The sequence below is a fragment of the Paracoccus sp. Ld10 genome, assembly GCF_045064235.1.
GTDB lineage: Bacteria > Pseudomonadota > Alphaproteobacteria > Rhodobacterales > Rhodobacteraceae > Paracoccus.
This window is the reverse complement of the sequence record NZ_JBISHD010000023.1, coordinates 279361-391555: the sequence shown is the minus strand read 5'-3', so window position 1 is coordinate 391555 and position 112195 is coordinate 279361. Positions and strand designations below refer to the sequence as shown.

General features: G+C 67.2%; 111 protein-coding genes and 1 tRNA gene (2 of these 112 running past the window's edge). 60 read left to right on the top strand and 52 right to left on the bottom strand.

Annotated elements, in window-relative coordinates:
* On the top strand, positions 1-457 hold the 3' portion of the coding sequence (locus tag ACJJVR_RS07245) for a class I adenylate-forming enzyme family protein (RefSeq protein ID WP_405403389.1). 1037 nt of this gene lie to the left of the window's left edge; the window shows 457 of its 1494 coding nt (coding positions 1038-1494); the start codon falls outside the window, past its left edge; the stop codon is at positions 455-457.
* On the opposite strand, the gene ACJJVR_RS07240 is transcribed toward ACJJVR_RS07245, so the two are convergent.
* Complete coding sequence (locus tag ACJJVR_RS07240) at positions 454-1209, bottom strand: GntR family transcriptional regulator (RefSeq protein ID WP_405403388.1); 756 nt, start codon at positions 1207-1209, stop codon at positions 454-456. The two genes, ACJJVR_RS07245 and ACJJVR_RS07240, sit on opposite strands and share 4 nt — an antisense overlap.
* A gap of 215 nt (positions 1210-1424) precedes the next feature.
* Between ACJJVR_RS07240 and ACJJVR_RS07235 the strand changes: the two genes are divergently transcribed.
* The 5 genes from ACJJVR_RS07235 (at position 1425) to ACJJVR_RS07215 (ending at position 6545) form a co-directional block, all read left to right on the top strand.
* A complete protein-coding gene (locus ACJJVR_RS07235) occupies positions 1425-2597 on the top strand; it encodes an MFS transporter (RefSeq protein WP_405403386.1) in 1173 nt (390 codons plus the stop codon).
* Between the two features lies 1 nt (position 2598).
* Positions 2599-4209 (top strand): glycosyl transferase family 90, encoded by a 1611-nt coding sequence (locus tag ACJJVR_RS07230; RefSeq protein WP_405403385.1) that lies wholly within the window; start codon positions 2599-2601, stop codon positions 4207-4209.
* A 9-nt stretch (positions 4210-4218) separates the two neighbouring features.
* A complete protein-coding gene (locus ACJJVR_RS07225) occupies positions 4219-4698 on the top strand; it encodes an ureidoglycolate lyase (RefSeq protein WP_405403383.1) in 480 nt (159 codons plus the stop codon).
* A complete protein-coding gene (locus tag ACJJVR_RS07220) occupies positions 4695-5324 on the top strand; it encodes a ribonuclease HII (RefSeq protein ID WP_405403382.1) in 630 nt (209 codons plus the stop codon). Before ACJJVR_RS07225 ends, ACJJVR_RS07220 begins: the two co-directional genes overlap by 4 nt.
* A 90-nt stretch (positions 5325-5414) precedes the next feature.
* Entirely contained in the window at positions 5415-6545 is a 1131-nt protein-coding gene (locus tag ACJJVR_RS07215) for a site-specific DNA-methyltransferase (RefSeq protein WP_405403381.1), read from the top strand.
* 92 nt (positions 6546-6637) lie between these two features.
* Here the strand turns inward: ACJJVR_RS07215 and ACJJVR_RS07210 are convergent, their stop codons facing one another.
* The 3 genes from ACJJVR_RS07210 to mutY form a co-directional block, all read right to left on the bottom strand.
* Positions 6638-7099 (bottom strand): BLUF domain-containing protein, encoded by a 462-nt coding sequence (locus ACJJVR_RS07210; RefSeq protein WP_405403379.1) that lies wholly within the window; start codon positions 7097-7099, stop codon positions 6638-6640.
* Positions 7100-7220: 121 nt separating this feature from the next.
* On the bottom strand, positions 7221-8351 hold the full coding sequence (locus ACJJVR_RS07205; RefSeq protein ID WP_405403377.1) for an alkane 1-monooxygenase: 1131 nt from the start codon (positions 8349-8351) through the stop codon (positions 7221-7223).
* A 9-nt stretch (positions 8352-8360) separates the two neighbouring features.
* A complete protein-coding gene (gene mutY, locus ACJJVR_RS07200; RefSeq protein ID WP_405403376.1) occupies positions 8361-9386 on the bottom strand; it encodes an A/G-specific adenine glycosylase in 1026 nt (341 codons plus the stop codon).
* Between the two features lie 85 nt (positions 9387-9471).
* Here mutY and ACJJVR_RS07195 point away from each other — a divergent pair, with 85 nt between their 5' ends.
* From ACJJVR_RS07195 to mscL, 3 genes are all read left to right on the top strand, one after another.
* On the top strand, positions 9472-9996 hold the full coding sequence (locus tag ACJJVR_RS07195; RefSeq protein WP_405403375.1) for a DUF721 domain-containing protein: 525 nt from the start codon (positions 9472-9474) through the stop codon (positions 9994-9996).
* Positions 9997-10026: 30 nt separating this feature from the next.
* A complete protein-coding gene (locus tag ACJJVR_RS07190) occupies positions 10027-10650 on the top strand; it encodes a DsbA family protein (RefSeq protein ID WP_405403373.1) in 624 nt (207 codons plus the stop codon).
* Between the two features lie 113 nt (positions 10651-10763).
* Positions 10764-11207: a large conductance mechanosensitive channel protein MscL gene (gene mscL / locus ACJJVR_RS07185; protein ID WP_405403372.1), complete on the top strand. Its 444-nt coding sequence runs from the start codon at positions 10764-10766 to the stop codon at positions 11205-11207.
* A 3-nt stretch (positions 11208-11210) separates the two neighbouring features.
* Here mscL and ald read toward each other — a convergent pair whose 3' ends face one another.
* Positions 11211-12329 (bottom strand): alanine dehydrogenase, encoded by a 1119-nt coding sequence (gene ald / locus ACJJVR_RS07180; RefSeq protein WP_405403371.1) that lies wholly within the window; start codon positions 12327-12329, stop codon positions 11211-11213.
* Positions 12330-12463: 134 nt separating this feature from the next.
* Between ald and ACJJVR_RS07175 the strand changes: the two genes are divergently transcribed.
* Positions 12464-12925, top strand: coding sequence for an Lrp/AsnC family transcriptional regulator (locus ACJJVR_RS07175; protein ID WP_405403369.1), 462 nt, complete (start codon positions 12464-12466; stop codon positions 12923-12925).
* 176 nt (positions 12926-13101) lie between these two features.
* Here ACJJVR_RS07175 and rpsU read toward each other — a convergent pair whose 3' ends face one another.
* Positions 13102-13308: a 30S ribosomal protein S21 gene (gene rpsU / locus ACJJVR_RS07170; protein ID WP_081994671.1), complete on the bottom strand. Its 207-nt coding sequence runs from the start codon at positions 13306-13308 to the stop codon at positions 13102-13104.
* Positions 13309-13400: 92 nt separating this feature from the next.
* Between rpsU and ACJJVR_RS07165 the strand changes: the two genes are divergently transcribed.
* Complete coding sequence (locus ACJJVR_RS07165; RefSeq protein ID WP_405403367.1) at positions 13401-14054, top strand: COQ9 family protein; 654 nt, start codon at positions 13401-13403, stop codon at positions 14052-14054.
* 10 nt (positions 14055-14064) lie between these two features.
* Entirely contained in the window at positions 14065-15051 is a 987-nt protein-coding gene (locus tag ACJJVR_RS07160) for an NAD(P)H-quinone oxidoreductase (protein WP_405403366.1), read from the top strand.
* Here the strand turns inward: ACJJVR_RS07160 and ACJJVR_RS07155 are convergent.
* Complete coding sequence (locus tag ACJJVR_RS07155; RefSeq protein ID WP_405403365.1) at positions 15048-15683, bottom strand: ribonuclease T2 family protein; 636 nt, start codon at positions 15681-15683, stop codon at positions 15048-15050. The genes ACJJVR_RS07160 and ACJJVR_RS07155 overlap by 4 nt on opposite strands.
* A gap of 187 nt (positions 15684-15870) precedes the next feature.
* Between ACJJVR_RS07155 and ACJJVR_RS07150 the strand changes: the two genes are divergently transcribed.
* Complete coding sequence (locus ACJJVR_RS07150; RefSeq protein ID WP_405403363.1) at positions 15871-16632, top strand: DUF1013 domain-containing protein; 762 nt, start codon at positions 15871-15873, stop codon at positions 16630-16632.
* Positions 16633-16805: 173 nt separating this feature from the next.
* Here the strand turns inward: ACJJVR_RS07150 and ACJJVR_RS07145 are convergent, their stop codons facing one another.
* The 5 genes from ACJJVR_RS07145 to ACJJVR_RS07125 all read right to left on the bottom strand — a co-directional run bounded on the left by ACJJVR_RS07145 (position 16806) and on the right by ACJJVR_RS07125 (position 21928).
* A complete protein-coding gene (locus tag ACJJVR_RS07145) occupies positions 16806-17060 on the bottom strand; it encodes a GlsB/YeaQ/YmgE family stress response membrane protein (RefSeq protein ID WP_405403361.1) in 255 nt (84 codons plus the stop codon).
* Positions 17061-17159: 99 nt separating this feature from the next.
* Positions 17160-18629 (bottom strand): NAD-dependent succinate-semialdehyde dehydrogenase, encoded by a 1470-nt coding sequence (locus ACJJVR_RS07140; protein WP_405403360.1) that lies wholly within the window; start codon positions 18627-18629, stop codon positions 17160-17162.
* A 213-nt stretch (positions 18630-18842) separates the two neighbouring features.
* Complete coding sequence (locus tag ACJJVR_RS07135) at positions 18843-19832, bottom strand: P1 family peptidase (protein WP_405403358.1); 990 nt, start codon at positions 19830-19832, stop codon at positions 18843-18845.
* A complete protein-coding gene (locus ACJJVR_RS07130; RefSeq protein ID WP_405403356.1) occupies positions 19829-21487 on the bottom strand; it encodes a thiamine pyrophosphate-binding protein in 1659 nt (552 codons plus the stop codon). The genes ACJJVR_RS07135 and ACJJVR_RS07130 overlap by 4 nt, the downstream gene beginning before the upstream one ends.
* 3 nt (positions 21488-21490) lie before the next feature.
* Positions 21491-21928 carry an ion channel gene (locus ACJJVR_RS07125; protein ID WP_405403354.1) on the bottom strand — a complete coding sequence of 146 codons (438 nt, stop codon included), beginning with the start codon at positions 21926-21928 and terminating at the stop codon, positions 21491-21493.
* A gap of 90 nt (positions 21929-22018) precedes the next feature.
* On the opposite strand from ACJJVR_RS07125, the gene smpB reads away from it, so the two are divergent.
* The 3 genes from smpB (at position 22019) to ACJJVR_RS07110 (ending at position 24586) form a co-directional block, all read left to right on the top strand.
* Positions 22019-22492: an SsrA-binding protein SmpB gene (smpB, locus tag ACJJVR_RS07120; RefSeq protein ID WP_405403352.1), complete on the top strand. Its 474-nt coding sequence runs from the start codon at positions 22019-22021 to the stop codon at positions 22490-22492.
* Between the two features lie 61 nt (positions 22493-22553).
* On the top strand, positions 22554-23405 hold the full coding sequence (gene sseA, locus ACJJVR_RS07115) for a 3-mercaptopyruvate sulfurtransferase (protein ID WP_405403350.1): 852 nt from the start codon (positions 22554-22556) through the stop codon (positions 23403-23405).
* A complete protein-coding gene (locus ACJJVR_RS07110; protein ID WP_405403348.1) occupies positions 23405-24586 on the top strand; it encodes an aromatic amino acid transaminase in 1182 nt (393 codons plus the stop codon). The genes sseA and ACJJVR_RS07110 overlap by 1 nt, the downstream gene beginning before the upstream one ends.
* Positions 24587-24604: 18 nt before the next feature.
* On the opposite strand, the gene ACJJVR_RS07105 is transcribed toward ACJJVR_RS07110, so the two are convergent.
* The 3 genes from ACJJVR_RS07105 to ubiA all read right to left on the bottom strand — a co-directional run bounded on the left by ACJJVR_RS07105 (position 24605) and on the right by ubiA (position 28096).
* The gene (locus ACJJVR_RS07105) at positions 24605-24934 is read right to left on the bottom strand and encodes a hypothetical protein (RefSeq protein ID WP_405403346.1); all 330 of its coding nucleotides are present in this window, start codon (positions 24932-24934) and stop codon (positions 24605-24607) included.
* Positions 24931-27096, bottom strand: a complete 2166-nt coding sequence (locus tag ACJJVR_RS07100; RefSeq protein WP_405403344.1) for an OmpA family protein — start codon at positions 27094-27096, stop codon at positions 24931-24933. Before ACJJVR_RS07100 ends, ACJJVR_RS07105 begins: the two co-directional genes overlap by 4 nt.
* 61 nt (positions 27097-27157) lie before the next feature.
* Positions 27158-28096, bottom strand: a complete 939-nt coding sequence (gene ubiA / locus ACJJVR_RS07095) for a 4-hydroxybenzoate octaprenyltransferase (RefSeq protein WP_405403342.1) — start codon at positions 28094-28096, stop codon at positions 27158-27160.
* A 15-nt stretch (positions 28097-28111) separates the two neighbouring features.
* On the opposite strand from ubiA, the gene ACJJVR_RS07090 reads away from it, so the two are divergent.
* Both ACJJVR_RS07090 and ACJJVR_RS07085 read left to right on the top strand, forming a co-directional pair.
* On the top strand, positions 28112-28831 hold the full coding sequence (locus tag ACJJVR_RS07090; protein ID WP_405403340.1) for a 16S rRNA (uracil(1498)-N(3))-methyltransferase: 720 nt from the start codon (positions 28112-28114) through the stop codon (positions 28829-28831).
* Between the two features lie 166 nt (positions 28832-28997).
* On the top strand, positions 28998-29192 hold the full coding sequence (locus tag ACJJVR_RS07085; protein ID WP_405403338.1) for a DUF1127 domain-containing protein: 195 nt from the start codon (positions 28998-29000) through the stop codon (positions 29190-29192).
* 82 nt (positions 29193-29274) lie between these two features.
* On the opposite strand, the gene ACJJVR_RS07080 is transcribed toward ACJJVR_RS07085, so the two are convergent.
* The 5 genes from ACJJVR_RS07080 to fsa are packed head-to-tail and all read right to left on the bottom strand — an operon-like array spanning position 29275 to position 33031.
* Complete coding sequence (locus ACJJVR_RS07080; protein WP_405403336.1) at positions 29275-30144, bottom strand: 50S ribosomal protein L11 methyltransferase; 870 nt, start codon at positions 30142-30144, stop codon at positions 29275-29277.
* Positions 30144-30719, bottom strand: a complete 576-nt coding sequence (msrA, locus tag ACJJVR_RS07075) for a peptide-methionine (S)-S-oxide reductase MsrA (RefSeq protein WP_405403334.1) — start codon at positions 30717-30719, stop codon at positions 30144-30146. The genes ACJJVR_RS07080 and msrA overlap by 1 nt, the downstream gene beginning before the upstream one ends.
* Before the next feature lie 51 nt (positions 30720-30770).
* Complete coding sequence (locus ACJJVR_RS07070; protein WP_405403332.1) at positions 30771-31682, bottom strand: tyrosine recombinase XerC; 912 nt, start codon at positions 31680-31682, stop codon at positions 30771-30773.
* Positions 31679-32353: a DUF484 family protein gene (locus ACJJVR_RS07065; RefSeq protein WP_405403330.1), complete on the bottom strand. Its 675-nt coding sequence runs from the start codon at positions 32351-32353 to the stop codon at positions 31679-31681. The genes ACJJVR_RS07070 and ACJJVR_RS07065 overlap by 4 nt, the downstream gene beginning before the upstream one ends.
* Before the next feature lie 24 nt (positions 32354-32377).
* On the bottom strand, positions 32378-33031 hold the full coding sequence (gene fsa / locus ACJJVR_RS07060) for a fructose-6-phosphate aldolase (protein ID WP_405403328.1): 654 nt from the start codon (positions 33029-33031) through the stop codon (positions 32378-32380).
* Positions 33032-33150: 119 nt separating this feature from the next.
* Between fsa and ACJJVR_RS07055 the strand changes: the two genes are divergently transcribed.
* On the top strand, positions 33151-35349 hold the full coding sequence (locus ACJJVR_RS07055; RefSeq protein WP_405403326.1) for a primosomal protein N': 2199 nt from the start codon (positions 33151-33153) through the stop codon (positions 35347-35349).
* Here the strand turns inward: ACJJVR_RS07055 and ACJJVR_RS07050 are convergent, their stop codons facing one another.
* The 3 genes from ACJJVR_RS07050 to ACJJVR_RS07040 all read right to left on the bottom strand — a co-directional run bounded on the left by ACJJVR_RS07050 (position 35350) and on the right by ACJJVR_RS07040 (position 38283).
* Positions 35350-36285: a lytic transglycosylase domain-containing protein gene (locus tag ACJJVR_RS07050; RefSeq protein ID WP_405403324.1), complete on the bottom strand. Its 936-nt coding sequence runs from the start codon at positions 36283-36285 to the stop codon at positions 35350-35352. It abuts the gene before it with no gap.
* 46 nt (positions 36286-36331) lie between these two features.
* Positions 36332-37201, bottom strand: a complete 870-nt coding sequence (locus ACJJVR_RS07045; protein WP_405403322.1) for a hypothetical protein — start codon at positions 37199-37201, stop codon at positions 36332-36334.
* Positions 37202-37323: 122 nt separating this feature from the next.
* Positions 37324-38283, bottom strand: a complete 960-nt coding sequence (locus ACJJVR_RS07040) for a L,D-transpeptidase (protein WP_405403320.1) — start codon at positions 38281-38283, stop codon at positions 37324-37326.
* Between the two features lie 354 nt (positions 38284-38637).
* Between ACJJVR_RS07040 and ACJJVR_RS07035 the strand changes: the two genes are divergently transcribed.
* A complete protein-coding gene (locus tag ACJJVR_RS07035; RefSeq protein WP_405403318.1) occupies positions 38638-40299 on the top strand; it encodes an MFS transporter in 1662 nt (553 codons plus the stop codon).
* Positions 40300-40374: 75 nt separating this feature from the next.
* Complete coding sequence (locus tag ACJJVR_RS07030) at positions 40375-41064, top strand: hypothetical protein (RefSeq protein ID WP_405403316.1); 690 nt, start codon at positions 40375-40377, stop codon at positions 41062-41064.
* Positions 41065-41067: 3 nt separating this feature from the next.
* On the opposite strand, the gene ACJJVR_RS07025 is transcribed toward ACJJVR_RS07030, so the two are convergent.
* On the bottom strand, positions 41068-42726 hold the full coding sequence (locus ACJJVR_RS07025; RefSeq protein ID WP_405403314.1) for an NAD+ synthase: 1659 nt from the start codon (positions 42724-42726) through the stop codon (positions 41068-41070).
* Between the two features lie 124 nt (positions 42727-42850).
* On the opposite strand from ACJJVR_RS07025, the gene ACJJVR_RS07020 reads away from it, so the two are divergent.
* The gene (locus ACJJVR_RS07020) at positions 42851-44293 is read left to right on the top strand and encodes a 2-isopropylmalate synthase (protein ID WP_405403313.1); all 1443 of its coding nucleotides are present in this window, start codon (positions 42851-42853) and stop codon (positions 44291-44293) included.
* Positions 44290-44739, top strand: coding sequence for a GNAT family N-acetyltransferase (locus ACJJVR_RS07015; RefSeq protein ID WP_405403311.1), 450 nt, complete (start codon positions 44290-44292; stop codon positions 44737-44739). Before ACJJVR_RS07020 ends, ACJJVR_RS07015 begins: the two co-directional genes overlap by 4 nt.
* Here the strand turns inward: ACJJVR_RS07015 and ACJJVR_RS07010 are convergent.
* Complete coding sequence (locus ACJJVR_RS07010) at positions 44736-45800, bottom strand: YcjF family protein (RefSeq protein ID WP_405403310.1); 1065 nt, start codon at positions 45798-45800, stop codon at positions 44736-44738. The two genes, ACJJVR_RS07015 and ACJJVR_RS07010, sit on opposite strands and share 4 nt — an antisense overlap.
* On the bottom strand, positions 45797-47167 hold the full coding sequence (locus ACJJVR_RS07005) for a YcjX family protein (protein ID WP_405403308.1): 1371 nt from the start codon (positions 47165-47167) through the stop codon (positions 45797-45799). Before ACJJVR_RS07005 ends, ACJJVR_RS07010 begins: the two co-directional genes overlap by 4 nt.
* Before the next feature lie 116 nt (positions 47168-47283).
* Between ACJJVR_RS07005 and hrpB the strand changes: the two genes are divergently transcribed.
* Positions 47284-49731 carry an ATP-dependent helicase HrpB gene (gene hrpB, locus ACJJVR_RS07000; protein WP_405403306.1) on the top strand — a complete coding sequence of 816 codons (2448 nt, stop codon included), beginning with the start codon at positions 47284-47286 and terminating at the stop codon, positions 49729-49731.
* Between the two features lie 434 nt (positions 49732-50165).
* Here the strand turns inward: hrpB and ACJJVR_RS06995 are convergent, their stop codons facing one another.
* The 4 genes from ACJJVR_RS06995 to ACJJVR_RS06980 all read right to left on the bottom strand — a co-directional run bounded on the left by ACJJVR_RS06995 (position 50166) and on the right by ACJJVR_RS06980 (position 52121).
* The gene (locus tag ACJJVR_RS06995; RefSeq protein ID WP_405403304.1) at positions 50166-50492 is read right to left on the bottom strand and encodes a DUF2794 domain-containing protein; all 327 of its coding nucleotides are present in this window, start codon (positions 50490-50492) and stop codon (positions 50166-50168) included.
* 46 nt (positions 50493-50538) lie between these two features.
* The gene (locus ACJJVR_RS06990) at positions 50539-50820 is read right to left on the bottom strand and encodes an I78 family peptidase inhibitor (RefSeq protein ID WP_405403303.1); all 282 of its coding nucleotides are present in this window, start codon (positions 50818-50820) and stop codon (positions 50539-50541) included.
* Positions 50821-50825: 5 nt separating this feature from the next.
* Complete coding sequence (locus ACJJVR_RS06985; protein WP_405403301.1) at positions 50826-51329, bottom strand: hypothetical protein; 504 nt, start codon at positions 51327-51329, stop codon at positions 50826-50828.
* Positions 51330-51482: 153 nt separating this feature from the next.
* A complete protein-coding gene (locus ACJJVR_RS06980; RefSeq protein ID WP_405403300.1) occupies positions 51483-52121 on the bottom strand; it encodes a TetR/AcrR family transcriptional regulator in 639 nt (212 codons plus the stop codon).
* A 229-nt stretch (positions 52122-52350) separates the two neighbouring features.
* Between ACJJVR_RS06980 and ACJJVR_RS06975 the strand changes: the two genes are divergently transcribed.
* A complete protein-coding gene (locus ACJJVR_RS06975) occupies positions 52351-53778 on the top strand; it encodes a Glu/Leu/Phe/Val dehydrogenase (RefSeq protein WP_405403298.1) in 1428 nt (475 codons plus the stop codon).
* On the opposite strand, the gene ACJJVR_RS06970 is transcribed toward ACJJVR_RS06975, so the two are convergent.
* Positions 53775-54722 (bottom strand): L-threonylcarbamoyladenylate synthase, encoded by a 948-nt coding sequence (locus tag ACJJVR_RS06970; RefSeq protein ID WP_405403296.1) that lies wholly within the window; start codon positions 54720-54722, stop codon positions 53775-53777. The two genes, ACJJVR_RS06975 and ACJJVR_RS06970, sit on opposite strands and share 4 nt — an antisense overlap.
* 111 nt (positions 54723-54833) lie before the next feature.
* Here ACJJVR_RS06970 and ACJJVR_RS06965 point away from each other — a divergent pair, with 111 nt between their 5' ends.
* The 4 genes from ACJJVR_RS06965 to ACJJVR_RS06950 are packed head-to-tail and all read left to right on the top strand — an operon-like array spanning position 54834 to position 58393.
* Positions 54834-56531 (top strand): acyl-CoA dehydrogenase, encoded by a 1698-nt coding sequence (locus tag ACJJVR_RS06965; protein WP_405403295.1) that lies wholly within the window; start codon positions 54834-54836, stop codon positions 56529-56531.
* The gene (locus ACJJVR_RS06960) at positions 56531-57547 is read left to right on the top strand and encodes an MBL fold metallo-hydrolase (protein WP_405403565.1); all 1017 of its coding nucleotides are present in this window, start codon (positions 56531-56533) and stop codon (positions 57545-57547) included. The genes ACJJVR_RS06965 and ACJJVR_RS06960 overlap by 1 nt, the downstream gene beginning before the upstream one ends.
* A 53-nt stretch (positions 57548-57600) precedes the next feature.
* Positions 57601-57753 (top strand): aa3-type cytochrome c oxidase subunit IV, encoded by a 153-nt coding sequence (locus tag ACJJVR_RS06955; RefSeq protein ID WP_405403293.1) that lies wholly within the window; start codon positions 57601-57603, stop codon positions 57751-57753.
* Positions 57754-57769: 16 nt separating this feature from the next.
* Positions 57770-58393, top strand: coding sequence for a hypothetical protein (locus tag ACJJVR_RS06950; RefSeq protein WP_405403292.1), 624 nt, complete (start codon positions 57770-57772; stop codon positions 58391-58393).
* Here ACJJVR_RS06950 and ACJJVR_RS06945 read toward each other — a convergent pair.
* Both ACJJVR_RS06945 and ACJJVR_RS06940 read right to left on the bottom strand, forming a co-directional pair.
* Positions 58381-58707, bottom strand: coding sequence for an AzlD domain-containing protein (locus ACJJVR_RS06945; RefSeq protein ID WP_405403290.1), 327 nt, complete (start codon positions 58705-58707; stop codon positions 58381-58383). The genes ACJJVR_RS06950 and ACJJVR_RS06945 overlap by 13 nt on opposite strands.
* A complete protein-coding gene (locus ACJJVR_RS06940; RefSeq protein WP_405403289.1) occupies positions 58688-59485 on the bottom strand; it encodes an AzlC family ABC transporter permease in 798 nt (265 codons plus the stop codon). Before ACJJVR_RS06940 ends, ACJJVR_RS06945 begins: the two co-directional genes overlap by 20 nt.
* Positions 59486-59555: 70 nt before the next feature.
* On the opposite strand from ACJJVR_RS06940, the gene ACJJVR_RS06935 reads away from it, so the two are divergent.
* Entirely contained in the window at positions 59556-60032 is a 477-nt protein-coding gene (locus tag ACJJVR_RS06935) for a GNAT family N-acetyltransferase (protein WP_405403288.1), read from the top strand.
* Here the strand turns inward: ACJJVR_RS06935 and ACJJVR_RS06930 are convergent.
* Positions 60029-60931, bottom strand: coding sequence for a hypothetical protein (locus tag ACJJVR_RS06930; protein WP_405403286.1), 903 nt, complete (start codon positions 60929-60931; stop codon positions 60029-60031). The two genes, ACJJVR_RS06935 and ACJJVR_RS06930, sit on opposite strands and share 4 nt — an antisense overlap.
* A gap of 4 nt (positions 60932-60935) precedes the next feature.
* Positions 60936-61406, bottom strand: a complete 471-nt coding sequence (gene greA / locus ACJJVR_RS06925) for a transcription elongation factor GreA (protein WP_405403284.1) — start codon at positions 61404-61406, stop codon at positions 60936-60938.
* Between the two features lie 245 nt (positions 61407-61651).
* On the opposite strand from greA, the gene ACJJVR_RS06920 reads away from it, so the two are divergent.
* The 6 genes from ACJJVR_RS06920 to ACJJVR_RS06895 all read left to right on the top strand — a co-directional run bounded on the left by ACJJVR_RS06920 (position 61652) and on the right by ACJJVR_RS06895 (position 69019).
* Positions 61652-63307 carry an electron transfer flavoprotein-ubiquinone oxidoreductase gene (locus ACJJVR_RS06920; protein ID WP_405403283.1) on the top strand — a complete coding sequence of 552 codons (1656 nt, stop codon included), beginning with the start codon at positions 61652-61654 and terminating at the stop codon, positions 63305-63307.
* 454 nt (positions 63308-63761) lie between these two features.
* On the top strand, positions 63762-63974 hold the full coding sequence (locus ACJJVR_RS06915; protein ID WP_405403282.1) for a hypothetical protein: 213 nt from the start codon (positions 63762-63764) through the stop codon (positions 63972-63974).
* 269 nt (positions 63975-64243) lie between these two features.
* Positions 64244-64450, top strand: coding sequence for a hypothetical protein (locus tag ACJJVR_RS06910; RefSeq protein WP_405403280.1), 207 nt, complete (start codon positions 64244-64246; stop codon positions 64448-64450).
* Between the two features lie 1416 nt (positions 64451-65866).
* Entirely contained in the window at positions 65867-66325 is a 459-nt protein-coding gene (locus tag ACJJVR_RS06905) for a (2Fe-2S)-binding protein (protein WP_405403279.1), read from the top strand.
* Positions 66322-68625, top strand: coding sequence for a molybdopterin cofactor-binding domain-containing protein (locus ACJJVR_RS06900; RefSeq protein ID WP_405403277.1), 2304 nt, complete (start codon positions 66322-66324; stop codon positions 68623-68625). The genes ACJJVR_RS06905 and ACJJVR_RS06900 overlap by 4 nt, the downstream gene beginning before the upstream one ends.
* Positions 68626-68635: 10 nt before the next feature.
* On the top strand, positions 68636-69019 hold the full coding sequence (locus ACJJVR_RS06895; RefSeq protein WP_405403275.1) for a hypothetical protein: 384 nt from the start codon (positions 68636-68638) through the stop codon (positions 69017-69019).
* Positions 69020-69830: 811 nt separating this feature from the next.
* Here the strand turns inward: ACJJVR_RS06895 and ACJJVR_RS06890 are convergent.
* The 5 genes from ACJJVR_RS06890 to ACJJVR_RS06870 form a co-directional block, all read right to left on the bottom strand.
* Entirely contained in the window at positions 69831-71951 is a 2121-nt protein-coding gene (locus ACJJVR_RS06890) for a hypothetical protein (protein ID WP_405403274.1), read from the bottom strand.
* A 27-nt stretch (positions 71952-71978) separates the two neighbouring features.
* Complete coding sequence (locus ACJJVR_RS06885; RefSeq protein ID WP_405403273.1) at positions 71979-74159, bottom strand: glycosyltransferase family 2 protein; 2181 nt, start codon at positions 74157-74159, stop codon at positions 71979-71981.
* 175 nt (positions 74160-74334) lie between these two features.
* The gene (nagA, locus tag ACJJVR_RS06880) at positions 74335-75459 is read right to left on the bottom strand and encodes an N-acetylglucosamine-6-phosphate deacetylase (protein WP_405403272.1); all 1125 of its coding nucleotides are present in this window, start codon (positions 75457-75459) and stop codon (positions 74335-74337) included.
* Entirely contained in the window at positions 75456-76289 is an 834-nt protein-coding gene (locus ACJJVR_RS06875) for a BadF/BadG/BcrA/BcrD ATPase family protein (protein WP_405403271.1), read from the bottom strand. The genes nagA and ACJJVR_RS06875 overlap by 4 nt, the downstream gene beginning before the upstream one ends.
* A 122-nt stretch (positions 76290-76411) precedes the next feature.
* A tRNA-Leu gene (locus ACJJVR_RS06870) sits at positions 76412-76496 on the bottom strand.
* Between the two features lie 197 nt (positions 76497-76693).
* Between ACJJVR_RS06870 and ACJJVR_RS06865 the strand changes: the two genes are divergently transcribed.
* From ACJJVR_RS06865 to gltB, 5 genes are all read left to right on the top strand, one after another.
* Entirely contained in the window at positions 76694-77677 is a 984-nt protein-coding gene (locus tag ACJJVR_RS06865) for a complex I NDUFA9 subunit family protein (RefSeq protein WP_405403269.1), read from the top strand.
* The gene (locus ACJJVR_RS06860; RefSeq protein ID WP_405403268.1) at positions 77677-78480 is read left to right on the top strand and encodes an undecaprenyl-diphosphate phosphatase; all 804 of its coding nucleotides are present in this window, start codon (positions 77677-77679) and stop codon (positions 78478-78480) included. Before ACJJVR_RS06865 ends, ACJJVR_RS06860 begins: the two co-directional genes overlap by 1 nt.
* A gap of 150 nt (positions 78481-78630) precedes the next feature.
* Entirely contained in the window at positions 78631-80115 is a 1485-nt protein-coding gene (locus ACJJVR_RS06855; RefSeq protein WP_405403266.1) for an NAD(P)-dependent oxidoreductase, read from the top strand.
* A gap of 12 nt (positions 80116-80127) precedes the next feature.
* Positions 80128-80925, top strand: coding sequence for a hypothetical protein (locus tag ACJJVR_RS06850; RefSeq protein WP_405403265.1), 798 nt, complete (start codon positions 80128-80130; stop codon positions 80923-80925).
* Positions 80922-85460, top strand: coding sequence for a glutamate synthase large subunit (gltB, locus tag ACJJVR_RS06845; RefSeq protein ID WP_405403264.1), 4539 nt, complete (start codon positions 80922-80924; stop codon positions 85458-85460). The genes ACJJVR_RS06850 and gltB overlap by 4 nt, the downstream gene beginning before the upstream one ends.
* A gap of 164 nt (positions 85461-85624) precedes the next feature.
* Here the strand turns inward: gltB and ACJJVR_RS06840 are convergent, their stop codons facing one another.
* Positions 85625-85786 carry a hypothetical protein gene (locus tag ACJJVR_RS06840; RefSeq protein WP_405403263.1) on the bottom strand — a complete coding sequence of 54 codons (162 nt, stop codon included), beginning with the start codon at positions 85784-85786 and terminating at the stop codon, positions 85625-85627.
* A gap of 115 nt (positions 85787-85901) precedes the next feature.
* Between ACJJVR_RS06840 and mtgA the strand changes: the two genes are divergently transcribed.
* The 3 genes from mtgA to queG all read left to right on the top strand — a co-directional run bounded on the left by mtgA (position 85902) and on the right by queG (position 88473).
* Entirely contained in the window at positions 85902-86621 is a 720-nt protein-coding gene (mtgA, locus tag ACJJVR_RS06835) for a monofunctional biosynthetic peptidoglycan transglycosylase (RefSeq protein ID WP_405403261.1), read from the top strand.
* 78 nt (positions 86622-86699) lie between these two features.
* Positions 86700-87386, top strand: coding sequence for a glutathione S-transferase family protein (locus ACJJVR_RS06830; protein WP_405403260.1), 687 nt, complete (start codon positions 86700-86702; stop codon positions 87384-87386).
* A gap of 73 nt (positions 87387-87459) precedes the next feature.
* Positions 87460-88473 (top strand): tRNA epoxyqueuosine(34) reductase QueG, encoded by a 1014-nt coding sequence (gene queG / locus ACJJVR_RS06825; protein WP_405403258.1) that lies wholly within the window; start codon positions 87460-87462, stop codon positions 88471-88473.
* Here queG and ACJJVR_RS06820 read toward each other — a convergent pair.
* Positions 88470-91982: a calcium-binding protein gene (locus ACJJVR_RS06820; RefSeq protein WP_405403257.1), complete on the bottom strand. Its 3513-nt coding sequence runs from the start codon at positions 91980-91982 to the stop codon at positions 88470-88472. The two genes, queG and ACJJVR_RS06820, sit on opposite strands and share 4 nt — an antisense overlap.
* Before the next feature lie 131 nt (positions 91983-92113).
* Positions 92114-92857, bottom strand: coding sequence for a uroporphyrinogen-III C-methyltransferase (gene cobA, locus ACJJVR_RS06815; RefSeq protein WP_405403256.1), 744 nt, complete (start codon positions 92855-92857; stop codon positions 92114-92116).
* Between the two features lie 148 nt (positions 92858-93005).
* Here cobA and ACJJVR_RS06810 point away from each other — a divergent pair, with 148 nt between their 5' ends.
* The gene (locus tag ACJJVR_RS06810; RefSeq protein ID WP_405403255.1) at positions 93006-94382 is read left to right on the top strand and encodes a cryptochrome/photolyase family protein; all 1377 of its coding nucleotides are present in this window, start codon (positions 93006-93008) and stop codon (positions 94380-94382) included.
* A complete protein-coding gene (locus ACJJVR_RS06805; RefSeq protein ID WP_405403253.1) occupies positions 94379-95047 on the top strand; it encodes an SDR family NAD(P)-dependent oxidoreductase in 669 nt (222 codons plus the stop codon). The genes ACJJVR_RS06810 and ACJJVR_RS06805 overlap by 4 nt, the downstream gene beginning before the upstream one ends.
* On the opposite strand, the gene ACJJVR_RS06800 is transcribed toward ACJJVR_RS06805, so the two are convergent.
* From ACJJVR_RS06800 to mobA, 4 genes are all read right to left on the bottom strand, one after another.
* Positions 95048-95584, bottom strand: coding sequence for a glutathione peroxidase (locus ACJJVR_RS06800; RefSeq protein WP_405403252.1), 537 nt, complete (start codon positions 95582-95584; stop codon positions 95048-95050).
* 27 nt (positions 95585-95611) lie between these two features.
* On the bottom strand, positions 95612-96313 hold the full coding sequence (locus ACJJVR_RS06795; protein WP_405403250.1) for a tryptophan-rich sensory protein: 702 nt from the start codon (positions 96311-96313) through the stop codon (positions 95612-95614).
* A 277-nt stretch (positions 96314-96590) separates the two neighbouring features.
* Entirely contained in the window at positions 96591-97484 is an 894-nt protein-coding gene (locus ACJJVR_RS06790; RefSeq protein WP_405403248.1) for a hypothetical protein, read from the bottom strand.
* Positions 97471-98079, bottom strand: a complete 609-nt coding sequence (mobA, locus tag ACJJVR_RS06785; RefSeq protein ID WP_405403246.1) for a molybdenum cofactor guanylyltransferase MobA — start codon at positions 98077-98079, stop codon at positions 97471-97473. Before mobA ends, ACJJVR_RS06790 begins: the two co-directional genes overlap by 14 nt.
* 156 nt (positions 98080-98235) lie before the next feature.
* On the opposite strand from mobA, the gene exbB reads away from it, so the two are divergent.
* The 3 genes from exbB to ACJJVR_RS06770 are packed head-to-tail and all read left to right on the top strand — an operon-like array spanning position 98236 to position 100532.
* Positions 98236-99165 (top strand): tonB-system energizer ExbB, encoded by a 930-nt coding sequence (exbB, locus tag ACJJVR_RS06780; RefSeq protein WP_405403244.1) that lies wholly within the window; start codon positions 98236-98238, stop codon positions 99163-99165.
* Between the two features lie 3 nt (positions 99166-99168).
* Positions 99169-99615: a TonB system transport protein ExbD gene (exbD, locus tag ACJJVR_RS06775; protein ID WP_405403243.1), complete on the top strand. Its 447-nt coding sequence runs from the start codon at positions 99169-99171 to the stop codon at positions 99613-99615.
* Positions 99612-100532, top strand: a complete 921-nt coding sequence (locus ACJJVR_RS06770) for a TonB family protein (protein ID WP_405403241.1) — start codon at positions 99612-99614, stop codon at positions 100530-100532. The genes exbD and ACJJVR_RS06770 overlap by 4 nt, the downstream gene beginning before the upstream one ends.
* A gap of 176 nt (positions 100533-100708) precedes the next feature.
* On the opposite strand, the gene ACJJVR_RS06765 is transcribed toward ACJJVR_RS06770, so the two are convergent.
* Genes ACJJVR_RS06765 through ACJJVR_RS06750 form a run of 4 tightly spaced genes read right to left on the bottom strand, consistent with a single transcriptional unit; the run spans position 100709 to position 104280 of the window.
* Positions 100709-101467: an ABC transporter ATP-binding protein gene (locus ACJJVR_RS06765; RefSeq protein WP_405403240.1), complete on the bottom strand. Its 759-nt coding sequence runs from the start codon at positions 101465-101467 to the stop codon at positions 100709-100711.
* The gene (locus ACJJVR_RS06760) at positions 101464-102399 is read right to left on the bottom strand and encodes an iron chelate uptake ABC transporter family permease subunit (protein ID WP_405403563.1); all 936 of its coding nucleotides are present in this window, start codon (positions 102397-102399) and stop codon (positions 101464-101466) included. The genes ACJJVR_RS06765 and ACJJVR_RS06760 overlap by 4 nt, the downstream gene beginning before the upstream one ends.
* Before the next feature lie 13 nt (positions 102400-102412).
* A complete protein-coding gene (locus tag ACJJVR_RS06755; protein WP_405403238.1) occupies positions 102413-103381 on the bottom strand; it encodes an ABC transporter permease in 969 nt (322 codons plus the stop codon).
* Positions 103381-104280 (bottom strand): siderophore ABC transporter substrate-binding protein, encoded by a 900-nt coding sequence (locus ACJJVR_RS06750; protein WP_405403236.1) that lies wholly within the window; start codon positions 104278-104280, stop codon positions 103381-103383. Before ACJJVR_RS06750 ends, ACJJVR_RS06755 begins: the two co-directional genes overlap by 1 nt.
* Before the next feature lie 179 nt (positions 104281-104459).
* Between ACJJVR_RS06750 and ACJJVR_RS06745 the strand changes: the two genes are divergently transcribed.
* The 9 genes from ACJJVR_RS06745 (at position 104460) to ACJJVR_RS06705 (ending at position 109921) form a co-directional block, all read left to right on the top strand.
* Positions 104460-104747: a DUF2218 domain-containing protein gene (locus tag ACJJVR_RS06745; RefSeq protein WP_405403234.1), complete on the top strand. Its 288-nt coding sequence runs from the start codon at positions 104460-104462 to the stop codon at positions 104745-104747.
* Positions 104748-104876: 129 nt separating this feature from the next.
* Complete coding sequence (locus ACJJVR_RS06740) at positions 104877-105491, top strand: ribonuclease D (protein ID WP_405403233.1); 615 nt, start codon at positions 104877-104879, stop codon at positions 105489-105491.
* A gap of 39 nt (positions 105492-105530) precedes the next feature.
* A complete protein-coding gene (locus tag ACJJVR_RS06735; protein ID WP_405403231.1) occupies positions 105531-106475 on the top strand; it encodes an SIS domain-containing protein in 945 nt (314 codons plus the stop codon).
* A complete protein-coding gene (locus ACJJVR_RS06730; protein ID WP_405403229.1) occupies positions 106472-107077 on the top strand; it encodes a hypothetical protein in 606 nt (201 codons plus the stop codon). Before ACJJVR_RS06735 ends, ACJJVR_RS06730 begins: the two co-directional genes overlap by 4 nt.
* A 44-nt stretch (positions 107078-107121) precedes the next feature.
* Positions 107122-107601 carry a lipopolysaccharide transport periplasmic protein LptA gene (gene lptA / locus ACJJVR_RS06725; protein WP_405403227.1) on the top strand — a complete coding sequence of 160 codons (480 nt, stop codon included), beginning with the start codon at positions 107122-107124 and terminating at the stop codon, positions 107599-107601.
* A complete protein-coding gene (gene lptB / locus ACJJVR_RS06720) occupies positions 107601-108335 on the top strand; it encodes an LPS export ABC transporter ATP-binding protein (protein ID WP_405403225.1) in 735 nt (244 codons plus the stop codon). Before lptA ends, lptB begins: the two co-directional genes overlap by 1 nt.
* Before the next feature lie 179 nt (positions 108336-108514).
* Positions 108515-109093 (top strand): ribosome hibernation-promoting factor, HPF/YfiA family, encoded by a 579-nt coding sequence (hpf, locus tag ACJJVR_RS06715; RefSeq protein ID WP_405403223.1) that lies wholly within the window; start codon positions 108515-108517, stop codon positions 109091-109093.
* A gap of 92 nt (positions 109094-109185) precedes the next feature.
* The gene (locus tag ACJJVR_RS06710) at positions 109186-109650 is read left to right on the top strand and encodes a PTS sugar transporter subunit IIA (protein WP_405403222.1); all 465 of its coding nucleotides are present in this window, start codon (positions 109186-109188) and stop codon (positions 109648-109650) included.
* Between the two features lie 82 nt (positions 109651-109732).
* Complete coding sequence (locus tag ACJJVR_RS06705) at positions 109733-109921, top strand: hypothetical protein (protein WP_405403221.1); 189 nt, start codon at positions 109733-109735, stop codon at positions 109919-109921.
* A gap of 43 nt (positions 109922-109964) precedes the next feature.
* On the opposite strand, the gene ACJJVR_RS06700 is transcribed toward ACJJVR_RS06705, so the two are convergent.
* The gene (locus tag ACJJVR_RS06700; protein ID WP_405403220.1) at positions 109965-110834 is read right to left on the bottom strand and encodes a branched-chain amino acid aminotransferase; all 870 of its coding nucleotides are present in this window, start codon (positions 110832-110834) and stop codon (positions 109965-109967) included.
* Between the two features lie 153 nt (positions 110835-110987).
* Between ACJJVR_RS06700 and ACJJVR_RS06695 the strand changes: the two genes are divergently transcribed.
* Positions 110988-111506, top strand: a complete 519-nt coding sequence (locus tag ACJJVR_RS06695; protein WP_405403218.1) for a MarR family winged helix-turn-helix transcriptional regulator — start codon at positions 110988-110990, stop codon at positions 111504-111506.
* 7 nt (positions 111507-111513) lie between these two features.
* Positions 111514-112195, top strand: partial view of a response regulator gene (locus tag ACJJVR_RS06690; protein WP_405403216.1) — the 5' portion only. It continues 17 nt past the right edge of the window; only the first 682 of its 699 coding nucleotides appear in the window; the start codon lies at positions 111514-111516; its stop codon lies off the right edge, out of view.

Below are 112195 nucleotides of genomic sequence, written 5' to 3'. Positions count from 1 at the left end.
CCGTGGCCCGCACATCATGCGCGGCTATTTCCGCAACGCGGAGGGCACGGCGCAGGTGCTGCGGGACGGCTGGATGCGCACGGGCGATCTGGGACGGATCGACGCGCAGGGTCGCCTGCACATCGTCGGACGGTGCAAGGAGCTGATCATCCGCGGCGGTTTCAACGTCTATCCCCCCGAGGTCGAGGCCGCGCTGAACGACCACCCTGCGGTGTTGCAGACCGCCGTGATCGGTCGCGCACGACAGGGCGGGGACGAGGATATTCTGGCGTTCTGCCAGCTGACCGCGCCTGATGCCGTCACGGCCGATGTGCTGGCGGCCCATGCTGCGGCGCGGCTGTCGGCCTATAAACGGCCCACGCGGATCATCCTGACAGGCGCACTGCCTGCAGCGGCGACGGGCAAGGTGCTAAAGCACCGGCTGATCGCGCATTTCGCCGACCTGCTGGGCCTTTAGTTGTCCAGCACCAGCCGGTGCATCGGCGGATAGAACTGACGGGTAAAGGACACGGGCAACGAATCCAGGGTGTTCACCCGTTCGATTGTCATCACCGGCGTGCCCGGGTCGATGGCCAGGTTCACCGCACAGGACCCGCTGGCCCCTTCGGCCAGAATCGAAAAACGCGCCTGTGTGACGGGCAGGCTGCGGGCCAGCCATTCCTGGGGCGGTTCATGCGCGAACAGGTGGAAATCGGGCAGGGCCAGCGCGCGTGGGTTCAGCCAGATTGCCTCGCAGCAATGCGGGCGGTCGTCGGCCAGATAGCGCGACTTGACCAGCAGCATCATGTCGTCGGCATCGACCTGCAGCGCCTGCATCGCGGCAGGGCTGGGGTTGCAGGGCAGGCATTCGGTCATCTGATAGGCATAGCGTGCGCCAAGCGACTCGATCTCGTCGCGCAGGACAGGCAGCGACAGGGTCGTGCGGCGGGACGTGGTCGCGGTCACGCGGGTGCCGACCTTGCGGCGACGCTGGATGATGCCGCTGTCGGCCAGCTCACGCAGGGCACGGTTCACGGTGGCACGGGCGCAGCCCATCTCTATCGACAGGGTCTGTTCCGTGGGGATCAGGCTGCCCGGAGGCCATTCGCCCGACCGGATCCGGCCCAGCACATCCGCGCGGATCGCCTGCCATGTGTTCAGTCGCCGCCGTTCGGCATCGATGCCGGAAGAGCGGATCGTAACGGACGAACCTTGGGACGACTTGGACATTTTGACGAACTCGTGACATGTACCTGTCCCGACTTGATAAATGATGCGCAAAAGAATGAAAGCTGTCCAATTGGCTATGCTGCGCGCCCAGACGCGATGGCAGACCAGCAAGAAAGCTCTGGAGACGGACGCTTTCTTTCTGCAGGATGTCTGATAGATGCATATCGTGCAAGCATGATGGCGGATTTCCGATGCGCTCGACCACACATTTTTCCGTGACACCCCCCTCCGCATCCCTGACGTCATGGGGTGTGCTGATGGCGATCAGCCTGTGCCACATGATCAACGACGTGATGCAGTCGATGCTGGCGGCGATCTATCCGCTGTTGCAGGTCGAGTTCGACCTGTCCTATGCCCAGATCGGCGTCATGACGCTGGCCTTTCAGGTGACGGCGTCGCTGTTGCAGCCGCTGATCGGGATGGCCACGGACCGCCATCCCCAGCCGCGGTCGCTGCCGTTCGGCATGGCCTCGACGCTGTGCGGAGTGCTGATGCTGGGCATGGCGGACAGCTATGGCTGGCTGTTGTCGGGGGCGATGCTGATCGGCATCGGGTCGGCGGTGTTCCATCCTGAAAGCTCGCGCGTGGCGCGGATCGCGTCGGGCGGACGGTTCGGCACGGCGCAATCGCTGTTCCAGCTGGGCGGCAATGGCGGACAGGCCCTGGGGCCGCTGCTGGCCGCATTCATCGTGGTGCCGCTTGGCCGTCCGGCGGTCGCCTGGTTCGCGGTCGCCGCCGCCCTGGGTGCCGCGATCCTGTGGCAGGTGGGCAGCTGGGCCGAGGATCGCCGCCGCGCAAACACTGCCACCCCCGACCGCACCCTGCGCCTGCCGCGCGCCACGGTGATCCGCGCCATTGCGGTGCTGGCTGTGCTGGTGTTCACCAAGAACATCTACAGCGCATCGATGAGCAGCTATTTCACCTTCTTCACCATCGACAAGTTCGGTCTGTCGACCCAGGGCGCGCAGATCATGCTGTTCCTGTTCCTGGTGGGCATGGCCGGGGGCGTGATGCTGGGCGGGGTGATCGGCGACCGGGTCGGTCCGCTGACGGTGATCTGGGTGTCGATCCTGGGCGCGCTGCCACTGACCTTGGCGCTGCCCCATGTGGGGCTGGTGCCGACGGGCGTGCTGGCGGTCCTGATCGGGCTGGTCCTGGCCTCGGCCTTTCCGGCCATCGTGGTCTTTGCACAGGAGCTGGTGCCGGGCCGCACCGGCATGATCGCGGGGCTGTTTTTTGGGTTTTCGTTCGGGATGGGCGGGATCTCTGCCGCGGCGCTTGGGGTGCTGGCGGATGCGCAGGGGATCCGTTCGGTGTTCCTGTTATGCTCTGTCCTGCCGGTTCTGGGGCTGCTGACGGTCCTGCTGCCACGCCGCAGCCTGGGCTGAGATGGGGCGCGCGGTCGTCATCCATGTCGGCCCTGACGGTCCCATCGACGCGGCACTGGCGCGGATGTTCCAGGCGAACGGTCATCGCGCGGTCTGCCATGATGGCGGACGGCTGGCCGCCGATATCGTCTATGCGATGGGGCAGGGGATACAGCCCCTGCGCGGCTGGCCCAACGCGCGGCTGATCGCCGGACTGTTCCGCGACCGACCGCATTGGCGCCCCACACTGCAGGCCTGGCGCTGCGTCGCGTTCCTGCGCGACCACATGCCCGATGCGTTGTTTCTGCTGACCATACCGCCCCCCGACCGTTGGCCGGACGGGATGCAGGCGCATCTGGACGCGACGCGCGCGCTGTTCGGCGATGATCCGCAATTGATCGAACTGGATCTGGCGGGCACCACCCCTGCCGATCTTGCTGCGCGGCTGCGTCCCGTGTTGCCGCTGGACCAAGGGCTGCCCGACCGGTGGCCCGACCCCGATCCCGTCACACCCCCGCCACCCGCCCCGCCGGCACCGCCGGGATGGGCACAGGATGTCGCGGGGTTCTGTCTTGCGGGGCTGAACCCAACAGCGCAGGGCGGGCCACAGGGGCTGTCAGGCTTTGCCACCCATTGGGACGGCACCCTGTCGGGCACTGGTGCGGTGACCGATGTCGCCGGCGCGCCGCGACAGTTCACCATCGTCGCGCCCCCCGGCCATCGACCCCTGACGCTGGCGCGCGATGGACGTCCCTTCAAGCTGATCCGGGCCGAGGGGGTCATCAACGACATCCTTGCGCTGGACCGCCGCGATCCGGTCTGGATCGACATGGAGGACAGCCGCTGGTTCGGCAGCCCACAGGGTGCGGCACTGGACCGCCCGATCCTGTGCCACAACCGCCGGGCGGGGGCGGTCAACCCGGTCCTGTGGCCCCTGCCGGACCAGCACGCGATCGGCCTGCAGGGGTTCGACCCGGCCGCCCCCGCAGACGACATCCCCTGGGACGAAAAACAGGACCGGCTGGTCTGGCGCGGTATGATTTCCGGGTCGGAAATGCGTGATGGGGTCAAGCCCGGTCCCGCCAGCCACGTCTGGCTGGGGCGGCTGGCCGCCGCCGTGACCCCCGCAGACCGCGATGCCGCCTGGCAGGGGCTGTGCCGCACCAATCGCATGGCCTTTGTCCGCCGCTTTCAGGACCATCCCGATTTCGACGTGGGCATCGTCATGGCACACGGATTTCGCCAGCACGCCGACGATCCGCTGATCGCGCCCTATTGTCGCCCGCGCATGGGGCTGCGCGATTTCCGGGCCTATCGGTATCAGCTGTGCCTGTCCGGATATGACCACGGGTCGAACTTCATTTCGGGACTGGACCAGAACGGCGTCCTGCTGGCCGAGGATGATGGCTGGCAGGTCTTTTACACGGGGCGTTTCCGGCCGTGGCGGCATTTCATCCCCGTCGCCCGTCACCTGACCGATCTGGAGGACAAGCTGGCCTGGGCCCGCGCCCATCCCGATGCCTGCCGCACCATGTCGTCCGCCGCCCGGGCCGAGGCCGCGCATCTGCGCGACCCCGCCGCGCGGGCCGACCTGATGCGTCTGATCCTCGACGGGCTGGCGGCGGCGCGCTAGAACGCGGGCATGAGCACGATCCGCATCGAACCCCTGACCGCCGACGCCTTTGCCCCCTTCGGGCAGGTGCTGGCCCCCCGCACCGCGCCGGACCGCATGATCAATGCGGGCCGCTGTGAACGCCACCACGCGCTGGCCACCGTCGAACGCGGCGGGGGCGAGGCGATCATCTCGATCTTTCGCAGTCAGGCCGTCAGCCTGCCCTATGACTGTACGTTGCTGGAACGTCACCCGCTTGGGTCGCAGGCGTTCATGCCGCTTGGCGACCGGCCCTGGCTGTCGGTGGCGGCGCCCGACGACAATGGCCGCCCCGGCCCGCTGCGCGCGTTCCTGGTTCCGGCGCATACGGGGGTGAACCTGAATGCGGGGACGTGGCACGGGGTGCTGACACCGCTGGACCAGCCGGCCGATTTCCTGGTCGTGGACCGCGAGGGGACGGGCACCAACCTGGAGGAAATCACCATTCCCGCGGTTCGGATCACCGCATGACCCCCGATTACAGCGTCGAGACCCTGGCCATGGCCGGGGGCGCCCGCCGCGTCGCGGGCGTGGACGAGGCCGGTCGCGGCCCGCTGTCCGGTCCTGTCACCGCGGCAGCCGTGGTGCTGGATCCACACAATATTCCCGATGGGCTGAACGACAGCAAAAAGCTGACCGCTCCGCGGCGCGAAGCACTGGCCGCGTGGATCATGGCGCATTGCGATTGGTCTGTCGCCCATGTGGACCCGGCAGAGATCGACACGCTGAACATCCTGCGCGCCAGCCACGTCGCCATGTGCCGCGCACTGGCCGGCCTGCGCCAGCAGCCCTGTCATGTGCTGATCGACGGTAACATGCTGCCGCGTGACCTGACCCTTCCCGCACAGGCGGTGGTCAAGGGCGACGCGCGCTGCCTGTCGATCGCCGCGGCTTCTATCGTGGCCAAGGTGTTGCGCGACCGCATCATGGTGGATTTGGCGCAACAGCATCCCGGATACGGCTGGGAGCTGAATGCCGGATACCCCACGCCCGGCCATAAACGCGCCATGCTAGATCTGGGGATAACCCCACATCATAGGCGGTCGTTCAAGCCCGTCCACAACATCTTGTGTAAAGCCCCCTTGGTAAGTGACTGATTCGAAAAAGAAATTGACGGCGATTCGCTTCTGAATCATCTTTGGGGACATACCAGACCGGCAAAAGTCGGCATTCCCCGAAGGCAGAGCATGACGAAAACCAAGAACCAGCGCGCGGATTCCGCGCGGCCATTACCGCTGAACCAGATACTGGGCGGCGACTGCATCGACATCATGAACAGCCTGCCTGAGGGCAGCGTTGACCTGATCTTTGCCGATCCTCCCTATAATCTGCAGCTGAAGGGCGATCTGCATCGGCCCGACAACAGCCTGGTCGATGCGGTGGACGATCATTGGGACCAGTTTTCCAGCTTTGCCACCTATGACGCCTTTACCCGCGACTGGCTGGCCGCCGCGCGCCGCCTGTTGAAGCCGAACGGTGCAATCTGGGTCATCGGCAGCTATCACAACATCTTTCGCGTCGGCGCCGAACTGCAGAACCAGAAATTCTGGATCATGAACGACGTGATCTGGCGCAAGTCGAACCCGATGCCCAATTTTCGCGGCAAGCGCCTGACCAATGCCCATGAAACGCTGATCTGGGCGGCGAAATCGGAAACCTCGAAATACACGTTCAACTATGAGGCGCTGAAGTCGCTGAACGAGGGCATCCAGATGCGCAGCGACTGGGTCCTGCCGATCTGCAATGGCGGTGAGCGGCTGAAGGACGAGGCGGGCGACAAGGCCCACCCGACCCAGAAACCCGAATCGCTGCTGCACCGCGTGATCCTTGGCACGACAAACCCCGGCGACGTGGTGCTGGATCCGTTCTTTGGCACCGGGACGACCGGCGCGGTCGCCAAGATGCTGGGCCGCGACTATATCGGGATCGAGCGCGAGGAGGCGTACCGTGAGGTTGCCAGCCGTCGCCTGTCCCGCGTGCGCCGTCTGGATGCCGACGCCATCGCCACCACACGCGCCAAGCGCGCCGAGGTGCGCATTCCGTTCGGTCAGGTGATCGAACGGGGCATGCTGCGCCCCGGAGAGGAACTGTTTTCCATCGGCAACCGCCACAAGGCCAAGGTTCGCGCCGACGGTTCGCTGATCGGCAACGACGTCAAGGGCAGCATCCATCAGGTCGGGGCCGCGTTGGAAGGCGCGCCCAGCTGTAACGGCTGGACCTATTGGCATTTCCGGCGCGAGGGCAAGATGATCCCGCTGGACATCCTGCGCCAGCAGATCCGCGCCGAGATGGAAGGCGACGCCCCGCGGCCGAACTGAGTTTCACCCTTCGCCAGTTCCCCCCATGCGCATTGCGCATGGCCGGAACCACCTTGCCCCGCCATGTCCGCATGGCGGGGATTTTTCCATCGTCAGCCTTGCATCGACCGCAGGAACGCGGTGATGTTTTCGGCGTCGTCCTGACCGGTCCCCGCCTGGCTGCGCCTGACGGCCAGCCAGTCCAGCAGCGACGCGGCCTCGCGGTCTGAAAACCGCATTTCCCAATCGCCGAACAGCCGCTGTTGCAGCGGGCCCTGATCCAGCACGGTGAAATTCAGGTGGCGGTCATCCTCGCTCAGCAGGTCGATCAGACGGAACAGGCGAAAGCGTGGACCCTCGATCCACTGGAAGAACAGGCCGTCCTCGTGGTGCAGGCATCCGGTCAGCCCCGCAGCCCGGTTGCTGTCGCGGGCATGTTGCAGGATTAGGTCAAGATCGTCGCGCTGCATTCCGGGGCGGGCCACGCTGCGGTACAGCAGATAGCCCAAGCTGTCGCCCGCGGCGAATTGAAAGGTTTGCGGGTCACGATGCATCAGCAAAGAATCGTCGCTCATTCCGGTTGGTCCCTGTTGCACGCAACCAGCATTCTTCCATTTTGTGCACACAATGCAAGGTTGTGTTCAAACCTGTTGCATTCCATTTTACCGATATTGTCGGATGTGTGCGGCAGGGACGCTACAACGCGTTGCGGGGCATGGGCAGGGTGCCGCGGTTATAGTCTGTCCAGTCGGTGATTTCCGGATAGAACTGGCGACGCCAAGCACGCACGCGGGGGTTCATGCGCCGCCGCCACAGCGGCGGGACCATCGCCAGCAGCGTCATCGCCGGATAGCCCATGGGCAGTTGCGGCGCCTCGTCCGCGCCATAGGTCTGCAGCAGCGGAAACCGGCGGTCGGGTTTGGTGTGGTGGTCGGAATGGCGTTGCAGGTTGATCAACAGCCAGTTGGTCGCGGTGTGGCTGGCGTTCCAGCTGTGGCGCGGGCGGACGGGTTCGTAACGGCCATCGCCCAGATGCTGGCGCGACAGCCCGTAATGTTCGACGTAATTCGTCAATTCCAGTTGCCAGACGGCAATCAGGGCCTGGAACAGGAACAGTCCCAACCCCGTCCAGCCACCGATCACAACGGCCATGACCAGCATGCCCCCCTGCAGCGCGCCATAGCGCCAGAAGGGGTTGCGGCGGTCCCACGGGCCACGGTCCGCGCGGGCCAGGAACCGCGTCTCGGCCGTCCAGGCGCTGCGCGGGCCGTCCAGCAGGACACGAAAGAAAAACCGGTGAAAGCCCTCGTTATAGCGGGCCGAGACGGCATCGCGCGGCGTCGACACCCAGCTGTGATGCACCAGCAGATGCTCGGTGCGGAAATGCGAATACAGGACCGATGCCAGCAGCAGATCCCCCAGCCAGCGTTCGGCGGGCGTCCTTTGGTGCAGCAATTCATGTGCATAGACGATGCCGACGCTGCCCGACATCACCCCGATGGCAAAGAACAGGCCAAGCGATTCCCACCCGGTCAGGTGATCCGTGCGCCCCGCCAGCCACAGGCAGGCACAGATCGTGGCCGCCTGCAGCGGAAACCAGATCAGCGTCACGGCGCGGTGCCAGAACAGCTGGTCCGTGGCGGTGTCGGGGTCGGGATTGGCCTCGGTCTTGCCCAGCACGCGGTCCAGCACGGTGGTCAGGTACCACGCATAGACCGGCACGATCAGCCACCACATCCCGCCACCCCAGGCCGCTAGCGCGACCAGCGGGATCAGGGCGATGGACAACCAGAAGGGTGCCGCGGCGGGCAGGGGGGCATGGCTCATGCGCCGATGCTAACCCCGAAGATGCGGTTGCGCCATATCCCACGCCTTGCGCATCAGCCCCGGCAGGGCGTCGCGGTCGATCTGCCGCAGGGGAACCAGTTCCCCGCGCGTGGGATTGCCGGTCAGATCGCCCAGCAGCACGGTCAGATCCAGCGTGAAATGCGTGAACACATGGCGCACCGCCCCCAGATCGCGCCAATCCGCAGGGCCTGGCGGGGGCATGTCGCGCCCGTCCCACTGCGCCGACGGAAAGGCCAGCGTGCCGCCCAACAGCCCCTTTGGCGGGCGATGTTCCAACAGCAACGCATCGGCCTGTCGCGCCAGCCAGACGACCCCCTGGCGCGTGGGCTTGGCGGCCTTTGGGGTCTTGCGGGGCAGGTCGGGGGCGATCCCCTGGGCGCGGGCGTCGCACTGCGCCTGGACGGGACAGATGACGCAGGCGGGGTTGCGCGGGGTGCAGATGGTCGCGCCCAGGTCCATCATCGCCTGCGCGTAATCGCCCGGACGGGCCTGCGGGGTCAGCCCGTCGGCCAGCGCCACCAGTTCCGGTTTCGCGCGGGGCAGGGGGGTCTGGACCGCGAACAGCCGCGACACCACGCGTTCCACATTGCCGTCCACCACGGTTTCCACCCGGTTAAAGGCGATCGAGGCGATCGCCGCCGACGTGTAGGCCCCGATCCCCGGCAGGGCGGACAGCCCGTCCCGCGTGTCGGGAAACGCGCCCCGGTCCGCCACGGCACGGGCGCAGGCCAGCAGGTTGCGGGCGCGGGCGTAATATCCAAGGCCCGCCCATTCGGCCATCACCCGCGCATCATCGGCCGCCGCCAGGTCATGGACAGTGGGCCACAGCGCAGTGAACCGCAGAAAGTAGGCCTTGACTGCCGCGACGGTCGTCTGTTGCAGCATCACCTCGGACAGCCAGACGCGATAGGGGTCGGCGGGGGCGCCGCCGGGCGGTACGCGCCAGGGCAGGGTGCGGGCATGGCGGTCGTACCAGTCCAGCAGGTCGGGGGCGATCACCTTGCTTTCACGCAATTATGTAAGCCTTTGCAAAAGGGCGCGCTTTCATCCGGGGGGATGGCTGGCTAAGAATGGCCGGGTGATAGCAGCAAAGGCGCCCATGGCCCACCCGTCCGCCGCCCCAAAGACCCGGATCCGTCGTCGCAGCCGCGGCTTTCAGGCGGCGGCCACCCTGTTGGCCGATCGCGTCCAGAAGGCCGCCGAAGGGCGGGGATTCGCTGTCACCCGCCTGCTGACCAACTGGGCCGAGATTGCCGGCCCGCAACTGGCCCCCGTCACCCGCCCGGTCCGCATCAGCCATGCCCGCAACGGTCTGGGCTCTACGCTGACGCTGCTGACCACCGGGCCCATGGCGCCCATGGTCGAGATGCAGTTGCCGACGCTGCGTGACCGCGTCAACGCCTGCTATGGTTACAACGCGGTCAGCCGCATCACCCTGACCCAGACCGCCGCCACCGGCTTTGCCGAGGGGCAGGCGGCCTTTTCCCATGCGCCCCGCCCGGAGCGTGCGCCCGATCCCGCGATCGTGGCGCAGGCCCAGGGGGTGGGGCAGCAGTTCACCGATCCGACCCTTGCCCAGGCCATGGCGCAATTGGCGATGAACGTCGCCAGCCGCCGGACCTGAGCTGACATCCATGACCTGAAAGGACTTTCCATGTTTCTGCGATTTGCCGCCTCTGCCATCGCGATGACCCTGGCCGCGCCCGCCTTTGCGCAGGATGCCGCCGCCACCCCGGAAACCCTGCCCGACATCGCGCAGGGTGCCGAGGATGCGCCCCTGACGATCGTGGAATATGCCAGCTTTACCTGCGGGCATTGCGCGAATTTCCACAGCGACGTCTATCCGCAGCTCAAGGAGGAATACATCGACACCGGCAAGGTCCGCTTTGTGCAACGCGACGTCTATTTCGACCAGCCGGGCCTGTGGGCCGGTATCCTGGCGCGCTGCAGCGGCGACGAAAAGTTCTTTCCCGTGTCCGGCATGCTGTTCGATGAACAGCAGCAGTGGCTGGCCGGTGGGTCGGGCGACGAGATCGCAACGAACCTGCGCCGCATCGGCCTGAAGGCCGGAATGACCGAGGATCAGATGACCGCCTGTTGGGAAGATACCGCCAAGGTCGAACAGCTGATCGCGACGTTCCAGACGAACGCCACCGCCGACGAGGTCGAGGCGACCCCGACCTTTATCATCGGCGGCGAAAAGGTGTCGAACCAGGCCTGGGACAGCATGAAGGACATCATCGACGCCAAACTGGCCGAGGCTGACCCCGCCCAGTAAGCCAACGCGCTCAGGGCCCCGTGGATGGGTTCTGGGCGCGATTGATTTTTCCCATGTTTGGCCGCAAGATAGCGGCCGCGCGGAACGGACGCGCAGCACGGGAACAGTGAGTTATGATTCAGGAATTCAAGACATTTATCGCCCGCGGCAACGTCATCGACCTTGCCGTCGGCATCATTATTGGCGCGGCCTTTACAGGTATCGTCAATTCGCTTGTCGTCGATCTGATCAACCCGCTTTTGGGACTGATGACCGGTGGCATCGATTTCACTGACAAGTATATCGTCCTGTCCGGCACCGTCGCCGACGGAGCCAGCCTGGACGCCGCGCGCAGCTCTGGGGCGGCGATTTTTGCCTATGGCTCTTTCGCGATGGCGGTTTTGAACTTTCTGATCGTGGCATGGGCGGTGTTCATGCTGGTCAAGGGCGTGAACCGTCTGCAGCGCGCCGCGATCCGCAAGGAAGAGGCCGCAGAAACCCCCGCCGCAGGTCCGACCCAAGAGGAGCTGCTGGCGCAGATCCGCGACCTGTTGGCCGACCGCACCAGCATGGCCTGACCGTTACAGCCCCAGCAGCTTTGCCGGGGTGACGGCCTCCAGGCCCAGGGCCTCGCCCACCGGGGGCGAGGTCAGCTGGCCCTCGTGTACCGACAGGCCGGCGCGCAGATGCGCGTCGTCGGTCAGTGCCCGGTGCCAGCCCTTGTCCGCCAATGCCAGCAGATGCGGCATGGTCACGTTGCCAAGCGCCTGCGTGGACGTGCGCGCGACGGCCCCCGGCATGTTCGCCACGCAGTAATGCACGATCCCGTCCACGTCATAGATCGGGTCCTGATGCGTGGTCGCGCGGGAGGTTTCGAAACAGCCGCCCTGATCGATGGCCACATCCACCAGAACCGCGCCCTGCGGCATGGTCGACAGCTGGTCGCGGGTGATCAGCTTGGGCGCGGCGGCGCCGGGGATCAGAACCGCACCGATGACCATGTCGGCCGTGCGGATCGCATCGGCGGTGGCGGCGGCGCTGGCGAATTGCGTGGTCAGGCGGCCCATGAAGATGTCGTCCAGATAGGACAGGCGCGGCACCGACCGGTCCATGACCGTGACATTGGCGCCCATGCCAACGGCCACGCGGGCCGCCGCAGTGCCCACCACACCGCCGCCGATCACCACGACATTCGCGGGCCGCACACCGGGCACGCCGCCCATCAGCACGCCGCGCCCGCCATTGGCCTTTTGCAGCGCCCATGCGCCGACCTGCGGGGCCAGGCGGCCCGCGACCTCGGACATGGGGGCCAGCAGGGGCAGGCCGCCGCGCGCGTCGGTCACCGTCTCATAGGCGATCGCGGTCACGCCGCTGTCCAGCAGGTCGCGAGTCTGGTCCAGGTCGGGCGCCAGATGCAGATAGGTGAACAGGATCTGTCCACGGGCAAGCATCCTGCGTTCGGCAGGCTGGGGCTCCTTGACCTTGATGATCAACTCGGCCTCTCCAAAGATGGTGGCGGCATCGGGGGCGATGGTGGCGCCCGCATCGATGTAATCCTGGTCCGCGAACCCCGCGCCCAGTCCGGCACCGGCCTGGACCAGCACGTCATGGCCGCGCAGCACGGCCTCGGCTGCGGCGGCGGGGGACAGGCCGACGCGGAATTCCTGCGGCTTGATTTCGGTGGGGCATCCGATCTTCATTTTGTCTCCTCCCAGAGCGATGGTCCGATGATGCACCGTCCCGCCTGCAAGGTGCTGCGAAGCTGGCCCTGACCGGACCACGATGCGCGAAGATACCACTGGCATTTGCCACACGGTTCGAAGATTCTGCCAGCATGGCCGATCTTGACGCAACAGACCGACGAATCCTGTCCCTGCTTCAGAGCCAGGGGCGAATCAGCAATGCCGAACTGTCGCTGCGGGTGCATCTGTCGCCCTCGGCCTGCCACAGGCGCGTGCAGCGGCTGGAGGACGCGGGGGTCATTTCTGGGTATGTCGCATTGCTGGATGCGCGCGCCTTGCGCCGCCAGACCACAGTGTTCGTGGAGATCACGCTGTCGGGTCAGGCGGACGAGGTTCTGGACGCCTTTGAACGTGGCGTGCGCACCATTCCCGACGTGCTGGAATGTCACCTGATGGCCGGCACGGCCGACTATCTGCTGAAGATCGTGGTCGAGGATACGGACGATTTCGCCCGCATCCACCGTCAGCACCTGTCGCGCCTGCCAGGGGTCGCCCAGATGCATTCCAGCTTTGCCTTGCGCACGGTGTTCCGCACCACCGCGATTCCGGTCTGATCGCAGGCGGGGTCGGCGCGCCACTGCTGGTGATGACGACGATACTGGAGTTGACGACGCAACGGCGGCGATTCGCACCGAAACCGCCGACCGCACCCGGCCCGGATGTTGGACAAAAGAAAACCCCCGCGGCATGGCGCCGCGGGGGTTTTCAAATGACACAAGTTCGCGTCGTCTTACAGCGCGCCTTCGCGCTGTGCCTTTTTACGGGCCAGCTTGCGGGCACGGCGAACGGCCTCGGCCTTTTCACGGGCTTTTTTGACCGACGGCTTCTCGAAATGCTGCTTGAGCTTCATTTCGCGGAAGACACCTTCGCGCTGAAGTTTTTTCTTCAGAGCACGGAGCGCCTGTTCGACGTTGTTGTCGCGGACATTGACCTGCATGTGGTTGTCACCACCTTCCTAGGTTAGAGTTGATAGATTGCAGGAAGCGACCCCCTAACAGCGGCGGGCGCAATTGTCCAGACGAGGTATGCATGACCCACACAGACCGAGACGCGCTGCTGGATGCCGCACTGGTCCATGTCCCCTTCGAGGGGATGAACGAACGGGCGCTGGCCGCCGGTGCGCGCGATATCGGCATGGATGCGGCCCTGATCGCGGTGCATTTCCCGCAAGGTGGCGCCGGGCTGGCCGCCGCCTATCATCGCCGCGCCGATCGGGCGCTGCGCGAGGCACTGACCGCGACCCCGCCCGAAGGTCGGTTCCGCGACCGCGTGGCACAGGCCGTCTGGCGGCGGCTGGAACTGTCGGACCCCGAACTGGTGCGCGCCGGTGCGGCGACGCTGGCGCTGCCGCAGAATGCGGGGCTGGCCGCGCGGCTGGTCTGGGAGACCGCGGACGTGATCTGGACCGCCCTGGGTGACCGGTCGCAGGACGTGAACTGGTATTCGAAACGCGCGACGCTGACGGCGGTGATCTCGGCCACGGTGCTGTTCTGGCTGGGCGATGATTCGGACGGGGACGCCGACACCCGCGCGTTTATCGACCGCCGCATCGACGGCGTCATGTCGATCGAGACGGTCAAGGCCCGTCTGCGTGGCCTGCCCGGCGCATCCCGTCTGACCAGCGCGGCCCTTGGCTGGATCCGCGCGCCCCGTGACCGGGCGCTGCCCGGTAAGACCCGATAAGGACGCGCCCATGTTTCCCGACCAGATGACCGCCATAGAGATCGCCGCCCCCGGTGCCGCCGATCAGCTGCGCGCCACGACCCGGCCCGTGCCGGTGCCCTGTCACGACCAGATCCTGATCAAGGTCGCCTATGCGGGCGTGAACCGCCCCGACGTGCTGCAACGATCAGGCAGCTATGCCCCGCCGCCGGGCGCATCCGACCTGCCGGGCCTTGAGGCGTCGGGGGAAATCGTGGGCCTTGGCGCGGGTGTCACGCGCTGGAAAAAGGGCGAACAGGTCTGTGCCCTGCTGCCCGGCGGTGGATATGCGGAATACGCCGTCTGCCACGCCGACCACGCGCTGCGCATCCCCAAGGGCCTGTCCCTGCGCGAGGGGGCGTGCCTGCCTGAAACCGCGTTCACCGTCTGGTCGAACGTCGTCCAACGGGGCGGGCTGACCGGGGGCGACCGCTTTCTGGTGCATGGCGGCACGTCCGGCATCGGTATGATGGCCATCCAGATTGCCCGCGCGCTTGGGGCCCGGGTCTTTGCCACCGCCGGCAGCGACGACAAATGCGCGGCGATCACGGCACTTGGCGCCACCGCCATCAACTATCGCAACCAGGATTTCACCAAGGTGCTGGCGGATGCGGGCGGCGCGGACCTGATTCTGGACATGGTCGGGGGCAGCTATATTCCCCGCAACATCAAGTCGCTGGCCCAGGACGGGCGGTTGGTGATGATCGCGTTTCTGGAGGGCCCCAAGGTCGAGCTGAACTTTGCCCAGGTCATGGTGAACCGCCTGACCATCACCGGGTCGACCCTGCGCCCGCAATCCGACGTCGCCAAGGCCGAGATCGCCGACCAGATCCGCAAGCAGCTGTGGCCGATGATCGCTGCCGGGTCTGTCGCCGTGACCATCGACAGCGAGTTCGCGATGGCTGACGCGGCGGACGCGCATCGCCGGATGGAGAGCAGCGGCCATATCGGCAAGATCGTCCTGAAGGTCGCGGGCTAGCGCACGGCCTCGATCAGCAGGCGGGGCGCGTCGCAGTCGCGGCGCGCGTCAGCGGCGCAGGTGCGCGGTTCCAGGTCGCGGGTCAGACAGATCCGCACCTCGGTCAGCGCACCGTCGCGACACATCACGGTGACGCCGTCGGGGTCCAGGCCGGGGTTGACCTCCAGGAACGCCTCCTCGATCACCGCGGGCGGGGCCGCGACCTCACGGGATAGGTCGTCCAGAACCGGCGGGATCACGATGTCCCGCGCCGCCTGTCGCGTGGCATCGTAATAGTCTGCGGCCGACAGCCCGCTGCACCGGCCATGTTTCTGCCACTGATACCACGCCAGGCCGCCCGACCCCATCACATCAGCCATCGCGGCACTGTCGCGGCGCGATGGGTCGCGTTCGCGGGTGGCGCAATCCTGCGGCCAGCCGCGGTCGTATTGCGGCCACAGCCCGTGAACGGTGAAATCGCGCCCCGTGCCGTCGCGGCATTCGGGCGCGTCGCGGTCATCGCCCGTCGTGCTGCACCATGTCGGCTGCCAGGACAGCGCCAGCACATAGTAATCGAACCGCCCCGCGACGTCCTGGGCGGCAAGGGACAGTGGGCTCAGCAAGACCGCAAGGGTCGGGAACAGGATGCGCATCCCGCGACAATAGCGTCGTTCGCGCCGGCATGCACCGGCAATCGTGCGAATCCTCTTTTCCCCGACACCTGAAATCGGTATACGACCTGCCAATTCCCCCCGAAAACGAGGAATGGCGCAAGCCGAAGCCGTTTTTCCGGCCCTCGCCCCTATGTTCGGGACCAAGAGACACGCGAAGGAGACTGACATGAGCAAGCCGCTGATGGCCAAGGCCACCGCCGTCTGGCTGGTCGACAATACGACGCTCAGCTTCAAGCAGATCGGCGATTTCTGCGGTCTGCACGAGCTTGAGGTTCAGGGCATCGCCGATGGCGACGTGGCTGCGGGCGTCAAGGGCTATGACCCCGTCGCCTCGAACCAGCTGGACCCCGAGGAGATCAAGCGCGCCGAGGGCAGCCCGATCTATCGGATGCGCCTGAAGCACAACCCTGCCGCCGATGGCGAGGAAAAGCGTCGTGGGCCGCGCTATACGCCGCTGTCCAAGCGTCAGGACCGTCCTGCCGCGATCCTGTGGCTGGTCAAGTTCCACCCGGAACTGGCCGATGCCCAGATCGCCAAGCTGGTCGGCACGACCAAGCCCACGATCGCGTCGATCCGTGAACGGACGCACTGGAACAGCCAGAACATCCAGCCGATCGACCCGGTCGCCCTGGGCCTGTGCCGCCAGACCGAACTGGACGCCGCCGTCCAGAAGGCCGCCAAGAAAAAGGCCGCCGAAGGTGGCGTGATGACTGACGACGAACGTCGCAAGCTGGTCAGCACCGAGACCTCGCTGGCGATGTCCGAGGAGCCGCGTCTGCCCAGCTCGATCGCCGGACTGGAGAATTTCAGCCTGTCGCGCGACGAGGATAAGCCGCAGCGTGAGCTGGACAAGGACACGTTCTTCAACCTGCCCGACAATGACAACGAAGACGACGACGAGGATGACAACGGCCCGTCGCGCCGCTGATCCGCACTGTTGATCATGGAAAAGGCCGGGCAATTGCCCGGCCTTTTCCGTTGGGGTGGGTCCGCTGCCACCTGTCGGTCAGACAGCCGCCACAAGCAGTGTGACCGGCGCCTGAATGACAAAGGCCGCGACGGGTTTCCCCGACGCGGCCAGATGGATTGTCGTCACTGCGATCAGGCGCGACCGCGAACGGCGCGGACGATGGCGATCAAGATGCACGCACCTACAAATCCGGCCAGCAGGTAGGCAAAGCTGAAGCTGGCACCTGCGGCATAGAGGCCAAGGATCGACCCAAAGATGAAGTTGAACAGCACCGCACCCACGATGCCTAGAATGATGTTCATCATGAGGCCCATATTGGACTTCATGAATTTCTCGGCAAGCCAACCGGCGATGCCCCCAACGATGATAGCTGCAAGCCAGCCCATGCCATTCTCCTTAGTTGCCCTGGCCGACCCGGTCGGTCGGCGCGTTCTGTGAGGGCAACGTGGCCTATGGCCGCGGGTTCCAACCGGTCGTGGAAAATATCAGACCGAGAGGCAGATGTACTTCATCTCCAGATAGTCCTCCAGCCCGTGATGGCTGCCTTCGCGCCCAAGGCCTGACTGCTTGATGCCGCCAAAGGGCGCCACCTCGGTGGAGATGATGCCGGTGTTCACCCCGACGATGCCGTATTCCAACGATTCCTGAACGCGGGTGACGCGACCGATGTCACGGGCGTAAAAATAGGCAGCCAGGCCAAAGATCGTGTCATTGGCCGCCGCCACGGCCTGATCCTCGGTATCGAAACGGAACAGCGGTGCCAGTGGGCCGAACGTCTCTTGGGTTGCAACCTTCATGTCGCGGGTGACGCCGGTGACAATGGTCGGTTCAAAGAACAGGCCGTCCTTGCGCTGACCGCCGGTCAGGATCTGGCCGCCGCCTTCCGTGATGTCACGGATATGCTCCTCGACCTTGTCGATGGCCTTCTGGTTGATCAGCGGGCCGGTGGTGGTACCCTCGGTCAGGCCGTCGCCAATGCGCAGCTTTTCCACGGCCGCCTTCAGTTTGTCGGCGAAGGCGTCATAGACGCCGGACTGGACATAGATGCGGTTGGCACAGACGCAGGTCTGGCCGTTGTTGCGGAACTTGGACGCCATCGCGCCCTCGACCGCGGCATCCAGATCGGCGTCGTCAAAGACGATGAAGGGCGCGTTGCCGCCCAGCTCCATGCTGCATTTCATCACCTGGTCGGCAGCCTGGCGCAACAGCACGCGACCGATCTCGGTCGAGCCGGTAAAGGTCAGCTTGCGCACCAGATGGTTCTCGCAGAACTCCTTGCCGATGTCGCTGGCGCGTGACGACGGGATGATCGACAGGATGCCCTTGGGCAGGCCCGCGCGTTCGCCCAGCACCGCCATGGCCAGCGCCGACAGCGGCGTCTCCGAGGCCGGCCGTGCGACGAAACCGCAACCCACGGCCAGCGCAGGCCCCGCCTTGCGCGCGATCATCGCGTTGGGAAAGTTCCAGGGCGTGATCGACCCCACCACCCCGATGGGCTGGCGGATGACGCTGATGCGCTTGTCGGGCTGATGGCCGGGGATCGTCTCGCCATAGACGCGTTTCGCCTCTTCTCCGAACCATTCGATAAAGCTGGCGCCATAGGCGATCTCGCCCTTGGCCTCGGCCAGGGGCTTGCCCTGTTCGGCGGTCAGGATGGTGCCCAGATCGTCCTGGTTGGCCATCATCAGGTCGAACCATTTGCGCATCACCTGCGCGCGGTCCTTGGCGGTGCGGGCGGTCCACGCCTTCATCGCCGCGGCGGCTGCGTCGATGGCGCGGGCGGTTTCCGCACGGCCCAGATCGGCCACATGGGCGATGACGTCGCCGCGGGCGGGGTTCGTGACCTCGAACGTGGCGCCGTCATCGGCATCCACCCATTCGCCCGCAACAAACGCACGGGTTTCCAGCAGCGACGGGTCGCGAAGGAGGGTCTTCAGATCGGTCGTTTTGGTCATGGCGTCCTCGGGGTGCATTTCGGTTAGGGCATCTGAACATGCCCGGTACGGCGAAGTCAAAGCCAGTGGATGATAGCTCGATGCCGCAACATGACGGAAACGTGAAGGCGCATAGGCAACCCGCGACGGTCTGCCGCGTTCCGACAGCAATCGCTAAGCTGTCCCTCTTGGCGATCTCTCTGGGGCGGTGCGCTGGTCGCGCCGCCCTTTGTTTTACGCGAACCGCTGCTGCCATGTCGGTTGCAGATCGCCGGAGCGGGACGCAGCCTTGTGCACGCCATGCGCCACCGCGCGGGCCAGCGCGCAGGCCGCCGCGTGACCCAATGCAAACGCATCGACGACAGGATCCGACAAAGGCCATGCACCGGTCGAGACCGCAAAGATCAGATCGCCGTCCAGCGGCGTGTGGCTGGGCACCAGCGCACGGGCCAGCCCGTCATGCGCGGCAATCGCCATGCGCTGCAGCCCGGCCTTGTCCAGCGCCGCGTCGGTGGCGACGATGGCGATGGTCGTGGCCTCGCCAAGGCGCTTGGCCGGGGCAGGTTCATGGGCCGCGGGAAATCGCGCGGGCAGGCCCAGACCGCCGAATTCGCCCTCCAGCTCCCACGGGGCGGCCCAGAAATGGCGGCTGTCGCCCACGGTCGCCTGCCCAAGCGCGTTCACGACGACCAGCGCGCCGACCGTGGCCCCGCCCACCAGCACCGCTGATGCCGACCCCACCCCACCCTTGAGCGTGCCGGTCAGCGCCCCGGTGCCTGCGCCCACGGACCCCATCGCGCAATCCACCCCCGCCGCAGTCCAGGCCGCCGTGCCAAGCACGGGATAGGGATTGCCGTCCCAACCCTTGTCGCCGCCGTTCAGCAGGTCAAAGACGATCGCCCCGGGCACGATCGGCACCCGCGCCGGACCCACGGCAAAGCCGCGCCCCGCCTTGTGCAGCGCCGCCATCACCCCGTCACAGGCGGCCAGGCCAAAGGCCGATCCCCCCGCCAGCACCAGCGCATCCACACCGCCCACCATCTTGTCGGGCGCCAGCAGATCGGTGTCCCGTGTGCCGGGTGCCCCGCCCATCACATGCACGCTGGCCGCAAAGGGCGCATCGGCGGTCAGCACGGTGACCCCCGACCGCAGGACGTCGTCCTGGGCATGGCCCACGCGCAACCCGACGACGTCGGTGATCCGGTTGCGCGGGCCGGGGATCATGCCTGCGCCTTCAGGCCCGCGTCGCGGGTCTGGGTCAGGGTCGCGCCGGGGGTCAGCGCCTCGGGGTCGAGGCGCAGTTCGATCACGGACAGGCGGCCGGACAGTCGCGCGCGTTCAAAGGCGGGTGCGAAATCCTCGTCGCGTTCGACCAGCTCTCCGTGGCCGCCATAGGCGCGGGCCAGATCGGGCAGGTCGGGGTTGAACAGGTCGGTGCCGGACACGCGGCCGGGATAGTGACGCTCCTGGTGCATGCGGATCGTGCCATAGCGGCCGTTATTGGCCACGATGACGATGGGCGTCGCGCCGTACTGGGCGGCGGTCGACAGTTCGTTCACGGTCATCTGCAAACAGCCGTCGCCCGCCAGACAGACGACGGTCCGGTCGGGATGCGCCAGGCTGGCGGCGATGGCCGCGGGCAACCCATAGCCCATCGACCCCGATGTCGGCGCCAGCTGCGTGCCGTAGCAACGCCAGCGGAAATAGCGATGCAGAAAGCTGGCATAGTTTCCCGCGCCATTGGTGACGATCGCGTTCGCGGGCAGGATGTCCGCCAGCCAGCCCACCACCTGTTCCAGCCGCAGCGCGCCGGGCGTGGGGCGCGGCGTCTGCCAGTCGTCATAGGACGCGCGCAGCCGGGTCCGCCAGTCAGACCAGCGCGTCCCGGGGGCGGGCAGGTCGGCCAGCGCGGCCACCACCCGGCGTGGATCCGCGACCAGCCCCGGATCTGCCCGCCACAGCGCGCCCAGCTGGTCGGGGTCGGGGTGGACCATGACCACGCGGGCATGGGGGCGCACCGGGTCCATCGCGCTGTATCCCCCGGTCAGCGTGTCCCCCAACCGCGACCCAAGCGACAGGATCACGTCCGCCTCGCGCAGCGCCGTGGCCATCGCCGGGTTCATCCCCACGCCCAGGTCGCCCACATAATGGGGCAGGCGGTTGTCCATGCGGTCCTGGCGGCGAAAGGGCACGGCCACGGGCAGATCCCAGGCCGCGGCAAAGCGGGCCAGATCGTGGGCCGCGTCCTGCGACCACTGGCTGCCGCCCGCGATGACCAGCGGGCGTTTCGCGGTCGCCAGCGCATCGGCCACGGCCTGCACCGATTGCGGTGCGACATGGGACAGCGGGGTGGCGGCGGCGGGCAGGTCGGGAATGTCGGCATGGCCGGACAGCATGTCCTCTGGCAGGGCCAGCACCACGGGGCCAGGGCGGCCCGACATCGCCACATGGAACGCGCGGGCCACGTATTCGGCGATGCGATCGGTCGTGTCGATCTGGGCCACCCATTTCGCCAGCGGGGCGAACATGGCGCGGTAATCGACCTCCTGAAACGCCTCGCGGTCGTGGTCGCCACGGGCGATCTGGCCCACGAACAGGATCATGGGCGTGCTGTCCTGACGTGCAACGTGCACGCCCGCGCTGGCGTTTGTGGCCCCCGGTCCGCGGGTGACAAAGGCGACGCCGGGCCTGCCGGTCAGCTTGCCCGTGGCCTCGGCCATCATGGCCGCGCCGCCTTCGTGGCGGCAGACGATGTTGCGGATGCCGCTGTCGACCAGCCCGTCCAGCGCCGCCAGAAAGCTTTCCCCCGGAACCGAGAACACCCGCGTCACGCCATTCGCGCGCAATGCCTGCACCAAGATCTGACCGCCATGCCGCATCGGCTATTCCTTTGTGAACGTGATCTGGCGCACGCGGACATGGCGCAACGCCTCGACCATGAATGCCGTCATCAGGCCAAAGTGCAACAACCCGTTCGCCGCCGCCAGCCCGCCCAGGATGCGCCAGTCCTGCGGCAGCAGCACGTCGCCATAGCCAAGCGTGGTGAACGTCACCAAGGCGAAATACATCGCCTCTTCGAAGGTGGCAAAGACGCCCAGCAGGTGGAACGCCCCCGCCCACAGCCAGACCGACGCCGTCACCATCGCCAGAACCGCCAGACTAGTCGCGACGATCACCAGGGCCAGCTTTGGCCGATGGGGCGCGCGGGCCAGCCAGCGGGCGTTGCGAGAGAACGCCGCCTCCAGCGCCCAGATGGCCAGGGCGGCCATCAGCACGCTGATCACCATCAGCACCGATCCGAACGCGATCTGTCCCAGCATGGTCCCTCCTGCGACAGACCTTGCCCGGCTCGCGCCCGTCGTGCAACGCATGCCTTTACAGACGCACCTGTCGCGCCTATCTGACCAGCCATGGCCAAGGATGACGACAGCAAGAACTACAAGGTGATCGCCGAGCATCGCCGTGCCCGGTACGATTACGCCATCGAGAGCGATCTCGAGGTGGGCATCATGCTGACCGGGTCCGAGGTCAAATCCCTGCGCGTGGGTCAGTCCAACATCGCCGAAAGTTATGCCTCGGTCGAGGGTGGAGAGCTGTGGCTGATCAACAGCTATGTCGCGGCCCTGTCGCGGGCCGGTGTTTTCGGCCACGAGGAACGCCGCCGACGCAAGCTGTTAGTGAAATCGCGCGAACTGGCCCGCCTGTGGCAGTCCACCGCGCGCGAGGGGATGACGCTGGTTCCGCTGGTGATGTATTTCAACCACCGTGGCATCGTGAAGCTGAAGATCGCCGTCGCCAAGGGCAAGAAGAACCACGACAAGCGTGAGACCAGCGCCGCCCGCGACTGGAATCGCCAGAAGGCGCGCCTGCTGAAGCAGGGATAGGCCATTGCAGCCTTGGCCCCCGGCCTGTAGATCGGGGCGGCACAAGCCAAGGGGGACGGCGATGGACGATCCAAAGACACTGGTCTCGACCGACTGGCTGGCGGCGCATCTGTCCGACCCCGATCTGCGCATCATCGACGCAAGCTGGCACATGCCCGCATCCGGGCGCGACGCGCGTGCCGAATACGACGCGGCCCACATTCCCGCCGCGCGGTTCTTTGACATCGAGGCGATTGCGGACAAGCGGTCGACCCTGCCGCACATGGCCCCCCCGCCCGAGATGTTCATCAGCCGCCTGCGCGCGATGGGCATCGGCGATGGGCATCAGGTGGTCATCTATGACAGTTCCGACGTGCGCAGCGCATTCCGCGTCTGGTGGACGTTCCGGCTGATGGGCAAGACCGATGTGGCCGTGCTGGATGGCGGCCTTGCGAAATGGCGCGTCGAGGGGCGGCCGACCGAGGACATGCCCCCCGTCATGCGCGACCGTCACATCACCGTGCAACGTCAGGCAGGGCTGGTGCGCGACGTGACGCAGGTGGCCGCGGCCAGCAAGCTGGGTGACCCGCAGATCGTGGACGCCCGCGGTCCTGACCGCTTTCGCGGCGAAGTGCCCGAACCCCGCGCGGGCCTGCGCGCAGGTCATATCCCCGGATCGCGCAACCTGCCCTTTGGCCAGCTGTTCCATGCCGACGGTACGATGATCGACCCGGATGCGATCCGCGCGGCCTTTGCCGATGCCGGCATCGACCTGTCGCGCCCGGTCATCACCACCTGCGGCAGCGGCGTGACGGCGGCGGTGCTGTCATTCGCGCTGGAACGCGCGGGCCACCGTGACCATTCGCTTTACGACGGCAGCTGGACCGAATGGGGCAGCTTTGCCGACCTGAACATCGCAACCGGAGACGCCTGATGCTGACCGACCTGAAAGCCCAAAGCCCCGACAAGATCCTGATGCTGATCGAGGAGTACAAGGCCGATACCCGACAGGGCAAGATCGACCTGGGTGTGGGCGTCTACAAGGACCCGCAGGGCGTCACCCCGATCATGCGCGCGGTCAAGGCCGCCGAACAGCGCATCTGGGAGACCCAGACCACCAAGGCCTATACGGGTCTGGCGGGAGAGGCCGATTACCGCAACGCGCTGGCCACGATGGTGCTGGGCGAACTGCCTGCCGACCGTCTGGCCTCGGTTGCGTCGGTCGGTGGGACGGGTGCCATCCGCCAGGCGCTGGAACTGGCACGGCTGGCCAATCCGGGGGTGCGGGTGTTCGTGTCGAACCCGACCTGGCCGAACCATTTGTCGATCATGACCTTCATGGGCCTGCCCTATACCGAATACCGGTATTTCGACGGGGAAACCCGGGGCGTGGATTTCGACGGGATGAAGGCGGACATCGCGCAGGCGGGCCGTGGCGACATCGTGCTGCTGCACGGCTGCTGCCACAATCCGACCGGGGCGAACCTGACCATCGACCAGTGGGCCGAGGTCGTGGCGATCCTGGAGAAATCGGGTGCGATCCCGCTGGTCGATCTGGCCTATCAGGGGTTCGGCGACGGCCTGGACGCGGATGCCGAGGCGACGCGCCTGGTCGCCCGCAGCCTGCCCGAGGTGCTGATCGCGGCGTCCTGCTCCAAGAATTTCGGCATCTATCGCGAACGGACCGGCATCCTGATCGCGCTGGCCGACAGCACGGCGGCGCGTGATCTGGCACAGGGGTCGATGGCCTATCTGAATCGCCAGAACTTCTCTTTTCCGCCGGACCATGGCGCGCGCATCGTCAGCACGATCCTGATGGACGACGCCCTGCGCACCGATTGGGCGGCAGAGCTGGAGGAGGTCCGCAACACGATGCTGGGCCTGCGCGACCAACTGGCGGCCGAACTGCGCGAGCTGTCGGGCAGCGACCGGTTCGACTTCATCCGCCACCACCGCGGCATGTTCTCGCGCCTTGGCGCGACGCCGGAACAGGTCGCCCGGCTGAAGACAGATGCGGCCATCTATATGGTGGGCGATTCGCGTCTGAACATCGCAGGGCTGAACCGCGACACGGTTCCGGTGCTGGCCCGCGCGATCATCGACGCAGGCATCTGACCCGATAGGGCTGGCGCGTCAGCGGCGCGCCAGTGCCTGTTCAATATAATCGCGCAGTTCCTCGGCCTCGGTCCGGCTGTCGCGCAACCCCTCCATCGCGGCGCGCAATTCGGTTTGCGCACCCACAAGACGGGTGGTCAGTGCGGATTCGCGTTCGGCCAGCGTGGCGATGGCCGCGTCACGCTGTTCCTCGACCTCGTGCAGCTGCTGGGCCATGCGGTCCAGTTCGGACATGTCGGAACGGACCGGGCGGGCGACGCGGTGGACAAGCCAACTGGCGATCCAGCCCAGCACGAAAGCCCCGAACAGGATCAGGGCGGTCACGGTGATGAATTCGGATCTGTTCATTCTGTGGTCGCTTCGTCTTGCGCGCCGGCCTGCTGCGCGACGCTGTTGGGGCGCGGTCCGGGGCGGGGGGTGTCGTCATCGGGCGTCAGCACGGGCACCCTAAGGTTTTCCTCGCGCTCGTCCAGCGTCTGGAACTGTTCGGCAACCCCCACGGTCATCGGGACCATGCCGGATGTGTCGCGGCTGTGGGGCAATTGCGGGCCCTGCATCTGCGCTGCCCGGTCCGGCAACTGTGGTCCCTGCACGGGCGGCAGCTGGGGGCCCTGCTGCGCCACGTCCGTGGCGGGTGGCGGAACAACCGCGGCACCGGTGACGCCTGCGATGGTCACGGGCGCCGCTATGCTGTCGGCGTCCAGCGGGTGCGGCGACAGCAGGCGGAATTCGATCCGGCGGTTGATCTCGCGGCCTGCCTCGGTCTGGTTGGTGGCGACGGGGCGGCTTTCGCCATAACCGCGGGCGGACATGTTCGCCACGCTGATCCCGGCATCAGCCATCGCGGATACGATCGCCTGTGCCCGCGACCGCGACAGTTCGGCGTTGAACCCCTCCGAGCCCTGGGAATCGGTATGGCCACCGGCCTCGATCTGGAAATCGCCGCAATCGGCCATGGCGCGGACGAACCGCTCCATCGTCGGGCCCGGATCGCCCGCAATGGACGATCGGCTGGGTTCGAACCCGATCTCGCTCTCGGACATGATGATGTTCAGGCGCGCGACGCATTCCTCGCCGTCGGGCAGGCCCAGGGCCTCGTCCATGCGGCGATCATAGCTGATCGACAGACGATACCGCGCACCCGCCCCAAGACGGTCGGACAGCATGGCGGCGGCCCGGTCGCTGGCCTGCGGGTCGCCTGACACGCCTGTCAGTTCGATCATGTCGGGGGTCACGCGCACCTGACCCGCCTGCAGCGCGCCCATCGCCTCCAGCCCCGCGATCACGCGGACGGTCCAGCCTCCGGGAACCGAAGGGTCGGTCCGCAGACCGCTTTGCGCCACGTCGAACCGGGACCGGGCAAAGCTGTCGACGGCCTGCTGCATCTGCGCATCGGCAATGCGCCCGCGCATTGACAGGCTGCCCGACGGGGGCAGTGTCGCCTGAAATTCGATGGGGGCGGCCTGAACCTGGGCCTGCTCGTGCTGAGCCTGCAGACGGTAGGTGGCCGGCAACGCCTGCTCCAGCTGCCCGACCGCCTGATCGAACCGTTCGCGCGTCACGGTGGCGGGCACCACCAGCGCCACATCCGCATCCGACAGCGTCACCTGGCCCTGACCCAGCTGGCCTACGGCCGCGATGGCGGCGGCAGCGGCCTCGGCCCAATCGCCGGAGGGGGCGCCAAGGCCCAGGGTGCAGGTCGGCACCGTCCGGGCCCCCGCACTTTGCGCCGCCTGCACGATCAGGTCGCGGCCGGCATCGTCGCTTGCCACGCAGGCGTCAAAGCGGCCGCCATCGTCGTCCATCACGAACCGCAACGTGAACGGTGCGATCACTGGGCGCGGTGCGGTGATCTGCAGGTCCAGCACCACCTGCGGCGGCGCGGCCTGGCGCAGCGCCTGTTCCAGCCGTCCCTGATCCTGGCGGTCGGTGGCCAGCGCGGCGATGTGAACCCTGCCCGGCGCAATGGAGATCTTGGCCTGCGTGGTCATTTGCACGGCCTTCAGCCCGAACCCAAGCGCGTCTGTCCATCCATCGGGCACGGGGTGGTCCGCCGCCTCCAGCAGGTCCGTCACCGGCTGCCCCGCAGGGCGCAGGTCGCGCAGGATCGCATCGCGGTCCGTGGCCGCGGGGACCAGTCCGATCAGCGACAGGCCCTGGTCGCCCTTTAGCAGTTCAACCTTGAAATCGGGGGGCGTCATCGCCTCGACCGATGCGACGGTCATCCTGTCCTGGATCCGCTTGGCGTCGATGGCCGTCCCTGCGTCGGTCATTGCACGGAACCGCTCGACCTCGGACGGGGCGGTGCCGGTCAGGCTGACACGCAGCCCGTCAGTCGATACTTGCGCCCAGTCATGGCCCGCAATCCGCAGCGCCTGCGTCACGTCGCGGGCCGCGCGGTCCTCGATGAATGTCGTGGCGGCTTCGGCACCGATCCAGGACAACCCGCCCGCGCCCGCCAGAACGATGATGGTGGCCACAGATGTCGAAAGGCGGCGGCGTCGGGCCATATGGGAAACCTTGTGCTGTTGAAAGCGTGCAACGTCTAGCGACGGTGCCCGTGCGGCGCAATCATGCCAGCCCCGCAATGGCAAGAAACAGCGCAAGAATCAGCCCCGCATCGCGGTTGGACCGAAACAGGCGCAGACAAACAGCGCCCTGGTCGGGCTGGAAATTCCGCAGCTGCCACAGCAGGTGCAACCCCAGGGCCAGCACACCGGCCCAGCCTATCAACAGATTGCGACCCGTCAACGCAACGGCCACTGCCAGCACCGCCACCGCCACCAGCGCAAAGCCCGCCAGGATCGCGGGGCTGCGGTCGCCGAACAGCCGCGCGGTCGATTTGACCCCGATCAGCGCATCGTCATCGGCATCCTGATGGGCATAGATCGTGTCGTAAAAGATCGTCCACGCAATCGCGCCCAGCCACGCGACCACCGGCGCCGGGTCGACCCGACCCATATGGGCGGCATAGGCCAGCATCACCCCCCAGTTGAAGGCAAAGCCCAGAAACAGCTGCGGCCACCATGTGAACCGCTTGGCAAAGGGATAGATCGCGACCAGCGCAAGCGATGCGACCCCCATCCACACCGCCGCCCGACCAAGCGTCAGCAGAATCACCAGCCCCACCAGTCCCTGCACAGCCAGCCACAGATAGGCCCCGCGCAGGCTGATCTGCCCCGAGGGCAGCGGCCGCGACCGGGTCCGCGCAACCTGGGCGTCGATGTCGCGGTCGGTGATGTCATTCCATGTGCAGCCCGCGCCTCGCATGACAAACGCACCGATGGCACAGGCCAGCGCAATCCACAGGTCGAACAGGCGCGGCGCATCCGCCATCATTGCCAGCCCGATCCCCCACCAGCACGGCAGCAGCAGCAGCCATGTCCCGATCGGCCGGTCCGCCCGGCTGAGCCGCAGCCAGGGACGCGTGCGCGCAGGCGCAAAGCGGTCCACCCAGTTGTCGGGGGGCGCGTCAACGACGGCGTCTGGCCTTTCTGTCCGGCTTTGCATAGCGTTGCGTCCATCATGGCTAAGATCAGACTGTTCATAGATCACCCATTGGTTGCAGGACAACCCGTTCCCGTGGATGCGGCGCAGGCGCATTACCTGTCGGGCGTCATGCGCCTGCGCCAGGGCGATGCCGTTTCCGTGTTCAACGGTCACGACGGCGAATGGCGGGCGTCCCTGCTGGACACCGGCAAGCGCGGCGGCAACCTGTCGATCATCGCGCAGACGGCGCCCCAGCAGGACCCACCCGACCTGTGGTTGATGTTCGCACCGATCAAAAAGGCCCGCACCGACTTCATCGTCGAAAAGGCGGCCGAGATGGGCTGTGCCCGCATCCTGCCCGTGCAGACCGACCACACCAATTCCGACCGTATCCGGCAGGACCGCCTTCAGGCACATGCCATCGAGGCCGCAGAACAGTGCGGCGGCACCTTTGTGCCCCCCGTCGCCGATCTTGCGCCCTTGTCGGGCATGCTGGACGGCTGGGACCCTGCGCGGCGCATCTTGTGGGCGGACGAATCCCGCGCGGGCCCGGCCGAGATGCTGGCAGGCCTGCCGCAGGGGCCATGGGCCATCCTGATCGGCCCGGAGGGTGGGTTTTCCGCAACCGAACGAGCGCATCTGGCCCGGCTGCCATTCGTGACGCCGGTCAGTCTGGGTCCGCGGATCCTGCGTGCCGATACGGCGGCGGTCGCGGCGCTGGCGCTGTGGCAGGCGGCGTTGGGCGATTGGCGCTAACGACTGGCCGTTCGTGGCTTTTTTACGACAAAAACTGCCCGCTCTGTTGCGAAATTCGCATAGCGGGGTTGCCGGTTTCGCGGCTACTCTTTGCTGGCTGCTGAAACTATCTCCTGTGTATCCGAAACGTGCCCGCTGATCGGGCAATATGAAAACAGGTGAACTGATGTCGACGATCGAAACGAACCGCAGCGTGGCTGTCGGAGGCGTGGGCAACGTCGTGGCGCAAATTGTGTCGCTGTTCGCGTCCTGGCGTGAAACCCGCATGACGCGTCGCGAACTGGGCCGTCTGTCGGACCGCGAGCTGGACGATATCGGTCTGTGCCGTGGCGACATCGAGCGGGTTGCGCGCGGCTTCTAAGGCTTGCTGCCACCACTGACGAACGAACCCCCGAAAGCGGAATGCTCGCGGGGGTTTTTTCATGTCCGATGGTTGGCGGGGTTCAGCCGCGGACCATCACCAGCGTGGTCCAGTCGCCCGCGTCATCGCGCCGGTCGGGGGAAAAGCCCGCGGCCTGATAGGCGGCCGTGACGTCATCCGCCTGCGTCGTCAGGATGCCCGACATCACGATGCGCCCGTCTTTGGCGACGTGGCGTGCCATGTCGGGGGCCAGATCGATCAGCGGCTGTTTGAGGATATTGGCAACGATCAGGTCATAGGGCGCGGCCTGTTCCAGCATCGGATGGTCAAAGCCTGCGGCCTCCACGCATTCCACGCGACCGTCCAGACCGTTGGCGATGACGTTGGCGGCGGCGGTGTCCACCGCGACCGGGTCGATATCGCTGGCCAGCACCGTGACATGCCACAGGCGCGCGGCAGCCATGGCCAGCACGGCGGTGCCACAGCCGATATCCGCGATGCGGGTCGCATTGAACCCGTCCGTGGCCAGACGGTCCAACGCCTCGAGGCAGCCCTTGGTCGTGTTGTGGTGACCGGTGCCAAAGGCCATTGCGGCCTCGATCCACAGCGCCTCGACACCGTCTGGGATCTGGTCGACATCATGGCTGCCATGGACAAAGAACCTGCCCGCGCGGACGGGGGTCAGTTCGCGTTTCACATGGGCCACCCAATCGACCTCGGGCAGTTCCGACACGGCAAAGGGCTGCGCGCCATAGGCGGCGGCCAGGATCGCCAGCGCGATCTCGTCGGGGGCTTCGGTGAAATAGGCGCCCACCTCCCACCGTTCGCTGCCGTCCTCGATCTCGAAGATTCCGGTGCCGACCGGTTCGGGCGTCAGGTCCTCGCAGGCGAGGGCCAAGTCTTCGGCGGCTTCGCGGCCGGGCAGGTGGGTCAGCGCGGTATAGGTGGGCATCAGATCGGATCCGGGTTGGGAATGCTGGCCTGTACGCCGGTGCCCTTCAGCCCGCAATAACCGTCGGGGTTCTTTTCCAGATATTGCTGATGTGCCTCGTGCGCGGGCCAGAACGGACCGGCGGGGATTATCCGGGTGGTGATCTTGTCCATGCCCTGTACCGCCAGGCGGTTGTCGTAATCGACCTTGGACGCCTCGGCCGCCGATTCCTGCAGGTCGGTAAAGGTCATGATCAGGCTGCGGTACTGGTTGCCGATGTCGTTGCCCTGACGATCGCCCTGCGTCGGATCGTGGTTTTCCCAGAACAGCTGCAGCAGATGGTCATAGCTGATCAGAGAGCTGTCATAGATCACCCGCACGACCTCGGCATGGCCAGTATCGCCGCGCTTGACCTGGTCATAGGTGGGGTTCTGGACGTCGCCGCCGGCAAAGCCGACCTCGGTCAGCCAGATGCCGTTCTGTTTCCAGAACAGGCGTTCCACCCCCCAGTAACAGCCCATGCCAAAGATTGCCTGGTCATAGCCTGCGGGCGGGGTGGCCCCCAGGGGGCGGTGAAAGATGGCGTGATCGGACATCGGGGCCTCGTTGGTGAATGATGGGGCAAACGCATGGGAACGTGCCGGGGTTCAACCGCGCGGATGCGCAGCGCGATAGACGGCCATCAGCTGCGCGTCGTCCACCCCGGTATAGACCTGGGTGGTCGACAGGCTGGCATGGCCCAACAGTTCCTGAATGGTGCGCAGATCGCCGCCCGCGGACAGCAGATGCGTGGCAAAACTGTGGCGCAACGCATGCGGCGTGGCGCTGGCCGGCAGGCCCAGGGCCGCGCGCGCCTGGCGCATCGTGCCCTCGACCGCGCTGGCGGTCAGGCGTCCGCCGCGTATGCCGCGAAACAGCGGCATGTCGGTCCGGTGACCCCAGGGGCACAGGTTCAGATAGTCGGCTATCGCGTCCCGGGCCACCGGCAGCACCGGCACCTGACGTTCCCGCCCGCCCTTGCCGCGGATGATCAGCCCGTCGGGAAAGGGCCAGTCTTCCCCGTCCAGCGCCAGCGCCTCGGAAATGCGCAGCCCCGATCCCCACAGCAGGGTCAGCACCGCCAGATCGCGCGCGCCCACCCAGGGCGTTGCGTGATCCGCCACGCGGTCCAGCGTGTCTTGGGCCTGTACGGTGGTCAGGGGACGCGGCAGGCTGCGGCTGTATTTCGGGCTGCGCGTCGACAGGGCTGCGGACAGGTCCAACTCCTCGCGGTCGGAAATCCAGCGCAGGAAGGACCGCACCCCCGACATGCGCCGCGCCAATGACCGTGCGCCCAGGCCCCGCCCGCGTTCGGATGCCGCAAAGGCGCGCATGTCGGCCTGACGCAAACGGGCCAGCGCCGCGGGGGGCACCGGTTCGCCCCAATAGGCGGCGATGAACTGCAGGAACGCCACCAGATCAGAGCGATAGGCGACCACCGTGTGGTCGGACCGGTCGCGGGTTGCGGCCTCGGTCTCCAGCCAACGGTGCAGGGCGTCGGCCGTGGCCGGGGCCATCATTGCGGCAACCGCGCCAACAGGGCCATGCGGAACACCTGGCCAAAGAACCGCAGCAGGTCGGTCCCATGCGCGGGCATGAACCGCGTCGGATCGCTGCTGCCCATCAGCAACACCGCACGCGGCCGCCCGGGGCCCAGGTCCAGCGGCAACAGCGCCTCGGATGCGATGGTGCGACCGTGCAGGGGGCGGGTCACCACCAGCGCCGCGCGCAGCACGATGTCGTCGCCACGCGGCGCGCGTCGGCCGGCGGTCACGATGCGATCGATGGTGCCGTGCGGGACGACCACCACGTCGCGCGGCAGGGCAGGGTCTTCCTCGACCACCATGCGCAGGGTCTCGATGCGCAGCAGGGGCGCGATGTCGGTCTGCAGCGCGGCGGTGAAATCGGCCAGATCGGCCGTTTCCAACAGGCCCAGCACGGCACGGTGGATCACCGCCATGCCGGACTGGTTGTCATAGGCGGCGGCGATCACGCTTTCATGCGTTGATTCCAGCCGGTCCAGCCGGGTCTCCAACGCCTCCATCGCGCGGCCGCGGATGTCGATGACGTTGGTCCCGGCCTCGGCCTCGCGCGCGGCGACCAGCGCCCGCATCAGGTCGCGGTCGGCCAGAATCGCTCCCGGATCGGCCAGCAGCCGGTCGCGGGTTTCAGGGTCCAGCGCGTCGGTCATGCAGCCCTCCGGGAACAGTACGGATCAGAGGATCTTCTGACCGGTCTGTGCCCAGTCCGCATTGAACTGTGCCAGGCCCTTGTCGGTCAGGATGTGGTTCGCCATCGACTTGATGACCGATGGCGGCGCGGTGATCACGTCGGCGCCGATCTTGGCCGCGTCCACGATGTGGTTCACCGTGCGGATGGACGCCGCCAGAATCTCGGTCTCATAGCCATAGTTGTCATAGATCTCGCGGATGTCGGCGATCAGGTCCATGCCGTCCAGATGAATGTCGTCCAGCCGTCCGATGAACGGGCTGATGAAGGTCGCGCCCGCCTTGGCCGCCAGAATCGCCTGCGCGGCGCTGAAGCACAGCGTGACGTTCAGCTTGTGGCCCTCGTCCGACAGCACGCGGCAGGCCTTCAGGCCGTCCCAGGTCAGCGGCACCTTGATGCAGACGTTCGGTGCGATCTTGGCCAGGTGGCGGCCCTCGGCGATCATGTCGTCGGCCTTTTCGGCGACCACTTCGGCGCTGACCGGGCCTTCGACCATGGCACAGATCTCGGCGGTGACCTCGGCGATGGCGCGGCCTGATTTCAGGATCAGCGAGGGGTTGGTGGTGACGCCATCGACCATTCCAAGGTCGTCCAGTTCCTTGATCGCGGCGATATCAGCGGTGTCGACAAAGAATTTCATGGCCCGTCTCCTCAGGGTGCGTTCGTCTGGGTGATACTGCAGATGGGGGCGCGCGGAAAGGGGCACAACCCATCCGGGGGCTTGCAACCCGCGCGCGGCCCCGTCTTTATCACGCCATCATGACCCCGCCCGAATTCTTTCCCCCCCGCGCCCGCATCGCGGTGCTGACCGCCGAGACGGTCGGCGTGCTGGACTATCTGTCCCCCGACGAAGGCGTGCGGCAGGGACAGCTGGTGCTGGTTCCTCTGGGGCCGCGCCGGGTGCTGGGGCTGGTCTGGGGACCGGGCAAGGGCGATTTCGACCTTGCCAAGCTGCGCGCCGTGGCGCGCGTGCTGGACGCCCAGCCATTCGACGCGGGGTTTCTGGATTTCCTGACGCGGGCTGCGGAATATACGCTGACGCCGCTGCCGCTGATGCTGCGCATGGCCACGCGCGCGCCCGACATCGACCAGCCGCCCGCCGCGCGGCGGATCATCGTGCCGGGATCGGGCCAGCCCGGCCGCGTGACCGAGGCGCGGACCCGCGTGCTGCAGGTCATGGCCGATCACGGCGGCGCCAGCTTTGCCGCGTCCGAATTGGCGCAACTGGCGGGCGTCGGCACGTCGGTGGTCAAGGGGCTGGTGGCCAGCGGAGCGCTGGCCGAGATAGAGGCACCGCGCGATCTGCCCTATCCCGCACTGGACCCCGCGCGGCCCGGCAAGCCGTTGGCCTCCGACCAGCAGGCGGCATCCGACACGCTGCGCGGTGCGATCCGGGCGGGCGGTTATGGGACCACACTGCTGCGCGGCGTCACCGGTTCGGGCAAGACCGAGGTCTATCTGGAGACCGTGGCCGAATGCCTGGCGCAGGGGCGGCAGGCGCTGGTCCTGTTGCCCGAAATCGCGCTGTCGGCGGAATTCCTGGACCGGGTCGAGGCGCGATTCGGCGCGCGCCCGGGCGAATGGCACAGCGGCATCACCCGGACCGAACGCCGGCGTCTGTGGCACATGGCCGGGCGGGGCCAGGTCGGGCTGGTCGTGGGCGCGCGGTCGGCGCTGTTCCTGCCCTTTGCCGATCTGGGCCTGATCGTCGTCGACGAGGAACATGACGGCAGCTACAAACAAGAGGACGTCGTCTATTACAGCGCCCGCGACATGGCGGTGCTGCGGGCGTCGATCAACCGCGCGCAGGTGGTGCTGGCATCGGCCACGCCGTCCCTGGAAAGCTGGGTGAACGCGGCCAGCGGCAAATATGCGCGGCTGGACCTGCGGTCGCGCTATGGCGAGGCCGAGCTGCCGCAGATGGCCGCCATCGACCTGCGCGCCGAGGCGATGGAGCAGGGGCGCTGGATATCGCCCACGCTGGCGCAGGCGGTCACCACGCGGCTGGCCAAGGGCGAACAGTCGCTGATCTTTCTGAACCGCCGTGGCTTTGCCCCCGTCACCGTCTGCCGCGCCTGCGGGGAACAGATCGGGTGCCATCAATGCGACGCGCGGATGGTGGAACACCGGTTCCAGAACCGCCTGGTCTGCCATCAATGCGGGGAAACGCGGCCCATCCCCACGGCCTGCCCGTCCTGCGGGGTCGAGGGCAAGCTGGCCCCCATCGGCCCCGGCGTCGAACGCATCGCCGAAGAAGTCGCGGCACGTTTTCCCGACGCCAAGGCCACCGTCCTGTCGTCGGACCTGTTCCATTCCGCCCGCGCGCTGAAGGAAACGATCGCCCAGATCTCGGACGGGGACACCGACATCATCATCGGCACCCAGATCGTGGCCAAGGGGCACAACTTTCCACGGCTGACGCTGGTAGGTGTGGTCGATGCCGACCTGGGCCTGCAGGGCGCCGACCTGCGCGCGGCGGAACGCAGCTTTCAGCTGATGCGACAGGTGGCGGGGCGCGCGGGGCGCATCAGCGGTGCCGCACCGGGGCTGGCGCTGTTGCAGACGCACCAGCCCGACCACGCGGTGATCCGCGCCATTCTGTCAGGCCGGGACGAGGATTTCTGGGACGCCGAGGCCGCGGGCCGCCAAGCCGCCGGCATGCCGCCATTCGGTCGGTTGGCGGGGATCATCCTGTCGCATCCCGACATGGCCACGGTCGCCGATTTTGCGCGCCATCTGGCCGGGCTGGCGGCCCCCCTGGTCGAGGTCGGGGCAGAGCTGTGGGGTCCGGCGCCTGCGCCCATCGCACGTGTGCGGGGGCGTCACCGCATGCGCATGCTGATCCGTGCGCCGCGTCAGGCACCCTTGCAGGCGGCGATCGCGGATTGGCTGGCGGGGATCAAGCTGCCCACGAACATGCGCCTGTCCGTGGACATCGACCCGCAAAGCTTTCTGTGATCAGTTCTTCAGTACGATGCAGCGCCCGCCCAGGGACTTGAACCGGTTGCAGAACCGCGTGGCCTCGTCGCGCGAGGAATATCCGACCTGTGCGGTAAAGACCGCGCGCGGCATGCTGTTCAGACGTTTGCGGACAAACCCGACGCGCGCCCCGTCCGTCAGGATCGGACGCAAGGTCCGGTTCAGCCGCGCGACCTGCTGTGCTGCGCCCGCCTGGCTGGGATGGCTGGCCACGACCACGCCCCAAGGCATCGCGGGGGGCTGGGTGTTGAACTCGCGCAGCGACCGTTCGCCCGCCATCCGTTCGCATGCCGGGCGAAACGCCTGGTCGTCGGCCAGGGCCAGCTTGACCTCCTGCTGGGGCGGGGGGTTGTCGCGCCAACGATGCGCGCTGAACCCGGTGATCGATTCGACATAATCGACCGTCTCATAGGGCAGGGTCGTGGATTGGGCGATGAACCGCGCGGCGCGGTTTTCGCCGCCGTTATAGGCGACGGCTGCCAGACCGATATTTCCGAACCGGTCGCGCAGCTGGCCCAGGTACCACGCCGATTTGGAAATGGCCTGTGCCGGGTTGAACGGGTCATCCAGGCGGTACAGATCGGCCGTGCCCGGCATGAACTGGGCGATGCCAAGCGCCCCCGCCGGGCTGACGGCCGAGGGTTCGAACCGGCTTTCCTTCCACAGCAGACGCGCCAGGAACGCAGGGTCCAGCCGATGATCGGCGGCGTTGCGCTCGATCAGCTTGCAGACATCGGCGGCATAGCTGTCGCGCGCGATGCAGTCGCGCCCGTCATCGCTGCAACGCAGGTCCTCGGACATGCGGGGCGGGGGCAGGCCACCGGTCGCGTCGATCGCGGGCCGTGCCGACAGCGGCGCGGCCACGCAGCACAGCGCCAATGCGGCGGTGCCAAGGATCCTGAGAAGGAACATCATCGTGATATGCAGGCCATTCGCCCACGCACGCTGCGCGGGCGGACGGTCACTTTGATTTCTTGGACTTGGATTTCTTGGCGGCCTTTGCCTCGGCCGACTTTGCCTTTGCGGGCTTGGCATCGGCTTTGGCCTTGGCCTTGGGCGCCGGGGCATCCTTGGCCAGCATGGCGCTTTTGCGTGCAGCTTTGGCCTCGGGGGTCTCGGCCTGGCGTTCGGCCTTGCGGGCGGCACGGCGCGCAACCTTGTCGGCCTCTTTTTCAGCGGCCTTCGCGGCCTTTGCCGCGTCCTTCTCGACCTGCTTGGCGGCTTGGCGTTCGGCCTTGCGGAGGGCTTTGGCGACCTCCTTCTCGGCGGCCTTGTCCGCATCCTTCCGGGCCTTGCGGGCGGCCTGCCGGTCGGCTTGCTGTGCCTTGTCGTCGCTCATGGCGGTCATCCTTGCAGGCTCTGTCTGTGATTGCGCCGTGACGGGCGCGGGATCCGGCTCAGCTTTTGCCAGGCGCTTTGGCACGCGATGGGGTTCGGTTCGCAGGTCGGTCTTGCGCGGCTCGGCGGGTTTGCGATCAGACGGCGCGCGTTGCACACTGGATTGCTTGCGCTTGGCTGCGGTGGCTTTGGCCGCCGCAGGTTTCGCCGCCGTCTTGGTCGGTGCCGGTGTCGCGGTGGGGATGCCTGGCGATGGCAGCCGACGCTTGCGGCGCTCCATGTCGGTCCGACGCATGGCCGCGCGCAGCATCTCCGCCGGGCCGGGGTCGCCATCGGCGGTCGTGGCCTCGGCACGCGCGGCGCGCAGTGCGTCGATCAACGTCATCAGCGCGGCATCGTCCAGCGCGCCAAGCGCGGGCTGGCGGCTTTGCTCTGCCAGTGTCAGTTGATCGGGGCTGAGCAGTTCCTGTTCGCGCTTGGCATTGTTCGGCATTCACGGGACCCTTGGCAGACTGATGAAGTGTTCGACGGACTTTGCGCAGGAATCGACGGTTTTGCAATTGGAAAGGCCCCGGTCACTGCCGGGGCCCCTGATCTTTCATGCGATGTGCAGCCTCACTGGCCGGGAACTGCGCTTTCGACAGGCGAGACAAAGCTGTCGTTCGATGCGAACGGATCGTTGACCAGCATGGGCTGAACGGACGTCGCCGCCGGAACCGCCATCATCGAGGCATAGGGGTCGGTGATCCCACCCGGCACGGCCGATTCGACCGGCGCGGATGCCATCATCGCGGTCTGCATCGGTGCCGCGGCGACTTGGGCAGGTGCTGCCGGGTCAAGAGTGGGCTGTACGGGGGCGGAGGGAACGACATAGCCTTCGGGTGTTTCCTCCATCGGGCCTTCCATGCGCACGCTTTCGGCCCTTGACCGGACGATCACCTCGGTCCCGGTGGGGATGTCCTCGAACAGGTCCATGACGTCCTGGTTGAACATCCGGATACAGCCCGCCGATGTGGCCTTGCCGATGGACGAGGGGTCCAGCGTGCCGTGGATGCGGTAATAGGTGTCGACGCTGCCCTGATACAGGTACAGCGCGCGCGACCCCAACGGGTTCTGCATGCCACCCGGCAGGCCACCGGCGAACTGACCGTACAGTTGGGGTTCGGTCCGCAGCATGTTGTCGGTCGGGCGCCAGCTGGGCCATGCGGCCTTGCGTGCGATCGTTGCCCGACCTTCGAAGGTCAGGCCCGCGCGGCCCACGGCCACGCCGTAACGCATCGCCTGACCACCGGGCTGCACATGGTACAAAACGCGCGCATAGGGATCGACAACGATGGTGCCAGGTGCTTCGGTGCCGTTATAGGGCACCTGCTGGCGGGTGTTGCGGTCGTTCAGATAGGCGGCACGGACGGCGGCGATCGGAATCGGTTCTCCGTTCGGGCCGGTATCCGTGCGGGCCTGGTACATCTCGGGGATCTGGACCGGTTGCTGGGTCGTGGGGGTCGCGGTCTCTTGCGCGGGACCGCAGGCCGCCAGCCCGAGGGCCAGCGCCGCAAAAAGGGGAGCGAGGCGCATCGTTGCATGTTCCTTGTTCATCGTCGGTCGCGCCGGCAGAGGCGGTCCCGAGGCAGCATCTGTTCTATTCCGCGACCCAGAGGCCGCGATTCGCATGTTCTTCCATGAGGCCGCCCGCCGATCCGCGTCAACCCAAAGCCACTCTGGACAGGGTCAGCGCGTCACTTGCACCCTGTTTCTGTGGCGCAACAGCGTCAGGTGGATCACCTTTATGCGTCTGTTGAACAATTTGGCGTGTCCGTGGGTTTCATGTCCGATCAAAATCTTTGCGTCGAACCGGCGCGCGGCGGCGTTGCGGCTGTGCGGGCGCGCACCTAGGCTGGCCGCGATGTCCGCCGCAGGAAAGGCCGATCCGTGACCCCTTCGACTGACCCCACCTCTGCACCCGGACCCACCCGGACAGGCGCGCTTGCACCCCTGGGCTATCGCGATTTCCGTCGGTTATGGAGCGCGACGCTGGTGTCCAATTTCGGCGGCCTGGTGCAGGCGGTGGGCGCTGCCTGGCTGATGACCCAGTTGACCGACAGCGCGACGCTGATCGCGCTGGTGCAGGCGTCGAACACCCTGCCCATCATGCTGCTGGCGATCGGGGCGGGGACGCTGGCCGACATCGTCGATCGCAAGACGCTGCTGATGGGGTCGCTGATCTTCATGGCAGTGGTGTCGCTGGCCTTGGCCGCGGTCGCGTGGACGGGCGGGCTGACGCCATGGCTGCTTCTGGGGTTCACCTTTCTGCTGGGGGCGGGGCAGGCGATCTATAACCCGCCCTGGCAGGCCAGCATGGGCGATCTGGTGGCGCGACAGGATCTGCCTGCGGCGGTCAGCCTGAATTCCGTCGGCTTCAACCTGATGCGCAGCGTGGGGCCTGCGGCGGGCGGGCTGATCGTGGCGACGCTTGGCGCGTCGGCGGCGTTCGCGGTCAACGCGATCAGCTATCTGCCGCTGCTGGGGGCGATGTCGCGGTGGAAACCCCGTCTGGCACCGCGGGTGACCACGCCCGAACCGTTCATGGCCGCGATGGGGGCGGGCCTGCGCTATGTCGCGCTGTCGCCTAACCTGTTGCGGGTGATGACGCGGGGCGCGCTGTTCGGCTTTGCCGCCATCGCGGTGCTGGCGCTGTTGCCGCTGGTCGCCAAAAGCCACCCCGAGGGGGGGTCGCTGTTGTTCGGCGGCCTGCTGGGCTGCTACGGGGTCGGCGCGATCGGTGGCGCGTTGCTGAACCCGCGCATCCGCGCCCGCTTGAACAACGAAAACGTCGTGCGCATGGCGTTCGCGGGCTTTGCCATCGCCGCGCTGGTGCTGGGACAGACCCAGTCGGTCTGGCTGCATGCGGTTGCGATGCTGCCCGCCGGGGCGTCCTGGGTGCTGGCGCTGTCGCTGTTCAACGTGACGGTGCAGCTATCGACGCCGCGTTGGGTCGTGGCCCGCGCACTGGCGCTGTACCAGATGGCGACGTTCGGCGGCATGGCGGCTGGCGCGTGGATCTGGGGCATGGTCGCGGGCGCGCAGGGGCTGGACACGGCGCTGACGGCGGCGGGTGCCATGCTGTTGGTGGGGGCCGCCATCGGGTTCTGGCTGCGGGCGCCCGAATTCGGGGCGGTCGATCTGGACCCGGTGAACCGGTTCCGCGAACCCGCGCTGATGCTGGACCTGCGCGGCCGGTCGGGGCCGATCATGGTGATGGTCGATTACCGCATCGATCAGGCCGACGTGCCCGAATTCCTGCGCCTGATGCAGCGGCGGCGCAACATCCGCAGGCGTGACGGGGCGCGCAACTGGTCGCTGCTGCGCGATCTGGAACACCCCGACCAGTGGAGCGAAAGCTATCACATCGCCACATGGGACGAATATGTGCGCCACAACCTGCGCCGCACGAAATCCGACGCCGAGGTGGCGGTGGCCCTGCGCGCGCTGCACCGGGGTGACGCCGACCCGCTGGTCCACCGCATGATCGAACGTCACACGGTCGGCCCCCAGGACGACGTTCCACTGATGGGTAAGATAGAGATTCCCTGACCGGGTCTTTTCACCTCGCCCGCACGCGCGGGTTGTGCCAGATCTGGTGCGACCCGTCGTATGAAAGGCCGGCAGATGATCCGACTTGTCCTGTTGCTGGTGCTGATCGTGCCGGTCGGCGTCCATGCCGGCCCTTGGCCACGCGAGGTCGGGCGGACGTTTGTGTCCCTGTCGGGCGAATACAACCGCGCGAACAACAGCTATGCGTCGCTCTATGCCGAATACGGCCTGACGCCTCGCACCACCCTGGGGATGGAACTGGGTCGCGCCGATCAGGCCGAAACCAGCGCCATCCTGTGGCTGCAGCGCGCGCTGGACGATGGGCAGGGGTCGAACCGATTCGCGATGCAGTCGGGCGTCGGGGTGATCCGACGGGACGCAGACACGCTGCCCGTGGTTCAGGGGGCCTTGTCCTGGGGGCGCGGTTTCAGCAGGGGCTGGGTCACCGCGCAGGTGCTGGCCAAGATGACCGGCAGCGCGCCTGACCCCCGCATGACGGAACGCCCGTCCTTTGCCGCCAGCTTTCTGACCCCCGAACGGGTGATCAAGACCGACCTGACGGTGGGCCTGCGCCCGCGCGACGGCCTGATGGTTATCAACAGCCTGTGGCTGGAGCACCGCCAGGACGAGGATTCGTCGGCGCGGCTGATGTCGTCGCTGGTCTTTGACGTGCCGGGTCCGGTGCAGGTCGAACTGGGCATGGTCAATCCGCTGTCCGGCCCCGCCGAACAGGCCGTTCGGCTGGGCACCTGGCTGGAATTCTGACGCCTACAGCCGGTCGCGCCAGCGGTTCACCAACGGATAGCGCCGGTCCAGCCAGAATGCGCGGGTGGAAATCCGCGGCCCCGGCGCGGCCTGATACCGTTTCCATTCGCTGACATAGAGCAGCTTTTCGACCTGCCGCACGGTGTCGGCATCGAACCCCTGCGCCACCAGATCGGCCAGCGACAGGTCCTGTTCCACCAGCCCGTCCAGAATCGCGTCCAGCACGTCATAGGGCGGCAGGCTGTCGTCATCGCGCTGGTCGGGGCGCAGTTCGGCGGATGGCGGCTTGGTGATGATCCGCGTGGGGATCACCTCTCCGGGCGCGCCCATCATCCAGTCGCGGTGGTTGGCGTTGCGCCAGCGGCAGGTCTCGAACACCCGCGTCTTGTACAGGTCCTTGATCGGGTTATAGCCGCCGGCCATGTCGCCATAAATTGTGGCGTAACCGACCGCGACCTCGGATTTATTACCGGTGGTCAGCAGCATTTCCGAAAACTTGTTGGACAGCGCCATCAGCATCACGCCGCGCAGGCGGGACTGGATGTTTTCCTCGGTGATGTCGGGTTCGGTTCCCTCCATCAGATGCGCCAGCGCGTCCGACACCGCATCGCGCGCGCCATCGATGCGCACGGTGTCCAGCTGCGCGCCCAGACGCGTTGCGCAATCGGCGGCGTCGTCCAGGCTGGCTTGGGACGTGTATTCCGACGGCAGCATCACGCAGCGCACGTTTTCCGGCCCGATCGCATCGCAGGCGATGGTCGCGACAAGCGCAGAATCGATGCCGCCCGACATGCCCAGCAGCACCTTGCGAAAGCCCGATTTGCGCAGATAGTCCCGCAGGCCCAGCATCATCGCGTGGTAATCCTGTTCCCACGCATCGGGCTGGGGGTCCATCAGGCCGGGTTCGGCGCGCCAACCGTCGGGGCCATTGGTGAAATCGACATGCACCACCGCCTCCTGAAAGGCGGGCAGCTGCACGACCTTGTGGCCGCCGGGGTTCAGAACAAAGCTGGCCCCGTCATAGATCTGGTCGTCCTGACCGCCGACCATGTTCACATAGACCAGCGGCAACCCGGTTTCCACGACGCGGCCGACCATGTGGCCCATGCGCAGGTCCAGCTTGTCGCGGTGATAGGGGCTGCCGTTCGGCACGACCAGGATCTCGGCCCCGGTCTCGGCCAGCGTCTCGGCCACGTCGGGGTACCAGCTGTCCTCGCAGATCGGGCTGCCGATACGGGCCGCGCCCACCGGATAGGGGCCGCTGATCGGGCCGCTGTCGAACAGGCGCAGTTCGTCGAACAATTGTTTGAAGGGCAGGTGATGCTTCAGCACGCGGGCGACCAGCGCGCCGTCCCGGAACACCCACCAGGCGTTGTACAGCCGGTCGCCGTCGCGCCACGGGCCACCGATGCCGATGGCCGGGCCGTCGGTCAGCGACAGGCCCAGTGCCATGATCGCATCCTGGGCCTGCACGACAAAGGCGGGCTTCAGCACCAGGTCCTGGGTCTGGTATCCGGTGATGAACATCTCTGGCAGGGCCAGCATATCGGAACCGGCCGCGCGGGCCTGGTCCCAGGCGTCGCGCGCCCGGGCGGCATTGCCGTCCAGATCGCCCACGGTGGCGTTCAGCTGGCCGATGGTCAGGCGGAAACGGTCGGTCATCACGGGCACCCCGGTTGTGTGGCCCCTTGGATAGAGGATCGGCCGCCCGAGGAAAAGTCGGCCTTTGCGCACGGGTGCCTTCCGGGGTAAACCTTCGTCAAAACACCGTAAGGGGCGACAGGCGATGAAAGCGGCAATCGGAACGGCCTTGGCATTGGCGATCTGGGCAGGCCCCCTGGCCGCGCAGGTCATCACCAAGCAGTATGACGATGGCGGCGTCTATGAGGGCACCTTTCGCAACGGGCTGCAACATGGTCAGGGCAGCTATGTCCTGCCCAACGGCTATCGCTATGACGGCGACTGGGTCGAGGGCCAGATCATGGGGCAGGGCCGGGCCGAGTTTCCCAACGGATCGATCTATGAGGGCCAGTTCGCGGGCGGAAAACCCCATGGGCCCGGCCAGATCACCTATGCCGACGGCGGCACCTACGAAGGCGACTGGTCCGAGGGAGAGATCACCGGGCAGGGCGTCGCCCGCTATGCCAACGGTTCCGTCTACGAGGGTCGGTTCGTCAGCGGGCTGCACCAGGGTCGCGGGGTTCTGACCCAGGCCAACGGCTATCGCTACGAAGGCGACTGGAACGCCGGGGTCAAGGAGGGTCAGGGCAAGATTACCTATCCCGACGGCGCCACCTACGAGGGGGCGATGCTGGCCGGCCAGCGTGCGGGTCAGGGCAAGCTGGTGATGTCGGACGGCCTGACCTACGAGGGCATCTGGGCGGCGGGCCAGATGTCGGGCGCGGGCGTGCTGGTCCAGCCGACGGGCGACCGCTATGACGGCCAGATGCAGGGCGGGCGCCGGCAGGGCGGGGGCGTCGCCACCTATGCCAACGGGGATGTCTATGACGGCGATTTCGCCGATGACCGCCGCCATGGACAGGGCACGTTCACCGGTGCGGACGGCTATGTCTATGTCGGCGAATGGGCGCAGGGCCGGATGGAGGGGCGCGGTCAGATCACCTATCCCGACGGGTCGGTCTATCTGGGCCAGATGCGCGCCGACCGGCCCGATGGCACAGGCAAGATCACCTATGCCGACAAATCGACCTATGAGGGCCAGTGGTCCGAGGGCGTGATCGAGGGCGAGGGCCGCGCCAGCTATGCCAACGGCATGGTCTATGAGGGCGGGTTCCGCAGCGCACGCAACGACGGCCAGGGGCGCATGTCCTATCCCGATGGTTATGTCTATTCGGGCGCCTGGAAGGACGGCCAGCGCCATGGCGAGGGGCAGGCCACCTATCCTGACGGCACCGTCTATACCGGCAGCTTCGTCGACGGGCTGCGGTCCGGGACGGGTCGCCTGACCACGCCCGACGGGTTCATCTATGAGGGCGGCTGGAAGGCCGGAGAGATCGACGGCACCGGGGTCGCGACCTATGGAAACGGCGACCGCTACGAGGGCACCTTTGCCGCGGGCAAGCGGCAGGGGCAGGGCGTCATGCGCTATGCCACAGGGCAGGTCGCGTCGGGCGAATGGCAGGACAACCGCCTGATCGAGGCCGACACCGGGTCGGCAGATGTCGCTCCCACCGAAGACGCACCGGACCTGCCGGCCGAGGCCCCGTGACCGCGTTCCGCCGGGCCACCGCGGGCGACCTGCCCGCGATCCTGGCGCTGCTGGCCGACGACCAGCTGGGCGCGGCGCGCGAGAATCCGGCGGATGTCGCGCGCTATCGTGGGGCCTTCGATCTGATCGATGCCGATCCGGCCCAACTGCTGGCGGTGGCGCAGGACGGGGAACAAGTCGTGGGCACCTTGCAACTGACCTTCATTCCCGGACTGGCGCGCGGCGGGTCGCTGCGCGGCCAGATCGAGGCGGTGCGCGTCGCCCGCAGTCATCGCGGCGTCGGCCTGGGCCGGGCGATGATGGATTGGGCCATCGTGGAATGCCGCGCGCGGGGCTGTGCGCTGGTGCAGCTGACCACCGATAGGTCGCGCACGGATGCGCACCGGTTCTATGACGGGCTGGGGTTCGTGCCGTCGCATGTCGGATACAAACTGTCGCTGACCTAGCGCGCGTTGTCGTTCGTGAACAGGCCCGCCAGTGCGCGGCTGACAAGGTTGCCGACCTTGGGACGCGGCTGAGACAGGAACGGCAGGGGGCGACAGACCTCCATCGCGGCGATGCCCACGCGGGCGGTCAGCGCACCGTTCACCAACCCCTCGCCAAAGCGGCGCGACAGCTTGGCCAGAATACCGCCACCGGCCATCGTGTGGATCAGGTCGTCCCCGGCCGCCACCGCGCCGGTGGCGATCAGATGCGTCATCACCGTGCGTGCCAGCCGCCAGCCGCCGACGGCACCCGCGCGCCCGCCATAGATCTCGGCCATGCGGCGGATCATGCGCAGGTTCGCGGCCAGCGCGGCGGCCACGTCGGCCAAGGCCAGCGGGACCAGCGCGGTTGTCGCGGCGACGGTGCGGGCTGCGGCCTCGATCTCGCGGCGGGCTTGCTGATCAAGACCCGCCAGCAGTTCGGTTTCCGTCAACGTCAACAGGGCATGGGCATCGAACGTCTCGGCCCGGCGGTCGGCCAGACGCTGGCGTTGCCATTCCATCTCGGGGCGCCTGGCATACAGTGCGACCAGACCATCGGTGACCGCCTTGGCCTGATCCAGGCTTTCGGCGGCCAGTGCCGCGCCGGCCTGACGCTGCAGCGCGTCGATTTTGGCCATCCGCCGCCAGGCGCGCCATTCGCGCAAGGCCATGCCAAGTGCGGCGAACGTGAACACCGCAAACAGCGTCACCGCGATCCAGCCCAGCAGCGGATAGCGGGTCATCAGCCCGTCGATGAAGTCCAGCGCCATCACGCCCAAAAGAAAGGTGAACAGCGCCACCCCGGCATTGATGAACAGCCGCGTCAGCCGCGAGGGGGGCCGTCCGACCAGCCGCGCGACCATCTGCATGGTGCGCGGTTGCGGCAGGGGCGCGTCGCTGATGTCGACGGCGGGGGCATCGGCGGGGCTTGGCGCGTCATCGGCGCGTGTTTCCGTCCGCGGCGGGCGGGTTCGGGTGCCGTGGCTGTCGTCAAGGGGTATCAGGACCGGGCCGCGCGGGCGTTTCGGGACATCTGTCACAGGCGGTCTCCGATCAGGAATTCGGCGGCGCGGTCCAGCCGGATATGGGGTGGGCCGTCCCCCGGGCGCGTGGTCAGGGGTGCGGGGGCAAAATTCATGATCGCGTAATCGGCGTCCAGCCATGACTGCGCGCCCTGCCGCGCGGGATGCAGCAGAACGGCAGGATCGGCAGGCAACTCACCTGGAAAGAACGCGGCCTGACGCCCGTCCAGCAGGCGACCGCGAACGGCGGGGAGATCGCCGTCGGGCTGAGCGATCATGTCCTCGGTCGTGGCGCGCAGGGCGGCGATGGCCATGGCCTCGGTTCGGGCGCCCTGAAAATCGGCGCGGTCGCGGGCCTCGCGCAGCATCGCGGACAGGATTGCGGTCAGGCGGTTGTGCTGGGTGTGGTGCAGGTGGTCGGCCTTGGTCGCGGCGAACAGGATGCGTTCGACACGCCGCGTGCCCAGCAACTGACCCAGCCAGCCTGCGCGACCGGGGCGAAAGGCCGACAGGATATCGGCCATGGCGCGGCGCATGTCCTCGACCGCGCGCGGCCCCTGATGGATCGCGCCAAGGATGTCGACCAGCACCACCTGACGGTCGATGCGGGCGAAATGGTCCCGAAAGAACGGCCGGATCACCCGCGATTTGTACGCGTCGAACCGGCGGCGGAATTCGCGGCCAAGGCGCGTGGCCTGCAGGTCCGGGGTCAGGGGCGCGAATGTCAGCGCGGGCGATCCGGCCAGTTCGCCTGGAATCAGGAACCGTCCGGGCGTGCAATCCGACCAGCCCGCATCACGCGCGGCGTTCAGATGCGCGGTATAGATGTCGGCCAACTGCTGTGCCTGCGGTTCGGTAAAACCGTCATCGCGTGGCAGCGCGTCTAGGGCGGCCAGGAACCGGTCGGCGCCGGGGCGGTCCGCGATGCGGTCCAGAACCTCGGCCGACCATTGGGCAAAGTCGCGTTCCATCAGGCGCAGGTCCAGCAGCCATTCGCCGGGGTAATCGACGATGTCGACATGCAAGTTGCGTGCCCCGCGCAGCCCCCCGAACATGCCGCCCCCCTGCAGGCGCATCGACAGGCGCAGCTGGCTGACGTGGCGGGTGCCGTCTGGCCAGTGCGGGTCCGGTCCGGTCATCGCGGCCAGATGGCGTTCGAAATCGAACCGAGGGATCGTATCGTCAGGCTGGGGTTGCAGCCACACGGCCTTGAGCCGCCCGTCGGCGGCAGCGCGCAGCGACGACATGCGCCCGCGTTCCAGCAGGTTTGCCACCAACGAGGTGATGAACACCGTCTTGCCGGCCCGCGACAGGCCCGTCACGCCGATGCGGATCACCGGATCGGACAGGCCCAGCCCCTCCATCATGTCGCTGCCGATACCCATGTCCGCCCCTGTTCGTTCCGCAACACTTAACGCCGCGGTCGCAACATAGGTCCGCCGACGGGTGATGTGTAGCGGTGCGATTGTGCCGGGGGCCCCCGCGGCGCTAAAAGGCGGGCATGACAGATGCATTGCCCATCGACGACGCCCTGCCTGCGCTGTGCGCAGCGATCCGCGGCCATGGACGTGCGGTGCTGGTGGCCCCGCCGGGCGCGGGCAAGACGACACGGGTGCCGCTGGCGCTGATGGATCAGGTCGCGGGCCGCATCCTGATGCTAGAGCCGCGCCGCCTGGCCGCCCGCGCCGCCGCCGAACGGCTAGCCCAGACCCTGGGCGAGGCCGTGGGCGGGCAGGTCGGGTACCGGATGCGCGGCGAATCGGTTCGCGGCAGCCGCATCGAGGTGGTGACCGAAGGGATCCTGACGCGGATGATCCAGTCCGACCCTGCGCTGGAGGGGATCGGCTGCGTGATCTTTGACGAGTTCCACGAGCGCAGCCTGAACGCCGATCTGGGCCTGGCGTTGGTGTGGGAGGCGCGGGGCGCGCTGCGCGAGGATCTGGCGGTGCTGGTGATGTCGGCCACGCTGGACGCCGGGCCTGTGGCGGCCTTGCTGGACGACGCGCCGGTCGTGACGTCCGAGGGGCGGGCCTTTCCGGTCGAGACGCGCTGGTTGGACCGCCCCCTGCCAGCGGGCGGGCGGTTGGCCGACGATGCCGCGCGCCTGATCGCGCGGGCCGAGGCCGAGACGCGTGACACGGGGGGCACGATCCTGGCGTTTCTGCCCGGAGAGGGAGAGATCCGCCGCGTGACGGCGTCGCTGTCCGGCACCAACTGCGAGGTCATGCCCCTCTACGGCGCGCTGCCGGCGCTGGCGCAGCGGGCGGCGCTGGCACCGCCGGGTGCGGTGCGGCGGATCGTGCTGGCGACGGCGATCGCCGAGACGTCGCTGACCATCCCCGGCGTGCGCGTGGTGGTGGATGCGGGACGCGCGCGGCGCGCCCGGTTCGATCCGGGCAGCGGCATGTCGCGCCTAGTGACGGAGCGCGTCAGCCGCGCCGAGGCCGAACAGCGGCGCGGCCGTGCAGGGCGGGTGGCGCCGGGCATCTGTTACCGCATGTGGGCGCGGGCCGAGGAAGGGGCGCTGCCCGCCTTTGCGCCGCCCGAGATCACCGTGGCCGACCTGACCGGGCTGGTGCTGGAGCTGGCGGTCTGGGGCGCGGGGGCTGCCGATCTGGCGTTCCTGACACCGCCGCCGGATGCCGCGCTGGCCGAGGCGCGGGCGCTGTTGACCGATCTGGGCGCGCTGGACGCGAATGGGAGGATCACGGCGCATGGCCGGGCGTTGGCGCGGCTGCCGCTGCATCCGCGGTTGGCGCATATGCTGTCGCTGGCGGGGCCGGCTACCGCCGATCTGGCGGCGCTGTTGTCGGACCGCGATCCGCTGCGCGGTGCGGGGGCGGATCTGGAGCACCGTCTGCGTGCGATCCGCGATCCGGGCGCGCGGATGGCGTTCGAGGTGAACCGGCAGGGCATCGAGAGGATCAGGGCGGAGGCCAAGCGGTTGCGGCGGCTGGTTGCGTCCCGCGACGGCGGGGGGGACGATGTCCCCCCCGCACCCCCCCTGGCGACCCTGTCTGTCGGCGGCATGGCCTCGCTGGCCTATCCCGACCGGATCGGGCTGCGCCGCAAGGGGGACGACCCGCGGTTCGTGCTGTCGGGCGGCAAGGGGGCCGCGCTGGCATCAGACGATGGGCTGGCCGCGCAGAGACTGATCGTTGCGCTGGACCTGGATGGGGATCAGCGCGAGGCGCGCATCCGCCTGGCCGCGCGGCTGGACGAGAGTGATCTGCGTGCGTTGCATGGCGAGCGCATTGGCCAGCAGGCGGTCTGCGAATGGTCGCGCCGGGAGGGCCGCATTGTCGCGCGCCTGCAAGAGCGGTTGGGCGCGCTGGTGCTGTCGGACCGGCCCTGGCCAGATGCTCCGCCCGAGGCCATGGCCGCGGCCGCGCTGGAGGGGCTGCGTCTGGATGGGCTGTCCTGGACCCCCGCCGCCGCCCGTCTGCGGGCGCGGATTGCGCTGGTGCCCGAGCTGGGGCCCGTAGGGGATGGGGACCTGTTGGCGGACGGTGCATGGTTGCTGCCGTGGCTGGGCCGTGTGCGCAGCCTGTCCGACCTGCGCGGGCTGGATCTGGCCGAGCCGCTGAAGGCGCGCATCGGGTGGGACGGTCAGCAGCGGCTGGACCGCGAGGCACCGGGCCAGTTCACGACGCCTTTGGGTCGCCGGGTGCCGATCGATTATGGGGGGGCGGACCCCTCGATCGAACTGCGTCTGCAGGAGCTGTTCGGCGTCACGCGCCACCCGGTCGTGGGCGGCAGGCCGTTGCGGATCACACTGCTGTCGCCGGGGGGCAAGCCGGTGCAGGTGACGATGGACCTGTCGGGGTTCTGGGCCAGTTCCTATGCCGATGTGCGCAAGGATATGCGCGGGCGCTATCCGCGCCACCCCTGGCCCGAAGATCCGACCGTGGCCAATCCGACCGTGCGGGCCAAGCCACGCGGAACCTAGTTCATTCGCACCCAAGGTCTGGATGCGATGATGTCAGTGTGGCGGCCTGACCCTTGCGGCCCCGCGGTCCTATGGCACGCCTCGCGTGTTCTGCGCGCTGACGTCATGCCTGGTTGCGGCCCAGACGTCATTTGCGCCCCAAATGCGCGGCGGACCCGTCAACACGCGGATGATCGTTGCGCCACAGGTCTGATGACCTCAACACCGCACTCCGTCGCAAATCCTTCTGGCTGTCGGGGGGCGACGGCGGGCTGGCGCGGCGACTGATGCACGGCCCGCAGCGCGTGATAGCAAGAACGATCCGGATTCCGGATGTCACTGATCGGGACCGGCACATGTATGCGCCCCCTGGTCCGACATTAGGGGCCGCCACGGATCTGTCGTTCGCATACGCGGTCGCAGCGGTCGTCATCATCTGGTGGCTAAACCGGCCCCTAATCGACGGAGCGGATCAGTTTGGCGTCCAGAACCCGCAGCACCTGCGCCAGATCATGACCGCGTTTCAGGATGCGTCCGTCCATTGCGATCACGGCGTATGCGCCCTGAGCCGTACGCAGGCGCGGGCGTTTCTCGACCCGGTAGAGGGGGTGTTCGGCGGCACGGCGAAAGATGCTGAACACCGCAGCGTCACGCAGGAACGACATGCCGTAATCGCGCCATTCGCCCGCGGCCACAAAGCGGCCATAGGTGGACAGGATCAGGTTCAGTTCCTTGCGGTCGAACACCACGCGGTCGGCATCGGGCGGGATCGCGTTCATCATGACGGAATGGTGACACCCCGACCCGCGCCATGCAACGCCAAACGCGTCAGAAGCAGCTGACCTTGGTGATGCGGCCATTCAGGCCGTATTCGATGTTCAGGCGGTCGGTGCGGAAATCGGCGGTAACCATGTCCTCGGGGCCGATCACGCGGGTGCCGATGGGAAAGTTCATCGCCGTCAGCGCCGTGCGGGGCTGGCCGATCAGGCCCTGATAGCCGGCCGCACCGCATTCATCGACGACCGCGGGCGGGGTCGGTTCCACATAGGCGGGCTCGCAGGCGGCAAGGGCCGTCGTGACAAGGATCAGGGCAATCGTGGTCTTGTGCATGGGGGTCATCCGCAATCGATCTTGGTGATGGTGCCGGCCGCATCCAGACGGAAGACAAGCCGGTCGGGGTCATAGTCCTGGGGTTCGATCCCGCGGTATTCGACCACGCGATAGACATTGGTCACGCCAAGCGACGCGATCGTGCTGCCGGACTGACCCACGCTGGAGGCATAGGCGCTGGCCTTGCACAGGTCAGGTTTGCGTTCGGTCACCCCGGAAATGCCGGTGGTCGCGGTCGGCAGGTCGGCGGGCGTTGCCACGGGGAATGGCGCCGAGGGATACGGGGTCGCAGGAACGGGGGTCGCAGCGACCGAAGTGGTCGGGAACGGGGCCGCCGCGGAATAGGGCGCGACCGGATCGGGCGACGCATAGGGTGCCGGAGCATAAGCAGGTTGGGTGGCGGCATAGGCAGGTGCCGCATAGCCGCCCCCTGGCGGCATCCTGTTCGGCGACGACGCGCAGGCCTGCACGGCCACAGCAATGCCGGCACACATCGTCGCCCGAATCATCCAGTCCTTGCATATCATCGCCTGTCACCCCTGCCGGCCCTGTTCCGGACCTTGTGGTTGCCAGCATAGGCCGGGGCCCCCGCCTTGAGAAGCGGGCGCGTGAATCACGTTTCGATCATCGCAGGAATGCAACAGCCTCTGCGCCGGCTGCCCCTAGGCGGCGCGCAGCGCGTGTGCCGACAGGAACAGCGATGCCGCGTCGCGGGTGATGCGGGCAATCTGTGTTTCAGGCGGCGTGGTTCCTGTCAGCAACGCGGGTTGCTGGACCTGGCCGGTGATCAGCGCGACCAGCTGCCGGGCGGATTGCCCGCTGTCATGGTCGCGGACCTGACCCGACGCGATCCAGCCGTCGATGATGCGCGCCAAGGGTGCCGCGACACAGCGCGCCAAGGCGTCGTCATAGTCGCGCGCATCGTCGGGAAAGCGGGTCGATTCGGCGGTCATTACCCGCAGCAGGCTGAGACGTGGTTCCGACAGCGCCCAATCCGCCAGGTCGGACAGCATCTGTGGCAACGCGGCGGTGGCTTTGGACCCAGGCTCGGCATCGAACGGCTGCTGACGAAAGGCGCTGTCCATCGTGGCGCGCAGAACTTCGCGGAACATCAGCGATTTGTCGGGGAAATAGCTGTAGAGCGTCGCCTTTGACACGCGGGCGGAGCGGGCGATGTCATCGACGCTGGCGGCCGCATAGCCGTCGCGCAGAAAAATGACGGCAGCTCCGTCGCGGACCTGATCGAATTTGCGGCCCCTGGTGATTCCGGGGGCCGGCGTCTTGGCAGTATCGGTATTCATTCGTCTTCCTTGGCTTCCATCAAGATACCGCGGACGCAGGGGCGGTTTCAGTCGCAACATAATTAATAGTGCGGAAAGCAAAAGGGCTGATGGCCAAGCATCGTACAAAGGTGCTCGATTTTTATCACAGGCCTCTCAATTTCGGCACAGATCCGCTGTGGCGGGATCGGGCCGTATGGCCTAGCGTGCGGCCATCTTGACCTTGCGCCGTCACCAGGAGGAAGCAGCAATGTCCGTCAACACCACCTCGTTCCGGGATTCAGTGGATCGCATGTTCACCCATGCCGCAGGCCTGATGAGCCTTGCGCCGGGGCTGGAGGAAAAGATCCGGGTCTGCAATTCCACCTATACGGTGCGGTTCGGAGTGCGGCTGCGCGGCCAGATCCATACCTTTACCGGATACCGGTCGGTCCATTCCGAACACATGGAGCCGGTCAAGGGCGGCATCCGCTATTCGCTGGACGTGAACCAGGACGAGGTCGAGGCGCTGGCCGCGCTGATGACCTACAAATGCGCACTGGTGGAGGTGCCGTTCGGCGGGTCCAAGGGCGGTCTGTGCATCGACCCGCGCGCCTGGAACGAGGACGAGCTGGAGCGCATCACCCGCCGATTCACCTACGAATTGTCGCGCCGGAACCTGATCTCTCCGTCGCAGAACGTGCCCGCACCCGATATGGGCACCGGAGAGCGGGAGATGGCGTGGATGGCCGACGCCTACAAGCGGCTGCATCCCGACGACATCAACGCCAAGGCCTGCGTCACCGGCAAGCCGCGCACGGCGGGTGGCATCGATGGCCGGGTCGAGGCGACGGGTCGCGGCGTACAATATGCGCTGCGCGAGTTTTTCCGCCATGACGACGTGATGAAGCAGGCCGGGTTGACCGGCACGCTGGCGGGCAAGCGCGTGATCGTGCAGGGCCTGGGCAACGTGGGCTATCACGCCGCCCAGTTCCTGTCGTCCGAGGACAACTGCCTGGTCACCTGCGTGATCGAACGCGACGGCGCCATCGCCAACCCGCAGGGCATCAACATCGACGCGCTGCGCGGCCATATCCGCGCGACCGGCGGCATCAAGGGCTTTGCCGGTGGCGATTACCACGAGAACGGCCTGGCCATGCTGGAGCAGGATTGCGACATCCTGATCCCGGCAGCAGTCGAAAGCGTGATCCATGCCGACAACGCCGAACGCATCAGCTGCAAGCTGATCATCGAGGCCGCGAACGGTCCCGTGACCGCCGATGCCGACGCGATCCTGCGGCGCAGGGGTGTGGTCATCATTCCCGACATGTATGCCAACGCCGGCGGCGTGACCGTGTCCTATTTCGAGTGGGTCAAGAACCTGTCCCAGATCAGCCTCGGCCGGTTGGAACGTCGCCACGAGGAGGCCCGCGCCCGCATGATCGTCGAGGAACTGGAGCGGCTGTCGGCCGATACCGGCCTGAACTGGACCCTGTCCAAGGGCTTCAAGGAGGCGTTCCTGACCGGCGCGGACGAATTGGAGCTGGTGCGGTCCGGTCTGGACGACACGATGCGCGAAAGCTTCAAGAAGATGAAAGAAGTCTGGATGAGCAACCCCAAGGTCCAGGATATGCGCACCGCGGCCTATGTGGTGGCGATCCGCCGGATCTCCAACGTCTACAATTCGTTGGGACTTTAGGAGCGGGGGGCCGCGGCACGGCGCAGGCGGTCGTTGATCGCCTGTCCCAGACCGTGGTCCGGGATCCGCGCCACTGAGATCGGGCGCCCTAACGCGTCCGCGCGTCGCAGCAGGTCGAACAGGCGCGCGGCGGCCTGGGTCAGGTCGCCCGTGTCCGACAGGCTGAACGGGCCGGGCGTACCAAAGGCCAGATGCGTTTCTCCGGGCGCAGGGTCTGCGTTCAGGCGCAGGGTCGATTGCGGCGCGTAATGGCTGGACAGTTGTCCGGGCGCATTCGGGGCCGACGGGTCGGCCTGATGCGTGGCCAGCGGCTGGCCCAAGGTGGCGGCGATCGCATCGGTCGGGATGCCGCCGGGACGCAGCAGCATCGCGCGACCGTCCTGCCATCCGATGATCGTCGATTCCACACCCACCGCACAGGCCCCGCCATCCAGCACGGCGGCAATGCGCCCGTCCAGGCCGCCATCCGGGTCCAGCACGTGATCGGCGGTGGTCGGGCTGATCCGCCCGGACGCGTTGGCCGACGGTGCGGCCAGCGGTGCGCCGGATGTGCGCAACAGCGCCTGCGCCACCGGATGGGCGGGAACGCGGATGCCGATCGTGTCCAGCCCCGCCGTCACCAGCCCCGCGATACCCGCATCCGCGCGCAGCGGTACGACCAGCGTCAGCGCGCCCGGCCAGAACGCCCGCGCCAGCGTCAGCGCCTGCGGCGGCAGATCGGCCAGTCGCTGTGCCGCAGCCAGGTCGGCCACATGCACGATCAGCGGGTTGAAGCTGGGCCGCCCCTTGGCCTGATAGATGCGCGCGACCGCCGACCCGTCGCGCGCGTCGGCGGCAAGGCCATAGACGGTCTCGGTCGGCATCGCCACGCAGCAGCCCTGCGCCAGCAGGCGGGCGGCATGGGCCAGTCCGGCCGGGTCGGGGATCAGTCGCAGGGTCTGCATTCGTGACGCGGGGTTTCGGTTGAGCCTGAGGGGATGGCGGCCCAAGATGCCGCCAGCGCCCGTTGATAGACGCGCCGCGGCCCGATGCCAAGGCGCCAGGAGGAGACCCCGATGACCTACAAGGCCCCGACAGCCCAGATCGACTTCATCCTGACCCATGTCGTTCCCTTTGGCGATCTGGCCCGGACCGACCGGTTCGCCGAGGCCACCGCCGAGACTGCGACCGCCATCCTGTCCGAGGCTGGCAAGCTGGCCCAGAACGTGCTGGCACCGCTGAACCGGGGCAGCGACCAGACGCCCGCGCGGCTGGAGAACGGTGTGGTGCGGTCATCGCCCGGCTTTGCCGAAGGGTTCCGGGCCATCGCGGACGGGGGTTGGGTCGGCGTGTCGTCCGACCCGGAATATGGCGGCATGGGTCTGCCGCAGGCGCTGAACATGGCCGTGGCCGAGATGATGTCGGGCGCCTGCCTGTCGCTGCAGCTGAACCCGCTGCTGACCCAAGGCCAGATCGAGGCGCTGGAGCATCACGCCAGCGACGACCTGAAGGCGCGCTATCTGCCCAAGCTGATCAGCGGCGAATGGTCGGGCACGATGAACCTGACCGAACCCGGCGCGGGCAGCGACGTGGGCGCGCTGACCACCCGTGCCGAGCCCGCGGGCGACGGCACCTATCGCGTGTCTGGCCAGAAAATCTATATCACCTGGGGCGACAGCGACGTGACATCGAACGTCTGCCATCTGGTGCTGGCGCGCCTGCCCGGCGCACCCAAGGGGACGCGGGGCATCAGCCTGTTCATGGTCCCCAAGCTGATCCCCGACGATGCCGGCAACCCCGGCGTTGCCAATAGCCTCAAGGTTGTCAGCCTGGAACACAAGCTGGGCATCCATGGCAGCCCGACCTGCGTGATGTCCTATGACGATGCCACCGGCTGGCTGGTCGGAGACGAGAACAAGGGCATGGCCGCGATGTTCACGATGATGAACGTGGCCCGCCTTGGCGTCGGCATGCAGGGCGTGGGCGTGGCCGAGGCCGCGCTGCAAAAGGCCGTGGCCTATGCGGTGGACCGCAACCAGATGGGTCCGATCATCGGCCATCCCGACGTGCGGCGCATGCTGGCTACGGCGCAGGCCGAGGTGTTCGCCGCCCGCGCCATCGGGCTGGCCTGCGCCACGGCCATCGACATGGACCGCGCCACGAATGATCCCGATCAGGCCGCCCGCGCGGCGTTCCTGACGCCCATTGCCAAGGCCTATGGCACCGATGTCGGCATCCGCGTCGCGGACATGGGTGTGCAGGTCCATGGCGGAATGGGCTATGTCGAAGAGACGGGCGCGGCGCAGTATCTGCGCGACGTGCGCATCACCTCGATCTATGAGGGCACGAACGGCATTCAGGCGATGGACCTGGTGGGACGCAAGCTGGCTGACGGCGGAGAGGCCGCGATGCGCCTGCTGGACGAGGTGCTGGACGGGGCCAAGGCCGCGCAGGGCGCGCACCCGGAACTGGCCCATCAGCTGTGGCAGGCCGCCGAGACCCTGCGCGAGGCGACCCTGACCCTGCTGGAGCGCGACATGGCCGACCGATTCGCGGGCGCGGTCGCCTATCTGACAGCATTCGCGCGTGTGCTGGGCGGGCATTACCATCTGCGCGCCGCGCTGAAGGGCGGTGCGGCGCATCGGGCACTGGCGGGCGTGTTCATGGCGCGGGTCCTGCCGCACTATACCGGCGATCTGGCCGAGGCGCAGGCAGGTCAGGGCGACCTGACCGCGCTGAGCAACGCCGCGCTGTCGGGCGATTTCGCGGCGTGATCCGCACGCCGCACGACACCCCGCCCGCCGAAGGGCAGGCCATCACCGTCGCGCCGGGCGTGCTGTGGATGCGCCTGCCGCTGCCGATGAAGCTGGACCACGTCAACGTCTATGCCTTTGACGACCCCGACGGCTGGACGGTGGTCGATACCGGGTTCGACACCGCCCGCACGCGCGAGATCTGGCAGGTTCTGCTGGACGGGCCGCTACAGGGGCGTCCGGTCGTGCGGGTGATCGGCACGCATCACCACCCCGACCATATCGGATTGGCCGGCTGGTTCATGGAGCGCGGCGCGGACCTGTGGATCAGCCGTACGGCATGGCTGATGGCGCGGATGCTGGTCCTGGACGTGCAGGACCGGGCCAGCCCGCAGGCGCTGGCGTTCTGGCGCCGGGCCGGGATGGCGTCGGACATGCTGGACCGCCGCGCCGTCGAACGGCCTTTCAACTTTGCCGATGTGGTCCACCCGCTGCCCTTGGGGTTCACGCGGCTGATGCAGGGCGACACAGTGACGTTCGGCGGCAGGCGTTGGCACGTGGCGATGGGGCATGGCCATGCGCCCTGCCACGCCACGCTGTGGTCGCTGGACGATGATCTGGTCATCGGTGGCGACCAGCTGCTGCCGTCGATCTCTCCGAATTTGGGGGTCTATCCGACCGAACCCGATGCCGATCCGGTCGGCGAATGGCTGGAAAGCTGCACCCGGTTGGCGACGCTGGCGCGCGCGGACCAGCTGGTACTGCCGGGGCACAAGCTGCCCTTTACCGGGCTGCCTTTCCGGTTGGAGCAGCTGATCCAGAACCACCGCGCCGGGCTGGCCCGGCTGGCCCAGGCCCTGAGCGACAACCCACGCACGGCGGTCGGTTGTTTCGACATCCTGTTCCGCCGCCGCATCGGTGATGCCGAATACGGTCTGGCCATGGTCGAGGCCGTGGCCCATGTGAACCACCTGCACCGTGCGGGGCTGATCCGGCCGGTGGGCGAAACGCGGGGTGCGATGCTGTGGGGGGCGTGACAGCTGCGCCGGTTTGGGCTATCGCGGGTCGAACGCAAACCGATGGGGCAGTCATGGCCGATTACGACAACAAACCCGAAGCGACCCAAGGGTCGATGGACCTGACCGACCACAAGAAGACCTTTGCGGGCTTCATCCGCGGATCCACCTGGATCATCGTCGGAGCGCTGGCCGTGCTGGTCTTCATGGCCCTGACGAACGCCTGATCGGACGGGCGGGCACATGAAGCGACGCGTTTTTCTGGCGGCCACGCTGCCGGTCGTGCTGACCGCCTGCGGGGCCGACAACATCTGGGCCAGCGATGAGGCCGTGCGCGGCGCGCGCTACGTGTCAGCCACGCCGCCGTCGATCACGCTGTTCACGGTAATCGGCATTCCGCGCGGCGAGGGCGGTCATTCGGCACTGATGTTGAACGGCAGCCAGCGTGTGATCTTTGACCCCGCTGGCAGCTGGCGCCATCCGCGCATTCCCGAACGGCGCGACGTGCTGTACGGCATCACCGACAACTTCAAGAACTTCTATATCGATTATCACGCCCGGGAAACCTATTGGGTGGCCGAGGAAACGATTCTGGTCCCGCGTGACGTCGCCGACCTGGCGATCCGCCGCGCCGAGGCGAACGGGTCCGCCAACAAAAGCTTCTGCGCGATCGAATCGGGCAACGTCCTGTCGGGCGTGCCGGGGTTCGAGACGGTGCCGCGGGGGTTCTCTCCGTTGAAGCTGCGCGAATGGTTCCTGCGCCAGCCCGGTGTCGTGTCCAAGCGGCACTATGATGGCGATCCGGCCAACAACCACGACGTCCTGTTGCGGCAAAAGGACGGGGCGATCGGCGGTTACAGAACGTAAAGCAGGCCCGCCAGCGTGATGCCTCCGGCCAGAATGGCCAGCATCACGTTGCGGGTCATGACGCCGACCGCCACGGTGGCCGCTGCGGCGGCCATGCGGGCCGGATCGGCGTTCCCCCCGGTCGCGGCAGGCCACACCACCAGCGGTGCCACCAGCGCAGGCAGCACCGCCACAGGGGTATAGCGCAACATCCGCAGCATCCATCCCGGCAGATCCCGGTCGCCAAGCGCGCCCAGGAATGACCAGCGGATCAGATAGGTGCCGACGCCCAGCACCGCGATGATGACCCAGATCTCAGTCGTGGACGCCTGCATCGCGTGCCTCCTTGCGTTCGGCGCGGATCTCGACCAGCGCGCCGGTCGCCATGCCCAGGGGTGCGGCGATCAGCAGGCCCAGCCCCGAGGGCAGCCCCGCCAGCGCCAGTGCGGCCACGATCGCGACAAAGCAGGCGGACAGATGCGCAGGTGTCCGCAGCATCGGCGCGATCATCGCCAGAAAGGTGATCGGCATCGCGAAATCCAGTGCAATCCCGTCGGGGATGGCCTGGCCCACGGTCGCGCCGACCCATGTGGCGATCATCCACGGCACGCACAGCACCAGCGCGGTGCCGCCGAAATAGGCAAGCCGCTGCGCGATGGTCAGGCGCGGATACTGTTCGTAATGCTGGATCGATAGCGCATAGCTCTGGTCGATCAGCGCATAGGCGACCCAGGCCTTGTGGCCGGGCGTCGCGTCCCGCAGCCACGGCAGCAGCGACGCCGAATACATTGCCATGCGCAGGTTCACGGCCAGCCCCGACAGGATCACGATCAGCGCAGGCGCGTTGTCGGTCAGCAGCTGCACCGCCGTGAACTGCGACGCCCCCGCCAGCACCAGCACCGAAAAGCCCATGACCTGCGCCAGGTTGAACCCGGCCTCGGTTGCAACGACCCCGAACAGCACCGCAAACGGCACGATCACCAGCAGAAAGGGCAGCGATTGCACGATGCCATGGCGAAAGGCGGCGGCGGGCGGGCGGGCCAATACGCGGATCGCCGCCTGATCGGCGGTGGCTTGCCGGGCCGTGGGCCTGGGTTCGGGTGCGGGGGACATGGCGCTTTCGTCTTTCTGCGTTTCGCGGCACCTTGCTTGCACGACACGCAAAACAAGACAAGGCCAGCCGATGCAGATCCTGCACCCGATCCCCGACGCCCTGCTGCCCGCCGCGGCGGCGTTGTGGCGGACGCATTTCGGGCGTGGGCGATGGCCCGCCCGGGTCAGCGCCGGGCATGGGGTGGTGGCGGTCGATACGTCCGGGGCGGTCTGCGGGGTGATGGGGCTGCGTGATGGTGACGGCGGCTTTGCGCAGGACGCCGCCGGGGTGCCGGGCTGGCTGTTTCGCGCAGCCCCGCCCACGGGCGATCTGGTCATCGACGGGCTGGCGGTGACGGACACCCGGCAGGGCACGGGGCGTGCCCTTGTCACGGCCGGGGCGCTGGTCGCCGCCCGCGACGGCCGCCCCGGCCTGCGGGCCGAGGTGCGCGCCCGCAACCGGGGCGCGTTGGCGTTCTATCACAAGGTCGGGTTTTCCGACCGGGGGCAGGGCCGCTATGGCCTGCCCTGGTGGGGGCAGGTCCATCTGTTGCACCTTGGCGTCTAGCCAAAGACGCCGGACACGCGACCCAGCAGCATGAACGCGCGCGACGAGCGGCTGTCGGCCAGAACGGCGATCTGCAGGTCGTCCAGTTCCGGCACCAGGCGCGCGGTCAGTCCGTCGAAATGGCGCAGGAAGTGATGCGCGGTGTCACGAAAGATCTCGTCCTCGCGCAGCATGGCGGCGGCGATGTCCAGCGCGGGTTCGTGGTGTATGCCGCCCAAGGCCGCGACGGCGCTGCCGCGTTCGCCGGCTGCATAGCGCCGCCAGACGTCAGGGCGGGCCATTTCCGGTGGCAGGTCATCCATATAGACGTCCTGCCCCGCCATCAGCGTCACGACATCCTGCGCGGCGCGCAGCACCTTGGACTGAGCCGGGTCCTTGAGCGCATGGCGCAGGGCATCGATCGCCTCGACGTCGTCAGGGCCGTCGGGAAAGTTCAGCGCACGGATCAGGGTCGCGGCATCGACCGGGCCGCCCTGCGTTTCAAAACGCAGCGCGGCCTGGCGCTGATCCGCGGTCTGGCGGGACTTGGGCAGCGGGGCTGCAGGCCGCGGTGCGGCAGTGCCTTGGGGATCGGCGCGCGGGCCGGCCTGCGGCTGGTCATCCGCGGCAGCGGCGTCACCACCCAGATGGGCCAGTCTGGCACGCAGATCCTCGGCCTCGGCGCGCAGGATGGCCAGTTGACGGGCCAGCGATACGCCCATCCAGATCAGGGCCAGCGGCAGCACCGTCCCCATGATCGAAACCAGTCGTGCCACGCCCGATGCCCCACCATCGGTTCCCGCGGGTCCCAACAGCCAGAACAGGGTGACCAGAAACAACCAGACGCCGGTCAGCGCAAAGCCGACCGTGGTCAGGCGATCGCGGTTCGCCAGGCTGGTGATGCGTGCAATCAGGGACATGGGGTCATCCGTACCGGATCTCGACGATTTCATAGCTGCGCTGACCGCCGGGGGTGGTCACATCGACGCTGTCACCCTCGTCCTTGCCGATCAGGGCGCGGGCCAGCGGAGAGCGGATGTTCAGCAGCCCGCGTTCGATGTCGGCCTCTGCCTCTCCCACGATCTGATAGTTGCGCTCTTCATCGGTGTCCTCGTCGATCAGCTTGACGCGGGCGCCGAACTTGATGCTGCCCGACAGCTTTGCGGGGTCGATGACCTCGGCGCGCGACAGCAGGCTCTCCAGTTCCTTGATGCGTCCCTCGACAAAGCCCTGCTTTTCGCGGGCGGCGTGATATTCCGCGTTTTCGGACAGGTCGCCATGTTCGCGCGCCTCGGCGATGGCACGGATGATGGCGGGACGTTCCTTGGATTTCAGCTGCCCCATCTCGCGTTCCAGCGCTGCCACGCCGGTGGGGGTCATCGGTATCTTTTCCATCGCTGCCCTGATCCTTGTTGGGATGCGTTTGTCCTGCGGGTGCCAAGCCAACGCCCCTGCCATTGTGAAATGGCAGGGGCGCGGAAGCTGATCCCCGACATGGTCACCAAAATGACGCCCAATGCAAGCCTGCATGGCCCGAATGGCACAAACACGCGCGTTCAATCGCCGCGTTACGATTGCCCCCGTTCGCAGGGGTCGCTATCTGTTTGACAGCCAGTTTGCCACTCAGGGGACATCAGAACATGACAGACCAGACAGAGTTCGTTCGCGAATCGATGGAATACGACGTCGTCATCGTGGGTGCGGGGCCCGCGGGCCTGGCGGCCGCGATCCGGCTGAAGCAGATCGACGCCGAACTGTCCGTCGTGGTTCTGGAAAAAGGCTCCGAGGTCGGCGCCCACATTCTGTCGGGTGCGGTGCTGGATCCCTGCGGGCTGGACCGGCTGATCCCCGACTGGCGCGACAAGGGTGCCCCGGTCACGACCGAGGTGACCGACGACAATTTCTATGTGCTGGGCGAGGCCGGACAGGTGCGTGTCCCGAACTGGCCGATGCCGCCGCTGATGTCGAACCACGGTAACTATATCGTCAGCATGGGCAATGTCTGTCGCTGGCTGGCCGAACAGGCCGAGGGTCTGGGCGTCGAGATCTTTCCTGGCATGGCCGCCAGCCAGGTCGTCTGGGACGGCGACAGGGTCAAGGGCGTCGTCGCCGGAGAGTTCGGCCGCGAACCCGATGGCAGCATCGGCGACGGCTATGAGCCGGGGATGGAGCTGCACGGCAAATACGTCTTTATCGCCGAGGGCGTGCGCGGCAGCCTGGCCAAGCAGATCGACGCGCGGCTGAACCTGTCGGCTCATGGCGATCCCCAGAAATACGGTCTGGGCATGAAGGAAATCTGGGAGGTTTCCCCCGACAAGTTCCACAAGGGCCGCGTCGTGCACACGATGGGCTGGCCCCTGGGCAAGAATGCCGGCGGCGGCAGCTTTATTTATCACCTTGAGAACAATCAGGTTTTGGTCGGATTTGTCGTCCACCTGAACTATGTGAACCCGTACCTGTACCCATACATGGAGTTCCAGCGTTTCAAGCACCATCCCATGGTGGCCGACCTGCTGGAGGGGGGCAAGCGCATCAGCTATGGCGCCCGCGCCATCACCGAGGGCGGTTGGCAGTCGCTGCCGCAGCTGTCCTTTGACGGCGGTGTGCTGCTGGGTTGTTCGGCAGGCATGGTCAACGTGCCGCGCATCAAGGGCAACCACAACGCGATGATCTCGGGGATCGAGGCCGCCGATGCCGCCGCCGCCGCGATCAAGGCGGGACGTCAGGGCGACCGGCTGACCGATTACGACGGCGCGGTTCGCGACGGTGCCATCGGCGCAGACCTGAAGCGCGTGCGCAACGTCAAGCCGATCTGGTCGCGCCTGGGCCTGTCGGCCAGCCTGATGCTGGGCGCGGTGGACATGTGGACCGCAAATCTGACCGGCTGGAACCCGCTTGGGACCTGGTCGCACGGCAAATCCGACGCTGCCGCCACCGGCAAGGCGCGTGACCACAAGGCGATCGACTATCCACGCCCGGACGGCAAGCTGTCGTTCGACCGGCTGACCAACGTGGCCTTCAGCTTTACCAATCACGAGGAAAGCCAGCCCTGCCACCTGACCCTGCGCGACCCGTCGGTGCCAATTGCGGTGAACCTGCCTGAATATGCCGAACCGGCACAGCGCTATTGCCCGGCCGGCGTCTATGAGGTGGTCGAGGATGCGTCCGGCCCGCGTTTCGTGATCAATTTCCAGAACTGCGTGCACTGCAAGACCTGCGACATCAAGGATCCCAGCCAGAACATCGTCTGGACCACCCCGCAGGGCGGAGACGGCCCCAACTATCCGAACATGTGACGACTGCGGCGGGCGCGTCGGCGTCCGTCGTCGAAATGATGCCCATGGCTGTGGGGTCGGATCAGAGTTCCCACCGCGTCCCGATCGTGGGTACCACGTGCGATTGCTGAAATCGGCTGTGTGATTTCAGCAATCGCCTCAATCATTCAGATGCACGGCATGGCATCCGCCAGCGGGCTGTCCGGACGATGCGCGGATTGGTCGCGGGGACCTGACGGTTGGGCATGGGCGCGGCAACCATTGGCATGGCGATGGTTTTGCGTGATGATCCGCGTCACCCCGGCACCATACACCAAACCCCGCCGGAAGGGCCTGATGGACCCACGGTTTCCGCGTCATGGGGCGTGTTTTCCATGCCTGTACAAATAGCCAAGTGTGCCATTGGTCAAAACGGCTTACATACAGCGTGTAGTTGTTCGAGGTAGCCAGTATGCACCGTATCCGGAATGAAACGATGTTTCGCCTGTCCATGTCCGGTGAGGACTGGGCGCTTATCGATACCGCCCTGACGGCCTATTCCCACAATTCCGTCTATCGAACCCTGCGAGAAAAGCTGGACATGCAGGTTGCCATGGTGCGCGCCATGGACGGCGCATCCCGCAGTGCGCAGGCAGGCACCAGCCGGCACGACGCCATCACCAGCGGACCTGCGACGCGCACGCGATAGGGGCGCTGATCGAAACGCATTGACGTATCGGGTTGTCGATATCCCGTTACCCGCCGACCGTTCCGGGGGGCATTGAGGCACCACGCTCCGCGACGCGTGCCCGCGGTTGGTCAATGATCTATCCTGATACGTAACCATGCAGTCGGCGGACAACCGCTGGTTGCGCTGTTGGGGTGCTGGATCGGTACGACGAATTACTGTACGGATCGGTACAATACCCAACCCTGCGGATCATTGCGCCGCAAAGGGAAACGTCCATCATGCCCCGGATGACGCTGACCAGAATGGCGGACAATACCCCCTTCGTCATTCAATTCGAGGGTGATACCGAATTCAACATCGACACCGGATCCGGGGGCGCGACCATCTTGGCGCTGTACCGCCGCGGATCGCAGCAAATTGTCCATGTCCGCGAGACCCGAGATCAAATTATCCACGCGCGCCTGGCCGCGCTGTCTGGCGACTGGTCGTCATGATGGCATGGAATGGAAAACCTTACCCTGATCCTATCGCGGGGTGATGGGATCAGGGCGCCGATGCCCAGCCCAATGTGACACCAAGCCGTGGGCATTCCGCGATACGCGATCAGGCTGACCCTGCACCGGCGCGTGATGCGGGAACGCCGTCACATGCGGGACTGCTTCGGGGCAGTTGAAATGCGCCAGCCAGTGCCCTGTCTGCATGGGTTCGTGTCGCTTTGGCGCTTTGCGTTTGCGACACCACGACGATGCGACCAAGCGAATACAGGACGGACAGCGCCGCATCCGGAGGTCGACCCGGCGCAGAGCGGGGTTGAGCAGTTTCGATCGGAAATTGACGTCGCCTCATCTTTGACTGGTGAATGACCCTGCATTGTGTGGACGCCTTTGCGGTTTGTCATTTGGTGCCGTTTCAACGTGGCTGGCGCCAGCATCCTGCCCCCCCCCCGCATGCCAGCGCCCTGGATGCCGACCGTGGACTGTCCCCTGACGGGTCCGGATGGTCCTGCACGTGATCTGTTCGCGGTCAGTTGGTGACGGTCGCCGGTAGACGCAGCCGTTGCCACCCCGGTTTATCGGATGCGCAACAGCGTGGGCGCGCGTGACAACGTAACCCCGTCCACGCCGGTGAACCGACTGCCCTGATCCGGATGACCTGCACCTTGCCTGTTCGCCTGCATCGCGGAACGACCATGAGCAGGGTTCGGCAGAAAAACCTCTGTCGCTTGTACGCTTTCACCGCCCTCTGCAGATGCTTTCGGCTTGCGAAATCAGATCATCGTGCAGCTTGGGACCTTGCCGCTGTTGGCCCCACGTCTTGTGCCGCAACCTGTCCAGCCGTGCATGCCTGTTCGACGACATCCGCTGCCGTGCTGAAAACATGGTCTGCTGGCCACCCAAGGATCGGTACATCGACCTGATCGAAACTTCACTTTGATGTTCTGCAACGCGAATATTGCGCCTTATATCTGTGGCGACATACGCGACCGCTGTATTCAGGATATCGTGCCCCTGAACGCCAGACCTAGATCGCACCCCGGATCGAGGGATCCCGCCATTCTTGTCGGACGCACTTCTCGCCGCATTTGCGACTGCGCGCTTTCACGCCAGAGGGGGCGCTCTGCCGCCCGCTGTATGGCAAAGGATGGTCCATCCGCGGGCCCCATGTCGACCGTTCCCGCGTGTCTTGCCGGACCGCGCAGCGGTAGCGGTGCTTGTCCGTCTCCCTGCGACGCTTGCCTCATGGAAAGGCTTTGACGTGGTTAAGGCAAATTCTCTTTGTCGCGATCCGGCCTTTTTGCGATCCGGACCTGCGTTCATGCGGAACTTTTTCGTTGGCGCCGTGTTTCCACCAGTGGAGCGACCGATACACGCCGTGCCGACTGTCCAAAATTCGAGAGCGAGGAAGCCATCATGATCACCCTGACCGTGAACGGAACGGAACACAGCTTTGATGGCGATCCCGAAATGCCGTTGCTGTGGTATCTGCGCGACGAATTGGGGCTGACCGGGACGAAATTCGGCTGCGGCATTGCACAATGCGGTGCCTGCACGATCCATCTGGATGGCTATCCGACATTTGCCTGCATCACCCCCATTTCAATCGCCGAAGGGTCCGAGGTTCGCACCATCGAGGGGCTGGATGAGAACGGCAACCATCCGGTTCAGGTCGCGTGGCGCGATCTGAACGTGTCGCAATGCGGCTATTGTCAGGCGGGGCAGATCATGCAGGCCGCGGCCCTGGTCGATACGACGCCCGATCTGACCGACGAGGATATCGACACGGTGATGAGCGCGAACCTGTGCCGCTGCGGTACGTATCCGCGCATCCGCGCGGCCGTCAAGCAAGCCGCCGAAGCGAGGACCGAATGATGCTGAACACCCCCGTCGCATCCGCCCGCATCGCGAATGTCAGCCGCCGGTCCCTGTTGTTGGGCATGGGCGCGGGCAGTCTGGTTCTGGCCGTGGGCCTGCCAAATCTGGCCCGTGCGCAGGAGGAGCCTGTCCAGTTCGGTGCCGACGCGATGCCGAACGGTTGGAGCGATGATCCGAACGTGTTCGTGTCCATCGCCGAAGACGGCATGGTTACCGTGACCGTCCACCGGTCCGAGATGGGGCAGGGTGTGCGCACGTCGATCGCGATGGTCGTGGCCGACGAGCTGGAGGCCGAATGGGACATGGTCCGCGTAATCCAGGCCCCCGGCAATGAGCCGTTGTACGGCAACCAGGATACCGACGGTTCGCGCAGCCTGCGCCATTTCTTTGGTCCGATGCGCCGCGCCGGGGCATCCGCACGGACCATGCTGGAACAGGCCGCCGCCAATGCGTGGGATGTCCCACTGTCCGAGGTGCGCGCCGAGGGCCATGTCGTGCGCCATGCCGCATCGGACCGCACCATGGGCTATGGAGAGCTGGCCGCCGCCGCAGCCGCCCTGCCGGTCCCCGACCGCGAGGGGCTGCGCCTGAAGGATCCGGCGACGTTCCGTTATATCGGCAAGGGCGACGTGGGGCTGGTGGACAACGACGACATCACCCGCGGGACCACCACCTATGGGATCGATGTGCGCCGCGAGGGGATGATGTATGCCGTCATCGCCCGCCCCCCGGTCTTTGGCGGCAAGGTCGCAAGCCTTGATGACAGCGCCGCCCTGCAGGTCGCCGGGGTCGAGCGTGTCGTGCGTCTGGACCCGCCCGCCATCCCCGCGGAATTCCAGCCGCTTGGCGGTGTCGCGGTGATCGCCCGCAACACCTGGGCCGCCATCAAGGGACGCGAGGCGCTGGTCATCGAATGGGAGGACGGCCCGCATGCCGGCTATTCATCGGACGATTTCAAGGCAGAGCTTGAGGCGGCCGTTCAGACCGGCGACGGGGCCCTGGTCCTGAACCGGGGCGATGTGGCGGCAGCGTTGGCGGATGCGCCGACCCGCGTAGTCGCGGAATACTATATCCCCCACTTGGCACAGGCCCCGATGGAGCCACCTGCCGCCGTGGCGGATGTCCGCGATGGATCATGCGAGGTCTGGGCCAGCGTGCAGGCCCCACAGGTCACCCGCCTCCGTCTGGCGCAGCGGATGGAGCTGTCCGAGGAGGACGTGACCGTCAACGTCACGCTGTTGGGCGGCGGCTTTGGACGCAAGTCCAAGCCCGATTTCGTTTTGGAGGCCGCCATTCTCAGCAAGGAAATGGGCGCGCCGGTCAAGCTGACATGGACGCGCGAGGACGACCTGCACCACAGCTATTACCACACCGTCTCGGTCGAACGGCTGGAGGCGGGGCTGGACGCGCAAGGCAAGGCCATCGCGTGGCTGCATCGTACCGCCGCACCCACGATCGGCTCGATCTTTGTGCCCGATCCCAAACAAAAGCTGCCATTCGAATTGGGCATGGGACTGACCAACATGCCCCTGGACATCCCGAATGTCCGCGCCGAGAACCCGCAGGCCCCGGCGCATGTGCGCATCGGCTGGTATCGGTCGGTGTCCAACATCCCGCATGCCTTTGCGATCCAGTCCTTCATCGCCGAACTGGCAGAGGCGGCAGGGCGCGATCCGCTGGAGTATCTGCTGGAGGTGATCGGCCCTGCGCGCCTGATCGACCCAAGCGAGATCGGCGACGTCTGGAACTATGGCGAAAGCCCCGAGCGCTATCCGATCGATACCGGGCGGCTGCGCAAGGTCACGGAAACGGTCGCCGAGGCGATCGGGTGGGGCCGTCAGATGCCTGCTGGTCGTGGCCTTGGGCTGGCTGCGCATTACAGCTTTGTCAGCCACGTCGCCGTTGCGGCCGAGGTCGAGGTCGTGGACGGCGAGGTGAGGATCCCGCGCGTCGAGATCGCCATCGATTGCGGCGCCCATGTCAATCCCGACCGCATCCGTTCGCAAATGGAGGGGGCCGTCATCATGGGCGCAGGCCAGGCCCTGACGACCGAGATCACCTTTCAGGACGGCCGCGCGCAGCAGGACAACTTTGACACCTATCTGATCCCCCGCATGGAAAACGCGCCACGAGAGATCAACGTCCATCTTGTGTCATCCGGCGGCTATGATCAGCCGTTGGGCGGGGTCGGGGAGCCGGGCCTGCCGCCCGTCGCACCGGCCATCATCAACGCGATCTTTGCCGCCACCGGTACCCGCATCCGCCGCCTCCCGGTGGGCGATCAACTTCGCACCTGAGGACATGTCGATGACCCTGAAACAGATGCTTTTGGCAGGCGGTCTTGTGCTGATCGCGGCGCCGGCGATCGCGGATTGCAGTGATCGTATCGCCTTCCTGGAAGAGGGACTGGATGACGCGGCGCGCCTGGCCATATCCGCATCGTCAGGGGGGCAGGGGGTTGCCGGCGCACGCGAGGCTCTGTCCGTGACCGAAGGCGCAGCCGATGAACAGCCCGCACCCTATGCGGACGGTGCGACCGAGGCTGTCGACGAGGCGGACGATGCAGGCGATGGTGGCGAAGCGTTGATCGAGGCGCGTGCCCGGTTGGGCGAAGCGCGAACCATGGCGGATGACGAAGACGCCTGCCTTGTGCTGGTCCATGAGGTTTTGGTCGGTCTGATGGGAGATTGATGGCGGATTCTGGAAACGCGACTGTGCACTCTGCGGGAACGTGCGCATTTCCCCATGGCCGGAATGTGGAAGGATGCGTCGTGACAGACGCGCCCAGATCGATGCGGTGCAGCCTTTACGACCGCGCGGCTGACCTGCCCGACGGTCATTCCTGACGCGGTACACCTGTTCCATTTGGCGAGATCAGTCACAGGCCTGGGGACGTCAGGTATTGTCGCCGTGCAATGACTTCAGGTCGCCTGCGTTACGGGTCCGCCCGGCTAGAACGATGCTGTGCAGGCTGCTGTTCAGCGACCCGTTGGATTACTATCTGCTGCGATAGTCGCTGACATCGCAAGGGTTGGGAACCACGCGCGATCTCTAAGCTGTTTGCCTCCGGATCGCCATCAAGGCCGATGTCCGCGGCACGTTTGGGGCACCGGTCGCGGCGGCCCGCCGATGTGATCGGGGCTGTTCCGGTGAGGCTCTCGGTCCCGTTTCCACCCTGTCGGAATGGACGCTGCGGTGACATGGAGCGCCGATGCAGCAATCCTGATGCGGCATCACAGTCCTTGGCAGCATTGCCGGGGGTCGGGTCTGCCATTGCAAGGTCAGGTTTCCCGGTCCGATCGGCGCCGTTACCGGCCCTGTCCACCTGATCGTGGGCTTGCGCGCTTGCGTGATCGTGCGGCCCCGCCTAAAGACAGTTGCCGCTCAAGGTATCCCGTCGCCGGCGGGTTAGCACAGTGACCCCGATCTGCGCGGTCAGGCATCGCTCTGTCTGGCTGGTCTTGTGCCACACTGTCCTTGGGCGCCCGGTGGGGTGTGGGGGTTAGCGGTCTGCGGCACCGGGGCGCGACAGATCTGCGATCAGGCGGTCCACGCGGGTCAGGCGCGCTGCGTTGGTGCCGCGGTCGGCGCGGGCCCGGACACCGGCCAGATAGTCCGGCAGGTGGCGGCACGCACGGTAATGCTGCATCATCCGCGGCAGCGTGGCCGCACCGGTCGCGATGTCGCGCATCACGTCGCTGAGAACGCGGCCGTTGCGCAGCATCAGCGCTGTCTTGTGATCCGCATGGCGCAGTGGGACCCGGGTCACATTCGGGCCGTCGAAACGTTGCACATGGCGGCGATCGTGATCCACAGCAGGGTCGTAGAACAGCCAGACCTGCGCCGCGAGGCGCGATTCAGCGGCGGCATCGGCGAATGGCCCGGTCCAGTCGGACCGCTTGCCGGTCGGATAGCGCTGGTCCCACCCCGCCAGCCGCGGCGACAGCGTCGATTGCGGAGAGAACGCCGCGACCCGGCACCCCGGTGCCAGCGATGCAAAGGCCGCCGCGCCGTATCCCCCCATCGACGTCCCGAACAGCGTCACCTGATCGAACTGTTCGAAAAACCCGCTGTCGCGCAGCGACATCAGATAGCGGTGCAGCGCCGCATCGCGGAACCAGCCGGGCACATAGGACAGGATGCCCAGGTGCGACCACCCCTCCTTGCGGATAAACTTGTAACCCCATGGTTCGCGGGTCACCGGATGTTCGCGCACCGATGCAAGGTTGTCGAACGAAACCAACAGATGTTCGCGCGACCGCGCCACATAGGTGCAGGCATAGTTCGGCATCGAATGATAGAAACCGTGCGCCTGCCCCGACAGGCGCAGGTCGCTGAGCCATGCGGGCGCCGCGATCTGGGGCGCGGCGTCGGGCGCGGGCTGTACGGGCGCGACAGGCGCGGCCTGGGCGTCATCGTCGTCGGTGTCGTCCCAGTCCTCCTCCTGCGGGGCATCCTCGGCTTCGGGACGGGACAGCCGCTCGGCCCAGGCCGAATCCATCTCGGACAGGGCGGGGGGGGTGGCCGTGACGCCGAACGGAACGGGCCAGTCGAACGCCGTGGCCTGAATCGGACGGCCCTCGACAAAGGCGGTGATGATCGCGGCGGCCCGCGGGTCCTGATTTGCCAGCAGCCGGTCCAGCCGCCCCGAGAACTCTGCGACCACGGCGGCGTGGCGCGATGCGACCTTGGGGTGGCGGGTCAGAAAGTCGGCGCGTCTGTCGCGGTGGGCCCGAAGGAACGCCTGGTCCGGTCCGATGTCGGCCATGGCAAAGTTCAGCCGCTGGTACTGCTGGATGGTCGTGCGCAGATGTTCCGGCGTGATGAAGGGCAGTGTCTTTCCCGCACCGGTTCGGCGCAGCAAAAAGGTTTCGCGGTCCTGTGCCATGAAGGCGATGACATGGGCCAGTCCCAGCCCCGGCTGGTCCGGCATCGTCATCCAGCCCTTTTGCAGATACCGCTCAGACACGTCCTCGGCGGCGCCGTTCAGCCAGGTCACTGGTTCCTTGCCGCGGGCGAACTTGGGCTTCAGGGTCGGGCGGGCGGGCTTTACTCCACGGGCCAGCTGCGGGCGGAATATCGTGCGCAGGGGGGTCGCGACCGACATCTTGCCCGTGGCGTTGCCAGTGCCCCGGCGAAAGCGTTCGGTCGGTGCCAGGTCGGCATAGCGGCTTTGCCCGGACCCGCCCGCCACCTGCATGGTCAGCGACAAAAGGTCGGGAAACTGTCCCAGCCCTTGTGCCAGGTCGGCAAGCTGGCCCGCCCCGATGTCGATGATGACAAAATCGTCCGGCTCCAGCCACAGAAGGTGATCGTTGCGATCCTGCATGGCCTTTTCCAGCGCCAGATCCAGGGCGCGGATCTGGCGGGCTTTGTCATGGGCGATACCGGGGCGGGTCGCGGGGACGAAATCGATCAGGCCCGCCGCCGCCAGCGACTGGGCCAGCGCGGTGGCCTGCGCATTGGCGCCGTCACCATGAACGGTGATGCTGCGAAAGCCCGCATGGTGGTGATGCAGCACCCAGTCCAGCAGGACCGGTGCGCTGTCGTTCATCAGCATGTGCAGCGCGATGTCCGGCCCGGCGGGGGCGGGTTGGGTCTGCGGGGCGGTCTTGCGGGGCATGCGGGCGCTTTCGGTTGCGGCGGGGGGTCAGGACGGATGTGGTGCTGGGCTGGCGGCGCGCGCCTCCAGCGCCTTGGCCATGCCGGGACGGCCGTTGCGGCCCGCGATATCGGACAGACGCCGCAACCAGTCGGTCCTGCCCCGCGCCTGTAGGCGCTGGCCAAGCGCGTCCAGGTACCACGGCTGCAGGCGCGACTGGCGATACAGGGCGTGGAACGCCTGCGCATCCATGGTGCGCGTCGCAAGGCCGCGCACCACCTGGGACAGCGTGTTGGTCTGGCGCAGCCGCAGCGCGGTCTTGTGGCCCGCAAGCGGGGTGCGCAGCCGCACGATGTTGGGTCCGGCAAAGCGGTCGGCATGGGCGGCGTCGGCAGGTTCCGTCGGATCATAGATCAGATAGACCGGTCCTGCGGTGGAGGTCTGATCGACGGCATCGGCAAAGTCGCCGGTCCAGTCCGCAGCACGCCCACCGGGAAAACGCGTCTCCCACGGGACCAGGGCGGGCGACAGTGTCGATTGCGGCGAAAAGGCGATGACCTGCGCCCCCGGCGCGACCGCGGAAAACGCGCAGGCCGCATAGGCCCCCATCGACGTCCCCGCGAATGTCACCGTCTGGTAGCGGGCGAACAGGCCGTTGTCGCGCAGCTGGCGCAGATAGGCGAACAGCGTGTCATTGCGGAACCAGTTGGCCCGGAACGCAAAGATGCCCAGCTGTGACCACCCCGACTTGCGCGCGAATTCATAGCCCCATGCCTCGCGGTCGATCTGGTCGTGGCCGACCTGCGACAGGTTGTCAAAGCTGACGAACAGGTGCGCGCGTTCGCGTTCGACATGCAGGGCGGCGAACTCCTCCTCGGAATGGTAGAATCCGCGTCGATAGGGCGACCTGCGCAGATCGATCAGCCATTGCGGCGGCACTTCTGGCGCGGGCGGTTCGGCGGGGGTTGGTTCCGGCGTGTCGGGCAGGGTGGCCCAGGGGGTCATCGACAGCAGCGGCATGGTGGGCACCGGCGGCCCGTCCAGCAGCGGCGCCAGCAGGATGGCCGAGGGAATGACCTTGCGTACCGGGATCGCCGCCGGCGGCGGTGGCGGGGCGGCGGCGATCGTCGCCAGACGCGCGCGGCGCGCAGTCAGCGCGGCCTGGCGGCGCGTGGTTTCGGCCTGCAGAATGGCCGGGTCGAACAGGCGGGCATGCTGGTCCGGGGCCTCGGCCAGCAGTTGCGCGGACAGGATGTCGATTTGATGGCGGAACTGGACCACGGCCTCTGTGTGCAGGGCCCCAAGCGCGGGCATCAGCCCGATCAGTTCGGCCCGCGCCTGTTCCACCCGGTCGGTCCATGCGGTGATTCCGGTTTCCGTGACCGCGTTCAGATTGTATTTTTCGTAATAGTCGAAATTGATCCGATCGGAATCGGCGCTGTTGGCCGTGCCGCGCCAACGCTTCATCAAAAAGACCTCGCTGGCGCGGATCATGTAGTGGTTGACGTGGCACAGGTCATATCCCGCCATCGCGGGCGTCGTGCTCCACCGCATGCGCAGGAAATCCGCGGTGATGTCGGCCCCCGACCCGTTCACGAACAGCATCGGGTTCACCGGAGTGCCGAACGATCCCTTAAAGATCGGCCGATGCACGCCAAGCCGATGCACGGGCAGGGGACGGAACAATGATTTGACCGCGAACTGGTTGTTGCACAGCGGGACGTCCTTGGGCGAGGCCATCGTGAACTGGCCGATCTGCAGGTCGTCGCGGAACCTGATCACCCCGCCATTGCCAAAGATGCGCCACTGTGCGGCTATCGCGTCCGTACGGTCGGGCAGCGCCGCGAACAGCGCGTCCAGCGTGCCGTCGCCGGTGTTGACGTGAAAGAACTCATCCCCGTCCAGAACCGCGATCCAGTCGCTTTCCGTCACCTCCGGCAGGGCAATGGCGCGGGCATAGGCGCGGCGTTGCGGGTCGTCGGGCAGGCCCGCGATCATGTCGCTGTTGTCATAATGCATGACGATTCCAGCCTGATCCAGCAGCTGCAGCATCTGATGCGTGCCGTCGGTGCAGTCGTTGGAATAGATCACGAACCGGTTGAAACCGATCAACCGGTGATAGCACAGCCATTCCAACAGGAACGGCCCCTCGTTCTTGACGGTCGTGACGATTGTCCGCGTCGCGTTCGATTTCCAGCGCGACGACGGATCGGGGGACAGGCTGTTCATGGCCGCACGGGTTTCCTGTATCGTGACCCCGTTCATATCAGAGCGGGGCGGCATCCTCAAAGGGATATGCCACCCTGCGGTCGTCAGGGCGCGCATTGTCTGTCGCATGGAGTGATCGTCCCCTCGACGGACGCGCTGTCGATGCGGTGGTTCCAGCACGGGCCGTGGGCGGCGGTCAGGGGTGCGGCGGGCGCCATCCCGCGCCGTCGTGGATGCCGGTCAGGTTCAGATCCGCGTCCAGCAGGATCAGGTCCGCCGCCCGCCCCGGTGCAATGCGTCCGGCACGCGCGCCGATCAGGTGCGCCGGAACCGATGTCGCCATCGCCAGCGCCTGTGCCGGCCCGGCCCCCGCAGCCACCGCGACCCGGACCGCACGGTCCAGCCGCAGGTCCGCCCCGGCCAGCGTGCCGTCGGCCAGTGCCAGCCGCCCGTCGCGGCGCAGAATGCGGCGGCCCTGCAGGGGAAATTCGGTCAGCGTCGTCCCCGCGACGGCCATGCAGTCGCTGACCAGAAACAGCCCCTGCCGCCGTGCGCGCAACGCGATGCACAGCGCCGCCGGATCGACATGGATACCGTCCGCGATGATCCCTGCCTGCGCATTGCCCGCCAGAACCGCGCCTGTCAGGCCGGGCTGGCGGTGGCCAAGCGGGCTCATGGCGTTGAACAGGTGCGTGGCACAGCGCGCCCCCGCCGCGAATGCCGCCTGCGCCTGATCCAGGGTGCAGTCGCTGTGGCCCAGGCTGACGACGATTCCCGCCGCGGTCAGGGCGGTGATCTGGGCGGGGGTTGCGGCCTCGGGGGCCAAGGTCACCATCAGCGCAGGCAGGTCCGCGCGGGCAGCGATCAGGCGGGTCATGTCGGCGTCGGTCATCGGGCGGATCAGCGCTGTGTCATGCGCGCCCGCGCGGCGGGGGTCCAGATGCGGACCTTCAAGGTGCAGGCCCAGAAATCCCGGCGTGCCCGCGCGGGCGGCGGCAATGCCTGCGGCCACCACGCGGGCCGTGACATCCGGTGCGTCGGTGATCAGCGTCGCCAAGATGCCCGCGCAGCCCAAACCGCGATGCACCGCACAGATGCGCGCCAGCGCCGCGGCGTCGGTCTCGGCACCGACCATCAGCCCCGCGCCGCCGTTCACCTGCAGGTCAACAAAGCCGGGGGCAAGTATACCGGGCATCGGGGCCATGCCATCAGGGCGGGGCACGACGGAATCGATCGCCCCGTCGCGCAGGATCACCGCCATGCCGTCCCGCAGGCGTTCGCCGTCGAACAGCGTCGTCGCGGCCAGGGTCTGGGCGGTCATGGTGCCCATTCCCGCGCCATGTCCAGCGCGCCGTCCACGCCGCTGCCGCGCGCGGGGGCAACGGGCCAGTCGGCCGCCAGCGCCGCGGCATAGAATGGCCCCAGCCCGCCGGTACAGACCACCGGCAGGTGCGCGCCGTCCTGCAGCACGCGCACCGCATCGCCGATCTGGGTCACCGCCTGATCCATGATGGCACGTGCCGCGGGATCGTCCGATCCGACCAGGCGCGGAGCCAGTTCGGCGAACCGGGCGGGCGTGGCGGCGGTGCCAAAGGCGATGATCCCCTCGAACCCGCCGAATTCGTCGCGCAGGGACGCCAACAGCGGTGTGTCCGGGGCCAGCCCGTCGCCCGCCCGCATCGCCTGCGCCAGAAGGGCGCGGCCTATAACGGCTCCGCTGCCCTCATCCCCCATCAGAAACCCGCGCCCGCCGATCTGACGCAGGCGGCCGGCCCGCTGGACCGCCAGCACCGATCCGGTGCCGATCGCGACCAGAATGCCATCATCGGGCCCAAGCGCGCCGCGCGCGGCGGTGACGGCATCGTTCACGACCCGGCTGCGCGCAAAGGGCAGGCGCGCCTGCATCGCGCGGGCCGCGTCCTGCATGCCGCCCCCGGCCAGACCCAGGACGGCGGTCAGGTCCGCAGGCGTGGCCCCGGCCTGAACCATCGCCGCCGTCGCCGCGGCCAGAACGCTGACCACCGCGGCGAACGGGTCGGAATTGATATTGGCGGGCCCGCCCTCGCCCCGGCCCAGGACGCGGCCATCCGCATCGGCAATGGCCGCCCGGCAGCCGGTGCCGCCCCCGTCGATCCCCAGATACAAACTCATCGCGTCCCCATGTTTCGCGTGAGGGAACGCGACCCGCGCGGAAATGAAAAGCCCCAAGGTCGGATCGTCCCGCCGGACAAGCAAAACCCCCGAAAACACAAGGTTTTCGGGGGTTTTGTTTTTGGTGCCCAGGAGAGGACTCGAACCTCCACACCTTGCGGCACACGGACCTGAACCGTGCGCGTCTACCAATTCCGCCACCTGGGCAGGTGGTATGAGCGGCTGATTAAAGCGAGTGCGGGGGGGCGTCAATGGGGTGCATGAAAGTTTTTCGACAGTTTTTTACGCAGACCTGCCACGACCGTGCGCGAACCTGCCCGCGACCTTGCGCAGCCTTGCCCGGAACGCGCGGCGCGGGTAAGGATCACGCAACATTCGGCCTATCAGAGGGAGGCGAGACGCCCATGGCGAAACTGGTCACGATCTTTGGCGGATCGGGCTTTGTCGGCCGGCAGGTGGCCCGGTTGATGGCCAAGGAGGGCTGGCGCGTCCGCATAGCCGTCCGCCGCCCCGACGAGGCGCTGTTCACCCGCACCTATGGCGCGGTCGGACAGGTCGTCCCCGTCATGTGCAACATCCGCGACGAAAACTCTGTCCGCGCCGCCCTGACCGGGGCCGATGCGGCGATCAACTGTGTCAACATCCTGTCCGCCCAGGGCAAGAGCACCTTTAAGACCGTGTTCGAGACCGGCGCTGACAACATCGCACGCTTGTCGGCGGAAATGGGTGTCGCGCGGCTGGTCCACATCTCGGGGCTGGGGATCGACACCGAATCGGACAGTAAATACATCGCGTCGAAATCACGGGGTGAGGCCGCAGTGCTGGCCGCGCGTCCCGATGCGGTCGTGCTGCGCCCGTCGGTGATCTTTGGTGCCGACGACAACTTCTACAACCGATTTGCGGGCATGACGCGGATGGGGCCGGTGATGCCGATCGTGGGTGGAAACACCCGGATGCAGCCGGTCTTTGTGGGCGATGTCGCCCGCGCCGCCGTGATGGGCGCCACCGGCGCCGCCGCCACCGGCATCTATGAACTGGGCGGCCCCGAGATCCTGACCACGCGCCAGATCGTGGGGCAGGTGCTGACCGCCGTCCATCGCCGCCGCGCGGTGGTGAACATGCCCTTTCCCCTTGCGCGGGTTGCGTCGGCGGCGATGGGCGTGGCCCAGGCCGTCACCGGCGGCCTGTTCACCAGCCCTCTGAGCGGCGATCAGCTGGCCCTGCTGCGCAAGGACAATGTCGTCAGCCCAGATGCCCGTGGCTTTGCCGAACTGGGTATCGTGCCGATGGGGGCCGGGTCCGTTCTGGACGATTACCTGGTGCGGTTCCGCCCATCGGGCCAATACGATTCGATCAAGCGATCGGCCAAGAACCTGCGCGGGAACTGATGGACCAGAACACGATCGTTGCCGCCGCCCTCGGGGTTCTCGAGGGGCTGACGGAGTTCATCCCCGTATCATCAACCGGCCATCTGCTGCTGGCGGGACATTTCGTGGGATTTGATTCGCCCGCCCGATCATTCGAGGTGCTGATCCAGCTGGGCGCGCTTTTGGCCATTCTGGGCCTCTATGCCGCGCGGATCGTGCAGGTCGTGCGCGACGCCCCGCATGACCCGGCTGCGCGCCGTTTCATCGGGGCGGTCCTGCTGGCCTTTGCCCCGGCGGTGGTCATCGGAGTGCTTGCACATGACTTTATCAAGACGGTCCTGTTCGAGACGCCGATGCTGGTCGCGGTCATGCTGATCCTGGGCGGCTTTGTGCTGTTGTGGGTCGACCGTCGTGCCACCACCCCGCAGTACACGCGGGCCGAGGATATCCCGCTGTCGATGGCGTTCCGCATCGGCCTGTTCCAGTGCATCGCCATGATCCCCGGCGTGTCGCGGTCCGGGGCCACGATCGTCGGCGCTCTTTTGATGGGGGCGGACAAGCGGTCAGCCGCCGAATTCTCGTTCTTTCTGGCAATGCCCACAATGCTGGGCGCGTTCACCTATGATCTGTGGCAGAATCGTGCGGCGCTGGATGCGGCCGCGATCAACGATATTGCCGTTGGATTCATCACCGCGTTTCTGGCCGCGGTTGTCGTCGTGCGCTGGCTGCTGGGATACGTGTCGCAGCACGGATACGCCCTGTTCGCATGGTGGCGCATCATCATCGGAAGCGTTGCATTGCTGGCGCTTGCCGCTGGTATGTAAGCAATGCTGACCTAATATCGGTGGTGCGCGGCTAAAAAATTCGTCCGCGCGCCAGAAAAGTGGCTAATAGGTCAGCACTGCTGACTTTTCATCGGAAATGCCTTGGTTTAATGCAGTTGCGGAAGTCCTTTGAGGGAAGGTAGCGCAGCCATGGCCACGCAGAAGATGCTGACATTCGTCTCGACCCCGCGCGAGATGCCCGAGAAACGCGCCGCCGCCGACCGCAGCGAGGATTTCCACGAGATCTATCGCGAATTCGCCGCAGCCAAAGCCGCTGAACAATCCGGCCGCTGCAGCCAGTGCGGCGTGCCCTATTGTCAGTCGCATTGCCCGCTGCACAACAACATTCCCGATTGGCTGCGCCTGACCGCCGAGGGTCGCCTGCAGGAGGCCTATGAGGTCAGCCAGTCGACCAATACATTCCCCGAGATCTGCGGACGCATCTGCCCCCAGGACCGCCTGTGCGAAGGCAACTGTGTGATCGAACAGTCGGGCCATGGCACCGTCACCATCGGCGCCGTGGAAAAATACATCACCGACACCGCATGGGACAATGGCTGGGTCCAGCCGTTCCGACCCGCGCAGGAGCGCGCCGAATCGGTGGGTATCATCGGGGCGGGGCCGGGCGGCCTGGCCGCGGCGGACATGCTGCGCCGGCAGGGGTTCCAGGTCACGATCTATGACCGCTATGACCGCGCGGGCGGGCTGATGACCTATGGCATCCCCGGCTTCAAGCTGGAAAAGGACGTGGTCATGCGCCGCAACCAGCTGCTGGCCGATGGCGGTGTCGAGTTCGTCCTGAACTGCAATGTTGGCGAGGACATCAGCTTTGACGCGATCCGCGGCAAGCACGACGCGGTGCTGATCGCCACGGGCGTGTACAAGACCCGCGACCTCGATCTGGACAATGCCGATCATGGCGGCATCGTCCGCGCGATCGACTATCTGACCGCCAGCAACAAGGTCGAGTTCGGTGACGACGTCCCTGATTTCGACGACGGAGAGCTGAATGCCAAGGGCAAGCGCGTCGTCGTCATCGGCGGCGGCGACACCGCTATGGATTGCGTGCGCACGGCCATCCGCCAGGGCGCCCAATCGGTCAAGTGCCTGTACCGCCGTGACCGTGCCAACATGCCGGGATCGCAGCGCGAGGTCCAGAACGCCGAGGAGGAGGGCGTCGAGTTCGTCTGGCTGTCCGCACCCGGTGCATTCGCGGGCCATGTGACCGGCGTTGCCGCCGAAGCGCAGGAACGTGACGTGGACGGTCTGCCGCAAATCGCGTCCGTTCGCATTCAAAAGATGCGTCTGGGTCAGCCCGACGTCACCGGGCGCCAGTCGCCCGAACTGATCGACGGGGCCGATTACGACGAGCCTGCCGACCTTGTCATCAAGGCGCTTGGATTTGAACCCGAGGACCTGCCCAGGCTGTGGGGCGTCGACGGCCTCGAGGTCACCCGTTGGGGCACGATCAAGGCCAGTTTCGAAACACACATGACCTCCATTCCCGGCGTCTATGCGGTGGGCGATATCGTGCGCGGCGCCAGCCTGGTGGTCTGGGCGATCCGCGACGGGCGCGAGGCGGCGGATGCCATCGCCACGTTCCTGACGGGCGATGCCCGCGTCGCCGCCGAATAGGGGGGCGCACCGATGGCGCACCATCAGGCCGCCGGGCAGGCACGGGGCGCGCGGCAACAGCGCGCGGTGCCGGCGCAGGTCGTTGACGCATCGTCCAGGGTTCTGGCCGGGTCACTGACGTTTCTGGTGCTGGCCGGCGGAATGTTGGCGGCGGGGCAGGCAGGGGCGGCCAACTTTACCCCGCCCGCGGGCTGTACGTTGAATGTGACCGTGCAGAACCGCAACTGTACCGTCAGCCAGTATTACACCTGCAGCGCCGATCCGGACGGGTATCAGCACAGCGCGCATTTCGGGCGCGAGGGTCTGTACCACCTGTCGACGATCGACGCCGAGACCCGCTGGATCGAGAGTCAGAGCATGGGTTCTGGCCTCATCGACCGGCTGGTCGAGGAGGCCGAGGATCACGCCAGTTTCAGCGAACTGCTGAGCACCGGGCGCGATGATTTCGATTTCTGGACCGAAACCGACGACGGCCAGCGTCTGCATCATCAGGGCGCCGACACCCTGACCGGAGAGACGGTCACGATCGACGGCCAGACGTTGGAACGGACCCAGTTCCGCCTGACCACCCGCGACGCCGGAGGCGAGGTGCTGATCACCCGCGAGGGCAACCAGCATGTCAGCCGCGATTTCAAACGCTTTTATGGCGGGGTCGAGACCAGCAGCGACTGGACCGGCGCCGAGACGCAGACCGACGACAGCCCCGTGCTGTTCACCTTTCCCGGCGAGGCCGGGTTCGGATCCACAACCCCACAATTCGACTGTGATCAGTTGCTGACGCAGATCCCGCAGGAAAGGGCCGCATCATGACCATGGATTGGCAAGCCACCGAGGAAGCCCGCCGCGCCTGGATGGACAAGAACAGCCTGTACCGCGAGGAGGACGAGCATTCGTCCTGCGGCGTGGGCTTTGTCGTCGATCTGGACGGCAAGGCCAGCCGCAAGGTCGTGCAGAACGGCATCGACGCACTCAAGGCCATCTGGCACCGCGGCGCGGTCGATGCGGACGGCAAGACCGGCGACGGCGCGGGCATTCACGTGCAGATCCCGGTGCCCTTTTTCTATGACCAGGTGCGCCGCACCGGCCACGAGCCCGACCAGAACAAGCTGATCGCGGTCGGTCAGGTGTTCCTGCCGCGCACGAACTTTGCCGCGCAGGAGGCCTGCCGGACCATCGTGGAATCCGAAGTCCTGCGGATGGGCCACTATATCTATGGCTGGCGCCATGTGCCGGTGAACACCGCCGTTCTGGGCGAAAAGGCCAACGCCACCCGCCCCGAGATCGAACAGATCCTGATCCGCTGCGAAAAGGACATCGATCAGGTCCGGTTCGAGCGCGAGTTGTACGTGATCCGCCGCCGGATCGAAAAGGCCGCCATCGCGGCTCAGGTCGCGGCGCTGTATTTCTGTTCGCTGTCCTGCCGGTCGATCATCTACAAGGGCATGATGCTGGCCGAACAGGTCGCGGAATTCTATCCCGACCTGAAGGATGAACGGTTCGAGAGCGCATTCGCGATCTATCACCAGCGCTATTCGACCAACACCTTCCCGCAGTGGTGGCTGGCCCAGCCCTTCCGCATGCTGGCCCATAACGGCGAGATCAACACGCTGAAGGGCAACCTGAACTGGTTGCGCAGCCACGAGATCCGCATGGCGTCGTCCGCATTCGGCGACGCGGCCGAGGACATCAAGCCGATCGTGCCCGCCGGGTCGTCGGACAGCGCCGCGCTGGACGCGGTGTTCGAGGTTCTGGTCCGATCGGGGCGCAGCGCGCCGATGACCAAGACCATGCTGGTGCCGGAAAGCTGGTCCAAGGCCACGACCGACATGCCAAAGCCATGGGCGGACATGTACGCCTATTGCAACGCGGTGATGGAGCCTTGGGACGGCCCCGCCGCGCTGGCCATGACCGACGGGCGGTGGGTCTGCGGCGGTCTGGACCGCAGCGGCCTGCGCCCCATGCGCTATGTCGTGACGGGCGACAACCTGCTGATCGCGGGGTCCGAGGTCGGCATGGTCCCGGTCGATGAGACCGGCGTGCGCGAAAAGGGCGCTTTGGGGCCGGGCCAGATGATCGCGGTCGATATGTGGGACGGCAAGCTGTACCACGACACCGAGATCAAGGACCGTCTGTCCGTCAGCCAGCCGTTCGGAGAGTGGATCGAGAAGGTCACCGAACTGAACGACATCATGCGCGACCTGCCCGAGGTGGTCCGGTATCAGGGCGACACCCTGCGCCGCCGTCAGAGCGCCGCCGGTTACACCCATGAGGATCTGGAGCATGTCCTGGCTCCGATGGCCGAGGATGCCAAGGAATCCATCGCGTCCATGGGTGACGACACACCCCCCGCGGTCCTGTCGAACCAGTACCGCCCGATGAGCCATTTCTTCCGCCAGAACTTCAGCCAGGTGACGAACCCGCCCATCGACAGTCTGCGCGAGACGCGGGTGATGTCGCTGAAAACGCGGTTCGGCAACCTCAAGAACGTGCTGGACGAAAGCAGCGCCCAGACCGAGATCGTCGTGCTGGAAAGCCCGTTCATCGCGAACGGCGAATACGACGAGATGGTGAAGATGTTCGGCGACACGGTGACGGTCATCGACTGTACCTTTGCCGAAGGCGCGGGGCCCGATGCCCTGAGCGAGGGACTGTCACGCATCCGCGCCGAGGCCGAGGATGCCGTGCGGTCGGGCGCGGGTCACCTGGTGCTGTCGGACGACGGGCAGGGGCTGGGCCGGGTCGCCATGCCGATGATCCTGGCGACCAGCGCGGTGCATTCCTGGCTGACCCGCAAGGGGCTGCGGACCTTCTGTTCGGTGAATGTGCGGTCGGCCGAGGTGATCGACCCGCATTACTTTGCGGTGCTGATCGGCTGTGGCGCGACCACCGTGAACCCCTATCTGGCGCAGGATTCGATCGACGACCGCATCGCGCGCGGTCTGCTGACCGGCACCCTGGTCGAGAACATGCGCCGGTACCGCGCCGCCATCGACGCGGGTCTGCTCAAGATCATGGCCAAGATGGGCATTTCCGTCCTGTCGTCCTATCGCGGCGGCCTGAACTTTGAGGCGGTGGGCCTGTCGCGCGCCATGGTCGCGGAATATTTCCCCGGCATGCAGTCGCGCATTTCCGGCATCGGCCTGCACGGTCTGCAGGCCAAGCTGGAGGGGCTGCATCAGGTGGCCTTCCGCACGCAGAACGTGGACATGCTGCCGGTCGGCGGTTTCTACAAGCTGCGGCGGTCGGGCGAAAAGCACGCCTGGGAAGCCAACACCATGAAGATGCTGCAGGTAGCCTGTGAAAAGGCCAGCTATGACATCTGGAAACAGTTCAGTGCCACGATGCGGGCCAACCCGCCGATCCACATCCGCGACCTGCTGGACATCAAGCCGTTCGGCAAGCCGGTGCCCATCGAAGAGGTCGAATCGATCACCTCGATCCGCAAGCGGTTCGTGACGCCGGGGATGAGCCTTGGCGCGCTGTCGCCCGAGGCGCACATGACGCTGAACATCGCCATGAACCGGATCGGCGCGAAATCCGACAGTGGCGAGGGCGGAGAGGATCCGGCGCACAGCCACCCGCTGCCCAACGGCGACAACCCTTGCGCCAAGATCAAGCAGGTGGCGTCGGGCCGCTTCGGCGTCACCGCCGAATACCTGAACGCCTGCGAAGAGCTGGAGATCAAGGTCGCGCAGGGTGCGAAACCCGGCGAGGGTGGTCAGCTGCCCGGCATGAAGGTCACGAAACTGATCGCGCGGCTGCGTCACTCGACCCCAGGCGTCACGCTGATCAGCCCGCCGCCGCACCATGACATCTATTCGATCGAGGATCTGGCGCAGCTGATCTATGACCTGAAGCAGATCAACCCGCGCGCCAAGATCACCGTGAAACTGGTGGCATCGTCGGGCGTGGGCACGATTGCTGCCGGCGTGGCCAAGGCCAAGGCCGACGTGATCCTGATTTCGGGCCATAACGGCGGCACCGGCGCATCACCCGCCACGTCGATCAAGTTCGCGGGTCTGCCATGGGAGATGGGCCTGACCGAGGCGCATCAGGTTCTGGCCATGAACCGCCTGCGTGAACGCGTGACGCTGCGCACCGATGGTGGTCTGCGCACGGGTCGCGACATCGTCATGGCGGCAATGATGGGCGCCGAGGAATACGGCATCGGCACTGCCGCCCTGATCGCGATGGGCTGCATCATGGTCCGCCAGTGCCAGTCGAACACCTGCCCGGTGGGCGTCTGCACCCAGGACGAAAAGCTGCGCGCCATGTTCACCGGATCGGCGGACAAGGTGGTGAACCTGATCACCTTCTATGCACAGGAAGTCCGTGAGATCCTGGCATCCATCGGTGCGCGGTCGATCGATGAAATCATCGGTCGTGCCGACCTGCTGACCCAGGTCAGCCGGGGTGCTGCGAACCTGGACGATCTGGACCTGAACCCGCTGTTGATCACCGTCGATGGCGCGGACAAGATCGTCTATGACCGCACCAAGCCGCGCAACGCGGTCCTGGACACGCTGGACGCCGAGATCGTCAAGGACGCCGCCCGGTTCTTTGAGGACGGCGAAAAGATGCAGCTGTCCTATGCGGTCCGCAACACCCACCGGACCATCGGCACGCGCACATCGTCGCTGATCGTGCAGAAGTTCGGCATGCGCAACAACCTGCAGCCCGACCATCTGACGGTCCGTCTGACCGGCAGCGCCGGGCAGTCGTTGGGCGCATTTGCGGCACCGGGCCTCAAGATCGAGGTGTCGGGCGATGCCAACGATTACGTCGGCAAGGGCCTGTCGGGCGGCACCATCGTGGTCCGTCCGCCCATGGCCAGCCCGCTGGTCGCGGCCAACAACACGATCATCGGCAACACCGTGCTGTACGGGGCCACGAACGGCTATCTGTTCGCGGCTGGGCGTGCAGGCGAACGCTTTGCGGTCAGAAACAGCGGTGCGTCGGTCGTGATCGAGGGCTGCGGGTCGAACGGTTGCGAATACATGACCGGCGGCGTGGCCGTGATCCTGGGCCGGATCGGCGCGAACTTTGGTGCGGGCATGACCGGGGGGATGGCGTATCTCTATGACCCCGAGGGGCTGGCGCGCGATTACATCAACGCGGAAACGCTGGTGATGTGCGCGGTGACCCAGGATCACTGGGAGGATCAGTTGAAGGGCCTGATCGAACGGCACCTGAAGGAGACCGGATCGCGTCGCGCCGACGAGATCCTGTCGAACTGGGACCGGGAAAAGGGCAACTTCCTGCAGGTCTGCCCCAAGGAGATGCTGCAGCACCTGTCCCACCCCATCGAGGCGGTGGACCAGACCCGCGCCGTTCCCGCGGAATGACCTTAGGCGCGGCCCCCTTGCGGGGCCGCACTGCGTTTCACGGTCGGGCGGTGCGGTCACCGGGCCCGCGTCCGTCAGGGCGTCCGTGCGCGTCGCCCGACGACCCTTGGCCCACCAGCCCATCATCCCGGCGATATGGCGCGTGACCGATGCCGCGATCATGTTCACGATGATGCGCAGGCCACCGTCCGATAGGACCAACCCCGGCGCGTCGTGACCGATGCCGCATAGGTTGCTGCCAGCTGTTGCCCGCCGGTGCAATCAGACGCGGCGCTGGTCATCATGGCACCGACGTCCAGCGGGCGTGACAGCATCGGCTGTGCCATGGCCGTTGCCGCAGGGGACAGCAGGAACGGCAGGGCGGATCGCCGCGGTTCCTGGGCTGATCTGTGGGGTAGGGCGAAGCGTGGGCAAGGCGTGCTTGACGCAAAGTGCCGCGCCATGAGACATGCGCGCATGATCCTGCGCCGTTCCCCCAGCCCCAAGACCGAAGCGACCCGACGTGCGCGCAGGCGCGGCAGGCCGATGTTCTGGCTGCGGTTTCTGGCGCTCAGGGCGGTGCTGGTGATGCTGGGGTCGGTGGCGATCTATGGCGTGGTGAACCCGCCCCACACCTGGACCATGGTGGGTGCCGCGCGCCAGCATCCCCTGACGCCGCGCGCATGGACGCCGTTGGAGGACATCGCCCCGGTAATGCGCCGCGCCGTGGTGGCCGCCGAGGACGCGAATTTCTGCAGCCACTGGGGGTTCGACATGACCGAGATCCGCAAGGTGGTGGCGTCGGGGTCGTCGCGGGGTGCATCGACCATCACCCAGCAGACGGCCAAGAACGCTTTTCTGTGGCAGACGCGCAGCTGGCCCCGCAAGGCGGCCGAGACCGTGCTGACCCCCCAGATCGAGGCACTGTGGTCCAAGGCCCGCATCCTGGAGGTCTATCTGAACCTGGCAGAGTTCGGGCCGGGCATCTTTGGCATCCACGCCGCGGCGCGCGATCATTTCGGCACCACCCCCGACCGGCTGACCCCGGTGCAGGCCGCGCGGCTGGCCGCCGTCCTGCCCAATCCGCGCGAACGCAGCCCCGCGGGGCCGTCGGCGCGGTCGCGGGCCATTCTGGACGGGGCCGAGACGATCGCACGGGACGGGCGGGCCGCCTGCTTTTGAGGGCTGCGGTTGAAAGCCGCAGGGCCGGGGCGTATCAACAAGGCGTTGCGACAATAAGAAGAAGGTCTCGAGCAGTCCATGAATACCAACACGCAGACCACGCGACTGTACCACACCGCCCTGTCCCCCTTTTGCCGCAAGGTGCGGCTGGTTCTGGCCGAAAAGAAAATAGAGGTCGAACTGGTCGAGGAGCGCTATTGGGAAGGATCGCCCGATCTGAAGCGCCGGAACCCTGCGGGCAAGCTGCCGGTGCTGCGCTATCGCGGCAATTTTCTGGCGGAAAGCCAAGCGATCGTCGAATATCTGGACGAGGCGGTGCCCTCCCCGTCGCTGATGCCGCAGACCCCGCTGGAACGTCACGAGGTGCGCCGCCTGTGCGCCTGGTTCGACGACAAGTTCCACACCGAGGTCACCCAGCCCATCCTGAACGAGCGCGTCTGGAAAAAGATCACCCGTTCGGGATACCCCGACAGCCGGGTGGTCAAGGACGGGTTGCGCGCGGTCAAGGAGCACATCGATTACCTGTCATCCCTGCTGGAGACGCGGCGCTGGCTGGCCGGGAACACGCTGAGCCTGGCGGATTTCACGGCCGCCGCGCATTTCTCATGTCTGGATTACATTTCGGACGTGGACTGGGACCGGTCCGAGGGCCTGCGCGACTGGTATGCGACGATCAAATCGCGCCCCGCGTTCCGGTCGGTGCTGGCCGATCAGGTGCCGGGCATCCACCCCGCCCCGCATTATGCCGAGCTCGATTTCGGCTGAGGGCGGGGGGGCAGCCCCCCGATCGCCCGACAACGAGCCCCCCCGCGATATCTGGGCGACGAAGAAGGCCCAGATGGAGGCCGAGGCCCGCGCGGTCGGCTTCGCCGCGATGGGGGTGATGCGCCCCGGCGGCGTGCCCGAACTGGCCGGGCGGCTGGCCGATTTCGTGGCCGACGGGCGGCACGGGCAGATGGGCTGGATGGCCGAACGCATGGCGTGGCGCGGCGATCCGTCGGCGCTGTGGCCCGAGGCGCGGTCGGTGGTGATGCTGGCCGAGCTGTACACGCCCGACGGCGATCCGTTGGCGGTGCTGGACCGCCGCGACCACGCCGCCGTCAGCGTTTACGCTCAGGGGCGCGATTATCATGATCTGGTCAAGAAGCGGCTGAAGCGGTTGGGCCGCTGGCTGCTGGAGACCGCGCCAGAGCCGGGCCACCAGATCAAGGTGTTCGTCGACACCGCGCCGGTGATGGAAAAGCCGCTGGCGCAGGCGGCGGGCCTGGGCTGGCAGGGCAAGCACACGAACCTGTTGTCGCGGAACCTGGGCAGCTGGTTCTTTCTGGGCGCGATCTTTACCACGATGCCCTTGCCCGAGGATGCGCCCGAGGTCAGCCATTGCGGGTCGTGCCGGGCCTGTCTGGACGTGTGCCCGACCGCGGCGTTCCCCGCGCCCTATCAGCTGGATGCGCGGCGCTGCATTTCCTATCTGACGATAGAGCACAAGGGGCCGGTGGACCCGGACCTGCGGGCGCTGATGGGCAACCGGATCTATGGCTGCGACGATTGCCTGGCGGTCTGTCCGTGGAACAAGTTCGCGCAGGCCGGGTCCGAAATGCGCTATCGTGGCACCATCGAGGCGCCGCCGCTGGCGGAGCTGGCGGTGCTGGACGATGCGGGGTTCCGGGCGCGGTTTTCAGGGTCGCCGATCAAGCGGATCGGCCGGGACCGGTTCGTCAGGAACGTGCTGTACGCGATCGGCAATTCCGGCGATGCATCGTTGGCACCGGTGGCGCGCAGTCTGACCGGGGACGCCGATCCGGTCGTGGCCGAGGCCGCGTCCTGGGCCGCGGCGCGGCTGGCGCGCTAAAGCAGAAAGTCGTCGCCGTCCAGCGTCAGGCGGCCCGTCATCCGGATCAGCATGTCGGCCTGTCCGTCGCCGTTCACGTCGATCTGCACATGCGTCTGTTGGCCCACATGGTCCCACCGGACCGACCGCTGGCCCTGATGCGCGCCCGTACCGGCATAGGTCAGGTTCATCGCGCGCAGGTCCAGCCAATCTTCGTCCGGGCGAAAGTCGGTGATCAGGTCGGGGGCAAAACGGGCACTGTCGCTGGCACCAAAGAACCGGAACATGTCGCGGCCCGCGCCGCCGTGCATCACGTCGCCCCCCGTACCGCCGACCAGCACATCGTTGCCCATCCCGCCCAGCATCCGGTCCGCGCCCACACCGCCGCGCAGCAGGTCATTGCCGAACCCTCCGGACAGCCAGTCGTTGCCGAAACCCCCATCCAGGGTGTCATTGTGCCACCCGCCGTTCAGGCGGTCATTCCCCGCCCCCCCGACCAGCCAGTCGGCGCCCAGTCCGCCGTCCATGACGTCATTGCCCAGGTCCCCGAACATCCGGTCGTTCCCGGCATCCCCGAACATGCGGTCGGCACCCGCCCCCCCGGACATGCGATCGTTTCCCGCCCCGCCGCGCAGCACGTCGTTGCCGAAATCACCGTTCAGCACATCGTTGCCGCCCCCGCCCAGCAGGGTGTCGTTGCCCATGCCGCCCGCCATCGTGTTGTTGCCCGGACCGCCCCACAGCAGGTCGAACCCCATGCCACCGAACAGGCGATCGTTTCCCCAACCGCCGTTCAGACGGTCGTTCCCCGCGCCGCCGTCCAGCGTGTCGTCGCCCGCCCCGCCGTTCAGGACGTCGTTGCCCACTCCGCCGATCAGGCGGTCGCGCCCGATCCCGGCGGTCAGCGTGTCGTTGCCCGCGCCGCCATCCATCGCGTTCCACCCGGTCATCGATATCAACAGGTCGTTGCCGTCGTCCCCGTACATGCGATCATTGCCCGAACCACCGAACAGGCGGTCGTCGCCCGTGCCGCCGAACAGCATGTCGTTGCCGGCCTCGCCGTACAGGATGTCGTTGCCGCCGTCGCCGTACACCGTGTCCCAGCCCCAGCTGCCCCACAGGGTGTCCTGATCCTCTCCTCCCCACAGGATGTCGTTGCCCCACCCCCCCCACAGAACGTCGCGCCCGGCGGCGCCCTGCAGGCGGTCGTTCCCCGTATTGCCGAACAGCGTGTCGTTGCCATCGCCGCCATCCAGCAGGTCGTCATCGTCGTTGCCCTCCAGCAGGTCGTTGCCGGTGCCCCCATACAGGGTGTCGCGGCCGGAGCCGCCCGACAGGCGGTCGGTGCCGTCGCCCCCCTCAAGGTGGTCGTTGCCCGCGTCGCCCGACATCAGGTCGTCGCCCGCCTCGCCGAACAGGTGGTCATTGCCATCGCCGCCCAACAGGGTATCGCGCCCGTCGCCGCCGCGCAGACTGTCATTGCCTGTCCCGCCGTCCAGATGGTCGGCCCCGGCCCCGGCGATCAGCGTATCGTTGCCATCGCCGCCCAGGAACCGATTGCTGCCGGACAAGTCCTCCAGCCAGTCATGGCCCGCGTCACCCGACAGAATGTCATTGCCGCCGCTGCCGTACAGGTGGTCGTTCCCGGAACCACCGTACAGGGTGTCATTGCCCGCATCGCCCTGCAGCGTGTCGTTTCCGTTGCCGCCGTACAGCAGGTCGTTGTCGTCATCGCCGTGCAGCAGGTCGTTGCCCGCGTCGCCGAACAGCGTGTCGCGGCCCGGGCCACCATGCAGGCTGTCATGGCCGTCGCCGCCGCGCAGGTTGTCGTTGCCCCCCTCTCCGCGCAGGGTGTCGTTGCCCGCGCCGCCCGACAGGGTGTCGTTTCCCGCCCCGGCCATGATCTGTTCGGGCCGGGCGCCGCCGATCAGGTGGTCGGCGGCGGCGGTGCCAAAGACCCACAGCGCCTCGGTCGAGGGGGGCGGGGCGGGGGGCGTGACCGCGGGGTCGATCTCGGGCGCCAGATAATGGGCCACCGGGAACAGCGCGTTCGTGAAATTGGCCGCGGTCAGCCCGCGCCCGTCGCGGGTGGTGATGTCCAGGATGGTGTCGCCATAGACGATCAGCACCCCGCTTGCAGTCGGGACAAAGCGCAGCTGCCAGACGCTGCGGATGTTGCCCAACAGCGACAGGTCCAGCCGGTCCACCGTCGGGTCAAAGTCCAGAATCGTGATCCGCCCCGTCACCCGCGACGGTACAAAGATGTCGGCCCCCGCGCCGCCCACCAGCGTCACGGCGCGCGTCCCCGCCACCAGAATGTCGTTGCCGTCCCCACCCTCGATCCGGGTGGTCGATGCGCCTGCGACCAACAGGTCGCCCCCGGCACCACCACGGGCGGTGCCTGCCCCGGTCGTGGTGGTGTACCCGATCGGGCCGGGTTCAAAGACCAGTTGCGTCACCCCCGTTTCGGTGGCCGAACTGACGAACAGCAAAATACGACCGCCGATCACGCGCGCCTCGATGTCGGTGACGTCCGCCAGGGTCATCGCGTCGGTATCGGCAATGGTGGTCAGGTGCAGCAGGCGTCCGTCGGGCAGCACGGTAAACACGCTGATTCCGTCATCGGCCCCGCCCGCAAAGACAAAGGCCCGCCCGCCCAGAACCACGGTTTCCAACGCGGTCGCGGCCTGAAATCGGGTCTGTCCCTCGTCCAGGATGTGATCCACGGTGGTCAGCCGTCCGTCGGCGGTCAGGCGGAACACGGTCAGCGACCCGGACCCCGTCGCGGCCATCACCACATAGGTGCGCCCGCCGAACTGCACCGCACTCAGTTCTGACGGAATGTCGTATCCCGTGCCGCGTGCCGCGCTATGGACCATACCCTGCGTCAGCCACCCCGACGCCGACATCAGGTGCGTCGCAATGAAATTTCCGTTCCCCGAGATCGAGACCAGAATGCGTTGGCCATCCACGCTGACATCCGTGATCGCGTCCAGGTTGGCATCGGTGCTGCCCGCAGGGGTGGCAACGGTGGCCTGGCCCGCCCGTACCAGCGTCTTGTCGGCGCCCATCCGGTGCGTGGTCAGCGTCAGACCGCCGGCCTGCGCGGAATACAGGACCTGCGCCTGACCGGTATCCACCTGTCCCAACGCGGTCACCTGCGGGCCCAGGCTGGTGGCGAACAGCCCGCCAAAGGTGGACATTGCCCCGATATCGCCGCGCAGCGACACGCCCAGGTTGCTGGCCCCACCCATCTGACCCACGTGCAGCATCGTGTCGCCGCCCACGTGGATCGCGGTGATATGGGGCGTTCCCTGATAGGCAAAGTCGGCCAGGTACGGGCGGGTGCGCAGCATGGTGATCGGCGCGGTCGGGTCGCTGATCGCATATGTGCTGATCCCGCCACGGATGTGGTTGGCCGCCAGCAGCAGCAAGTGGCCGTCGGCCTCGACGATCTCGAGGTCGGTCAGATTGGTCAGCCAGCGTTGTTGCGTGACGCCAAAGGTCGTCACGTGGCGATACACGATCATGGCAATACTGTGGGTTGTCCGGCCACGGGCGCCGGGTTCAGGGGGCAGGTCTTAAGATGGTCTTAAGCGGCCCTGCTGGCCAGAATTGCTTGACGTGCATTTTACGCAATGGACCCCGCAGGGGTCGGAACCTATTCCGGCAGGGCCAGTGGTCCGTACAGGATCAGTCCCGGCTGGCTGTTCGGCCCGTCGCGTGACAGCAGATCCGCCAGCGATGCCACCGTGCCGGGCAGCAGGCGCTGGCCCGGATGGCCCACGGCCTCGGCCAGCAGGGCGGGGGTGTCGGGGGGCAGGCCATGGTCGATCAGCCCCTGCGCCATCCGTGGAAAACTGCGCTGGCCCATGAACACCACGGTCGTGGTCTGCGGGTCGGCCAGCGCCGCCCAGTTGATGTCGCCGGGCAGCTGGCCGGTGATGTCGGCGCCGGTCACGAACTGGACCCGCCGCGCGGTCAGCCGTCGCGTCAGGGGCATGCCCATCGCCGCCGCCGCCGCACTGGCCGAGGTGACGCCGGGCACGATCTCCCACGGGATGCCGGCGGCGGTCAGGGCCACCAGCTCTTCCTCCAGCCGGCCAAAGATGCCGCTGTCGCCGGATTTTAGGCGTACGACGCGCCGGCCCGCCTGTGCATGCTGCACGATCAGCGCATTCACCGCATCCTGTTTCGCCGACGGACGGCCCGCGCGTTTGCCCACTGCGATCAGGTCGGCCTGCGGGCCGGCATGGTCCAGCACCGGCCCTGACGCCAGATCGTCGAACAGCACCACGTCGGCATGGGCCAGCCGTCGCGCAGCCTTGAGCGTCAGCAGGTCGGGGTCGCCCGGACCCGCCGAGACAAGCGAGACAAAGCCGGGGGGAAAGCTGGGATCGGACAAGGGCTGTAGGCCTTATGGGCGGGCGGGGTTTCAGCTATACCACCCCGGCCCGGTGTGACAATGCCGCGCGTTTTCTTTGCGTGCGGCAGGGGCGATGAAACCATATCGCCGCTGATGCGTGATCATTCCGGCATCAAGGGAGAATGCAATGACGGTCATCTGTTGGTTCAGGCGGGTTCTGCGGTTGGACGACCACCCGGCGCTGGTCGCCGCCGCCGCTGCGGGCGCGGTCATCCCGCTGGTGATCCTGGACCCCCAAGAGGCCCGCGCCCGGCCCGCCAGCGCACAGCGCCAGGCGATGGCGCTGGACCCGCTGGACCGCGCGCTGCGGCGTGTGGGCAGCCGTCTGATCGTGCGCCGGGGCGACCCTGCCGCGGTGCTGGAACAGGTTCTGCGCGATACCGGCGCGGATGCGGTGCATACGACCGTGGGCTTTCCCTTTGCGTCCGATGACGGGTTGGCGGATGTGGTTAAACGCGGGGGTGCGGAGCTTCACCTGCATGATCTGGCCGATCTGGTGCCGCGGGGGTCGGTGCTGACCGGGTCCGGTGGGGTCTACAAGGTCTTTTCCCCGTTCTGGAAGGCGGTGCGCCAGGTCGACATCGCACCGCCCCTTGCGCAGCCGGCCCTGTCCGCGCCGGACGCCTGGCCCGACAGCGATGGCACCGACTGGCCCGAGGCGCGCGCCGCGATGAACCGGGGTTGGGACGTCATGGCCACCCATGTCCGCGCCGGAGAGGATGAGGCCCATGCCCGGCTGGAGGAGTTTCTGTCCGGCGATGTCGCGGGCTACAAGGCCGAACGCAACCTCCCTTGGCGGCCCCGTGCGACATCGGGCCTGTCGGACGCGCTGGCCGTCGGAGAGATCAGCGCGCGCCGCATCTGGTCGCGCTGTCGTGGAGAGTTCGCGCAGGGCATTCCCGGGGTCGAGCCGTTCCTGTCCGAGGTCTGCTGGCGTGAATTCGCGCGCGAGTTGATGTTCGAGACGCCCGATATGGACCGCAGCTGTTGGCGCAAGGAGTGGAACGATTTTCCATGGCGCGCCGACAATGACGACGCCGAGGCGTGGCGGCGCGGCCGCACCGGTGTGCCGATCGTCGATGCCGGGATGCGAGAGCTGTATGTCACCGGGCGGATGCATAACCGCGTACGGATGATTACCGCCAGCTATCTGACGAAACACCTGCTGACCGACTGGCGCGTCGGGCTGGCGTGGTTCGAACAGTGTCTGGCCGATTGGGACGCGGCGTCCAACGCGATGAACTGGCAATGGGTGGCGGGCTGTGGACCGGATGCCTCTCCGTATTTCCGGATCTTCAATCCGGAAACGCAGGCCGAGAAATTCGATGCCAAGAATCAGTACCAGGACCACTGGATGCGCCCCGACGCACCCGGCGCGCAGGAATTCGGCGCCGCCATCCCGCAAGCCTGGGATCTGGACCTGACGAAACGCGCCATGCCGCGCATTTCGCTGGCCGACGGCCGCGCCCGGGCCCTGACCGCATACGAAGAGGTAAAATCATGACCCATGCACTGATCCTGGGGGCGACGGGCGGCATCGGCGCCGCGCTGGCCGCGCGGCTGGCAGCACAGGGGGTGCAGGTCACCGGCCTGTCGCGGTCGGCTGACGGGCTGGACCTGACGCGGGCCGACACGGTCGCGGATCATGCGGCCCGTCTGGCGGGGCGGTCATTCGATCTGGTCGTGAACACCACCGGGGCGCTGGTCATCGACGGGCACCAGCCGGAAAAATCGCTGGATGCGGTCGATGCCGACGCCATGGCGCGACAGTTCGCGCTGAATGCCACCGGGGTGGCGCTGGCGATCCAGGCGTTCGGGCCGCTGCTGGCGCGGGGCCGGCGGGCGGTGTTCGCGTCGCTGTCGGCGCGGGTGGGGTCGATCGGGGACAACGATCTGGGCGGCTGGATCGGCTATCGCGCTGCCAAGGCGGCGCAGAACCAGATCATCCGCACCGCCGCCATCGAATATCGCCGACGCAATCGCCATGCGATTCTGGTCGCACTGCATCCAGGCACGGTAGAGACGCCGCTGACCGCGAAATACGCGTCCCGCTATCCGACCATCACCCCCGACCGCAGCGCCGAGGCGCTGTTGGCGGTGATCGACGGGCTGACGCCGGACGATACCGGCAGTTTCTGGGACTGGAAGGGCGCGCGCGTGCCGTGGTGATCAGGTCAGGTACGGGGTCGCCGCGGCCATGATCTGACGCCCGCCCGGTTTCACGAACGATCCCCATGTACCGGCAATGCGGCCCTGTGGGTCCAGCAGCACCTTGTTGAAGTTCCATTGCGGCACGAACCCGGTCTGCGCCCGCGCCCAGGCATAGAACGGGTGCACGTCCCCTTTGGCGACATGCAGAATGTCGGTCATCGGCAAGGTCATGCCGTATTGCAGTTCGCAATACTCCTTGGCCTCGGCGCCGCTGGCCAGTTCCTGGTTGAAATCGTCGGACGGTATGGCCAGCACCACCAACCCGCGCGGGGCATAGGTATCGTGCAGCGCCTGCATGTCGGCCAACTGGCCGGCGAACCCGCACATGGATGCGGTGTTGACCACCAGAACCGGGCTGCCGCGCCACTGGGCGGTGTCGTATTCACCCCCGTCGACCGACGGAAAGGTGAAACCGGGCATCTCCTGCGCCCGCGCGCGGGTCAGGCCCAGGGCGGGCAGGGCGGTGGCGAGGGACAGGAAAAGGCGACGTCTCATGGGCTTTCTCCCTGGGTGCAATGACAGTCAGCGATTGGTGGCGATGCGGGCGCCAAGGGCGGCGGCCGCAAGGGTGGCGATCAGGATCACGGGCCAGTTGCCCGTGCCCCAGTTGGCGACGACGATCCCGGCCAGCGCCCAGATGACCGCCGCCGGATAGGCCCATTCGCGCGGGCGCAGCGACTGGACCGCCAGCGCCACCGCTCCGACCGCGATCAGGCACAGGATCGCGGCCGTCTGTGCCGACAGCCAGCCGTGCCCGCCCAACCAGATGCCCACCGACACGCCCGACGCCGCCGTCAGCCAGCCCGCGTACAGCGCGATGGGCCGCCCCTCCAGCCAGCGGTCGCGGCGGCCGGCCCAGATCATCGCGACGATGGCGCTGACCAGCATCGCCAGAATCATCAGCGTGGCCAGCCCCGGCAGGCGTTGTGCCACCGGCAGCCAAAAGAACCCGACGATCAGGCTGACCAGCAGCGGCGCACGCAGCGGCAGCCAGCCTTCGTCATCGGCGCGACGCCACAGGCCGAACGCGGCGCCCGCGATCAGCCACAGATAGATCAGCCCCCAGATCGAAAAGGCCCAGCCCACAGGTTGAATCGGTGGGTCCTGTTGGGGAATCGGAAAGCGGTCGGGGTCATAGCCCGCAAACCCCGGAAACAGCAGTGGAGAGATGGCAAAGGCCACAGCCGCCAGCAGGACCAGAAGGGCAAGGGTGCGGTTCGACATGGGCCAGGTCCTTTGGATCGGTGGCGGGGTCCACGTTGGCGGAATACGACTGCTTGTCAACGCGCACGATCGCGCCAGGGTTGCCGTGGACGCGACACGGCGACGCAGCCGGGCAGGTACCCTGCGGATTTCCGGCGGTGGGTCATGGCGGCAACCGCGACCGACGGTCGGATAGGCGTGGTCCCTCGGGTCGGTGCCGGTTTGGTTCTGGCGGCCGTTGGACGCGACGGGATTGCCTGTGGTTCGTGATCATCCCTGCCGTGCGGCGCCGCTATGATCACAACGACACCTGCCCGGCGCGACAGGCGCGGACATGCAACCGGCCCGTGTCTTCGCCCTGACGCATGGCCGCCCGCAGCGCCGCGTCATGGCCGAACCCCAAAATCTGCCCTTCTGCCGCCAGATCAGCGATGCAGGGGTCGGGGGTCATCATCGGCACCAGCGCGTCACGGTCGTCCAGCGCGCGAAACGTGCGCGCCAGCAGCCCCACCTGCGCGGCGTCCAGGCATGGCCAGTTCGTGACCTCCAGCCGGCCCAGCATGGAGGGATAGACCTCGGCCAGGATCACGCCCGCGTCCTGCCATGGCTGGAACGGCCAGACCGCCGTGCCTGCATGCCGGCGCAGGCGGTTCAGCCAAGGGATGCCCGTCAGGCTTTGCGCGCCCACCGCCCCCGCCCCGGCCAGCTGAAAGGGCGATTTCGGACGCGGGCCGCCGGGGACGGGGGTTTCGGTCACGCGATGGGCCGCAAGGTCGGGATGAGGCGGGGGTTTCAGGCGCGGCAGGTCCGGCGTCGCCACCCGCCGCCCGTCGCCCCAGAAGACCGGCCCGCCAAGCGCCCGGTTCAGCCCCGCCGCGACATCGCGATAATTGCTGACATTGCGGTCGTCGTCGCTGTGCAGTGCATCCAGATGGTCCCACAGCGCCAGCGCGCAGCCCTGCCCGGTGATCTGACGCGCCAGCCCCGACGGGTGGCCAAAGGCGAAATCGGCCCCGATCAGCAGTCGCGTGCCCGGCTCCGCCATGTCGCTCAGCAGGTGGTGGGCCTGCATCCGCGTCGTCGGGTTGGCCAGCATGCCACGATCGTCGCCGATCCGGATCGAATCGGCCCCCCGCGTCGGTCGCCCCGCCGCCGACCAGTCCACGATCACGATCCGGTCAAAGCGCGGCAAGGCGGTGCTCGGCCAGGGACAGGTCGGCGGGGGTGTTGATGTTGGCAAAGACCGCGTCCGGCCACACCGCGCGACCGGGCTGATGACGTTCGGCAAAGCTGCGCACGCGCCGCTGTCCGGCGGCCAGCGTCGCGGCCAGATCGTCGCGCAGGGCCACCGGCCACAGCCCGAAGGTCGGATGGTCGCGCACGCCCTGCGGGTCATCCCCCGCCGCCAGGGACAGCCCCGTGGGCCCCCTCGCCGCCCACAGCCGCCAGACCAGATCAGGCGGCAGAAAGGGCGAATCGCCCGGTACGGTCAGCACATGCGCCGCCCCCAGGCCATGCGCCCAATCCATCGCCACAAGCACCCCCGCCAGCGGTCCGGGACGGTCGGGCAGGCTATCTGCCAACACCGGCAGGCCAAAATCCGCGAACCGCGCCGGGTCGCCATTGGCGTTCAGGGCAAGCGGTCCGGCCTGCGGGCGCAGGCGGTCCAGAACATGCGCCAGCATGGGCCGTCCCGCCAGTCGGGCCAGCGGTTTGTCACCGCCGCCCATGCGTGTGGCGCGGCCTCCGGCAAGGATCAGGGCGGGGATGGGCGGGTGCTGCGTCATGGCGCGACTGTGACGGCGGGCGCTGTGTGGCACAAGGCACCATGATAGTTCTAATAGTTGACAGTTTTACTTAGCGGGTCGATAACCCCCCAGACTTTGCTGGCCCGCCCACCGGTCGTGCCCGCCTGTCGATGCAAACTGGATGCAAGGACCGCCATGACCCATCTGCCCAGACAGCCGCTGCGCGCGGTGCTTGCCGCATTTCTGGTCGCCGCGACGCTGGCTGGTGCTGCGACGGCCCAGGACGCGCCCGCGCCGCAGGCCCAGTCACCGGCCACCACGCCTGCTGTTCCAGACACCCCCGTGGCCCCGCCGGCGACTGCCGACGATACCGCACCTGCCGTCGACGCGCCGCAGCCGCTGCCCGTCGTTGCGGAACGCGACCCCGGTCTGCCGCACGACCTGTCGCCGGTGGGAATGTTTCTGGCCGCCGACTGGGTGGTCAAGGCGGTGATGATCGGGCTGGCCGTGGCGTCGGTGATCACCTGGACCATCCTGCTGGTAAAGATGATCGAGCTGTGGGCCGCCTCGCGGCGTGCCGCATTCGCGACCCGTCGCATCCACGCCGCACCGTCCCTGACCGAGGCGCTGGCCGCAATCGCGCGCCGCCGCGATCCGGTGTCCCGGATGATCCGGTCTGCGTCTGACGAATACCGCCGGTCGGAACCCGCGCTGGCGCAGGCGGGCGATCATGGCGTCAAGGAACGCGTCGCATCCCAGTTGGATCGGATCGAGGTCGCCGCGGGCCGCCGCATGGCGCGCGGCACCGGGGTGTTGGCCACCATCGGGTCGACCGCGCCCTTTGTCGGGCTGTTCGGCACCGTCTGGGGCATCATGAACAGCTTTATCGGCATTTCGGAATCGCAGACCACCAACCTGGCCGTCGTGGCCCCCGGCATCGCCGAGGCCCTGCTGGCGACCGCCATCGGCCTCGTCGCGGCGATCCCGGCCGTGGTCATCTACAACGTCTTTGCCCGCGCCGTCACCGGATATCGGATGCGCCTTGGCCATGCGGCGGCGGGCATCCAGCAGATGGTCAGCCGCGATCTGGACTTTCGCGGCCGCACCCCTGCGGTGGGGGGATAGGCCATGGCCGGAGGCATCCGAGACACCGACGATCTGGCCGACAACCACGAGATCAACGTCACGCCCTTCATCGACGTGATGCTGGTGCTGCTGATCATCTTTATGGTGGCGGCACCGCTGGCGACGGTGGACGTGAACGTCGATCTGCCGGTATCGAACGCGACACAGGCCGAACGGCCCGAACAACCCGTCTATGTCAGCGTCAGGCCGGACCTGAGCCTGGCCGTGGGCGATGACGACGTGGCCCCCGGCGGGCTGGCCGCGGCCCTGATCGCCGCGACCGGTGGCGACCGCGAACAGCGGATCTTTCTGCGCGCGGACCGGGCGGTGGCCTATGGCGACCTGATGGGGGCGATGAACACCCTGCGCGACACGGGCTATCTGAAGATTGCTCTGGTCGGGCTGGACGCCGTGCAGGCCCCGCCCGAGGCTGCAGGCGCCGCGCCATGAGCGGGCGCGCCCTGCGCATGCTGGGCGAGGGGGGGCTGTGGGCGGGGGCCTCGGTCCTGGTGCTGGCGGCGCATCTGGGGGCCGGGGTCTGGATCATGGGCCGCGCCGATGCGGGCGCTCCGCCGGGCCTGCCCGAGGCGGTGTTCGTCGACCTGGCCCCGGCGATGCCCCCCGCGGCCGCCGCGCCCACTGGCCCGGAGGCCGCCGCGGGCAGCGAGGCCCGCGCCGAGGTCGAGGCCGAGGACGAGGACGAGACTGCGCCCGAGGAGCCCCAGCCGGAACCCCAGGCGGAGTCTGAGCCCGAGGTCGCGCCTGAGCCCGATCAGGCCGAGCCTGATCAGGTGGTCGAACCCATCGACCCCGCGACGCTCGACCTGCCGGATTTCCAGGAATTTGCGCCCCCCGACATTCCGGTCCAGACGGCGCTGGCGCTGAACAGCTCCACCCGCCCGCAGCGGCGCCCCGAGCCGCAGCCCGAACTCGAACCCCGCCGCGACCCGGAACCGGAGCCACAGCGCCAGCCCGAACCGCAACGCCGGCAGGCGGCGGAAGTGGACGGGCAGGGCGGTCAGGCCCAGACCAGCCGCCCGGCGGGCAATGCCCAGGGCGGCGGTGCCTCGAGGCAGGCGGCGGCCGATGCCGCATCGCTCTGGGGCGCGCAGGTCGGGGCCTGCATCCAGCGGCGCGCATCGCTGCCCCGGAACGTTCGCCAAGGCGGGCAGGTCACGCTTGATCTGACTATTGCACGCAACGGTGCGATCCAAGGCATCGGCATCGCGGGGTCGTCGGGGATACCGGCCGTCGATCAGGCCGTCCTGACCGCCGCGCAGCGCGCCCGCCGTTGCCCGGCTGCCCCGGCCGCGCTGACCGATCCGGTCTATCCTTTGAGGCTGCCGATCAGGCTTGACGTCCGCTGACCGGGGCAGCCGCGCAAGCCGCCCCCATCGAAGGGGCGGCTTGCGCCGGGGGCTGCGCCCCCGCAGCACGGTCCCTGCCGGGTCATGACCGTTTCGAGGCCGTGTCCGGCGCGGGGGGTCCGGGGGGTGCAGCCCCCCGGTGCTTCGCCGGGCCGCAGGCCCGGCAGGTGCGTGGATCAGACGTGGTGCAGGACCAGCGGGCGGCCTTGATGCGTGCCCACGCGGATGGGCGCGTCGTACAGGTCGGACAGCGTGCCCTCGGTCAGCACATCGTCGGGGCTGCCCTGGGCCACCACGCGACCCTCCTTCATGGCGATCACGTGGTCGGCCCAGGCGGCGGCATAATTGATTTCGTGCACCACCATGGCCACGCTGCGGCCGCCCTGATCGACCAACCCGCGCAACCGGCCCATCAGGGCGCGGGCATGCGCCATGTCCAGGTTGTTCAAAGGCTCGTCCAGCAGCAGCCAGTCGGTGTCCTGCGCCCAGGCCATCGCGATATGCGCCCTTTGTGCCTGCCCGCCCGACACCTCGTCCAGAAACCGGTCCGCCAGGTCGGTCAGGGCAAAGGTCTTTAGCGCCAGCCAGACCAGCGCGTGATCCTGCGGTCCGGGACGGCCCTTGTGATGCGGCCAGCGGCCAAAGGCCACCAGCTCCGACAGGCGCAATCGGCTGGCGATGGCGGTCTGCTGTCCCAGGATCGCCATGACTTGTGCCAGCCGATCGGTGGGCGTGGTGGACACGTCGTGCCCCCCCACGGTGACGCGCCCCTGTTGCAGCGGCTCCAGCCTGCCGACCAGGCGCAGCAGGGTCGATTTGCCGGCACCGTTCGGGCCGATCAGCGCGGTCAGTCGCCCCTTGGGCAGGGTCGTGGTGATGTCGTGCAGGATCGGCGTGCCGCCGATCGCGTGGCAGACCTGATCGATCTGGATCATCGGATGCGCCCCTTCAGCAGCAGGTACAAAAAGAACAAGCCGCCCGCGAATTCCACGACGACCGACAGGGTGGCGGCCTGGCCCAGCAGGCGTTCGAACAGCCACTGTCCGCCGACCAGCAGGATCGCCGCCGACAGCCCTGCCGCGGGCAGCAGCGCCGCGTGGCGCGCGCTGCGCAACAGTCCGTGGGCCATGCCCGCCACGATCAGCCCGAAAAAGGCCACCGGCCCGACCAGCGCGGTCGACACCGATACCAGCACCGCGACCAGCGCCAACACCCCCAGCACCATCCTTGGATGCCGCAGCCCCAGGGACACTGCCGGATCGCGGCCCAGCGCCAGCACGTCCAGCCGCGTCGACAACCGCCATGCGGTCAGCGCCGCCGCCGACGTGATCGCAACCGCCCACGGCAGCAGCGTGGTGTCGACGCGGGCAAAGCTGGCGAAGCTGACCGACTGGACCACGGCGAATTCATTCGGGTCCAGGATGCGGGCCAGAAACCATGACAGCGACCGGAACAGCACGCCCAGAATCACCCCGGTCAGGATCATCCGCGGCACGTCGCGCGCGCCGCGCAGCAGCAGCGTGCCGAACAGCAGGGCGGCAAGGGCGGCCATCAGCGCGATCTCGGACAGGAACTTTGCCTGGGGGGGCAGGGCGGAAAAGCCCGCGCCGCCCAGGGTCGCGACCAGCCCGCTTTGCAACAGGACGTAGAGCGCATCGAATCCCATGATCGACGGCGTCAGCACCCGGTTCGCGGCGACGGTCTGAAACAGGATCGTGGCGACGCCGATGGCGGTCGCCACCGTGATCAGCGACGCCAGCTTGGTCGCGCGCAGGCCCAGGATGAAGCTGCGGTTGCCGTCGCCCAGCCCCTGCAGCATCCAGACCGCCGACAGCACCGCCAGCAGCAGCGCCATCCCGGCCAGCATCAAGCCCGACCGCCTATCCACGGGCGGCCCCGGATTTCGCGGGCCTGCGATGCAGCAGCCACAGGAACAGGATCGCGCCCAGCACGCCCAGCAGCGTGCCTGCGGGGATCTCGTACGGGTGGATGATCAGCCGCCCGGCCAGATCGCAGACCAGCACCAGCACCGCACCCGCCAGCGCCACCACCGGCAGCGACGCGCGCAGGTTGTCGCCCATGATGCGGGCCACCAGGTTCGGCACCACCAGCCCGACAAAGGGGATCATCCCCACCGTCGTCACCACCATCGCGGTCACCACCGACACCACCGCCAGCCCAAGGCGCATCACCGCCGCTGTGGACAGGCCCAGCCCCGTCGCCACCTGATCGCCCAGTCCCAGGATCGCGAAACGATCGGCGGCGAACCACGCCAGCCCCGCCGCCCCGCCGGCGATCCACAACAGTTCATAGCGACCCGAGACGACCCCCGAGAACTCTCCGCTGAACAGCCATGCGCCGACATATTGCATCAGATCGCTTTGCCAGCCGATGAAGGTCACGACCGAGCCCAAGACGCCCGACAGGACCAGTCCCGCGATGGGGACCAGCATCACCTCGCGCACGGGCAGGCGGCGGATCACGGCCAGAAACAGCGCGGTCGTGGCCATGGCCGACAGGCTGGCCGCGATCATGCGCAGCCACAGGGGGCTGGTGGGCCACAGGATGGTGATGGCCAACAGGCCAAGCGCCGCGCCCTCGGCCGTGCCCGACGTGTCGGGACCGACGAAACGGTTGCGCACCAGCGCTTGGATCAGCACGCCCGCCACCGACAGCGCCGCCCCGGTCAGCACCACCGACAGCGTGCGCGGCAGGCGCGATTCCAGCAGGACCAGCATGGCCTGCGGGTCGCGGAACGCGTCCGTCACGCGGATGTCGGCGGCACCGACCGTCAGGCTGGCCAGCATCAGCGCGACCAGCGCCGATGCCAGGGCGGGCAGGGGGCGCATCAGTCCGCGAAGGCCTGCGTCAGCTGGTCCAGCACTGCCATGGTCGAGCCGAAGCCCCCGGCCGAGATATAGGTCGCTGCCGGATCAAGCGCGACCACCTGGTCGTTCTGCCAGGCCGTCGTGCCCTGAACCAGATCGGATCGCAGGGTTTCCATCGCGCCCTGTCCGTCCTCGCCGATGGCGGCACCGCGGTCGACCACCAGCAGCCAGTCGGGATTGGCCTGGGCGATGAATTCGTGGCTGATCGCCTGGCCATGGGTGGCATCGTCCAGACCCGGCACGGCCTCGGTCAGGCCTGTCGCGTCAAAGATCCAGCCAAAGCGCGATCCGGCGCCATAGGCCGACATCTTGGGGCCGTTGGTCATCACGACCAGGCCGGTGCCCCGGTCCTGGGCCGCGGCGCGCAGGTCGTCCAGTTTCGTGTCCAGTTCGGCGGTCAGCTGCTGTGCCTCGGCAGTCTTGCCGAACAGGGTGCCATAGGTGTCGATCCGCGCGCGGGCATCGGCCAGAAGGTCCGTGCCAAAGGTCATGTCGATCGCGGGTGCGACCTGCGACACCGCAGCCAGTTGGGTCGAGGAGCGTCCGCCGACGATCACCAGATCGGGTGCCAGACCGGCCAGCGCCTCGAGGTCGGGTTCGAACAGCGTGCCGACGGGGGCGGCGTCCGCGGCCGCATCGCGCAGGGCGGGGACCAGGATATTGTCGATCGTGCCCGTGGGCGTCACGCCCAGGGCGGTGATCGTGTCCAGTGCGGCCATGTCATAGACCGCGACGCTGTCGGGGCTGTCCTGCAGGGTCACGGGACCCTGGGCGGTGTCGACGGTCACCTGGGCCAGGGCCGCGATGGGTGCGGTCGACAGGGCGGCGGCCACAAGGCCGGACAATGCGATGCGGCGCATGGCAATCCTTTCATCGGGGTTCGGCGTGGGGGCCTGAACATGGCCGCACGCCGGGTCGGCTTAGCGCCGTCGACGCCTCCGTGCAAGAATGGCAGGGTATTTTTGTCGGAATATCGCGGCGATTTGTTGACTCAATCGCTTTGGCATTTTAGGCGAAGGGTATCGCGAAAGGATATCCGATGCGCATGACTGCTGATTTCCCCACCGCCCGCGCCGCCGCGTTGACCGGCACCATGGCCAAGCATTTCGGTCACAAGATACCCGTGTCGCAGGGCGACAGCCATGCCGTGCTGACATTCGAAATGGGCGTAGCCCGGATCGAGGCCCGCGACGCATCGCTGCATCTGGAATTGGATGGTGCGGACGCCCCGGCGATGGAACGTCTGCGCGAGGTGGTCGAAAGCCACCTGTTACGATTCGCGCATCGCGAGGATCCTGCGCCCCTGTCATGGACGCCACCTGCCTGAAACGATGGTTGCCTGCTTGGCCGGTCACGCGATTTTCGCTGGATTGGCGGGCCGGTTTCTGCTCGAAGGGTCGCCTGACCGCAGTTCCGGGAACGGAGCAGGCGGCGCGCAATTCAGGCAGGACCGGCGATGAGCATCCATCTGTACCCGAACGACCTTCCCGATGATCTGGTGCTGGGCCCGGTCGTGGCCATCGACACCGAAACGATGGGCCTTGACCCACGCCGCGACCGGCTGTGCCTGGTGCAGCTGTCGGCGGGCGACGGAGAGGCGCATCTGGTCCAGATCGACCGCGGCCAGACCGAGGCCCCGAACCTGACCAAGCTGCTGACCGACCCCAAGGTGGTCAAGCTGTTCCATTTCGGTCGTTTCGACATTGCCGCGCTGGAGAATGCGTTCGGGGTCGTCACCTCGCCCGTCTGGTGCACCAAGATCGCCTCAAGGCTGGTACGGACGTTCACCGACCGGCACGGGCTGAAATACCTGCTGCAGGAGCTGGTCGGCGTCGATGTCAGCAAGCAGCAGCAGACCAGTGACTGGGGCGCAGCCGATCTGACGGACGCGCAGCTGGAATATGCCGCATCGGACGTGCTGCACCTGCACAAGCTGAAGCACGCCCTGGAAGAACGGCTGAAGCGCGAGAACCGGCTGGGTCTGGCGCAGGCCTGCTTTGACTTTCTGCCTGCGCGTGCCCATCTGGATCTGTTGGGCTGGGGTGACGAGGGCGACATCTTTCGCCATTGAGCGGGCAACGGGTATTTGGACAAAGAAGAAGGGCGGGGCGTGGCGGATTACATCGAGACGGCGCGACGGGTGATCGGGGTCGAGATCGCAGGGCTTGAGGCGCTGTCGGCGGGTCTGGGCGACGAATTCGCGCGTGCGGTGACGATGATCCTGGCCGTGCGCGGTCGCGTGATCGTGTCGGGCATGGGCAAGTCGGGCCATGTGGGCCGCAAGATCGCGGCGACATTCGCCTCGACCGGGACGCCCGCGCAGTTCGTGCACCCCGCCGAGGCCAGCCACGGCGACCTGGGCATGGTCACGCAAGCCGATCTGGCACTGGTGCTGTCCAACAGTGGCGAGACGCCGGAACTTGCCGACCTGATCGCACATACACGGCGGTTTTCGATCCCGCTGATCGGGGTGGCAGCGCGGCCGCAGTCGACGTTGATGCGGCAGGCCGACCTGGGGCTGGTGCTGCCCGCCGCGGCTGAGGCCTGCGGCAACGGGATCGTGCCCACGACCTCGACCACGATGACGCTGGCTTTGGGCGATGCGCTGGCCATCGCGCTGATGGAGCATCGCGCGTTCACGCCCGAACATTTCCGGACCTTTCATCCCGGCGGCAAGCTGGGTGCGCTGCTGGCCAAGGTGGGCGACCTGATGCACACCGACCTGCCGCTGGTCGGGCTGGACGCCCCCATGTCCGAGGCACTGCTGGTCATCAGTCAAAAGGGGTATGGCGTGACCGGGGTCGTGGACGGCGACGGTGCGCTGGCGGGAATCATCACCGACGGCGACCTGCGCCGCCACATGCAGGGCCTGCTGGATCTGGACGCGCGCGCCGTGATGACGCCCGCCCCCCGCACCATCGCGCCCGATGCACTGGCCGAGGCTGCGCTGGCCCAGATGCAGGACCGCAAGATCACCTGCCTGTTCGCGGTCGAGGACGGGCGCCCCCGCGGCATCCTGCACATCCACGACTGTTTGCGCGCCGGGCTGGTATGACCGTTTCGCGCACCCGCATCGTCCGGTGGCTGCGGGTGCTGTTGCCGCTGGTGGCGCTGGCGATGCTGTCGACGATGTTCCTGTTCAGCCGCGGGTCGGACACCGAATCGCGCATCCCCTATGCCGATGTCGATGCACAGGCCGCGGCGCGCGAAAACCGCGTCGTCGCCCCCGAATACAGCGGTGTGACCGGGGACGGGGCGCAGTTGACCCTGCGCGCGGCGACCGTGACGCCCGGCGGGTCCGGCGGGTCCGGCGGGGCGGCGGGGGACGTGGCACTGGATTGGCTGCGCCCCGACGGGTTGCGCGCCGATCTGACCGCGCCGCAGGCCGGGCTGACCGACGGGTTGGTCCGGTTGGAGGGTGGCGTGCGCATGACCACCAGCAGCGGCTGGCAGCTGGACGCACCCCAGATCGACGCGCGGACCAACACCTCGGTCATCCAGGCCGACCAGGGGGTCGAGGCGCAGGCGCCCTTTGGCCAAATCACCGCGGGCCGGATGCGGCTGGCGCCGGACGACGGGGCCGCCGGCGATTCGGCCGACGGCACGGCGGCAATCTTGAATTTCTCGGACGGCGTGCGTCTGATATACCAACCCTGACACCGGGCCGCTTGCCGCGCGCCCCAAGCCCTATCGAGGACCCGATGACCCTTCGCCCCCTGCTGATCGTGCTGGCGCTGGCCGCGCCGCTGCCCGCCCTGTCGCAGACCGCCTTTGGGGGGATGCAGGCCGACACGTCGGCCCCGGTCGAGGTTGCCGCCGACAATCTGGACGTCAATCAGGCCGACGGTACGGCGCTGTTCACCGGCAACGTGGTCATCGGGCAGGGCGCGATGCGCCTGTCTGCAGACCGCGTCGCGGTGCAATACGCGCCCGGTGACCAGCAGCGCATCGACAGCCTGACCGCGACCGGCAACGTCACGCTGGTCTCTGGAGAGGACGCCGCCGAGGCCGCCGAGGCGGTCTATGACGTGGCAGAGGGGTCTGTTCTGCTGACAGGCGACGTGCTGCTGAGCCAGGGCGGCAACGTCCTGGCGGGCGACCGGATGACGGTGGACCTTGCGACAGGCGCGGCCCAGGTCCAGGGGCGGGTGCGGTCTGTCCTGCAGCCGGGGGCAAACTGATGTCGGACCGGACGGGACTGGACGTGCGCGGCCTGCGCAAGTCCTATCGCAACCGCCCTGTGATCCGCGACGTGTCGATCCGCCTGCAGCGCGGAGAGGTCGTAGCCCTGCTGGGTCCGAACGGGTCGGGCAAGACGACGTGCTTTTACTGCATCGCGGGGCTGGTCACGGCCGATGCCGGGCAGGTGCTGATCGACGGGCGCGACGTCACGCGCCTGCCGATGTTCCGCCGTGCGCGCATGGGCATCGGTTATCTGCCGCAGGAAATGTCGATCTTTCGCGGCCTGACGGTGGAACAGAACATCATGGCGGCGCTGGAGGTGGCGGTCGACGACCCGCGCCACCGCCGCGATCGGCTGGAGGAACTGCTGGCCGATTTCTCGATCACGCATCTGCGGGGGGCGCCGGCGCTGGCGCTGTCGGGCGGCGAACGGCGGCGGGCCGAGATCGCGCGCTGTCTGGCGTCGGACCCCGGCTTTCTGCTGCTGGACGAGCCGTTTGCGGGCGTCGATCCCATCGCCGTGGGCGAGATCCGGACCCTGGTCCATGCGCTGAAATCGCGCGGCATCGGCGTGCTGATCACCGATCACAACGTGCGCGAGACCCTGGGTATCGTGGACCGGGCCTATATCCTGCACGACGGGCATGTGCTGATGTCGGGCACGACCGATCAGATCGTGGCGGATGCGCGCGTGCGCGAGGTCTATCTGGGCGACAGTTTCACCTTGTCCTGATCGTCCGCCCATCCGATTCCGGGTCACGCCCCCGTGTGGGCCGTTGACAGTCGCCGCGCGCTGTCACCAAATTGAGATATGCGGGTGCGGACATGCCGCCCCGTTCAACCCGTTCGCGCCCTTGCCGGCATCACTGGCGGGCAGGCGACGCGACGACGGGCAACCGGAGAGGAGTGACGATGCGCTATACCATCAGCGGAAAACACATCGATGTCGGGGATGCACTGACCACGCATGTCAAGACAGAGCTGGGTGAGACACTGGAGAAGTACTCTCAGCGTCCGACCGATGCCTCCGTAACCTTTTCCAAGGATGCCCATCAGTTCCTGTGCGATACGGTGGTGCATCTGTCCACCGGGCTGACCGTGCAGGCCCGTGGCAGTGCGAACGACAACATCTATGCCGCATTCGAGGCATGCCGCGAAAAGATGGACAAGCAATTGCGCCGCTACAAGCGTCGCCTGAAGGATCACCACAAGGATCACGCCGAACCGGTTGTCTTCGGTCAGGCCGACAGCTATGTGCTGGCCGCCGAGGAAGATGACGCAGAAGCGCAGGGCGGCAGCCTGGAGCCGATCATCATCGCCGAGATGGAAAGCCGTGTGCCCACCCTGTCGGTGGGTGATGCGGTGATGCACATGGAACTGTCCGGCAGCCCCCTGCTGGTGTTCCGCAACGAGAAGCATGGCGGCGTGAACGTCGTCCACCGCCGCGACGACGGCAATGTGGGCTGGATCGACCCGCGCGGCAACGGCTGACACCTGCCGCAGGTCCGGTCCCCAGACCGGTCGTGATACCGCCCCCGGACAGTCCTGTCTGGGGGCGGTTAGCTTGAGAAAGACAATGTGCCATGCAGCTTGCTGAAATCCTTAAGCCCGGTGCGGTCCGTTCCCTGGGGCAGGTCACCTCGAAAAAGCGACTGTTTCAGGAACTGGCCGATCTGGCCCATGCGGAATACGGGTTGAACGCGTCCGAGGTTCTGGACGCGCTGCAGGAACGCGAAAGCCTGGGTCCGACGGGCGTGGGGCAGGGCGTGGCCCTGCCGCATGCGCGGCTGCACGGGTTGGACAAGGTCGCGGGGTTGTTCCTGCGGCTGGACAAACCGTTGGATTTCGACGCGGTCGATCGCCAGCCGGTCGATCTGATCTTTGCGCTGCTGGCCCCCGAGAGCAGCGGCGTGGACCACCTCAAGGCACTGGCGCTGGTGTCGCGCACGCTGCGCGATCAGGATTTGCGGTCCAAGCTGCGGGCCAACGACGACCCCGTGGCGCTGCACGCGGTACTGTCCGCGGCGCAGGGGATCAAGGCCGCCTAACCCCGCCAACCGTACAAGACTGTTCAAATTAAACCGAATCGGCCCTATAATGCCTGGGGTGACACCCAAGGGAGGGCCAATCATGACCAGACATCACGCCGATCAGCCACGGATGCAGGGGGCCGCGCGCCTGCGCGAGTTTCTGCGCCTGGACCGAGAGGGCGGGCTGCACCGCGCCATCCGCGCCCTGCATGCGCGTCCGCATGCCCGCGCCGAAGCCAGCCGCAAGGCCGCCGAATACGCCCGCATCACGCGGGGTCACCTGAAATGACCCCGACAGGGACCGCCCGCCGGGGCGGCCCCGTCACGCAGTGTCAGGCGCGGACCAGCGCCTCATAGCTTGCGGCCACGTCGCGGGTGACCTGGCCCACCTGGAAATGCCAGTCGCCGATCTGTCCCACGGGCGTGACCTCGGCTGCGGTCCCGGTCAGCCAGCATTCCTGGAACGATTCCAGTTCGTCGGGCAGGATCCGGCGTTCGTGGACGGTCATGCCCTTGTCGCGCAGCATCTGCACGATGGTCTGGCGGGTGATGCCGTTCAAGAAACGGTCGGCCAGCGGTGTGTGAACCTCTCCGTCACGCACGAAAAAGATGTTGGCGCCGGTCGCCTCGGCCACGTAACCTTCCCAGTCCATGAACAGCGCGTCGGAACAGCCCTTGGCCTCGGCCGCATGTTTGGACATCGTGCAGATCATGTACAGGCCCGCAGCCTTGGCGGCGGTGGGGATGGTTTCCGGGCTGGGGCGTTTCCATTTGGCCACGTCCAGTTTCGCGCCCTGCCATTTCGCATCGCCGTAATAGCTGCCCCATTCCCACGCGGCGACCGCCATGCAGACCGGGTTGCGGGCAGCCGACACGCCCATGTCCAACCCCGACCCGCGCCATGCGACGACGCGGACATAGGCGTTCTCAAAGCCGTTGGCCTTCAGCACGGCCTTTTTGGCGGCGTCGATTTCCTCGGCGGTGTAGGGGATGGGCATGTCCAGCAGGCGTCCCGATTCCAGCAAGCGCAGCGAATGTTCGTGGCCCTTGAAGATCTTGCCGTCATAGCAGCGCTCGCCCTCAAAGACCGAGCTGGCATAGTGCATCGCATGGGTCAGGACGTGTACCTTGGCGTCACGCCAGTCCACCAGTTCCCCGTCCATCCAGATCTTGCCGTCGCGATCGTCGTAAGCCAGCATCATATGTCTCCATCCGTCGCCCGGTTGTTCATTTCTTGCGTCTGTCAGGGCGGATTTGGCATGTTTGTTACGCAAGATGCTTGACGGCTAGCAATCACGGATTAGAAAGTCAACAAGGCTGCCATATCCCGGGCAGTCGTGAAACAGAGGGTGCAGATGCAGGAAAAAGCGCGGATTCAGGCGATGATGGGCGAGGATCTGCTGTTCCTGACCGACGACCAGCTGCGCCGCGGGATCGAGGCGATGTTCTTTGCCTATCGCGCCTTTACCGCCGATCCGGACATGATCCTGGCGGACATGGATTACGGGCGCGCCCATCACCGCGCGCTGCATTTCGTCAATCGCGATCCGGGCTTGACGGTCACGTCGCTGCTGGCGGTGCTGGGGGTGACGAAACAGTCGCTGAACCGCGTGCTGCGCACCCTGATCGACGATGGGCTGGTCGACAGCCGCATCGGCCGCCGCGACCGCCGCGAACGCCAGCTGCACCTGACGGCCAAGGGCACCGCCCTGGAACGCCGCCTGTCCGAGGCACAGCGGGCGCGGATGCGCGCGGCCTATCGCAATGCGGGGCCGCAGGCGGTGTCGGGGTTCCGTCAGGTGCTGGAAGCGATGATGGACCCCGAGACGCGGGCGCAGTATCAGGCGCTCAAGGATCTGCCCGAAGACCGTTGAGGCCCCCATGACGCATACCGACTGCCATCTGCTGATCGTCGATGACGACGAACGCATCCGCGCGCTGCTTGGGCGGTTCCTGCGCAAGAACGGCTATATGGTCACCATGGCCCGCGATGCGGCCCAAGCCCGTCGCCTGCTGGCGGGGCTGGAGTTCGACCTGATCGTGATGGACGTGATGATGCCGGGCGAGGACGGTCTGGCCCTGACGCGCGCGCTGCGCGAGCGGATCGACACGCCGATCCTGCTTTTGACCGCCAAGGGCGAGACCGAGGACCGGATCAGCGGGCTGGAGAGTGGCGCCGACGATTACCTGCCCAAACCGTTCGAACCCCGAGAGCTGTTGCTGCGCATCGGGGCGATCCTGCGCCGTGTGCCGGTGGTCGAGGTGGCGCCGCCGAAATACCTGGCGCTGGGCGCGCTGCGGTATGACACCGACAAGGGCGAATTGTGGAACGGCGATGCGCCGCTGCGCCTGACCGGGACCGAGGTTTCTCTGCTGCGCCGGTTGGCGGCCAGTCGCGGCCAGCCGGTCAGCCGCGCCGACCTGATCGACGATCTGGGCCGCGGCGGCGACGACGAGAACGGTGAACGCGCCATCGACGTCCAGATCACTCGCCTGCGCCGCAAGATAGAGCCGGACCCGCGCGAACCCCGGTTCCTGCAGACGGTGCGGGGCACGGGCTATA

Coding starts and splice junctions, on each gene's coding strand:
- ACJJVR_RS06975 (WP_405403298.1), top strand. CDS start 52,351: ATGTCCGTCAACACCACCTCGTTCCGGGATTCAGTGGATCGCATGTTC.
- ACJJVR_RS07020 (WP_405403313.1), top strand. CDS start 42,851: ATGAAAGCGGCAATCGGAACGGCCTTGGCATTGGCGATCTGGGCAGGC.
- ACJJVR_RS07125 (WP_405403354.1), bottom strand. CDS start 21,928: ATGCTGGGACAGATCGCGTTCGGATCGGTGCTGATGGTGATCAGCGTG.
- ACJJVR_RS06805 (WP_405403253.1), top strand. CDS start 94,379: ATGACCCATGCACTGATCCTGGGGGCGACGGGCGGCATCGGCGCCGCG.
- ACJJVR_RS06865 (WP_405403269.1), top strand. CDS start 76,694: ATGGCGAAACTGGTCACGATCTTTGGCGGATCGGGCTTTGTCGGCCGG.
- ACJJVR_RS06945 (WP_405403290.1), bottom strand. CDS start 58,707: ATGCAGGCGTCCACGACTGAGATCTGGGTCATCATCGCGGTGCTGGGC.
- ACJJVR_RS07050 (WP_405403324.1), bottom strand. CDS start 36,285: ATGATGTTCCTTCTCAGGATCCTTGGCACCGCCGCATTGGCGCTGTGC.
- ACJJVR_RS06840 (WP_405403263.1), bottom strand. CDS start 85,786: ATGGCACAGCCGATGCTGTCACGCCCGCTGGACGTCGGTGCCATGATG.
- ACJJVR_RS07195 (WP_405403375.1), top strand. CDS start 9,472: ATGGCCCACCCGTCCGCCGCCCCAAAGACCCGGATCCGTCGTCGCAGC.
- ACJJVR_RS07040 (WP_405403320.1), bottom strand. CDS start 38,283: ATGCGCCTCGCTCCCCTTTTTGCGGCGCTGGCCCTCGGGCTGGCGGCC.
- queG (WP_405403258.1), top strand. CDS start 87,460: ATGGAGGCCGAGGCCCGCGCGGTCGGCTTCGCCGCGATGGGGGTGATG.
- ACJJVR_RS07145 (WP_405403361.1), bottom strand. CDS start 17,060: ATGGGCTGGCTTGCAGCTATCATCGTTGGGGGCATCGCCGGTTGGCTT.
- exbD (WP_405403243.1), top strand. CDS start 99,169: ATGGCCGGAGGCATCCGAGACACCGACGATCTGGCCGACAACCACGAG.
- ACJJVR_RS07105 (WP_405403346.1), bottom strand. CDS start 24,934: ATGAACAGATCCGAATTCATCACCGTGACCGCCCTGATCCTGTTCGGG.
- ACJJVR_RS06800 (WP_405403252.1), bottom strand. CDS start 95,584: ATGAGACGTCGCCTTTTCCTGTCCCTCGCCACCGCCCTGCCCGCCCTG.
- ACJJVR_RS06830 (WP_405403260.1), top strand. CDS start 86,700: ATGAATACCAACACGCAGACCACGCGACTGTACCACACCGCCCTGTCC.
- ACJJVR_RS06995 (WP_405403304.1), bottom strand. CDS start 50,492: ATGATGAACGCGATCCCGCCCGATGCCGACCGCGTGGTGTTCGACCGC.
- ACJJVR_RS06810 (WP_405403255.1), top strand. CDS start 93,006: ATGACGGTCATCTGTTGGTTCAGGCGGGTTCTGCGGTTGGACGACCAC.
- ACJJVR_RS06860 (WP_405403268.1), top strand. CDS start 77,677: ATGGACCAGAACACGATCGTTGCCGCCGCCCTCGGGGTTCTCGAGGGG.
- mobA (WP_405403246.1), bottom strand. CDS start 98,079: ATGACGCAGCACCCGCCCATCCCCGCCCTGATCCTTGCCGGAGGCCGC.
- ACJJVR_RS06965 (WP_405403295.1), top strand. CDS start 54,834: ATGACCTACAAGGCCCCGACAGCCCAGATCGACTTCATCCTGACCCAT.
- mscL (WP_405403372.1), top strand. CDS start 10,764: ATGATTCAGGAATTCAAGACATTTATCGCCCGCGGCAACGTCATCGAC.
- smpB (WP_405403352.1), top strand. CDS start 22,019: ATGGCCAAGGATGACGACAGCAAGAACTACAAGGTGATCGCCGAGCAT.
- ACJJVR_RS07085 (WP_405403338.1), top strand. CDS start 28,998: ATGTCGACGATCGAAACGAACCGCAGCGTGGCTGTCGGAGGCGTGGGC.
- ACJJVR_RS07230 (WP_405403385.1), top strand. CDS start 2,599: ATGGGGCGCGCGGTCGTCATCCATGTCGGCCCTGACGGTCCCATCGAC.
- ACJJVR_RS06950 (WP_405403292.1), top strand. CDS start 57,770: ATGAAGCGACGCGTTTTTCTGGCGGCCACGCTGCCGGTCGTGCTGACC.
- lptB (WP_405403225.1), top strand. CDS start 107,601: ATGTCGGACCGGACGGGACTGGACGTGCGCGGCCTGCGCAAGTCCTAT.
- ACJJVR_RS06920 (WP_405403283.1), top strand. CDS start 61,652: ATGACAGACCAGACAGAGTTCGTTCGCGAATCGATGGAATACGACGTC.
- ACJJVR_RS07065 (WP_405403330.1), bottom strand. CDS start 32,353: ATGACCGACGCGCTGGACCCTGAAACCCGCGACCGGCTGCTGGCCGAT.
- ACJJVR_RS06750 (WP_405403236.1), bottom strand. CDS start 104,280: ATGCGCCGCATCGCATTGTCCGGCCTTGTGGCCGCCGCCCTGTCGACC.
- ACJJVR_RS06890 (WP_405403274.1), bottom strand. CDS start 71,951: ATGCCCCGCAAGACCGCCCCGCAGACCCAACCCGCCCCCGCCGGGCCG.
- ACJJVR_RS06745 (WP_405403234.1), top strand. CDS start 104,460: ATGCGCATGACTGCTGATTTCCCCACCGCCCGCGCCGCCGCGTTGACC.
- ald (WP_405403371.1), bottom strand. CDS start 12,329: ATGAAGATCGGATGCCCCACCGAAATCAAGCCGCAGGAATTCCGCGTC.
- ACJJVR_RS06900 (WP_405403277.1), top strand. CDS start 66,322: ATGATGCTGAACACCCCCGTCGCATCCGCCCGCATCGCGAATGTCAGC.
- ACJJVR_RS07150 (WP_405403363.1), top strand. CDS start 15,871: ATGAGCAAGCCGCTGATGGCCAAGGCCACCGCCGTCTGGCTGGTCGAC.
- ACJJVR_RS06940 (WP_405403289.1), bottom strand. CDS start 59,485: ATGTCCCCCGCACCCGAACCCAGGCCCACGGCCCGGCAAGCCACCGCC.
- ubiA (WP_405403342.1), bottom strand. CDS start 28,096: ATGCAAAGCCGGACAGAAAGGCCAGACGCCGTCGTTGACGCGCCCCCC.
- msrA (WP_405403334.1), bottom strand. CDS start 30,719: ATGTCCGATCACGCCATCTTTCACCGCCCCCTGGGGGCCACCCCGCCC.
- rpsU (WP_081994671.1), bottom strand. CDS start 13,308: ATGCAGGTCAATGTCCGCGACAACAACGTCGAACAGGCGCTCCGTGCT.
- fsa (WP_405403328.1), bottom strand. CDS start 33,031: ATGAAATTCTTTGTCGACACCGCTGATATCGCCGCGATCAAGGAACTG.
- ACJJVR_RS07205 (WP_405403377.1), bottom strand. CDS start 8,351: ATGAGCCATGCCCCCCTGCCCGCCGCGGCACCCTTCTGGTTGTCCATC.
- ACJJVR_RS06990 (WP_405403303.1), bottom strand. CDS start 50,820: ATGCACAAGACCACGATTGCCCTGATCCTTGTCACGACGGCCCTTGCC.
- ACJJVR_RS06850 (WP_405403265.1), top strand. CDS start 80,128: ATGGCGCACCATCAGGCCGCCGGGCAGGCACGGGGCGCGCGGCAACAG.
- ACJJVR_RS06695 (WP_405403218.1), top strand. CDS start 110,988: ATGCAGGAAAAAGCGCGGATTCAGGCGATGATGGGCGAGGATCTGCTG.
- ACJJVR_RS07215 (WP_405403381.1), top strand. CDS start 5,415: ATGACGAAAACCAAGAACCAGCGCGCGGATTCCGCGCGGCCATTACCG.
- ACJJVR_RS06875 (WP_405403271.1), bottom strand. CDS start 76,289: ATGAGTTTGTATCTGGGGATCGACGGGGGCGGCACCGGCTGCCGGGCG.
- ACJJVR_RS06885 (WP_405403273.1), bottom strand. CDS start 74,159: ATGAACAGCCTGTCCCCCGATCCGTCGTCGCGCTGGAAATCGAACGCG.
- ACJJVR_RS06905 (WP_405403279.1), top strand. CDS start 65,867: ATGATCACCCTGACCGTGAACGGAACGGAACACAGCTTTGATGGCGAT.
- ACJJVR_RS07140 (WP_405403360.1), bottom strand. CDS start 18,629: ATGACCAAAACGACCGATCTGAAGACCCTCCTTCGCGACCCGTCGCTG.
- ACJJVR_RS06985 (WP_405403301.1), bottom strand. CDS start 51,329: ATGATTCGGGCGACGATGTGTGCCGGCATTGCTGTGGCCGTGCAGGCC.
- ACJJVR_RS06770 (WP_405403241.1), top strand. CDS start 99,612: ATGAGCGGGCGCGCCCTGCGCATGCTGGGCGAGGGGGGGCTGTGGGCG.
- ACJJVR_RS07090 (WP_405403340.1), top strand. CDS start 28,112: ATGGCTAAGATCAGACTGTTCATAGATCACCCATTGGTTGCAGGACAA.
- ACJJVR_RS07240 (WP_405403388.1), bottom strand. CDS start 1,209: ATGTCCAAGTCGTCCCAAGGTTCGTCCGTTACGATCCGCTCTTCCGGC.
- ACJJVR_RS07005 (WP_405403308.1), bottom strand. CDS start 47,167: ATGGGTATCGGCAGCGACATGATGGAGGGGCTGGGCCTGTCCGATCCG.
- sseA (WP_405403350.1), top strand. CDS start 22,554: ATGGACGATCCAAAGACACTGGTCTCGACCGACTGGCTGGCGGCGCAT.
- ACJJVR_RS06855 (WP_405403266.1), top strand. CDS start 78,631: ATGGCCACGCAGAAGATGCTGACATTCGTCTCGACCCCGCGCGAGATG.
- ACJJVR_RS06970 (WP_405403296.1), bottom strand. CDS start 54,722: ATGCAGACCCTGCGACTGATCCCCGACCCGGCCGGACTGGCCCATGCC.
- ACJJVR_RS07045 (WP_405403322.1), bottom strand. CDS start 37,201: ATGCCGAACAATGCCAAGCGCGAACAGGAACTGCTCAGCCCCGATCAA.
- ACJJVR_RS06700 (WP_405403220.1), bottom strand. CDS start 110,834: ATGATGCTGGCTTACGACGATCGCGACGGCAAGATCTGGATGGACGGG.
- ACJJVR_RS07160 (WP_405403366.1), top strand. CDS start 14,065: ATGTTTCCCGACCAGATGACCGCCATAGAGATCGCCGCCCCCGGTGCC.
- ACJJVR_RS07030 (WP_405403316.1), top strand. CDS start 40,375: ATGATCCGACTTGTCCTGTTGCTGGTGCTGATCGTGCCGGTCGGCGTC.
- ACJJVR_RS06820 (WP_405403257.1), bottom strand. CDS start 91,982: ATGATCGTGTATCGCCACGTGACGACCTTTGGCGTCACGCAACAACGC.
- ACJJVR_RS07210 (WP_405403379.1), bottom strand. CDS start 7,099: ATGAGCGACGATTCTTTGCTGATGCATCGTGACCCGCAAACCTTTCAA.
- ACJJVR_RS06755 (WP_405403238.1), bottom strand. CDS start 103,381: ATGCGCCCCCTGCCCGCCCTGGCATCGGCGCTGGTCGCGCTGATGCTG.
- ACJJVR_RS07055 (WP_405403326.1), top strand. CDS start 33,151: ATGACCCCGCCCGAATTCTTTCCCCCCCGCGCCCGCATCGCGGTGCTG.
- ACJJVR_RS06935 (WP_405403288.1), top strand. CDS start 59,556: ATGCAGATCCTGCACCCGATCCCCGACGCCCTGCTGCCCGCCGCGGCG.
- ACJJVR_RS06740 (WP_405403233.1), top strand. CDS start 104,877: ATGAGCATCCATCTGTACCCGAACGACCTTCCCGATGATCTGGTGCTG.
- hrpB (WP_405403306.1), top strand. CDS start 47,284: ATGACAGATGCATTGCCCATCGACGACGCCCTGCCTGCGCTGTGCGCA.
- ACJJVR_RS07155 (WP_405403365.1), bottom strand. CDS start 15,683: ATGCGCATCCTGTTCCCGACCCTTGCGGTCTTGCTGAGCCCACTGTCC.
- ACJJVR_RS07175 (WP_405403369.1), top strand. CDS start 12,464: ATGGCCGATCTTGACGCAACAGACCGACGAATCCTGTCCCTGCTTCAG.
- ACJJVR_RS06910 (WP_405403280.1), top strand. CDS start 64,244: ATGACGCTGACCAGAATGGCGGACAATACCCCCTTCGTCATTCAATTC.
- mtgA (WP_405403261.1), top strand. CDS start 85,902: ATGAGACATGCGCGCATGATCCTGCGCCGTTCCCCCAGCCCCAAGACC.
- ACJJVR_RS07070 (WP_405403332.1), bottom strand. CDS start 31,682: ATGATGGCCCCGGCCACGGCCGACGCCCTGCACCGTTGGCTGGAGACC.
- ACJJVR_RS06980 (WP_405403300.1), bottom strand. CDS start 52,121: ATGAATACCGATACTGCCAAGACGCCGGCCCCCGGAATCACCAGGGGC.
- nagA (WP_405403272.1), bottom strand. CDS start 75,459: ATGACCGCCCAGACCCTGGCCGCGACGACGCTGTTCGACGGCGAACGC.
- ACJJVR_RS07100 (WP_405403344.1), bottom strand. CDS start 27,096: ATGGCCCGACGCCGCCGCCTTTCGACATCTGTGGCCACCATCATCGTT.
- ACJJVR_RS06915 (WP_405403282.1), top strand. CDS start 63,762: ATGTTTCGCCTGTCCATGTCCGGTGAGGACTGGGCGCTTATCGATACC.
- ACJJVR_RS07220 (WP_405403382.1), top strand. CDS start 4,695: ATGACCCCCGATTACAGCGTCGAGACCCTGGCCATGGCCGGGGGCGCC.
- hpf (WP_405403223.1), top strand. CDS start 108,515: ATGCGCTATACCATCAGCGGAAAACACATCGATGTCGGGGATGCACTG.
- ACJJVR_RS07110 (WP_405403348.1), top strand. CDS start 23,405: ATGCTGACCGACCTGAAAGCCCAAAGCCCCGACAAGATCCTGATGCTG.
- greA (WP_405403284.1), bottom strand. CDS start 61,406: ATGGAAAAGATACCGATGACCCCCACCGGCGTGGCAGCGCTGGAACGC.
- ACJJVR_RS07080 (WP_405403336.1), bottom strand. CDS start 30,144: ATGCCCACCTATACCGCGCTGACCCACCTGCCCGGCCGCGAAGCCGCC.
- ACJJVR_RS06765 (WP_405403240.1), bottom strand. CDS start 101,467: ATGATCCAGATCGATCAGGTCTGCCACGCGATCGGCGGCACGCCGATC.
- ACJJVR_RS06930 (WP_405403286.1), bottom strand. CDS start 60,931: ATGTCCCTGATTGCACGCATCACCAGCCTGGCGAACCGCGATCGCCTG.
- ACJJVR_RS06710 (WP_405403222.1), top strand. CDS start 109,186: ATGCAGCTTGCTGAAATCCTTAAGCCCGGTGCGGTCCGTTCCCTGGGG.
- ACJJVR_RS07225 (WP_405403383.1), top strand. CDS start 4,219: ATGAGCACGATCCGCATCGAACCCCTGACCGCCGACGCCTTTGCCCCC.
- ACJJVR_RS06760 (WP_405403563.1), bottom strand. CDS start 102,399: ATGCTGGCCGGGATGGCGCTGCTGCTGGCGGTGCTGTCGGCGGTCTGG.
- ACJJVR_RS07025 (WP_405403314.1), bottom strand. CDS start 42,726: ATGACCGACCGTTTCCGCCTGACCATCGGCCAGCTGAACGCCACCGTG.
- lptA (WP_405403227.1), top strand. CDS start 107,122: ATGACCCTTCGCCCCCTGCTGATCGTGCTGGCGCTGGCCGCGCCGCTG.
- ACJJVR_RS07135 (WP_405403358.1), bottom strand. CDS start 19,832: ATGATCCCCGGCCCGCGCAACCGGATCACCGACGTCGTCGGGTTGCGC.
- ACJJVR_RS06795 (WP_405403250.1), bottom strand. CDS start 96,313: ATGTCGAACCGCACCCTTGCCCTTCTGGTCCTGCTGGCGGCTGTGGCC.
- ACJJVR_RS06705 (WP_405403221.1), top strand. CDS start 109,733: ATGACCAGACATCACGCCGATCAGCCACGGATGCAGGGGGCCGCGCGC.
- ACJJVR_RS07190 (WP_405403373.1), top strand. CDS start 10,027: ATGTTTCTGCGATTTGCCGCCTCTGCCATCGCGATGACCCTGGCCGCG.
- ACJJVR_RS06730 (WP_405403229.1), top strand. CDS start 106,472: ATGACCGTTTCGCGCACCCGCATCGTCCGGTGGCTGCGGGTGCTGTTG.
- gltB (WP_405403264.1), top strand. CDS start 80,922: ATGACCATGGATTGGCAAGCCACCGAGGAAGCCCGCCGCGCCTGGATG.
- ACJJVR_RS06955 (WP_405403293.1), top strand. CDS start 57,601: ATGGCCGATTACGACAACAAACCCGAAGCGACCCAAGGGTCGATGGAC.
- ACJJVR_RS07165 (WP_405403367.1), top strand. CDS start 13,401: ATGACCCACACAGACCGAGACGCGCTGCTGGATGCCGCACTGGTCCAT.
- ACJJVR_RS06895 (WP_405403275.1), top strand. CDS start 68,636: ATGACCCTGAAACAGATGCTTTTGGCAGGCGGTCTTGTGCTGATCGCG.
- ACJJVR_RS07130 (WP_405403356.1), bottom strand. CDS start 21,487: ATGCGGCATGGCGGTCAGATCTTGGTGCAGGCATTGCGCGCGAATGGC.
- exbB (WP_405403244.1), top strand. CDS start 98,236: ATGACCCATCTGCCCAGACAGCCGCTGCGCGCGGTGCTTGCCGCATTT.